The organism is Bradyrhizobium sp. CCBAU 45384, assembly GCF_028128665.1.
GTDB lineage: Bacteria > Pseudomonadota > Alphaproteobacteria > Rhizobiales > Xanthobacteraceae > Bradyrhizobium > Bradyrhizobium manausense.
In genome coordinates, this window is sequence record NZ_LBIZ01000096.1 from 1 (window position 1) to 114,450 (window position 114,450).

At 64.7% G+C, this 114,450-nt stretch carries 104 protein-coding genes and 2 tRNA genes; 58 read left to right on the forward strand and 48 right to left on the reverse strand.

All coding sequences use genetic code 11. The features are described from left to right. Positions 1-105: 105 nt before the first annotated feature. Both XH80_RS09425 and XH80_RS09430 read right to left on the reverse strand, forming a co-directional pair. Positions 106-372 carry an ABC transporter substrate binding protein gene (locus XH80_RS09425; RefSeq protein WP_271598359.1) on the reverse strand — a complete coding sequence of 89 codons (267 nt, stop codon included), beginning with the start codon at positions 370-372 and terminating at the stop codon, positions 106-108. A gap of 791 nt (positions 373-1,163) precedes the next feature. Beyond that, positions 1,164-1,430 (reverse strand): hypothetical protein, encoded by a 267-nt coding sequence (locus tag XH80_RS09430; protein WP_271598360.1) that lies wholly within the window; start codon positions 1,428-1,430, stop codon positions 1,164-1,166. Between the two features lie 373 nt (positions 1,431-1,803). On the opposite strand from XH80_RS09430, the gene XH80_RS09435 reads away from it, so the two are divergent. Then, entirely contained in the window at positions 1,804-2,010 is a 207-nt protein-coding gene (locus XH80_RS09435) for a hypothetical protein (RefSeq protein ID WP_271598361.1), read from the forward strand. A 650-nt stretch (positions 2,011-2,660) separates the two neighbouring features. Next, positions 2,661-3,158, forward strand: a complete 498-nt coding sequence (locus XH80_RS09440) for a cupin domain-containing protein (protein ID WP_271598362.1) — start codon at positions 2,661-2,663, stop codon at positions 3,156-3,158. A gap of 107 nt (positions 3,159-3,265) precedes the next feature. On the opposite strand, the gene XH80_RS09445 is transcribed toward XH80_RS09440, so the two are convergent. Both XH80_RS09445 and XH80_RS09450 read right to left on the reverse strand, forming a co-directional pair. Continuing rightward, positions 3,266-3,646, reverse strand: a complete 381-nt coding sequence (locus tag XH80_RS09445) for a hypothetical protein (protein ID WP_271598363.1) — start codon at positions 3,644-3,646, stop codon at positions 3,266-3,268. 371 nt (positions 3,647-4,017) lie between these two features. Continuing rightward, a complete protein-coding gene (locus XH80_RS09450) occupies positions 4,018-4,290 on the reverse strand; it encodes a hypothetical protein (RefSeq protein WP_271598364.1) in 273 nt (90 codons plus the stop codon). A 406-nt stretch (positions 4,291-4,696) separates the two neighbouring features. Here XH80_RS09450 and XH80_RS09455 point away from each other — a divergent pair, with 406 nt between their 5' ends. After that, positions 4,697-5,032: a DCC1-like thiol-disulfide oxidoreductase family protein gene (locus XH80_RS09455; protein ID WP_271598365.1), complete on the forward strand. Its 336-nt coding sequence runs from the start codon at positions 4,697-4,699 to the stop codon at positions 5,030-5,032. A gap of 272 nt (positions 5,033-5,304) precedes the next feature. Here the strand turns inward: XH80_RS09455 and XH80_RS09460 are convergent, their stop codons facing one another. Together XH80_RS09460 and XH80_RS09465 are read right to left on the reverse strand one after the other, a co-directional pair. Next, positions 5,305-5,541, reverse strand: coding sequence for a hypothetical protein (locus XH80_RS09460; RefSeq protein WP_057747080.1), 237 nt, complete (start codon positions 5,539-5,541; stop codon positions 5,305-5,307). Between the two features lie 699 nt (positions 5,542-6,240). Further along, positions 6,241-6,765, reverse strand: a complete 525-nt coding sequence (locus XH80_RS09465) for a hypothetical protein (protein ID WP_271598366.1) — start codon at positions 6,763-6,765, stop codon at positions 6,241-6,243. Between the two features lie 154 nt (positions 6,766-6,919). Here XH80_RS09465 and XH80_RS09470 point away from each other — a divergent pair, with 154 nt between their 5' ends. Then, positions 6,920-7,726 (forward strand): lytic murein transglycosylase, encoded by an 807-nt coding sequence (locus XH80_RS09470; protein ID WP_271598367.1) that lies wholly within the window; start codon positions 6,920-6,922, stop codon positions 7,724-7,726. Positions 7,727-7,878: 152 nt separating this feature from the next. Here the strand turns inward: XH80_RS09470 and XH80_RS09475 are convergent, their stop codons facing one another. Next, the gene (locus XH80_RS09475; protein ID WP_271598368.1) at positions 7,879-8,703 is read right to left on the reverse strand and encodes an SDR family NAD(P)-dependent oxidoreductase; all 825 of its coding nucleotides are present in this window, start codon (positions 8,701-8,703) and stop codon (positions 7,879-7,881) included. Positions 8,704-8,831: 128 nt separating this feature from the next. Here XH80_RS09475 and XH80_RS09480 point away from each other — a divergent pair, with 128 nt between their 5' ends. From XH80_RS09480 to XH80_RS09495, 4 genes are all read left to right on the forward strand, one after another. Beyond that, positions 8,832-9,206 carry a response regulator gene (locus tag XH80_RS09480; protein ID WP_057747088.1) on the forward strand — a complete coding sequence of 125 codons (375 nt, stop codon included), beginning with the start codon at positions 8,832-8,834 and terminating at the stop codon, positions 9,204-9,206. Between the two features lie 72 nt (positions 9,207-9,278). Continuing rightward, positions 9,279-9,890, forward strand: a complete 612-nt coding sequence (locus tag XH80_RS09485) for a LysE family translocator (RefSeq protein WP_220004634.1) — start codon at positions 9,279-9,281, stop codon at positions 9,888-9,890. A gap of 602 nt (positions 9,891-10,492) precedes the next feature. Continuing rightward, positions 10,493-11,695: a GGDEF domain-containing protein gene (locus XH80_RS09490; protein ID WP_271598369.1), complete on the forward strand. Its 1,203-nt coding sequence runs from the start codon at positions 10,493-10,495 to the stop codon at positions 11,693-11,695. Positions 11,696-11,730: 35 nt separating this feature from the next. Further along, on the forward strand, positions 11,731-12,351 hold the full coding sequence (locus XH80_RS09495) for a peptidoglycan recognition protein family protein (RefSeq protein WP_271598370.1): 621 nt from the start codon (positions 11,731-11,733) through the stop codon (positions 12,349-12,351). A gap of 130 nt (positions 12,352-12,481) precedes the next feature. On the opposite strand, the gene XH80_RS09500 is transcribed toward XH80_RS09495, so the two are convergent. The 3 genes from XH80_RS09500 to XH80_RS09510 all read right to left on the reverse strand — a co-directional run bounded on the left by XH80_RS09500 (position 12,482) and on the right by XH80_RS09510 (position 15,133). Next, positions 12,482-12,823: a hypothetical protein gene (locus XH80_RS09500; RefSeq protein WP_271598371.1), complete on the reverse strand. Its 342-nt coding sequence runs from the start codon at positions 12,821-12,823 to the stop codon at positions 12,482-12,484. 183 nt (positions 12,824-13,006) lie between these two features. Continuing rightward, a complete protein-coding gene (gene rpoH, locus XH80_RS09505) occupies positions 13,007-13,906 on the reverse strand; it encodes an RNA polymerase sigma factor RpoH (RefSeq protein WP_057747064.1) in 900 nt (299 codons plus the stop codon). 219 nt (positions 13,907-14,125) lie between these two features. Further along, a complete protein-coding gene (locus XH80_RS09510; RefSeq protein ID WP_271598372.1) occupies positions 14,126-15,133 on the reverse strand; it encodes an RluA family pseudouridine synthase in 1,008 nt (335 codons plus the stop codon). Between XH80_RS09510 and XH80_RS09515 the strand changes: the two genes are divergently transcribed. Beyond that, complete coding sequence (locus XH80_RS09515) at positions 15,132-15,476, forward strand: hypothetical protein (protein WP_271598373.1); 345 nt, start codon at positions 15,132-15,134, stop codon at positions 15,474-15,476. The genes XH80_RS09510 and XH80_RS09515 overlap by 2 nt on opposite strands. A gap of 229 nt (positions 15,477-15,705) precedes the next feature. Then, a tRNA-Glu gene (locus tag XH80_RS09520) sits at positions 15,706-15,780 on the forward strand. Positions 15,781-15,807: 27 nt separating this feature from the next. Here the strand turns inward: XH80_RS09520 and XH80_RS09525 are convergent. Then, positions 15,808-16,131 carry a hypothetical protein gene (locus tag XH80_RS09525; RefSeq protein ID WP_271598374.1) on the reverse strand — a complete coding sequence of 108 codons (324 nt, stop codon included), beginning with the start codon at positions 16,129-16,131 and terminating at the stop codon, positions 15,808-15,810. A 759-nt stretch (positions 16,132-16,890) separates the two neighbouring features. Between XH80_RS09525 and XH80_RS09530 the strand changes: the two genes are divergently transcribed. The 4 genes from XH80_RS09530 (at position 16,891) to XH80_RS09545 (ending at position 19,874) form a co-directional block, all read left to right on the forward strand. Beyond that, a complete protein-coding gene (locus XH80_RS09530; protein ID WP_409363907.1) occupies positions 16,891-17,697 on the forward strand; it encodes a transporter substrate-binding domain-containing protein in 807 nt (268 codons plus the stop codon). Between the two features lie 63 nt (positions 17,698-17,760). After that, positions 17,761-18,423 (forward strand): amino acid ABC transporter permease, encoded by a 663-nt coding sequence (locus XH80_RS09535; protein ID WP_220004642.1) that lies wholly within the window; start codon positions 17,761-17,763, stop codon positions 18,421-18,423. Positions 18,424-18,429: 6 nt separating this feature from the next. Continuing rightward, positions 18,430-19,092: an amino acid ABC transporter permease gene (locus tag XH80_RS09540; protein WP_057747009.1), complete on the forward strand. Its 663-nt coding sequence runs from the start codon at positions 18,430-18,432 to the stop codon at positions 19,090-19,092. An 11-nt stretch (positions 19,093-19,103) separates the two neighbouring features. Further along, complete coding sequence (locus XH80_RS09545) at positions 19,104-19,874, forward strand: amino acid ABC transporter ATP-binding protein (protein WP_057747007.1); 771 nt, start codon at positions 19,104-19,106, stop codon at positions 19,872-19,874. A gap of 405 nt (positions 19,875-20,279) precedes the next feature. Here XH80_RS09545 and XH80_RS43720 read toward each other — a convergent pair whose 3' ends face one another. Beyond that, a complete protein-coding gene (locus XH80_RS43720; protein ID WP_333968683.1) occupies positions 20,280-20,486 on the reverse strand; it encodes a hypothetical protein in 207 nt (68 codons plus the stop codon). 100 nt (positions 20,487-20,586) lie between these two features. Between XH80_RS43720 and XH80_RS43725 the strand changes: the two genes are divergently transcribed. The 4 genes from XH80_RS43725 (at position 20,587) to XH80_RS09565 (ending at position 24,465) form a co-directional block, all read left to right on the forward strand. Further along, the gene (locus XH80_RS43725; RefSeq protein ID WP_333968684.1) at positions 20,587-20,850 is read left to right on the forward strand and encodes a hypothetical protein; all 264 of its coding nucleotides are present in this window, start codon (positions 20,587-20,589) and stop codon (positions 20,848-20,850) included. Positions 20,851-21,107: 257 nt separating this feature from the next. After that, complete coding sequence (locus XH80_RS09555; RefSeq protein WP_442869132.1) at positions 21,108-22,598, forward strand: amidohydrolase family protein; 1,491 nt, start codon at positions 21,108-21,110, stop codon at positions 22,596-22,598. 3 nt (positions 22,599-22,601) lie between these two features. After that, entirely contained in the window at positions 22,602-23,528 is a 927-nt protein-coding gene (locus XH80_RS09560) for a CobW family GTP-binding protein (RefSeq protein WP_271598377.1), read from the forward strand. Positions 23,529-23,595: 67 nt separating this feature from the next. Further along, positions 23,596-24,465, forward strand: a complete 870-nt coding sequence (locus XH80_RS09565; protein ID WP_271598378.1) for an urea carboxylase-associated family protein — start codon at positions 23,596-23,598, stop codon at positions 24,463-24,465. A gap of 88 nt (positions 24,466-24,553) precedes the next feature. Here XH80_RS09565 and XH80_RS09570 read toward each other — a convergent pair whose 3' ends face one another. Further along, positions 24,554-24,931, reverse strand: coding sequence for a tautomerase family protein (locus XH80_RS09570; protein ID WP_271598379.1), 378 nt, complete (start codon positions 24,929-24,931; stop codon positions 24,554-24,556). 156 nt (positions 24,932-25,087) lie between these two features. Here XH80_RS09570 and XH80_RS09575 point away from each other — a divergent pair, with 156 nt between their 5' ends. From XH80_RS09575 to XH80_RS09595, 5 genes are all read left to right on the forward strand, one after another. After that, positions 25,088-25,687, forward strand: coding sequence for a TetR/AcrR family transcriptional regulator (locus tag XH80_RS09575; protein WP_271598380.1), 600 nt, complete (start codon positions 25,088-25,090; stop codon positions 25,685-25,687). 138 nt (positions 25,688-25,825) lie between these two features. Then, on the forward strand, positions 25,826-27,508 hold the full coding sequence (locus XH80_RS09580) for a methyl-accepting chemotaxis protein (RefSeq protein ID WP_271598381.1): 1,683 nt from the start codon (positions 25,826-25,828) through the stop codon (positions 27,506-27,508). A 155-nt stretch (positions 27,509-27,663) separates the two neighbouring features. Further along, on the forward strand, positions 27,664-29,385 hold the full coding sequence (locus XH80_RS09585) for an AMP-binding protein (protein WP_271598382.1): 1,722 nt from the start codon (positions 27,664-27,666) through the stop codon (positions 29,383-29,385). Positions 29,386-29,397: 12 nt separating this feature from the next. Next, on the forward strand, positions 29,398-32,703 hold the full coding sequence (locus XH80_RS09590; RefSeq protein ID WP_271598383.1) for an acetyl-CoA carboxylase family protein: 3,306 nt from the start codon (positions 29,398-29,400) through the stop codon (positions 32,701-32,703). Between the two features lie 182 nt (positions 32,704-32,885). Next, positions 32,886-34,736 (forward strand): sigma-54-dependent Fis family transcriptional regulator, encoded by a 1,851-nt coding sequence (locus XH80_RS09595; RefSeq protein WP_271598384.1) that lies wholly within the window; start codon positions 32,886-32,888, stop codon positions 34,734-34,736. Between the two features lie 327 nt (positions 34,737-35,063). On the opposite strand, the gene XH80_RS09600 is transcribed toward XH80_RS09595, so the two are convergent. Both XH80_RS09600 and XH80_RS09605 read right to left on the reverse strand, forming a co-directional pair. Then, positions 35,064-35,618, reverse strand: a complete 555-nt coding sequence (locus XH80_RS09600; protein WP_271598385.1) for a flavin reductase family protein — start codon at positions 35,616-35,618, stop codon at positions 35,064-35,066. A gap of 57 nt (positions 35,619-35,675) precedes the next feature. Then, positions 35,676-36,773, reverse strand: coding sequence for an LLM class flavin-dependent oxidoreductase (locus XH80_RS09605; protein ID WP_271598386.1), 1,098 nt, complete (start codon positions 36,771-36,773; stop codon positions 35,676-35,678). Positions 36,774-36,992: 219 nt separating this feature from the next. On the opposite strand from XH80_RS09605, the gene XH80_RS09610 reads away from it, so the two are divergent. From XH80_RS09610 to poxB, 3 genes are all read left to right on the forward strand, one after another. Beyond that, complete coding sequence (locus XH80_RS09610; protein ID WP_271598387.1) at positions 36,993-37,907, forward strand: 2-dehydro-3-deoxygalactonokinase; 915 nt, start codon at positions 36,993-36,995, stop codon at positions 37,905-37,907. Positions 37,908-37,920: 13 nt separating this feature from the next. Next, positions 37,921-38,553: a 2-dehydro-3-deoxy-6-phosphogalactonate aldolase gene (locus tag XH80_RS09615; RefSeq protein WP_271598388.1), complete on the forward strand. Its 633-nt coding sequence runs from the start codon at positions 37,921-37,923 to the stop codon at positions 38,551-38,553. Between the two features lie 80 nt (positions 38,554-38,633). Next, positions 38,634-40,370: a ubiquinone-dependent pyruvate dehydrogenase gene (gene poxB / locus XH80_RS09620; protein WP_271598389.1), complete on the forward strand. Its 1,737-nt coding sequence runs from the start codon at positions 38,634-38,636 to the stop codon at positions 40,368-40,370. A gap of 53 nt (positions 40,371-40,423) precedes the next feature. Here poxB and XH80_RS09625 read toward each other — a convergent pair whose 3' ends face one another. Both XH80_RS09625 and XH80_RS09630 read right to left on the reverse strand, forming a co-directional pair. Then, positions 40,424-40,789 carry a hypothetical protein gene (locus XH80_RS09625; RefSeq protein ID WP_271598390.1) on the reverse strand — a complete coding sequence of 122 codons (366 nt, stop codon included), beginning with the start codon at positions 40,787-40,789 and terminating at the stop codon, positions 40,424-40,426. Positions 40,790-40,866: 77 nt separating this feature from the next. Further along, positions 40,867-41,775, reverse strand: a complete 909-nt coding sequence (locus XH80_RS09630; protein ID WP_271598391.1) for a PaaI family thioesterase — start codon at positions 41,773-41,775, stop codon at positions 40,867-40,869. Positions 41,776-41,907: 132 nt separating this feature from the next. Between XH80_RS09630 and XH80_RS09635 the strand changes: the two genes are divergently transcribed. Then, positions 41,908-42,225 (forward strand): hypothetical protein, encoded by a 318-nt coding sequence (locus XH80_RS09635; RefSeq protein ID WP_271598392.1) that lies wholly within the window; start codon positions 41,908-41,910, stop codon positions 42,223-42,225. 122 nt (positions 42,226-42,347) lie between these two features. On the opposite strand, the gene XH80_RS09640 is transcribed toward XH80_RS09635, so the two are convergent. Together XH80_RS09640 and XH80_RS09645 are read right to left on the reverse strand one after the other, a co-directional pair. Beyond that, entirely contained in the window at positions 42,348-43,817 is a 1,470-nt protein-coding gene (locus XH80_RS09640) for an amidase (protein ID WP_271598393.1), read from the reverse strand. A 220-nt stretch (positions 43,818-44,037) separates the two neighbouring features. Further along, a complete protein-coding gene (locus tag XH80_RS09645) occupies positions 44,038-45,147 on the reverse strand; it encodes a ring-opening amidohydrolase (protein ID WP_271598394.1) in 1,110 nt (369 codons plus the stop codon). A 1,256-nt stretch (positions 45,148-46,403) separates the two neighbouring features. On the opposite strand from XH80_RS09645, the gene XH80_RS09650 reads away from it, so the two are divergent. The 5 genes from XH80_RS09650 to XH80_RS09670 all read left to right on the forward strand — a co-directional run bounded on the left by XH80_RS09650 (position 46,404) and on the right by XH80_RS09670 (position 52,538). Beyond that, positions 46,404-48,737 carry a Tex family protein gene (locus XH80_RS09650; RefSeq protein WP_271598395.1) on the forward strand — a complete coding sequence of 778 codons (2,334 nt, stop codon included), beginning with the start codon at positions 46,404-46,406 and terminating at the stop codon, positions 48,735-48,737. Positions 48,738-48,892: 155 nt separating this feature from the next. Further along, entirely contained in the window at positions 48,893-49,402 is a 510-nt protein-coding gene (locus tag XH80_RS09655) for a hypothetical protein (RefSeq protein WP_271598396.1), read from the forward strand. Positions 49,403-49,499: 97 nt separating this feature from the next. Beyond that, positions 49,500-50,192, forward strand: coding sequence for a response regulator transcription factor (locus XH80_RS09660; RefSeq protein WP_057744614.1), 693 nt, complete (start codon positions 49,500-49,502; stop codon positions 50,190-50,192). Beyond that, a complete protein-coding gene (locus tag XH80_RS09665) occupies positions 50,179-51,267 on the forward strand; it encodes a sensor histidine kinase (RefSeq protein WP_271598397.1) in 1,089 nt (362 codons plus the stop codon). Before XH80_RS09660 ends, XH80_RS09665 begins: the two co-directional genes overlap by 14 nt. Positions 51,268-51,296: 29 nt before the next feature. Next, positions 51,297-52,538: an amidohydrolase family protein gene (locus XH80_RS09670; RefSeq protein ID WP_271598398.1), complete on the forward strand. Its 1,242-nt coding sequence runs from the start codon at positions 51,297-51,299 to the stop codon at positions 52,536-52,538. A gap of 10 nt (positions 52,539-52,548) precedes the next feature. On the opposite strand, the gene XH80_RS09675 is transcribed toward XH80_RS09670, so the two are convergent. Beyond that, positions 52,549-52,920, reverse strand: a complete 372-nt coding sequence (locus XH80_RS09675) for a response regulator transcription factor (RefSeq protein ID WP_271598399.1) — start codon at positions 52,918-52,920, stop codon at positions 52,549-52,551. Next, positions 52,917-53,783 carry a S1C family serine protease gene (locus XH80_RS09680; protein ID WP_271598400.1) on the reverse strand — a complete coding sequence of 289 codons (867 nt, stop codon included), beginning with the start codon at positions 53,781-53,783 and terminating at the stop codon, positions 52,917-52,919. Before XH80_RS09680 ends, XH80_RS09675 begins: the two co-directional genes overlap by 4 nt. A 180-nt stretch (positions 53,784-53,963) precedes the next feature. Here XH80_RS09680 and XH80_RS09685 point away from each other — a divergent pair, with 180 nt between their 5' ends. The 5 genes from XH80_RS09685 (at position 53,964) to XH80_RS09705 (ending at position 60,796) form a co-directional block, all read left to right on the forward strand. Continuing rightward, positions 53,964-54,929 carry a VOC family protein gene (locus XH80_RS09685; RefSeq protein ID WP_271598401.1) on the forward strand — a complete coding sequence of 322 codons (966 nt, stop codon included), beginning with the start codon at positions 53,964-53,966 and terminating at the stop codon, positions 54,927-54,929. A 99-nt stretch (positions 54,930-55,028) separates the two neighbouring features. Then, entirely contained in the window at positions 55,029-55,904 is an 876-nt protein-coding gene (locus XH80_RS09690; protein ID WP_271598402.1) for a dihydrodipicolinate synthase family protein, read from the forward strand. Between the two features lie 334 nt (positions 55,905-56,238). Then, entirely contained in the window at positions 56,239-58,569 is a 2,331-nt protein-coding gene (locus XH80_RS09695) for a xanthine dehydrogenase family protein molybdopterin-binding subunit (protein WP_271598403.1), read from the forward strand. 481 nt (positions 58,570-59,050) lie between these two features. Next, positions 59,051-59,434, forward strand: a complete 384-nt coding sequence (locus XH80_RS09700) for a hypothetical protein (RefSeq protein WP_271598404.1) — start codon at positions 59,051-59,053, stop codon at positions 59,432-59,434. A 12-nt stretch (positions 59,435-59,446) separates the two neighbouring features. Beyond that, positions 59,447-60,796 (forward strand): hypothetical protein, encoded by a 1,350-nt coding sequence (locus XH80_RS09705; RefSeq protein WP_271598405.1) that lies wholly within the window; start codon positions 59,447-59,449, stop codon positions 60,794-60,796. A gap of 35 nt (positions 60,797-60,831) precedes the next feature. On the opposite strand, the gene XH80_RS09710 is transcribed toward XH80_RS09705, so the two are convergent. The 3 genes from XH80_RS09710 to XH80_RS09720 are packed head-to-tail and all read right to left on the reverse strand — an operon-like array spanning position 60,832 to position 64,046. Further along, complete coding sequence (locus XH80_RS09710) at positions 60,832-62,028, reverse strand: acyl-CoA dehydrogenase family protein (protein WP_271598406.1); 1,197 nt, start codon at positions 62,026-62,028, stop codon at positions 60,832-60,834. A 12-nt stretch (positions 62,029-62,040) separates the two neighbouring features. Beyond that, complete coding sequence (locus XH80_RS09715; protein WP_271598407.1) at positions 62,041-63,189, reverse strand: acyl-CoA dehydrogenase family protein; 1,149 nt, start codon at positions 63,187-63,189, stop codon at positions 62,041-62,043. Positions 63,190-63,194: 5 nt separating this feature from the next. Then, positions 63,195-64,046 (reverse strand): enoyl-CoA hydratase, encoded by an 852-nt coding sequence (locus XH80_RS09720; RefSeq protein ID WP_271598408.1) that lies wholly within the window; start codon positions 64,044-64,046, stop codon positions 63,195-63,197. A gap of 174 nt (positions 64,047-64,220) precedes the next feature. Between XH80_RS09720 and XH80_RS09725 the strand changes: the two genes are divergently transcribed. The 6 genes from XH80_RS09725 (at position 64,221) to XH80_RS09750 (ending at position 69,607) form a co-directional block, all read left to right on the forward strand. Beyond that, positions 64,221-64,829 (forward strand): LemA family protein, encoded by a 609-nt coding sequence (locus XH80_RS09725; RefSeq protein WP_220006177.1) that lies wholly within the window; start codon positions 64,221-64,223, stop codon positions 64,827-64,829. Positions 64,830-64,963: 134 nt separating this feature from the next. Then, the gene (locus XH80_RS09730) at positions 64,964-65,851 is read left to right on the forward strand and encodes a TPM domain-containing protein (RefSeq protein WP_271598409.1); all 888 of its coding nucleotides are present in this window, start codon (positions 64,964-64,966) and stop codon (positions 65,849-65,851) included. Between the two features lie 2 nt (positions 65,852-65,853). Continuing rightward, positions 65,854-66,351, forward strand: coding sequence for a TPM domain-containing protein (locus XH80_RS09735; protein WP_271598410.1), 498 nt, complete (start codon positions 65,854-65,856; stop codon positions 66,349-66,351). Between the two features lie 410 nt (positions 66,352-66,761). Then, positions 66,762-67,784, forward strand: a complete 1,023-nt coding sequence (locus XH80_RS09740; RefSeq protein WP_271598441.1) for a hypothetical protein — start codon at positions 66,762-66,764, stop codon at positions 67,782-67,784. Positions 67,785-67,877: 93 nt separating this feature from the next. Continuing rightward, positions 67,878-69,416, forward strand: coding sequence for a hypothetical protein (locus XH80_RS09745; protein ID WP_271598411.1), 1,539 nt, complete (start codon positions 67,878-67,880; stop codon positions 69,414-69,416). Positions 69,417-69,442: 26 nt separating this feature from the next. After that, positions 69,443-69,607, forward strand: a complete 165-nt coding sequence (locus XH80_RS09750; RefSeq protein ID WP_271598412.1) for a hypothetical protein — start codon at positions 69,443-69,445, stop codon at positions 69,605-69,607. Between the two features lie 158 nt (positions 69,608-69,765). Here XH80_RS09750 and XH80_RS09755 read toward each other — a convergent pair whose 3' ends face one another. Then, complete coding sequence (locus XH80_RS09755; RefSeq protein WP_271598413.1) at positions 69,766-70,971, reverse strand: CaiB/BaiF CoA transferase family protein; 1,206 nt, start codon at positions 70,969-70,971, stop codon at positions 69,766-69,768. 115 nt (positions 70,972-71,086) lie between these two features. Further along, positions 71,087-74,086 (reverse strand): bifunctional proline dehydrogenase/L-glutamate gamma-semialdehyde dehydrogenase PutA, encoded by a 3,000-nt coding sequence (gene putA / locus XH80_RS09760; protein ID WP_271598414.1) that lies wholly within the window; start codon positions 74,084-74,086, stop codon positions 71,087-71,089. Between the two features lie 114 nt (positions 74,087-74,200). Between putA and XH80_RS09765 the strand changes: the two genes are divergently transcribed. Further along, positions 74,201-74,662, forward strand: a complete 462-nt coding sequence (locus XH80_RS09765; protein WP_057744667.1) for an Lrp/AsnC ligand binding domain-containing protein — start codon at positions 74,201-74,203, stop codon at positions 74,660-74,662. A gap of 168 nt (positions 74,663-74,830) precedes the next feature. Here XH80_RS09765 and XH80_RS09770 read toward each other — a convergent pair whose 3' ends face one another. The 4 genes from XH80_RS09770 to XH80_RS09785 all read right to left on the reverse strand — a co-directional run bounded on the left by XH80_RS09770 (position 74,831) and on the right by XH80_RS09785 (position 78,774). Then, positions 74,831-75,031 carry a cold-shock protein gene (locus XH80_RS09770; protein WP_008134691.1) on the reverse strand — a complete coding sequence of 67 codons (201 nt, stop codon included), beginning with the start codon at positions 75,029-75,031 and terminating at the stop codon, positions 74,831-74,833. 196 nt (positions 75,032-75,227) lie between these two features. Continuing rightward, positions 75,228-75,536 carry a SorB family sulfite dehydrogenase c-type cytochrome subunit gene (gene sorB, locus XH80_RS09775; RefSeq protein ID WP_271598415.1) on the reverse strand — a complete coding sequence of 103 codons (309 nt, stop codon included), beginning with the start codon at positions 75,534-75,536 and terminating at the stop codon, positions 75,228-75,230. Between the two features lie 12 nt (positions 75,537-75,548). Further along, the gene (gene sorA, locus XH80_RS09780) at positions 75,549-76,748 is read right to left on the reverse strand and encodes a SorA family sulfite dehydrogenase catalytic subunit (RefSeq protein WP_271598416.1); all 1,200 of its coding nucleotides are present in this window, start codon (positions 76,746-76,748) and stop codon (positions 75,549-75,551) included. 289 nt (positions 76,749-77,037) lie between these two features. Beyond that, positions 77,038-78,774, reverse strand: a complete 1,737-nt coding sequence (locus tag XH80_RS09785; RefSeq protein ID WP_271598417.1) for an adenylate/guanylate cyclase domain-containing protein — start codon at positions 78,772-78,774, stop codon at positions 77,038-77,040. A gap of 352 nt (positions 78,775-79,126) precedes the next feature. On the opposite strand from XH80_RS09785, the gene XH80_RS09790 reads away from it, so the two are divergent. Continuing rightward, positions 79,127-80,701 (forward strand): glycosyltransferase family 39 protein, encoded by a 1,575-nt coding sequence (locus XH80_RS09790; RefSeq protein ID WP_271598442.1) that lies wholly within the window; start codon positions 79,127-79,129, stop codon positions 80,699-80,701. Here XH80_RS09790 and XH80_RS09795 read toward each other — a convergent pair. Continuing rightward, positions 80,610-81,638 (reverse strand): YcjF family protein, encoded by a 1,029-nt coding sequence (locus tag XH80_RS09795; protein ID WP_271598418.1) that lies wholly within the window; start codon positions 81,636-81,638, stop codon positions 80,610-80,612. The two genes, XH80_RS09790 and XH80_RS09795, sit on opposite strands and share 92 nt — an antisense overlap. Beyond that, positions 81,635-83,104: a YcjX family protein gene (locus tag XH80_RS09800; RefSeq protein ID WP_057744680.1), complete on the reverse strand. Its 1,470-nt coding sequence runs from the start codon at positions 83,102-83,104 to the stop codon at positions 81,635-81,637. The genes XH80_RS09795 and XH80_RS09800 overlap by 4 nt, the downstream gene beginning before the upstream one ends. Positions 83,105-83,301: 197 nt before the next feature. Here XH80_RS09800 and trhA point away from each other — a divergent pair, with 197 nt between their 5' ends. Together trhA and XH80_RS09810 are read left to right on the forward strand one after the other, a co-directional pair. Continuing rightward, on the forward strand, positions 83,302-83,997 hold the full coding sequence (gene trhA, locus XH80_RS09805) for a PAQR family membrane homeostasis protein TrhA (protein WP_271598419.1): 696 nt from the start codon (positions 83,302-83,304) through the stop codon (positions 83,995-83,997). Between the two features lie 51 nt (positions 83,998-84,048). Next, positions 84,049-84,843, forward strand: a complete 795-nt coding sequence (locus XH80_RS09810) for an SDR family oxidoreductase (protein WP_057744682.1) — start codon at positions 84,049-84,051, stop codon at positions 84,841-84,843. Positions 84,844-85,070: 227 nt separating this feature from the next. On the opposite strand, the gene mdlC is transcribed toward XH80_RS09810, so the two are convergent. The 4 genes from mdlC to XH80_RS09830 all read right to left on the reverse strand — a co-directional run bounded on the left by mdlC (position 85,071) and on the right by XH80_RS09830 (position 89,969). Further along, complete coding sequence (mdlC, locus tag XH80_RS09815) at positions 85,071-86,693, reverse strand: benzoylformate decarboxylase (RefSeq protein ID WP_271598420.1); 1,623 nt, start codon at positions 86,691-86,693, stop codon at positions 85,071-85,073. A 132-nt stretch (positions 86,694-86,825) separates the two neighbouring features. Next, positions 86,826-87,677, reverse strand: a complete 852-nt coding sequence (locus tag XH80_RS09820; RefSeq protein WP_271598421.1) for an FAS1-like dehydratase domain-containing protein — start codon at positions 87,675-87,677, stop codon at positions 86,826-86,828. A gap of 15 nt (positions 87,678-87,692) precedes the next feature. Beyond that, a complete protein-coding gene (locus tag XH80_RS09825; RefSeq protein WP_271598422.1) occupies positions 87,693-88,790 on the reverse strand; it encodes a CaiB/BaiF CoA transferase family protein in 1,098 nt (365 codons plus the stop codon). A 9-nt stretch (positions 88,791-88,799) separates the two neighbouring features. After that, entirely contained in the window at positions 88,800-89,969 is a 1,170-nt protein-coding gene (locus XH80_RS09830; RefSeq protein ID WP_271598423.1) for an acyl-CoA dehydrogenase family protein, read from the reverse strand. Positions 89,970-90,094: 125 nt separating this feature from the next. Between XH80_RS09830 and XH80_RS09835 the strand changes: the two genes are divergently transcribed. Next, on the forward strand, positions 90,095-91,015 hold the full coding sequence (locus tag XH80_RS09835) for a LysR substrate-binding domain-containing protein (protein ID WP_271598424.1): 921 nt from the start codon (positions 90,095-90,097) through the stop codon (positions 91,013-91,015). A gap of 289 nt (positions 91,016-91,304) precedes the next feature. Here the strand turns inward: XH80_RS09835 and XH80_RS09840 are convergent, their stop codons facing one another. Together XH80_RS09840 and XH80_RS09845 are read right to left on the reverse strand one after the other, a co-directional pair. After that, positions 91,305-92,579: a cytochrome P450 gene (locus XH80_RS09840; RefSeq protein WP_271598425.1), complete on the reverse strand. Its 1,275-nt coding sequence runs from the start codon at positions 92,577-92,579 to the stop codon at positions 91,305-91,307. 68 nt (positions 92,580-92,647) lie between these two features. Further along, the gene (locus XH80_RS09845) at positions 92,648-93,913 is read right to left on the reverse strand and encodes a cytochrome P450 (RefSeq protein WP_220006198.1); all 1,266 of its coding nucleotides are present in this window, start codon (positions 93,911-93,913) and stop codon (positions 92,648-92,650) included. A 295-nt stretch (positions 93,914-94,208) separates the two neighbouring features. Between XH80_RS09845 and XH80_RS09850 the strand changes: the two genes are divergently transcribed. Both XH80_RS09850 and XH80_RS09855 read left to right on the forward strand, forming a co-directional pair. After that, complete coding sequence (locus XH80_RS09850; RefSeq protein WP_271598443.1) at positions 94,209-95,357, forward strand: YjgN family protein; 1,149 nt, start codon at positions 94,209-94,211, stop codon at positions 95,355-95,357. Between the two features lie 3 nt (positions 95,358-95,360). Further along, on the forward strand, positions 95,361-96,494 hold the full coding sequence (locus tag XH80_RS09855) for a M48 family metallopeptidase (RefSeq protein ID WP_271598426.1): 1,134 nt from the start codon (positions 95,361-95,363) through the stop codon (positions 96,492-96,494). An 8-nt stretch (positions 96,495-96,502) separates the two neighbouring features. On the opposite strand, the gene upp is transcribed toward XH80_RS09855, so the two are convergent. The 3 genes from upp to XH80_RS09870 are packed head-to-tail and all read right to left on the reverse strand — an operon-like array spanning position 96,503 to position 99,688. Beyond that, on the reverse strand, positions 96,503-97,132 hold the full coding sequence (gene upp, locus XH80_RS09860; RefSeq protein ID WP_057744709.1) for a uracil phosphoribosyltransferase: 630 nt from the start codon (positions 97,130-97,132) through the stop codon (positions 96,503-96,505). A gap of 53 nt (positions 97,133-97,185) precedes the next feature. Continuing rightward, positions 97,186-98,424: a URC4/urg3 family protein gene (locus XH80_RS09865; protein ID WP_271598427.1), complete on the reverse strand. Its 1,239-nt coding sequence runs from the start codon at positions 98,422-98,424 to the stop codon at positions 97,186-97,188. A 7-nt stretch (positions 98,425-98,431) separates the two neighbouring features. After that, positions 98,432-99,688 carry a GTP cyclohydrolase II gene (locus tag XH80_RS09870; protein WP_271598428.1) on the reverse strand — a complete coding sequence of 419 codons (1,257 nt, stop codon included), beginning with the start codon at positions 99,686-99,688 and terminating at the stop codon, positions 98,432-98,434. A gap of 302 nt (positions 99,689-99,990) precedes the next feature. Between XH80_RS09870 and XH80_RS09875 the strand changes: the two genes are divergently transcribed. After that, positions 99,991-101,118: a threonine synthase gene (locus XH80_RS09875; protein WP_271598444.1), complete on the forward strand. Its 1,128-nt coding sequence runs from the start codon at positions 99,991-99,993 to the stop codon at positions 101,116-101,118. Between the two features lie 149 nt (positions 101,119-101,267). Here the strand turns inward: XH80_RS09875 and XH80_RS09880 are convergent, their stop codons facing one another. Both XH80_RS09880 and XH80_RS09885 read right to left on the reverse strand, forming a co-directional pair. Next, positions 101,268-102,077 carry a DUF2927 domain-containing protein gene (locus XH80_RS09880; RefSeq protein ID WP_271598429.1) on the reverse strand — a complete coding sequence of 270 codons (810 nt, stop codon included), beginning with the start codon at positions 102,075-102,077 and terminating at the stop codon, positions 101,268-101,270. 341 nt (positions 102,078-102,418) lie between these two features. Further along, positions 102,419-102,916 carry a L,D-transpeptidase gene (locus XH80_RS09885; protein ID WP_430648614.1) on the reverse strand — a complete coding sequence of 166 codons (498 nt, stop codon included), beginning with the start codon at positions 102,914-102,916 and terminating at the stop codon, positions 102,419-102,421. Positions 102,917-103,244: 328 nt separating this feature from the next. Between XH80_RS09885 and XH80_RS09890 the strand changes: the two genes are divergently transcribed. Together XH80_RS09890 and XH80_RS09895 are read left to right on the forward strand one after the other, a co-directional pair. Then, the gene (locus XH80_RS09890; protein WP_271598430.1) at positions 103,245-104,792 is read left to right on the forward strand and encodes an acetolactate synthase large subunit; all 1,548 of its coding nucleotides are present in this window, start codon (positions 103,245-103,247) and stop codon (positions 104,790-104,792) included. Positions 104,793-104,972: 180 nt separating this feature from the next. After that, on the forward strand, positions 104,973-105,491 hold the full coding sequence (locus tag XH80_RS09895) for a hypothetical protein (RefSeq protein ID WP_271598431.1): 519 nt from the start codon (positions 104,973-104,975) through the stop codon (positions 105,489-105,491). A gap of 132 nt (positions 105,492-105,623) precedes the next feature. Here XH80_RS09895 and XH80_RS09900 read toward each other — a convergent pair whose 3' ends face one another. Further along, a complete protein-coding gene (locus XH80_RS09900) occupies positions 105,624-107,165 on the reverse strand; it encodes a peroxidase family protein (protein WP_271598432.1) in 1,542 nt (513 codons plus the stop codon). A gap of 493 nt (positions 107,166-107,658) precedes the next feature. Between XH80_RS09900 and XH80_RS09905 the strand changes: the two genes are divergently transcribed. The 4 genes from XH80_RS09905 to XH80_RS09920 all read left to right on the forward strand — a co-directional run bounded on the left by XH80_RS09905 (position 107,659) and on the right by XH80_RS09920 (position 110,395). Further along, positions 107,659-108,030 (forward strand): hypothetical protein, encoded by a 372-nt coding sequence (locus XH80_RS09905; protein WP_271598433.1) that lies wholly within the window; start codon positions 107,659-107,661, stop codon positions 108,028-108,030. A gap of 152 nt (positions 108,031-108,182) precedes the next feature. After that, complete coding sequence (locus XH80_RS09910; RefSeq protein WP_271598434.1) at positions 108,183-108,689, forward strand: hypothetical protein; 507 nt, start codon at positions 108,183-108,185, stop codon at positions 108,687-108,689. A 95-nt stretch (positions 108,690-108,784) separates the two neighbouring features. Next, the gene (gene greA, locus XH80_RS09915) at positions 108,785-109,267 is read left to right on the forward strand and encodes a transcription elongation factor GreA (protein WP_271598435.1); all 483 of its coding nucleotides are present in this window, start codon (positions 108,785-108,787) and stop codon (positions 109,265-109,267) included. 90 nt (positions 109,268-109,357) lie between these two features. Continuing rightward, the gene (locus tag XH80_RS09920; RefSeq protein ID WP_271598436.1) at positions 109,358-110,395 is read left to right on the forward strand and encodes an alpha/beta hydrolase; all 1,038 of its coding nucleotides are present in this window, start codon (positions 109,358-109,360) and stop codon (positions 110,393-110,395) included. Positions 110,396-110,660: 265 nt separating this feature from the next. Here XH80_RS09920 and XH80_RS09925 read toward each other — a convergent pair. From XH80_RS09925 to XH80_RS09935, 3 genes are all read right to left on the reverse strand, one after another. Then, positions 110,661-110,735 (reverse strand) — tRNA-Val (locus XH80_RS09925). Between the two features lie 160 nt (positions 110,736-110,895). Beyond that, on the reverse strand, positions 110,896-112,191 hold the full coding sequence (locus XH80_RS09930) for a hypothetical protein (protein WP_271598437.1): 1,296 nt from the start codon (positions 112,189-112,191) through the stop codon (positions 110,896-110,898). A gap of 120 nt (positions 112,192-112,311) precedes the next feature. Further along, positions 112,312-112,920, reverse strand: coding sequence for a DUF1134 domain-containing protein (locus XH80_RS09935; RefSeq protein ID WP_220006211.1), 609 nt, complete (start codon positions 112,918-112,920; stop codon positions 112,312-112,314). 141 nt (positions 112,921-113,061) lie between these two features. On the opposite strand from XH80_RS09935, the gene XH80_RS09940 reads away from it, so the two are divergent. Beyond that, entirely contained in the window at positions 113,062-113,547 is a 486-nt protein-coding gene (locus XH80_RS09940) for a YHS domain-containing (seleno)protein (protein ID WP_271598438.1), read from the forward strand. On the opposite strand, the gene XH80_RS09945 is transcribed toward XH80_RS09940, so the two are convergent. Next, positions 113,541-114,368, reverse strand: a complete 828-nt coding sequence (locus XH80_RS09945) for a 3'(2'),5'-bisphosphate nucleotidase CysQ family protein (RefSeq protein ID WP_271598439.1) — start codon at positions 114,366-114,368, stop codon at positions 113,541-113,543. The two genes, XH80_RS09940 and XH80_RS09945, sit on opposite strands and share 7 nt — an antisense overlap. Positions 114,369-114,450: the final 82 nt, after the last annotated feature.

A 114,450-nucleotide genomic window follows, 5' to 3' on the forward strand; every position in this document is an offset into this window, starting at 1 on the left:
GACTTCGTGCCTTGGCGCTTTTTGGACGCCGGTCAGTTCGGCGTGCGGAGCCTCTTTGTCGCCGGCGTCCAAAAACCTGCACACAACCCGACATCCGCGCGCATCCTATTCGATCACCTCGTCGGCGCTGGCGAGCAATGCCGGTGGTATGGTGAGGCCGAGTGCCTTCGCGGTTTTGAGGTTGATTGCGAGTATAAGTTTCGTTGGCTGTTGGATAGGAATGTCGGCCGGTGCCACTCCGTTGAGAGCCTGGCCAACATCATCTGCCCAGAGACCGAAATAATAGGGCCAATCTGGCGCATAGGCCAAAAATACCGGCTCATTTTCGACGAGGTCCGTCCACCAAGTAATGGTGGGCAGGCCATATTTCATTGCCAGATGCGGCGAAGCTCGGCATGCTGTTCGGCTCGCTAATCTCGGTTACCTTAGGGCTTGGATGGGACGCCGAATACGCTCAACGACAGCGAAAGCCAACGGATGAAAACCCGGGCAGAGCCAATGAGCCATGACACGCCCTAGTTGGCCACCACGGGTCAATTGATCTGGTCACTAGCCCCGGCATCCTGGTGGCGGGCGGTTTCGCCTGTGCGATCGTAGCGCTCTGGTCCACTAGCTGGGCCGAGCTGAATGATCCCACCCGTAAATTTCCCAAGTGCTCGCAATCGGACGACCAGTTAAATGGGACCAGCTTGGGGGGCGTTATTGAAAACACCGAAGCCAAAGCAATGGGCCGATCGCGAGATCCAGCAATTGATCAAGTTGGCTCGGGCAAGAGTAGGCGCATCGAAGATAGCGGCCGAGCTGGGCCGCCACGCCGGATCAGTGAGGCGAATGGCGCGGACGATGCGAATACTTTTGAAGAAGTAGCCGCTACGACGGTCGCGCTGCACGTTGAGGCTCGGCGAAAAGTTGTCTCGGCAATCAATGCGGGCCTATAGGCCAAACCCGCGCCCAATCTCGCGCGCGAGCCTGAGCGCAGCGTCAGTATGGCGACCATAGAAGCACACCTGATCGAAAGAGAATGTTCTGCCCAATAGCGCAATAGCAATGCCTCAAAACTTGGTTGTGGACCGTGGGTGAGGCGTGTGTCTCTGACTGATTGATCATCCATCATGCTACCTTGCGTTACCCGCTTTCGGGCGAGTTTTCTTTTGCATCGCGGCTCAATGCGACGCGCAAAGGGGACAAGTGCCGTCTGCGACTTCACTGAGCTGCCGTCCAATCTCTTCCCTAAGGACTTTCGGCTCCCAATTCGCACCATCGCTCTTGACGACCTTCTTGGCGCGCTCGAAGGCATGGCTCTCGGCTGCATCATCACCGATGCGGATGGTGACCTCGGAATGGAAAGGACAGAGTGCGACTGCACGAGTGGTCTCTAGTGCATAGCGCACGGTCGCGCTGAGATCGTCGGCGTAATCTTTGGTGAACATGTCGAGCCTCCTGTCGCACTTGCATGGCGGGACCTTGCAAGCCATGGCGACGGGGATAAGCAGTAAGGCGAGGCCCGGTGTGCCTAGGAGCCCGGACCTCATAACCTCAGCAGCCCGACAAGAGGTTGTTCGGCTACGTGAGCAGCCTAGCCAGAGTAAACGAACTCGTTTTGATATTGCGCAAAGTCGCCTCGGACCAGCCGGCCACTCGCGGGGCTGGAGCCGAATTGGCCGGCGGTCCGATGGGCCGGCGCACACGGCAGAACGTACGCCGTGCATCACTAGGCTAACCCCAATCAGGCCCCCCCTCTGTTCACTTGTGAACCAAACTCGTTCTTTGTAATGTTCCTATAAGAGAACATTGGGGCCGCAGATGAAGGACATGCAGGCTCAGCTAGAGAAGCTACAGCGGGGCGCCGCCGAGTGCGCCCTTATCCGCGACCTAGCGACCGATCCGAAGAAGCGTGAGTTATTCACCAGATTGGCTGAGCATCTTACCGTGCTCGCGTCGGAGGTTGAGCGGGCGATCAGTGAGAGCGTCGAAAGCGAAATCACTCCTGATCTGCCGCCAAGATGGTAGCCCTGGCCGCCCGCTTTTGACGGCGCGCCAAGCTCATCTCGCAATCGGGCCCGCGAATGGCTATTTTCCCACATGCGTTCATTTGACTATTGCCTTCGGACCAAGGGCTCAACTGTGCCAGCCGGGCGCGGTGACGACCTCCGCATGCTAACCCTGTCGATGCGAAAGACGAACCTGGAGCGTCGGCTGGCGCGACGCCCCGAGGGCGTCTTCATCAATCCCTTTGAACGTGGCGAGCTTCGGCCTGATCTATTCCGCGCCGCCTGCAACATGGGTCTTGAAGGATTGGTGTCGAAGCGACACCACCGGCCTATCAGGGCGGTCGGAGCAAGTACTGGATCAAGGTGAAAAACCGTCTGCGATGGAACGCGAGCTGTTGAACTAGCCGAAAGCGATGGCTTGCCCTCGCCGTAAGGGGGTCCGCTACTGGAACAGCTTACCTAAAGGTCATCCAGTGAGCTAGGCCGTGACCCTAATGCATGAACATAGTAAGTTGATTGCAAGTCCGAAAGGTAAGCACTCCGATTTCCGCATCCATCGGCATTGAGGCGGTCGATCGGAAATGCGCGATCGTATCGGACGGGCTTGCAAGGGGTTCGTGCCCCCGGTTTGTTGCGAGTGAAGTGAGAAGTAAGCCAAGGAGGAAGGAAATGAAGCATTCAATCGCACCATTTGCTGTTGCTTCTGGCCTTGCTGTCCTAGCAGCAGCACAAATCCTGCCGGCACTGCACGCCGCCGAGATGCAAATGAAGCCTCCGGTCAACGTGGAAGACATCAAGTGGGGTCCCGCTCCACCGACCATCCCGCCCGGCGCGCAGTTCGCCGTCATCGCTGGTGATCCCAGCAAGGAGGGGCTGTTCACGATGCGGCTCAAGATGCCGGCCAACTACAAAGTCCCGGCTCATAACCACCCCACCGACGAGTTCGTGACGGTGATCTCGGGTGACTTCCGAGCAGGTCTCGGCGACAAGCTCGACATGGACAAGGGGCAGTCCCTCAAGGCCGGAGCTTTCGTCGAAATGCCAGCAGGCATGAACCACTATGCCTGGACCACTGAGGAGACCGTGGTACAGATCGCCGGACCCGGGCCGTTCGCTATCAACTATGTCAACCCGGCCGATGACCCGAGCAAACAGGCCGCGAAATAGCGCCTGAACGCGTCAAGCAAAGGCCCCGACGATGTTGCACGTCGGGGCCCTTCAAGATCATGAGGCCGGGTACGTCCGCCGTGCGCTCTGATCGTTGATGTTGTCGATTACTGCATCCGATCTGGTGCAGACTGTGACGAGGCTATGGCATTGGCGTGATCACATTCCGCTCGAAAACGCTCAGCCACCAACTCGCGCTTGCGCCAGTTCTCGCGCCGCCTATGCTCGACCGCCAGCGCCTTCTGCGCCTCGAACTCCCCGATGATCTTGTCGATCTCGGCGCCGTCGAGCGTGCGCTTGATCCTCAGCAGAATGGACAACGCCATCAGGAGATCGCCGTAGGGCATCAACAGATCACGTGCGGCGACATCGCAGTGCTCCAAGAAGCTCTCGATGCCTTCCTCGGTTTTGCAGAACAACAGGGCCAACTTACGCGCCTGCCTGAGATCATCGACCGGCGATTGAGGATCGCCGTCGCCCAGCAGCATTGATTCGGCGGCTTGGCCATCAGCTCAACGCATTGGCTATAAACGCTCGCAAGCACGTGAGCGACCGAGCTGTGATCATCACCGCTAGGGCGGTCGCAAGCTCAGCGTGGTCGTCCTCGGCCGAAATACGTTCACTCATCGACCGGGGGGATGCGAGTTTCGTCCTCTGGATCGCAAATCCAGCCATCGAGACGCGCGACGATTTCGTACGGCTGCCAGCCGGGAGGCGCGGACTTCACGGATCAAGCGGCTGCAAATTCGCCGCGACCACCACCGGGTCCGGTGCCACGTTTGTCGCGGTACTCTCGGCTTTCGGCACCGCTAGCTCCGGGAGCGGCAACGTTGCCGGTGCTGTACGCCCAATCACAGCGTCAGCGTGGGCGCGCAGCATCGTCCAGACCGCGGACCTCCCAGAGCCATGGAACAGCTCGCGTCGTGTACTCGGACAGTCGACGAGCCGCCGCGTCGAACTCCACGCTGGCCTCGATCATCTTACGCACCACAAGCGCGATCTCAGCCGCCGTCTGAGCACGCAGCTTGGTATCCGCGATCTCGGCCTTGGTGCGCTCAAGGGCTTCCAGCCGCTGGTCGACTTCGGTGAGAGCGGCCTTCAGCGTGGAGCTGCGATCCAGTGCGGCGCGCAACGCCGCTTCCGCACGGTCAAGCTCTGCGTCGTCGCCGGTCAGTGCGGCTTGCTTCGCAGCAGCCGCATGACGCGTGATCGCTTGCTCGAACTCGACGATCTGAGCCCGACAGGCGCTCGCGGGTCTTGGTGGCCGCGTCGATGTCGCGCTGCACCGTCTTTTCGGGGTTGGATGGTTTGAATAGTGCCATTGCTTGCGAAGCCTCCTGTTTCAGGAGAAGTCTATGGCAAGCCTTAGGTGCGTCGCACGACAATCTCGTCGGCCCGGGCGAGCAACGTTGTCGGCAGCGTGATACCAAGCGCCTTCGCAGTCTTGATGTTATACATGTCAGGAAAGCTCGGACCGTAGGCCATCAGTCCGCCGTCATTCGCGAATGCTCCGCCTCCCGGACGGAAGGCAAGAGCTGTTGAGAGGCGACAGCAATAAGGCGTTTGCGATTGAAGTTGAAGAAGGCCGACGCCATCGTTGCCAATCCGCCTACATCCTCGGATTTTGCTTGCGCAACCGCTGCCGCAAGCTTCTCGATGTCCGTCGTCTCTATGATCGAGAGCATGCGACAGATCGGGCCAGCCGGCTCGTCGTCGGCGCTGACGTCGCGATCGCGTTGTGGCGGATGACGCCCGGCGAGGGGTGGATTGCGGCGCTCTCAGGCAATCGCGTGGTGCTGCCGATCACGCGGTTTGTCTACGACCGTTTTGCCGACCTGCTGTTTGCTTGGAATAGATGGTGCGGGCGCTGGTGAGCGCCCGGCTGGAGCATGGCGGCTTTGGATTGAGCTGATTGGCCGCGGACTCTGACACCTCTCCCCAGCGGGGAGAGGTCGATTTGCTCCTGGCGATGCGAAGCATCGTCAAGAGCAGATCGGGTGAGGGGGTGCAGCACACGGTGAGACCGAACCCTCACCCGGCGCGCGGGACGATGCTTCGCATCGCCCGGGACGCGCCGACCTCTCCCAAGGGAAAGGTGAACCCACTTGCCGCACCAGTTCGGTCAATCTCATCGAGCCGTGGCTACCTACTTCTTCTTCGCCCCAACCCGCTCGATCCGCTCGATCTCCAGCGCCGGCCGTCCGCTCTTTTCCGCGATCTCGCGGTCCTGCTCCCTGATGAAGTTGCGCGCGGGTTCGTCGCCGTCGAGGCCGCCGAGCAGCTCGCTGGGGACGCGGCGGTTGGAGCGTTGCGAGCCGTCTTCGTAGACGACGTTGAAGAAGGCGAACTCGCCTTTCGGGTTGGTTCCGGGTTTCTTGGCCATGGCGGCTTGTCGTCGATCAGGGCGCCGCAGTCAAATGACTTCGCGCGGGAAGTCGACGTTCTTCGCGACCCGAATACCGGCGGAGCTCATGGATAGGGCTTGTCGTCGGCCAGCAGCGTCCTGATATCTGCGCGCGGCCCATCACCTCAATAAGCGGCGGGCCGATAAGCCCGCCGCTTATCTTGGGGTCCTCAGCGTCGGCCCGGGGCTGGCAGGGCGACAACCTGAGATAGAAAGCTATCGCTTGTGCGCCATGATGGCAAGGCAAATCGTGATGGCGACGATGTCGCAGCCAGCGCATCAGAATGCGGAAGATGTCACAAGCGGGTTCCCGTGATCCCGAGAGCAGATGCTTGGATATTTGAAATAATTCGTTCATCCTGCTGCGCTCTCGCAATGCAGCGAGAACGGGTGCGGTGACCGGGATTAAGCCCAGCGATCATGCTGCGGCGGGATGTGGTGCCCGGGACTCATGCGTCGTCGGGGATGATGGTGGATCGCACGACGCATCGCAGGATCGTTGCGAGGGCAGGCGCCTACGCCCGGAGTCTGCGATGCTGACACCATACTCCTGTTTTGCCCGACGGGTCAAACCGAAATTCGGAAAAAGAGCATCCTGTTGTGGCCCGGCTCCTACTGTGCATGGGGTTGTTTTGCGGTTTCTGTTTCGGCGCAGCTGGTCGCGCGCCCTGCAGGCTCTCACGCCGCCGGCGCGATGTGGTCGTCCGCCTTGGTCTGCTGCATCTGCTGACGCGCCATCATGTCCTGCCAGAGCGTTGCGATGCTGGCCTGCGTCTGCGGCGCGATCAGGCAATGGCCTTCATTGTCGAAGCCGCAGAACCGCGCGGACGGGTCCTTCCTGACCACGGTCAGCGCCTGGTTGATCATTTCGAGGCAGGTCATGACCTGCTCGATCTGTTGCAGCCGGGTGTGGTGCAGGATGTCCATGAGGCGGAACGTCATCACCGCGGGCTGTCCGTAATTGATGCCGGGCCGGCCGAATTCGAACAGCACGTTCACCGCCGGGAAGGTGCCGCGGATGTGGTCGAGCACGCCGGCAACGTCGTCCACACTGCAGGCGACGAGATGGGCGGCTTGAGCCGGGATGGCCGCAGGCGCCCGCGGTGTCAGGCCGAGCGAAGTGATGACCTCCTGCTCGATCCATTGCCGCACCGGCGCAGGTGCATTGCGGATCTGGTCGGTGGTCAGGGTGATTCCGGTCATGGGCTGATCTCCTCGGCAGGCGCTCCGTTTGCTCGAATTTATGAACAGGAGCGTGAGGCACGTTGATGCGGATCAAACCTGCTGCTTTGACCGTGCCCGCGTTCCCGGGCATGATCGCCTTCTGTTTCGCGCCACGCCATGAGGAATCTTTCGAATGTTGAGACCGCTTCTCGCCGCCGCCGTCATGGTTTGTCTCGCCGGCGGGTCGGCGAAGGCCGCGCGCTGCGGCGGCGACTTCAACAGCTTCATCGCCAGCATGGCTGCGGAAGCGCAAGGAGCCGGCGTCTCGGCCGCCGTGACCAGTGCGGCATTCGGCGGCATCACCCAGGATGGCGCCGTGCTCGCCTTCGACCGGCGCCAGCGCTACACCTTCAACAAGAGCTTCGAGCAGTATGTCTCGACCCGCGTCGGCCCCGGCCGCATCAATGGCGGACGCGCGCTCTTGCAGCGCCATGCCGCGCTGCTCTCGCGCATCGAGCAGCAGTTCGGCGTGCCCAGGCAGATCCTGGTTGCGATCTGGGGGCTGGAGAGCGATTTCGGCAAGGGCGACATGGGCAAGCTGCCTGTGATCCGCACGCTGGCGACGCTCGCGCATGATTGCCGCCGCACCGAGCTGTTCCAGGGCGAGCTGCTCGCTGCGCTCAAGATCGTGCAACGGGGCGACCTGCCCTTGCGCGACCTCATCGGCGCCTATGCCGGCGAGATCGGCCAGACCCAGTTCCTGCCGTCGTCCTACATCAAATACGGCGTCGATTTCGACGGCGACGGCCATGTCGACCTCCGCCACAGCGTCGCCGACGTGCTGGCCTCGACCGCGAACCTGTTGCACTCGAACGGCTTCAAGATGGGCCAGCCCTATGGCGAGGGCTCGGCCAATTTCGAGGCCATGCGCGAGTGGAACAGGGCGGTGGTCTACCGCAAGACGATCGGGTATTTTGCCGACCGGCTGGTGGGGCAGTAGCCCCATACGCGCGCTCGTAGCTCTCGTAGGGTGGGCAAAGGCGCAAAGCGCCGTGCCCACCATTCCCATCCGTCGCCGGAAAGTCGTGGGCACGCTTCGCTTTGCCCACCCTGCGGCAGCGGAGAATGAGGCGATGCCATCGCGTCCCTGACCTACTTCCCCAGCTTCTCCAGCCGCCGCTGTAACGGCGCCCAATACGTGCCCGGGCGAAAGCGCTGCAGGATGTCCATGAACCTCGCATCGTTGCCGATCAGGATGCGCGGCTCATTGCGTTCGATGCCCCTGATGATGCGCAGCGCCGCGTCTTTCGGCGTCGTCTTTGCCGCACGCTCGAACCGGTCGATCGCCTCGGCGCGGCGCGCATTGTCGGTGACGCCGACCCCGGTGCGCGAGGAGCGCGCGATGGAGGTGGCGACGCCGCCGGGATGCACCACCGAGAGCCGCACCGGGCTGCGAGCGACCGCGAGCTCATGCCGCACGCTCTCGGAAAAGCCGCGTACCGCGAACTTGGCCGCCGCATAGGCTGATTGCCCCGGCGGCGCGATGATGCCGAAGATCGAGGAGATGTTGACGACATGCGCCTCCGCTTGCGTTTTCAGATGCGGCAGGAAGGCGCGGGTGCCGTGCACCACGCCCCAGAAATTGATGTCGAACAGCCAGTCCATCTGCGCCTGGTCGATCTCCTCGAATGTCCCCATCAGCGCCACGCCGGCATTGTTGATGACGATGTTGAGCGCGGGATGCGTAGCGATGGCCTCGGCTGCGAATTGCGCGATGTCATCGGGCTCGCTGACATCGACGCGATGCACGCTGATCTTGCGCTGTGCGCCGATCTCGGCGGCCAGCGATTTCAGCCCGGCCTCGTCGCGATCGGCGATCGCGAGGTCGCAGCCGCGGTGAGCGAATTCGATGGCGAGCGCGCGGCCGATGCCGCTGGCCGCCCCCGTGATAGCCGCCGCGCCGCGAATCGTTGTCATGATGGCCCCCCGTCAAGCCCCGCATGCGGGAACAAGGATTTACATTTTTTCAGTTTGGAACCGAACCGTTGTCCCGCTCCATCTTTAACATGCGTTACTTGAACGGAGGCAAGCATTGGGAGCCGCCGATGGGACAATCAGAACCATTTCGTGCCACCGCCCTCGTCGTTGAAGACGACCTCATGCAGCGGGAGATGCTCTGCCTCCTGCTTGAGGAGAGCGGCTACCAGGTCATCCAGTGCGAAAGCGCGGAGGCCGCCGAGCGTGTGCTGGACAAGAACGCCGGCGCGCTCTGCCTGATGCTGACCGACGTGCAGCTGGCCGGTCGCATGAACGGCGTCGAGCTGGCGCATGTCGCCAAGGACCGCAATCCGAAGCTCGACGTCGTCGTCACCTCCGGCCGCCCCCTGGTGCAGGCGTTGCCCGCCGGTGCAAAATTCTGGGCCAAGCCCTGGGCGCCGCTGGACGTGTTGCGCGAAGCCGAGCTCGCCCAGCTGAACTGAGGCGCGCCCGGCGCGGCAGCGCTGACCGTGTCGTGACTTCCCGGCAAGCGGGAGGGGTGGTAGGGACGAGGCATGTCCTGGTCCTTCCTGCTCACCTCGCTCATCGTCGTCGCTTCGCCCGGCACCGGCGTGCTCTACACCCTGGCTGCGGCACTGACGCGCGGCTCGCGCGCCAGTGTGGCGGCGGCGTTCGGCTGCACGCTCGGGATCGTGCCGCACATGTGTGCTGCGATGCTCGGGCTTGCCGCCGTGCTCCATACCAGCGCGCTCGCCTTTGCCGCACTGAAATGGTGCGGCGTAGCCTATCTGCTCTACATGTCCTGGCAGGCGCTGCGGGAGACGGGGGCGCTTGCGGTCGACGGCGAGATCAAGGAGCGCTCGGGCGGCCGGGTCATCGTCACCGGCTTCCTGATCAACATCCTCAACCCCAAGCTCTCGATCTTCTTCCTCGCCTTCCTGCCGCAGTTCATCGCGGTGGACGAAGCGCATGTGCTGGCGCGGATGCTGGAATTGAGCGGCGCGTTCATGGCGATGACCTTTGTGGTGTTCGTCATCTACGGCCTCTGCGCCGCCTCCGTGCGCGAGCGCGTCATCTCCCGTCCCGGCGTGATGGCCTGGTTGCGCCGCTCCTTTGCGGCGGGCTTCGCCTTGCTGGGTGCCAAGCTGGCCTTCGCCGAGCGGTAGTCAATAAAAAAGCGGGCCTCGCGCCCGCCGTCTTCAAACTCTCTTAGCCTTGTCGCCTGTAGCTTTGCCGACGCCCGGGCGGAGCATGCTCCACCCGGGCAAAGAACATCCGCGCTACTTCTTCTTCGCGGCCTTCTTGGCCTTTTTCTTCGTCGCCTTCTTCGCCTTCTTCGCTTTCTTAGCCATAGGATCCTCTTAAGGGTTAATGGTGAAACGCGACACGAGGATCGCTCGGCGGAGGGCCAGCCTCGCAACATCCTCGTTGACGAACTCAGCAGATTCGCGCGTCTATGCCCCGCGCTGTCACATCTGCGTCATCACGTTATCCACAGCTCAGATGCGTTTTCAGGTGATTTTGGCCCGCGAATCCGCTTCGCGGTCGGCGTCGACGCGATCGCGCCTCGACCCCGGCGACGTGCCTAACGATCGATAACCGAGACGCTGCGTTCATGAATCCAAAACCAAGGGCGCGCTTTCGACAATCGCAGTGAGGTTCCGTTAAGTGCAACCAGCGCATGATCCTCCGCAAGAACGCGGGGGCGGGTCATGGACGAACTTCTGCTGGAGACAGGGGGCGGCACGCTGCGCGTATCGCGGCCGCCGTGCTGAACGTACCGACGCTCTGGATGGTCTTCGTCGTCAACTTCTCGGCGCTCGGTCTGATCTGGGCCTATGTGACGCGCTCTTATCCGAAATTCGAAGCTGCACGGTTCTGGATGGCGTCGGCTTTCGTCGGCGCAGCCGGCGCGAGCACGGCATTGACCGGCCTGTTCGTCAATTCCGTGGTGCCGCTGCTGTTCGGGGCTGCCGGCATCATTGCCGCGAGCTGTTTTGCGGCTGCGGGCATTCAGCGTTTCTACGATCGGCCGGCGTCCTGGCGCCTTATGACCGCGACCGCGATCGCAAGTCTCGCCGGTGTCATGTTCTTTAAGTTCGGCTTCGACCAGATGCAGCTGCGAATGCTCTGCTACACCATCGGCCAGGGCTGGCCGCTGGTGTTGTCGTTGCGCCTGCTGCTGTCGCCGCCGGAGGGCCGCGCCAGCCCCGGCGCGCGGCTTGCCGGCATCGTCATCCTCACCATGATCGCGGTGTTCGTGGCCCGTACGGTCGGCAACGCGCTTGGCGGCGATTTCTCGGCAGTCGCGCGCGGTCAGAACCATGCCGTCATGGTGCTGGTGCTGCTCTTCCTGTCGATGACGCTCAATTTCGGCTTCCTGCTGATGGCGATGGATCGCCTCCGCAACGAGGTCGCCGACCTTGCGCTGCTCGACGATCTCACCGGCGTCGCCAATCGCCGCCATCTGTTGCAGCGCCTGTCCGAGGAATGCGCCCGTTCGGAGCGCAGCGGTGAGCCGTTCTCGCTGCTGGTGATCGATCTCGACGGCTTCAAGTCCATCAACGACACCTATGGCCACGCCGCGGGCGACGCCTGCCTCCGGCACTTCACCCTGATGGCGCAGACGCGCCTCCGGCCCGGCGACATGCTCGCCCGGACCGGCGGCGACGAGTTCTGCGTCGTGCTGCCGTCCTCGTCGTTGCGCGAGGGTGCGCTGATCGCCCGCCGCATCCTCGAGGTCTGCCGCCAGGACGCCGCCGGTTGCTCGGGCAACGACATACCGATCGCGATCTCGATCGGCGTTGCGGAATGGGATCGCGGCGTCGGCCAGTTCCCGGACAGGCTGATCGCCCACGCCGACCATGCCCTCTATGCCGCCAAGAAGAACGGCAAGAACGATTTTGCGATCTACGATCAGGCCCCGCCGCTCTCGCCCGAGCCGGTCGAACCCGCGCGCAAATTCGCGTAAATCTGCTACGCTGGGGTCCGTTGTTGGATCCTGTGATGATATCTCGCCTCCTTGCGGCGGTTCTCGCCACCCTCCTGATCGTCCCTGCCGCTGCCATGGATGCCGAGCTCGCAAAGCTCGCGCGCAGCAGCGGCACGCCCGATATTCCCGGGCTGAAGATCGTCTGGCTGGCGCCGTGGGGCGATGTCGCGAACGCCCATCCCTGGCGCAACATCATCGTGCACCAGACCGAAGGTCCATCAGGCTCGGCACGTGGCGGCGCGCAGGAGCAGTTCAAGAATCCCACCCGGCGTGGCGTGATGGTCTGGGTCGAGACCGACGGCACGGTCTATTGGTCGGTCGCGGACAATCTGGTGCCGACCCATACCGACGGCGCCAACCGCAACGACAACAAATACATCAACAACAGCACGACCTATCATCAGGTCGTGCGCGACAATTCGATCGGCGTCGAGTTCGCCGGCAACTATCCCGATGTCGCGATCGGTCCGACCGAAGCGCAGGTCGCGGCCTGGAAGATCCTGGTCCAGGTCCTGCGCGCGCGCTACGGCATCCCGCTCGATCACGTCTATGCCCACAACTGGATCGACTTCAAGGACGCCCGCTATTGCGAAGGCTGCTGGCTCGCGACGCTGGCAAGGATTTGGGGGGAGTAGCGCTGTCATTCTGCGGCGCGACGAAGTCGCGAACTATGATGCGCAATAGCGCATCTGAGAATCCATTGATCCACTAACTCCGTCGCCTGATGGATTCCAGGCTCGCGCTGCGCGCGCCCCGGAATGACATTCACACCGGCTGTGCCATCCAGCCGAACAGGCGCCGGATCAATCCCGGCTGCTCAGGCAATTCCGGCGGGCCGTCCGCGGCCAGCACGCGTTTGAGGAAGTAATCCAGGAACACCATGTCGTTAGGCTCGGTGACGGTGAATTCCTCCTCGCCGAAATAGACGCTGTAATTGAAGAAGAACGGGCGCATCAACGGAATCGTCGCGGTCGAGGCATAGTCCTTGGAGATCACGAACTCTGCCGGATCGAAGCCGTGGTCGCGCATGGCCTGCTCGACCAGCGGCAGCTTGCGCATGAACTGGGCGGAGAAGCCGCCGACGGTGGATTGCAGGATGATCGACACAATGCGTGTCCGTTCTCTGGATAGGGTCCGACAATCTTTGGTCGGTCGAGCCGTCACCTGCGTTCAACAGCCTCGCCGGCACAACGGGCGACCATACTGCGGCTCACACAACAAAAAGCCGGCGTTACCGCCGGCTTTTCGTCAATCTCGATCCGCCAATTCCTGGCGCAGGAAATGCCGCGCTTAGTGCGCGGCTTCCAGCGCGGCCTGCTCCTGCCTTGCGATCGTGCCCTTGACCGCGGACTGCACCTTCTCGAAGGCGCGGACCTCGATCTGGCGGACGCGCTCGCGCGACACGCCGAACTCGGCGGCAAGGTCTTCCAGCGTCATCGGCTCATCGGCGAGGCGGCGGGCCTCGAAGATGCGGCGTTCGCGCGGGTTGAGCACGCCCATGGCGCCATTCAGCGCGTCACGGCGATGGTCATATTCCTCGTGCTCCGCCATCATGGCTTCCTGGTTGGGCGTATTGTCGACCAGCCAGTCCTGCCATTCGCCGGCTTCGCCGTCGTCCCGGATCGGCGCGTTGAGCGACGCGTCGCCACCGAGGCGGCGGTTCATGTCGATCACGTCCTGATCGGTGACGCCGAGGCGCTTGGCAATGACCTTCACCTGGTCGGGGCGGAGATCGCCCTCGTCCAGCGCGTTGATCTTGCTCTTCGCCTTGCGCAGGTTGAAGAACAGCTTCTTCTGGTTCGCGGTGGTGCCCATCTTCACGAGCGACCAGGAACGCAGGATGTACTCTTGAATCGACGCCTTGATCCACCACATCGCGTAGGTGGCGAGACGGAAGCCCTTTTCGGGCTCGAAGCGCTTGACCGCCTGCATCAGGCCGACATTGCCTTCCGAGACGACCTCGGAGATCGGCAAGCCGTAGCCGCGATAGCCCATGGCGATCTTGGCGACGAGCCGGAGATGGCTGGTGACGAGTTGATGTGCCGCGTCGCGATCGTCATGCTCGCGCCAACGCTTGGCGAGCATGTATTCCTGCTGGGGCTCCAGCATCGGGAACTTGCGGATCTCGGCGAGGTAGCGAGAGAGGCCGGATTCTCCATTGAGGACCGGCAAAGCAGCGGTACGGGCCATTATGAAGCCCTCCAAAGGTTCAGGCCCCCGATAGCGGCGGGCCAGGCAGACGACCGCTTGGTTAAAGCCGGTCGTACCTGCGATGTTCCACGTTGGTCACTTCCAACGCAGGCGCAATATACCCCATCGGGGGTCAAAAAGGGAAGGATTGCTGACGTCACGTCCCCGTGTGGCAGCTATAACTTTTTGTAATGTAACGCTTTTCTTAAAGCCCCTGCGTCATAGCGCCGCTTTCAGAGCGCTTTCAAGGAGAAGCAAATCCTCTGGTAGAGCTGCCTCCCAGTGAAGAAGTTCTCCGGTTCTGGGGTGCTCTAGTACCAGCAGATAGGCATGCAGAGCCTGCCGCCCAAGCGCCGTCAAAGCGGCTTGCGACTCGGGTCCGAGCTGGTTGGCCTTGGTCTTGAAATGCGGGCCATAGACCGCGTCCCCCATCAGGGGGTGACCGATATGGGCGAGGTGGACGCGGATCTGGTGGGTGCGTCCGGTCTCGAGCTCGCAGGCCAGCAGCGCTGCGACCGGCTTGCCGTCGCGGCCGTTAAAACTCTCCAGCAACTCCCAATGCGTCACCGCCTCGCGGCCGCCGTGGCGCACCGCCATCTTTTCCCGGGCATGCGGATGGCGGTCGATCGGCGCATCGACGGTGCCGCGATGCCGGCCCGGCAGCCCCCAGGCGAACGCCATGTAGCCGCGCCGCATCGCACCCGTCCGGCCGTGATCGGCGAATTGGGCGGTGAGCGAGGCGTGTGCGAGGTCGTTCTTGGCAACCACCATCAATCCCGTCGTGTCCTTGTCCAGTCGGTGCACGATGCCGGGCCGGCGCACTCCGCCAATGCCCGACAGCGAGCTGCCGCAATGGGCGATGAGGGCGTTCACCAAGGTGCCGGTCTCGTGCCCGGCAGCGGGATGCACAACCAGGCCTTTGGGCTTGTTGATAACGACGAGGTCGTCGTCCTCGAACACGATATCCAGAGCGATATCCTCGCCCTTGGGCTCGGGCGGGGCTGCCTCCGGCACGTCGATTCTGATCGTATCGCCTGAGGCGACGTGATAAGCGGGGTCGCGGATCTCGGCGTCCTTGAGGCTCACCGCGCCCGCCAGAATCAGGGCTTTCAGCCTTGATCGCGACAGCTCCGGCAGGCGCGCCGCCAGCACGCGGTCGAGCCGGGCCGAGCCCTCGTCGCCTTCGACCACGACTTCCAATCTCTGCGCTGAACCCAGGCTTTCCATGACGACGTCTGATACCGTTGTTCCCGAACCGACCCCCGAGCAGGCCGCGCTGTTCGCGCGGGTGCGACGGATGATGCTGATCGCGGGGTTGACCACGGCGCTGGCCGTCTGCGCCGTCCTGATCGCGGTGGGCTACCGCCTTTTCAAGTCGGAGGGAAGGGCGCCCGAGCCCACGGGCGACGTCATCGCGACCCTGCCGAAAGGCGCCAAAATCGTCTCCACGGGCGTTGCCGGCGACCGCCTCGTGGTGACCCTGGATATCGGCGGCGTCACCGAGATCCGCACCTTCGATGCTCACACGCTCAAGCCGGCCGGAAAGCTGAAATTTGCCAACGAGCCGTGAGGGCGGCCCGGATAGGCGCCCCAACCCCCGCTATCGTCCTGGCGAAGGCCAGGACCCATAGCCACCGAATTCGGTTGCGTGAACGAGATCGGCACTCCGATGTGCCTTAACCACGACCATTCGGAGTAATGGGTCGTGACTTTCGCCGGGACGAGGCTGCGGAGACGTTCGAAACCCGTCAATCCCACCTTGCCGTCGGCAAAATTCGCGGCTATGTCCTCTCCCTCACGCTCCCTTCGTCTAGCGGTTAGGACGCGGCCCTCTCAAGGCTGAAACAGGGGTTCGATTCCCCTAGGGAGCGCCAGTTTCAAGGCCGCGCCTCACGCGTGGCTCAGCCGGACCGAAGCCACTGCTCGGCGGTCAGGGCCTTCAGCTGCTCGAAATATCTGACATTCGGATCCTCGCCGGCTCCTGTTCCGGGCTTCGCGCCACGCTCTTCGAACTTGCGGACCAGGTCGTTCATGTGTCCGGCAAGGACAGAGCCGACCGCATGAATGGTCTCGTGGCGATCGAGCCCCTCGTCCATCAGTCGTTCCACCGTGCTTCGCACCGGCAGTTCGGGATCGGCAATCTGGCTCTCGACCACGGCATGGAGGGTCGCGTGCAGTTCTGGCCGCGGAAGGCGGATTCCGGCGCGGCGATGGTAATCCGTCACGAGATCGATCCGTTCTTCCTCACCAATGCAAGCCATTGCTCGGGGGGCCGGAGAACGCGAGTGATCGCATCCAGCCCTGCGCGATGGGCCAATGCGTAGCCGTTCACCATGGCCCAGAGCTCGCCAACGTCTGGCGCGACGCGCGCGCGAAGCGCGGCACCGAGATCAGCCAAGGCGTCGATCTGGCGATCTTTCGTTTGGCCCAATCGACCGGCGACCTTCGCGAAGTAATTTCAGTCTCTCAAACCAATTCAAACCAGAAGTCTCCGCAATGCAAAGCAGCGCATTGGTAGATCGTCGTCACAACCGTCGTGCCGGATGTGCCTGCCAACGATTATGCGATGGCCTGCATCATCAACCAGAGATTAACATGATGCACTATGGCGAGATCGGCTGTGGAAGCCGTGAGCTGTCTAACGACAAATTCCCGATTGGATCGCGCATTCCGCAACAGCCGAAGACTTCGTTCGGGTCCCGCCGCCGCAACCGGCGAGATTGGCCAGCTTATGGGTCTTGATGTGGGGGCGAACGGCCAGACCTGCCCGGTCGAATGACCTTGTGCGCGTGCGATGTTCCGCAGCACGACGCGAAATCGATCACCTACCGCCGAGGTCCAGCTTCCAAGTGCTCCAAAAGCAGTTGACAAAGATCAGGGCATGTCCACTGATAAGGTAGTCCGCTGTAGCGTTTGTATGTCTACTATAATGGACACAGGGGTAGAGCATGGCAATGAATCCGAAGGCAGTGGTGCTGGGGCTCATGGCGACCGCGTCCGTCGCCCTTCTTCCGAACGGCGCGATGGCGGCCAAGCTCGACGACGTGCTGGCACGCGGCAAGCTCGTGGTGGGCACCGGCTCGACCAACCCGCCTTGGCACTTCAAGGACGCGTCCGACACGCTTCAGGGCTTCGATGTCGACATGGCCAAGATCATCGCCAAGGCACTGTTCGGCGACGCGAAGAAGGTCGAGTTCGTCAACCAGTCGTCTGACGCGCGCATCCCCAACATCACCACCGGCAAGGTCGATATAACCTGCCAATTCATGACCGTGACCGGCGAGCGCGCCCAGCAGGTCAACTTCACGATCCCGTATTACCGTGAGGGCGTTGGCCTGATGCTGAAGGAAGGCGGCCAGTACGCCGACTACGCCGCACTGAAGGCGGCCGGCTCGTCCGCGACCATCGCCGTTCTCCAGAACGTCTATGCCAAGGAACTCGTCCACAAGGCGCTTCCCAAGGCGAGCGTCGACCAATACGAGTCCCAGGACCTGCTCTACCAGGCGCTTCAGTCGGGCCGCGCGGATGCCGCCGCCACCGACCAGTCGTCCATCGCTTGGTACGTCACACAGAACCCCGGCCAGTACAAGGACGCCGGTTACGGTTGGAGCCCGCAGACCTATGCCTGCGCCGTTGCCAAAGGCGATCAGGACTGGCTCAACTTCGTCAACACTGCCCTGCACGAAGCGATGACGGGCGTCGAGTTCGACACCTACGCCGCCTCCTTCAAGAAGTGGTTCGGCAAGGATCTGCCGCCCCCGGCGATCGGCTTCCCGGTCGAGTTCAAGTAACCGGCTGAGCCGGCGGTCCAGGCTCCGCGCCCGCACCGCTCCACGCCCAAGCGAGTGATCCCGATGGGATACACCCTGAACTTCGACGCCGTCTGGCGCAACTTCGACAACCTGCTCTGGGGTCTGGGCCTCAGCCTCACCCTGGCCTTTGTGGCGATCGGGATCGGCTGCGCCCTCGGCCTGATTCTCGCCTTCGGGCGGATCAGCCGATCCCGGCTCCTGTCGGTGCCCTCGGGTGCCTACGTCACACTGTTCCGCAACCTGCCCCTTCTCGTTATCGTCCTGTTCTCCTTCTTCGCGTTGCCGCAGCTTGGGCTGCGTCTGTCGAAGGCGAACTCGTTCGTGCTGGCGCTGGCCCTGTATTCGGCGGCCTATCTGGCCGAGGTGTTCCGCGGCGGCCTTCTGGGCCTGCCCAAAGGCCTGCGCGAGGCGGGCCTCGCCATCGGCCTGACGGAAGGGCAGATCCGCCGGCGGCTCGTCCTGCCCGTGATGTTCCGAGCCGTCCTGCCGGCGCTGGGGAGCACCTTCATCGGCCTGTTCAAGGACACTTCGCTCGCCGCCGCGATCGCGGTGCCCGAGCTGACCTTCGAGGCGCGCAAGATCAACGTCGAGACCTTCCGCGTGATTGAGACGTGGATCGTGGCGAGCGGGCTCTACATCGCGACCTGCGCGATCCTTGCCGCCCTTCTGCGCCGCCTCGAAGCGCGACTCGCCGTTTCGAGGTAAGGCCCCGTGACCCCACCTCTCTCTTTCTTCGAGATCGTCTGGCTCGCGCGCTGGCCGTTGCTCTACGGCCTCGGCACCACGGTCGCGATCTCCGCCCTCGCCATTCTGGGCGGCACGGTGCTCGGCACCGGCCTCGGCCTCGCTCTAACCTACGGCAACCGCGCCATGCGGGGAATCGCCCGCGTCTACACCGACGTGATCCGCGGCACGCCGGTCCTCGTCCTGGTGCTGGCGAGCTTCTACATTCTCGGCACTGTCGGCCTCGATCTGTCCGCCTTCCAAGCTGGCGTCCTTGCGCTCACCCTGTTTTGCGCTTCGCATGTCGGCGAGATCACACGCGGGGCGCTGCAAACCCTGCACAAAGGACAAACGGAGGCCGCCAAGGCGATCGGCCTGACGTTCGGGCAAACCTTTCGCTACGTACTCGGTCCCCAAGCGCTGCGTCTGGCTCTCCCGCCGCTCATCAACACAGCGGCTGAGATGGTGAAGGCCTCGACGCTTCTCTCGGTCATCGGTGTTGCCGAGCTTCTCCTGCGCACGCAGGAGGTCATCAGCCGCGCCTTCCACAGCCTCGAATTCTATCTCCTCGCCGGCCTCCTATACTTCCTCGTCAACTTCGCCATCGAGCGCCTCGGCCGGTACGTCGAGCGCCGCGTGAGCCTCGCGTGAAAGGCGCTTTAATGACCGCGAACCTTCTGGAAATCCGGGACCTACGAAAAAGCTACGGTCCGGTCGAGGTGCTCAAGGGCGTCGACTGCGACGTGCGGGCGGGCGAGGTGATCTCGATCATCGGCTCGTCGGGCTCCGGCAAGACCACGATTCTGCGCTGTGTCAACATGCTGGAGGAGTTCGAGGGCGGCACGATCCGCATTGACGGCGAGGAGATCGGCTATTCCACCGCCGGCGGCCAGCGCAAGCGCAAGGCCGAGAAGGAGATCGCCCGCCAGCGCGCGCTCACCGGCATGGCCTTCCAGCAGTTCAACCTGTTCCCGCACATGACGGCGCTGGAGAACGTCACGCTCGGCCTGACGCTCGTGCGCAGGATGGGCCGCGAGGAGGCGCGCGCCCTCGGCGAAACTTGGCTCGACCGCGTCGGTCTCCTCCAGCGCAAGGACTACTACCCCGCCAAGCTCTCCGGCGGCCAGCAGCAGCGGGTGGCCATCGCGCGCGCCATAGCCATGAGCCCGCGCCTGATGCTGTTCGATGAGGTGACCTCGGCGCTCGACCCCGAACTCGTGGCGGAGGTCCTGCAGGTGGTGCGCTCGCTCGCCGACGATGGCATGACCATGCTTCTGGTCACCCACGAGATGCGTTTCGCCTACGAGGTATCGAGCCGCGTCATCTTCATGAACGGCGGACGCATCGGCGAGGAGGGGAACCCGCGCGAGATGTTCGCCGCCCCGAAGACCGAGCGCCTTGCCGCATTTCTCCAATCTTCCCGCTTCAACTGACAAGACAGGATACATACAGCACGACCCGCAAGCGCCATGGAGCCGGCGAGAGCGGCGAACGGAAAATCATCTCGCAAGGTCGAGGGGCACCTAATCGTGGGAGCGGCAGCGCTGGCAGCGCACTCGGCCTGTTCGACCTAGTTATTGGTCGGTGTTCATAAAGATGATTGGATTCATTTCAACAACGAGTTCGGTTCTGCTCTGAAGGCGCACCATTCGCACCCATCGCAGTGTTAAGATCCCCGTTCGTCCGCGCCGGTTTCCGACGAGCTCTGGTTGATTTCACACCCGCCGGTCATTGACTTGCCACACCGAATCCCGAGGCGCAGATTGCGCTTCGCGGTTTCCGTCAATGCTTCGGGGGGAATGGTACTTGGACAAGGGCGAAAATGATCGCAATGGTCGCTACGCCATTAAGCCCGTCGCCGCGAAGGCGGATTTGCAGGCCATCGGATCGCCGCTCGCAGCTGACTTGCTCGGCTCCCGCACTGCAGAGATATTCGACAGTTGCGCAGCGGTATCGGTTTCCGCCTGCTGGCGGCCGTTCTGCTGTTCAGCTCGCTCGTCACGCTGACGCTGACTGCGCTTCAACTTTATCTCGACCATGATCATGAGGTCGGCGTCATCGAGACGCGTCTCGACGAGATCGGCCCGAGCTACCTTGCGAGCCTCAGCGACAGCCTTTGGGCGCTCGACCAGAACCAGCTCAAGCTTGCAGCTCAATGGCATTCGGCGCCTGCCCGGTATCCGCGCGGTCGAGATTCGCGAAGTCATCGATGGTCCGAATCCGATTCACATCTCCGTCGGCAACCGCAGTGCGCGCGCCAGCATCGCCCGCGAATATCCGCTCGACTACATCGTTCGCGGCACCAAGCGTCCGATCGGGATCCTTTCTGTCGAAGCGACACTCACCGAGGTCTACCGCCATCTGCACAAGACCCAAGCCGACTCGCGCCGCGCCTCGCTGCCGTTCTGAAACAGATGAAGGCGGAGGGCCTGCTGGAACGATACAGGCAGGAAGCGCGCGAGAAGTGATGGTGGTGTCATTTGCGCCCAAGAGTAGCGGCCTGACACCCCTGGCTGCGGCGGCCGGACCTCCGGTCCGGGCATGATGCATCGGCTTCCGTGGAGGTGGTGGCTGGCTTGGAAATCTGTCTCTATAGACATGATCTCGCCTCCGAAGCTGCTGCCGGGCCTTTGGGGGCTTTGGAAATGGCTTGGCGGAGTGGCGATATGAGCGGTTTGGTGATCTCGGGCGGCCGGGTGGTGGATCCTGCGAGCGGAATGGATGCCATCGGCGACGTGGCCGTGGTCGACGGCAAGATCGCCGCGGTCGGCGCCTCGCTCGGCGGCGCCGAGCGGGTGATCGATGCGACCGGCCTCGTGGTCGCGCCCGGCTTCATCGATCTGCACGCCCATGGCCAGTCGATTCCCGCCGACCGCATGCAGGCGTTCGACGGCGTCACGACGACGCTGGATCTCGAGGCCGGCGTGCTGCCGGTCGGCTCCTGGTACGAGCGTCAGGCGCGGAAGGGTCGCGTGCTGAACTACGGCGCGGCCACCAACTGGGCCTTTGCGCGCATCGGCGCGATGACCGGCTCCAATGCGGAGAGCTCGCTGGAGGCGTTCGGCAATGCCATGCGCGACCGACGCTGGATGGATAACGTGGCGAGCGATGCCGAGGTGACGGGTATCCTCGATCGACTTGCGCGCGGCCTCAACGAAGGCGGTATCGGCATCGGCATCCTGAACGCCTACGCCCCGGGCGCCGGCGTGCAGGAGCTGACCGCGGTGTGCCAGCTCGCCGCCGAGCAGAACGTGCCGACCTTCACCCATGTCGCCTACATGTCGCGCATCGACCCTGAAAGTGCGGCAGAAGCCTATATCCGCCTGATCGGCTATGCCGGCGCCACCGGCGCGCACATGCACATCTGCCATTTCAATTCGTCGAGCAAGACCGACGTCGAACGCTGCCGCGTGCTGATCGAGAAGGCGCAGGCGCAAGGCCTGCCCATCACGGTCGAGGCCTATCCTTACGGCACCGGCTCGACGGTACTGGCCGCGGCCTTCTTCAGCGATCCCGAGTTCGTCGAGCGCAACGGCACCGGCTATGATTCCGTGCAGCGCGTGACCGACGGCTACCGCTTCCACGACCGCGAGGAGCTCTTGAAGGCGCAGGCGGAGGAGCCGTCCTCGCTGGTGCTCTGGCACATCCTCGACACCGAGCACAATGCGCATCATCGCGATCTGCTCGACATGTCGGTGCTCTATCCCGGCGGCGCGATCGCCTCCGACGCGATGCCGTGGACGACGTCGGACGGCAAGACCTACACCGGCGACGCCTGGCCGCTGCCTGACGATGCCACCTCGCATCCGCGCTCGGCCGGCTGCTTCACGAAATTCATCCGCGAATGGGTGCGCGAGCGCAAGACCGTGTCGCTGCTCGAAGGCGTGCGCAAATGCGCGCTGATCCCCGCCGAGATCCTGTCGCAGAGCACGCCCGCGATGCGCGCCAAGGGCCGGCTCGCCAGGGACGCCGACGCCGACATCGTCGTGTTCGACTACGAGAAGCTGTCGGACCGTGCGACTTTCACCGCGATGAATCGTCCGGCGGAAGGCGTGCGGCATCTCGTCGTCAGCGGTCAGCCGTTGATCACTGACGGCGTGCTGGATGTGGCGGCACGGCCCGGAAAGCCCATCCGCCGTCCCGTCATTGCGAGCTGATCCATGCCGGTCCCCATTCTGCTGGTGACGGGCTTTCTGGGGGCGGGCAAGACCACGGTCGTCAATCGTCTGCTGGCTCACGCGGAGGGACGGCGCATCGCCGCCGTCGTCAACGATTTCGGCGCGATCAATATCGATGCGGAGTTGATCGCAGGCGCAAGCGATGGCGTCGTCAGTCTCGCCAATGGCTGCATCTGCTGCTCGCTCGAAGGTGATCTGCTCCGCACACTCTCCACCTTGCTGCGGCGTGATCCCAGGCCGGAATACATCGTCATCGAGACCAGCGGCGTCGCCGATCCCGCCGACATCGTGCGCAATTTGATGGATCCGGTGATCCTGCGCGAGGCGCCGCTGGAAACGGTGCTGTGTGTGATCGACGCGGCAACGCTGGCGGCGGCGCTGGACGATGCGCTGCAGCGCTCGCAGCTGCGCGTCGCCGATATCGTGGCGTTGAGCAAGCTGGATCTGGCCGGCGAAGGCGCAGGCGCGCGGATGCGCGAGGCGATCCGCGCCCAACGCGTGCCCGCCGTCGTGGTCGATGCCAGGCACGGCGAGATTCCATCCGCCTTGCTGTTTCCCGCCAGCGATCGCGCGCCCGCGCCGCGCGAGCCGGGGCCGAAACGTCCGGCCGAAGAACGCTTCGAGACGCTGAGCTGGACCTCTGACCATCAGCTCTCGCTGCCGCGCCTGCAGCAGGTGATCGGCAAGCTGGCACCGAAACTGGCGCGCGCCAAAGGCCTGTTCGAAACCGTCGAGCAGCCCGGCCGCCAGATGGTGTTCCAGTTCGCCGGCGGCCGCGCAACGCTTGCGCCGGGTGACGCGCCCGCACCAGGCATGCCCCGCGCGCGCATCGTCTTCATCGCCGAGCTCGGCGTGCTCTCCAAGGCCGAGCTCGACGCGCTGATGGAGGGGTGCATTGCTTCGCCTTGAGGTGAGGCGATAAAATCACTTCTCCAGTGTGAGCCGCCGCCTGTCTTGCCCCGTGATTGAGGCCATCATGTCCCTGAAGAACTCATCCGTCCCCACCGATGCAGACTCACGCCGTGCTGCCAAGCCGGCCATCGTCTATCCGGCGGGGTCGATGCCCGGGCCTGACATGACCACGCTCGAATCGGCGCGGCAGACGATGGTCAAGACGCACGAGCTCATCGTGCCGCCGCGCGATGCGCGCGCCTTTCGCGTGGCGCGCGGCCAGTTTGTCCGCATCGTCAGCATCGAAGGCCCGCAGGTCGGCGACCTCAATCTCTGGAACGAAGCTGATCTCTCCGAGCGCTTCTTCAGCGGCAAGACGCGGGCGCTTCACGGTACGCATGTCGGCCTCGGTAACAGGCTCTGGAGCACGATGCCTTATCTGCGGCCGATGGCGACCATCAGTCACGATACGCTGGGCTGGTATGGTTTCGACGCCGACGGCGCCGGCATCCATGATGTGATCGGCACGCGCTGCGATCCCTACACCAATCTCCTGCTGAATGGCACGAGTTACGATTTCTGCTGCCACTCCAACCTGTCGCGCGCGCTCGCCGCCGAATTGAAGCTCGATCCCGCCGCGGTGGAGCATCATGTCCACGATGTGCTGAACGTCTTCATGTGCACCGGCTTCACAAAGGACACGCACCAATATTTCATGAAGGCAAGTCCGGTCCGTCCCGGCGACTTCATCGAGTTGTTTGCCGAGATCGACCTGCTCGGCGCGTTGTCGGCCTGTCCCGGCGGGGACTGCAGCGCAACCCATTCCAGCGATGCCGCAGCCTGTCATCCGCTCAAGATCGAAATCTTCGAGCCGGATCGCTCGACATTGAAAGGCTGGTCCTGGCCGGCGCCGAGCGCGTATCACCGTCACCACGGCGCGCCTGCGGGAAGCTGAGCCTTAGTGCTCGACCGGCAATCCATCTCCGTGCACATACCATTCCGCACGCGAGGCCAGTGGAGATGTGGTGACAGGTCCTCAGCGGTCACGCAAACTGAGCAACGCCGTGTCCGACCGACCAGTTCTCCGCGGGGGCATCGAGCACGTTGATGAACACGTCCTCGGGGCGGATGCCGGGGTTGTCGCCGAGCAGCTCGGCGATCCGGCGGTACAGCGCCTTCTTCTGCTGAGGGGTGCGCGAGGCGAACACGGTGATCTGGATCAGCACGGCGTCGTCGCTGCGGTTGACGCCGTAGGCGTTGCCGCAGCGGAAGTTTACCGGTGATAGCTCGCTGATGGTCATGAACTCGTCGCCCTCAGGCACGTTCAGCGCTTCGTGCATGGCGCGATAGAGACCGTCGAGGATTGCCTGCCGGTAGGCGTCGGGCTTTCCGGCCCGCATCGAGATGTGAAGCAGAGGCATCGGCTGGTCCCTTTACGTGCGACGCCGACCGGCCCGGTGTATGCACGCACCGGTCGTTCGGCCTCTTGGCGAAACGGGCTATCAATCCCGCCTGGTTTTTGACACGATGTCTAGAAATCACATTCTTGACGCTGTGTCAAATACTCGGAGTGTCCATTGAGGCCGCGCGAATTCGATCATGACGAGGTCCTGCGCATCGCGTTCGATCAGTTCTGGCGCAAAGGCGTGCGCGGTGCCTCACTGTCGGACATCGCGCGCGCTTCAGGCGTTCAGCGCGGCAGCCTCTACAACGCCTTCGGCAGCAAGGAGGCGCTGTTCCTCCAGGCCTATGAGCGTTACGCCGGCGACTACCTGCTCGCCCTGCAAAAGACGCTTGCCACCGGCTCATTGCGCAAACGACTGATGTCGTTTTTCGACCTCACCATCACCAATTTCCGCTCCGGCTCGCCGCCGCGCGGCTGTCCGACCACGCGCGGGCTGATGGAGCTTGGTGCGGCCGAAGGTGAAGGTCTTGACGAGGACGCGCGGGAGGCCTTTGCGAACCTGATATCGCGCATCGCCGCACTGGTTCAGGACGCATTGCAAGCAGCCGCCGCGCGCGGCGAGTTCAGCGGCGACCCGGCCGCCGCTGCGCTGCACATCATCACGGTGACGCGCGGCCTCGCCGTGCTCGAACGCGCCTTCGATGACGAGCCCCAGTTGCGCAAGATCGCCGCCCACACCATCGACCTCGTGCTCGGCAAGGGCGGCCGCTAGGCGTAACCAACAGCATTGATCTGGTTTCGGTGCCAGCGATTCGCAGAAGATCCGCCTCGGGAACCCGAATGCTTAAAGCTTTGCTAAGGGGGAGCGGGATAATCTGGCATATCTCCCCGCCAAATCTTGCGAGCACCGATGATTTTCTCACGCATCAGTTTCAAGCTGGTCCTCATTGTCGGCATCAGCCTCGTCGGCATGATCGTGCTGGCGCCGATCGCGCTGTCGACCCTGCGCAGCCAGATGATTGCCGACCGCCAGGCCAAGACCCAGCACATGGTCGATGTCGGCTACGGCATCCTCGCGCATTACCAGAAGCTCGAGAGCGACGGAAAGCTCACGCGCGAGCAGGCGCAGGCCGGCGCCATGGCGGAGATCAAGAGCCTTCGGTACGACAAGGTCGAGTATTTCTGGATCAACGACATGGCCCCGAAGATGATCATGCATCCGATCAAGCCCGAGCTTGACGGCAAGGATCTCGCCGCAATGAAGGATCCGTCCGGCAACGCGCTGTTCGTCGGCTTCGTTGACGTCGTCAAGAAACAGGGCGCGGGCTTCTACAGCTATCTTTGGCCGAAGCCCGGCTTCGAGCAGCCGGTCGCGAAGATCTCCTTTGTGAAGGGCTTTACGCCCTGGGGCTGGATCATCGGCACCGGCATCTATCTCGACGACGTCGACGTCGTCTTCCGCCAGGATGCGACGACGTTTGGTCTGGTGTGCCTCGCGGTGTTCGTGCTCGTGCTCGGCGCTTCCTTCGTGATCGGCCGCAGCGTGACCCGGCCGCTGGCGAAAATTACTGACCTCACCGAACGCCTCGCAGCCGGCGACAGCGCGTTCGAGGTGCCCTACACCAATCGCGCCGACGAAGTCGGCGGCCTCGCCAAGGCGCTGGCCGTGTTCAAGGACAATGCGTCGGCCGTGAGCCGTATGCATGCCGAGCAGCAGGAAGCCAAGCAGAAGGCCGACGACGAGAAGCGCAAGACCATGGCCGATCTCGCCGGCAAGTTCGAGGCGAGCGTCCACGCCGTGGTCCGCGACGTCTTCAACGAGGCGCGCGCGATGCAGCAGGCCGCGCAATGCATGTCGGAGACCGCCGACAAGGCGACCGAGCGCGCCAGCTTCGTCGCCACCGCCTGCCAGCAGGCCTCGCACAATGTGCAGACGGTTGCGTCCGCCGCCGGGCAGCTGTCGGCCTCGATCACCGACATCAGCCAGCGCGTCGCGCAGGCGGCGACCGTCGCCGACAAGGCGGCTGCCGACGGCCAGCGTACCAACGACACCGTGCAGGGGCTCGCGCAGGCCGCCCACAAGATCGGTGAGGTCATCGATCTCATCAACCAGATCGCCTCGCAGACCAACCTGCTCGCGCTCAATGCGACGATCGAAGCTGCGCGCGCCGGCGAGGCCGGCAAAGGCTTTGCAGTGGTCGCGAGCGAAGTGAAGTCGCTGGCGAGCCAGACCGCGAAGGCCACCGACGAGATCGGCGCGCAGATCACCGCGATCCAGGCCGAGACCAACCAGGTCGTCGGCAACATCGAGAGCATCCGCGCCACCATCATGGAGGTCAACGAGATCTCCTCGTCGATCGCGGCAGCGGTCGAGGAGCAGGGCGCGGCGACGCAGGCCATTGCCCACAGCGTGCAGGAGGCAGCGTCCGGCACCGACCAGGTCTCGCAGAACATCTCCCGCGTCACCGATGCGACGGCCGAGACCGGTCAGGCCGCAGGCTGCGTGCTGCAATCGAGCGGACGGCTCACCGAGAAACTGCAATCGCTGGAGAACGAGGTCAGCGCCTTCGTTTCCGGCGTGCGGGCGGCCTGACGCGCGCATCTGCTCGGCGTTTTTCCGCGTCACGGCATCGCCCGTGATGCGGATGAACTGTTTGTCTTGACATGACGTTCGCCGTGCTCGACGTGTAATCACGTCGATCGAAGGCACATCTGTGCCAGAAAAGAAAAAGCATCGGGAAAGACGTCATGAGTGCAGGCCTCAACGAAAAGGACTACCTCGCCACCTTGCACGGGCTGTGGGAGAAGGCCTGGCCCAAGGGCCTGCCGCGTTCGCCGAACTATCTGCATGGCGAAGTTCCCCTGACGGAATATCTGCGCGCCTGGGCGAAGCAGAGCCCGACGCGCCCGGCGGTGATCTTCTACGGTCACGTCACGACCTATGCCGATCTCGACCAGCAGAGCGAGCGCTTTGCGGCGCTGCTGCAGGCCAAGGGTGTGCGCAAGGGCGACCGCGTCGCGGTGTTCCTGCCGAACTGCCCGCAATTCCACATCGTGTTCTTCGGCATTTTGAAGCTCGGCGCGGTCCACGTTCCCGTGAGCCCGCTGTCGCGTGCGTTCGAGCTGTCCTACGAGCTCAACGACACTCAGGCGGAAGTGATTGTGGCGCTGGATCAGTTGATGCCCGTCGTCGAGCAGGTGAGGGGCGAGGTGAAGCTGCGCGAGATTATCGTCACCAGCTTTGCCGATGTCGTGCCGGCAACGCCGGCCTTTCCGACGCCGGAGTCGATCCGCACGCCGCGCATGGCGGTCGCAGGCGCGACCGACCTGCTGCCGGCGCTTGCCGCGCTGCCCGCACCGGCGCCGCTGCCGCCGCCCGGCCTCGATGAGGTCGCGGCGCTCAACTACACCGGCGGCACCACCGGCATGCCCAAGGGCTGCGTCCATACCCACCGCGACATGGTCTATACGGCCGCCGCCAACTATGGCGTCTCGATGCAATCAGATGAGAGCAGCGTCTCCCTGTCGTTCTTTCCGGAGTTCTGGATCGCCGGCGAAAACGCCGGCCTGATCTTCCCGCTGTTCGCCGGAGGGACGCTGGTGTTGCTGGCCCGCTGGGACGCCGTCGGCGCGATGGCCGCGATCGACAAGTACAAGGTCACGATCACGGCGATGCCGGTCGATTGCGCCGTCGAGCTGATGGACCATCCGCGCTGGAGCGAGTTCGATCTGTCATCGCTGCAGCAGGTTCGCGTCGTCTCCTTCGTCAAGAAGCTCAATGCCGATTATCGCAAGCGCTGGAAGGACCTCACCGGCACCATCCTGATGGAGGCGGCCTGGGGCATGACCGAGACCCACACCTCCAACACCTTCACCGCGGGCTTCCAGGACGACGATTTCGACCTCAACAACCAGCCGATCTTCGTCGGCCTGCCGGTCCCCGGCGCCGAGTTCAAGATCACCGATTTCGAGACTGGCGCATTGCTGCCGCTCGGCGCCGAAGGCGAGATCCGGGTGCGGACGCCGTCACTGCTCAAGAGCTACTGGAATAAGCCGGAGGCCACCGCGGAGTCGCTGATCGATGGCTGGCTCCGCACCGGTGACATCGGCGCGATCGACAAGGACGGTTTTCTGCACTTCCTCGGCCGCCGCAAGGAGATGCTGAAGGTCAAGGGCATGAGCGTGTTTCCGCCGGAGATCGAGGCGCTGCTCGGCCAGCACCCGAAGGTGCTGGGCTCGGGCGTGGTCGGGCGCGACGATCCTGACAAGGGGCAAGTGCCGGTAGCCTATATCCAGCTCAAGCCGGAGGCATCAGGCACCATCTCCGCCGAGGACATTCGCGCCTGGTGCGCCGAGCGCATGGCCGTCTACAAGGTGCCGGAGATACGTATCATCGAGGCATTGCCGTTGACCGCGACGGGGAAGGTGAAGAAGCAGGACCTCAACCCGAACCAGCCTGCCGCAGTCTGAGCGAGAGAGACGATGTCGTTCAAGAAGCTCCTGATCGCCAATCGCGGCGAGATCGCCATCCGCGTCGCGCGCGCCGCGGCTGATGCCGGGATCGCCACGGTCGCGATCCATCCCGCTGACGATTCGCTCTCGCTGCATGTGCGCGTCGCGGACGAGGCGGTCGAAATCCCCGGCCGCGGCGCAAGGGCCTATCTCGACATCGAGGCGGTGGTCAAGGCGGCGAAGAGCGCGGGCTGCGATGCCGTGCATCCCGGCTATGGTTTTCTCAGCGAGAACGCGGCATTCGCAAAAGCCTGCACTGACGCGGGCATCGCCTTCGTTGGACCAAAGCCGGCCGCACTGGAGCTGTTCGGCGACAAGGTCGCGGCGCGACAATTGGCAAAGCGCTGCGGCGTGCCCGTCATCGCGGGCACCAGCGGTCCCTCGAGCCTGGAGGAGATTTCGGCGTTCTTCACCTCGCTCGGCAGCAATGCGGCGATCGTGATCAAGGCGATGGCGGGCGGCGGTGGCCGCGGCATGCGCGTCGTCGAGAACGCCGCCGATCTCGCCGAGGCTTATGCGCGCTGCCAGTCCGAGGCCAAGGCGGCGTTCGGCTTCGACGGCGTCTATGCCGAGAAGTTGATCCGGCAGGCACGCCACATCGAGGTGCAGATCATCGGCGACCGTCACGGTGCGATCTCGCATCTCTGGGAGCGCGAATGCACCATCCAGCGCCGGCACCAGAAGCTGATCGAGGTGGCGCCGAGCCCGTCACTGAGTGACAGCTTGCGCGGCCGTATCATCGAGGCCGCGAAGCAGCTTGCGGCTGCGGCATCGTATGACAATCTCGGCACCTTCGAATTCCTCATCGACGGCACCGCCGAGGACAGCTTTGCCTTTATCGAGGCCAATCCGCGGCTCCAGGTCGAGCACACTGTCACCGAAGAAGTGCTCGGCCTCGACCTCGTCCGTGCCCAGCTCGCGATTGCCGCGGGCTCGTCGCTGGCAACGCTCGGTCTCGCGCAAGGTGCGATTCCCAAGCCGCGCGGCTATGCGATGCAGCTGCGCGTCAACATGGAGACGCTGGACGAGACGGGCGCGACGCATCCGACCGGCGGCGTGCTCGCCGTGTTCGAGCCGCCGTCAGGCCCCGGCGTCCGCGTCGATAGCTTTGGCTATGCCGGCTACAAGACCAGCGCGGCCTTCGATTCCCTGCTTGCAAAAGTCATCGTGCATACGCCGGGCGAGTCCTGGCACGACGTGGTCGCAAAGGCCTCGCGCGCACTGCGCGAGTTCCGGATCGAGGGCGTCGTCACCAACATCGCCTTTCTCCAGGCGGTGCTGGCGCATCCTGATTTCCGGACCAACCGCATCGCGACCGATTTCATCGATCGCAACATCGCCAAGCTGGTCGAGGCGGCCGATGGCGCCGCCAAGCCGCTCTATTTTGCCGCAACCGAGCACGGCGGTGCACACGCCGCCGGGGCGCACGTGGCACGAGTGGTGCCCGAGGGCGCGGTCATGGTGGCCGCACCGCTGCAGGGAACCATCGTTACCATTCAGGTCAGGGAGGGCGAGATCGTGCGCCCCGGCCAGCAGCTCGCCGTGATCGAATCCATGAAGATGGAGCATCTCGTCATGGCCGAGCAGGGTGGCCGCGTCATGAAGCTCGCGGCCGGCGACGGCGTCACGCTGCTGCATGGCGAGCCGATCCTTTATCTGGAGCCGCTCGACGTGGCGGCCGATCACGCGGCTGTCGAGACCGACATCGATCTCGACCACATCCGCCCTGATCTCGCCGAGCTGATTGCGCGCCACGCCAACACGCTCGATGAAAACCGCCCGGCCGCGGTCGAGCGCCGCCGCAACACCAACCAGCGCACCGCGCGCGAGAACGTCGCGCAGCTGGTCGATGACGGCTCGTTCATGGAGTATGGCAGCCTCGCCATCGCGGCGCAGCGGCGCCGGCGCAAGCTCGACGATCTCATCAAGAACACGCCGGCCGATGGCCTCATCATGGGCCTCGCCACCGTCAACGCCGAGAAGTTCGGACCCGAGGGGGCGCGCTGCATCGTCCTGGCCTATGACTATACCGTGCTCGCGGGCACGCAGGGCCACATGAACCACAAGAAGATCGACCGCATGCTGACGCTTGCGGAAGACTGGCGCGTGCCTCTGGTGTTCTATGCCGAAGGCGGCGGCGGCCGGCCGGGCGACACCGACCGGCTCGGCATGACCGGCCTCGATGGTCCGTCCTTCGTGCAGTTCGCAAGGCTCTCCGGGCTCGTGCCAGTCATCGGAATCGTCTCCGGCTATTGCTTCGCCGGCAACGCCGCGATGCTCGGCTGCTGCGACGTCATCATCGCCACCAGGAACGCCTCGATCGGCATGGGCGGCCCTGCGATGATCGAGGGCGGCGGGCTCGGCGTCTATCACCCGGCCGAGGTCGGCCCCGTCTCGTTCCAGTCCCCGAACGGCGTCATCGACATTCTCGTCGAGGACGAGGAGCAGGCGACCTCGGTCGCGCAGAAATACCTGTCCTACTTTCAGGGCGCAGTGAAGGATTGGGAAGCGGCCGACCAGCGCCTGCTCCGCCGCGCCATCCCCGAGAACCGTCTGCGCGTCTACGACATCCGCAGCGTGATCGATCTCGTCGCCGACAAGGACAGCGTGCTGGAGCTGCGGCGCGACTACGGCGTCGGCATGATCACGGCTCTGATCCGCATCGAAGGAAAACCGTTCGGCCTGATCGCCAACAATCCGCGCCATCTCGGCGGCGCCATCGATGCCGATGCCGGCGACAAGGCGGCGCGCTTCCTCCAGCTCTGCGATGCCTTTGATCTGCCTGTCGTCTCGCTCTGCGACACGCCCGGCTTCATGGTCGGCCCGGAAGCGGAGAAGACCGCGATCGTCCGCCACGTCTCGCGCATGTTCGTCACGGGCGCGAGCCTCACGGTGCCGCTGTTCGGGATCGTGCTGCGCAAGGGCTATGGTCTCGGGGCGCAGTCGATGATCGGCGGCGGCTTCCACGCCTCCTTCTTCACCGCGGCCTGGCCGACCGGCGAGTTCGGCGGCATGGGCCTGGAGGGCTATGTCCGCCTCGGCTTCCGCAAGGAGATGGAGGCGATCGCCGATCCCGGGGAGCGCGAGACTTACTACCGCAACAAGGTCGCCGAGCTCTATGCCAACGGCAAGGCGGTCTCGATCGCCTCGGTGTTCGAGATCGACAACGTCATCGATCCCGCCGAAACGCGCCGCTGGATCATGGCGGGGCTGCGGTCCGTGCCGAAGCCGCCGGCGCGGACGGAGAAGAAGCGGCCGTGCATCGACACGTGGTGAGGGCGGTGCAGCAATAGCAACGCAACGTCATTCCGGGGCGCGCGTTAGCGCGAACCCGGAATCTCGAGATTCCGGGTTCGGCTCTTCGAGCCGCCCCGGAATGACTGCGAAACCGGTTCCCGATTGACATCCCCGCCTGTGGTGCCAGACTTTGCACAATAATACAGGGTGGAGACGCCGCGATGGCCAGCCTTTCGGCCTCGAACCATGTCGCCCGTGTCTTGTCCGTGGCCAATCAATTGGCCGACGTCGATGCCTCCTCGCGCATCGAAATTTCCTGGCGACGCTGCCTGATCAGCCACAAGCTCGATCCCGCCCGCCTGGGCCCGCCGCAGACGCTCACCGAAGCCGAGATCCGTCACGTCGCCGAGCCGATGGAGGAGACCATCCGGTTGCTGACGCCCGAGCTCGACGATCTAGCCCGCGTGCTGCGCGACGCCGGCTATTGCGTCAATCTGGCCGATGCCAACGCGACCATGCTGTTCAGCCGCCTGCCTGGAGAGGCCGACGCGCGGATGTTCATGGACTGGAAGATCTATACCGGCTCGAACTTCGCCGAGACCTTCGAGGGCACCAACGGCCTCGGCACCTGCCTCGCCGAGCAGAAGCCGATCCTGGTGCATCGCGACGAGCATTTTCGCGCGCAGTGGCACATGTTCTCCTGCGCCGTTGCGCCGCTGTTCGACCAGGCCGGGCACCTCGCCGGCGCTGTCAACATCACCTCCTGCCGCGAGGATCTCGAGCGCGCCGCGCATCAGCTCGCGCTCGCGGTGACCATGGAAGCGACCCGGCGGATGGAAGGCGCGATCTTCCGCGATCATTTCCGCAATGCCTGGATCGCGACCGTGCCCGGCGATGGCGGCAGCGGCCTGCTCGCCTACGACGATGACCGCCGCATCGTCGGCGCCTGCCGCTCGGCGCGCGCCTTGCTGGGTCTCACCGACGGCCTGATTGCCTCAGGCATCGATCTGGCGCGCTACATCAAGCACGATCATACGCGCAACGCGGACGAGATCGTCGAGCTGCGCCGCGCTGATGGCCGGCCGCTGGGCCAGAGCCATGTCTCCCCGCCGCTGCGCGCAAGATCTGCCCCGCTGCGTCACGATGCACCCGTCGATCGCTTCGACGCGCTGCATCGGCTGGCCGGGCGTGATCCCAGGATGGTCAAGAGCGTGAAGCGCCTGAAGAGCATCGGCGATCATAATCTGCCGGTGCTGCTGCATGGCGAGACCGGCGTCGGCAAGGACGTGTTCGCGCGCGCCATTCACGCCGCCAGCAACCGAGCGCGCAACAATTACATAGCGCTGAACTGCGCGGCGATGCCGGAGAGCCTGATCGACGCCGAGCTGTTCGGCTACGAGGCCGGCGCCTTCACGGGCGCGCGGCGCGACGGCTCGAAGGGCCTGATCGTGCAGGCCGATGGCGGCACGCTGTTCCTGGACGAGATCGGCGACATGCCAATCGCGTTGCAGACGCGGCTCTTGCGCGTGCTGGAGAACCGCGAGGTCTGGCCCCTCGGCGCGCTCAAGCCTGTCGCCGTCGATATCCGCCTGATCAGCGCCACCCATCGCGATCTCGGCCGCATGGCGGAGGAGGGGGCTTTCCGTGCCGACCTCTATTTCCGCCTGCGCGGCATGGAGGTGCACCTGCCAGCCTTGCGCGACCGCGCCGACCGCGACGACATCATCCGCCAGATCGCGCGCGAGGAAGCGCCGAACTGCCGCCTCTCGCCTGAAGCTTGGGCGCGGCTCTCGGCCTATCCCTACCCCGGCAACATGCGCCAGCTCCGCCACGTGCTGCGCCTCGCCGGCTGCACGGCGGAGGACGGCGTCATCACCGATGCCGATCTCGACCTGCCGCCGTTCGGCGGGAGAACTGCGGAGAGCGATCTCGCAACGGCCGAGCGCGCCACGATCGTCGAGGCCCTCCGCAAGCACGCCGGCCGCGTCACCGAAGCCGCCCGCGCGCTAAAGCTCAGCCGCGCGACGCTGTACCGGAAGATCAAGCAGCTGAAGATCGAGACCGCGCGGTAGTGTCCAACCGCATGCAGCGAGACGAGTGAGGGATATCTCTCCGCTGGCTCGGAATCGTAGGGTGGGCAAAGGCGCACTTGCGCCGTGCCCACCATCTCTCGCCGAATGTTGCAGGACGTGGGCACGCTTCGCTTTGCCCACCCTACGATACCGTACTCGCGGCGAGAAGCGCTGCCCTTATGAAAATCCGTCCAGGCTCGGAATCGTAGGGTGGGCAAAGGCGCACTTGCGCCGTGCCCACCATCTCTCACCGAGTGTTGCAGGACGTGGGCACGCTTCGCTTTTCCGACCCTACGATACCGTACTTCGCGGCGAGAGGCGCCCCCCTCACGAAAAATCCGTCCAGCTCAGATGCCGTGAGTCGAAGTCGCCGACTGAAACGGTCTCGCGGATTTCCTGCGGCGTGTGGAAACTGCTGCGCAGGTAAACCAGCGGCGCGGCCGCGGCCGAATGCGTCGCGCTGCGTACCTCGCCGATGAAGATCGAGTGCGTCTTGGTCTCGAACTCCTGCGCCAGCACGCAATCGAACGCCGCGACAGCGTCCGTCAAAACCGGCGCGCCTGTAGCACCGCGCGTCCATCGGCCGAAGGCAAAGCGGTCATCGCCATTGACGCCCTTCTGGCCGCTGAAGGTCAGCGCCAGCAACGCGTGATCCTCATGCAGGAAGTTGATCGCGAACGCGCCCTCCTCGCGGATGCGGGCGTGCGCGCTGGCGTTGCGGTTGACACAGACGATCAGCGACGGCGGATCGTCCGACAGCGAGGTTGCCGACGTCACCGTCAATCCGGTGCGCTTGCCGTGCTCGGCGCCGACAGTGACCAGCGCAACCGCGCCGGCGCATTGGCGCATCGCCTGCTTGAACTCCTTTGCGTCGACGCTCACGCGACAATCTCCAAAACAGAGGCGGGTGCGGCAGGTTCACGCCGCACCCGCGATGCGTCAAGCTGCCTTCTTCGCGGAGCCGAGATGCGTCAGGCGCGGCATCACCTCGTTCTTCAGCAGCGCGAGCGAGCGGTGCCAGGCTTCCGGCTTGTGCTTGTAGTCGAAGCCGAACACCAGCAGCACGCCGAAGCCGCCGACCTCGTCGTAGATCTTTTCGATCTTCTCGGCGACGGTCGAAGGCGAGCCGACGACCCAGTTCCGCTTGGCGCAATATTCGACCGTGACGTCGCTGTCGGGCACGTCAGGGGCGTGCTTGAGATAGTCCTTGAAGCCGAAATGGCCGAGCAACGGCAGGAAGTACTCGCTCATCATCCGGCCCATCATGTCGCCGGTCGAGAGCTTCCAGGCCTCTTCATCCGTGTCGGCCACGAACACCTCGCGCACCAGGCGCCAGTCCTGCCGGTTCGGCTTGCGGCCGGTTTTCGCGGCGCCAATCTCGACCGAGTCCCAATGGCTGGAGACATAGGCCGGGTTGAGGTTGAGGCTCATCGGGATGAAGCCGCGCTCGCCCGCGAGCTTTAACGTGTCCGAATTCTTCGACAGCCCGGCGACGCCGATCGGCGGATGCGGCGCCTGCAACGGCTTGATGTGAGGCTTGAGGAAATCGAACATCGTGTCCGGCTTGGTCACCGTCCAGAATTTTCCTTTGTGGGTGAACGGCGCGGGCTCGGTCCAGAGTTTCAAGATGATCTCCAGCGCCTCGCGCGTCATGTCGCGGTTCTGCCCGCTCATGCCGTCGACGTTGAACATCGCCCAGTCGCTCGGCAGCCCCGAAGCTGCGACACCGAAATTCAGCCGGCCCTCGGAGAGATGGTCCAGCATGGCGACGCGGTTGGCGAGCTCGGCCGGGTGGTGATAGGGCAGCAGGAAGCCGCCCGGTCCGATCCGCATACGCTTGGTCTGCATCAGGGCCTGCGCGATCAAGAGGTCCGGCGTGGGATTGGGTTCCCAGGGCGCGGTGTGGTGCTCGCCGACCCAGGCCTCCTGATAGCCGAGCTCGTCGAGCCAGCGCATGACCTGCAGGTCCCAGTCATGTCCTTCCTTCAACCCGCACTCCGGCGGATGCGAAGGCATCGTGAAATAGCCGATCTCCATGGGTTTCCTCATCTGATGTTGACGCGTCTTGCTGCGCGTTCGCTGGCGTGAACAGGAACAGCTTCAGCAAGCGGTGTGCCAGCGCGCCCCATGCCCGACCTTGCGAGAAAACGCTGGTTTAGGGCCGCAATTGCCGATATTCCCGGGACAGATTTGCCGGGATGCCGTCGCGTTGTCGTGAGACGGCGTCTCAGCCGTGAGACGAGGATACGTTTCGAAATGACCGAACCCGCTTATGTCGCGGTGGACTGGGGCACCAGCAGCTTCCGGCTCTGGCTGGTCGATCGCGCCGGACGCGTGCTCGCCGAGCGCCGCAGCGACGAGGGCATGCTGGCGGCGGCCAAGGCCGGCTTCCCCGGCGTGCTGCAAGCGCATCTTGCTGCCGTGAGCGCGCCCGATCATCTGCCGGTCCTGGTTTGCGGCATGGCCGGCGCCAAGACCGGCTGGGTCGAGGCCGGCTATGTCGACACGCCGGCGCCGCTCGCGGCGATCCTGAAGCAGGCCGCGCGCGTTCCCGGCGCGGCGCGTGACATCCGCATCCTGCCCGGCATCGCACAGCGCGACAGGGTCGCACCCGACGTGATGCGCGGCGAGGAGACGCAATTGCTCGGCGCACTCGGTCTCGAGGCCGCAGGCGAGACACTGGTCTGCATGCCCGGCACCCATTCCAAATGGGTGCGGGTCAAGGACGGCACCGTCGCGCATTTCTCCACCTTCATGACCGGCGAGCTGTTCAGCGTCGTCTCGCGCGAGACCATCCTGTCGCTCGCCGTCGCCGGCGCCGACGAAGCCGAGGACACCGCGAGTTTCAAGACGGCCGTGAAAGCCGCGTTCGCGGCGCCGGCCTTCGCCGCCAATCTCCTGTTCACGGCGCGATCGCGGCAGCTGCTGTTCGGCGGCACGCCGGCCGCCGCGCGCGAGACGTTGTCGGGCACGCTGATCGGCACGGAGCTGGCGGCGGGTCTTTCCGGCAGCGTGCCGAAGGCCGGCATCACGCTGATTGCGTCGGGTCGCCTTGCGACGCTTTACCGGCAGGCTTTCGATGCACTGTCGGTCAATGTGACTCCGATCGATGCCGATGAAGCAGTTCGCCGCGGCCTGTCGATGGCGGCTGCTGCGATCTGGATGAAGTAGAAGGATTTTTGAAATGAGCGTTCCCTTTCCGCCGATGCAGCGGCCCCTGGTCGCGATCCTGCGCGGCGTCAAGCCGGAGGAGACCGAGGCCGTCGTCGGCGTGCTGATCGAAGCCGGCATGACCGCGATCGAGATCCCCTTGAACTCGCCCGATCCGTTCCGCTCCATCGGCCTTGCGGCAAAGCTCGCGCCATCGGGCATGCTGATCGGCGCCGGCACGGTGCTGTCAGCTGCGGATGTCGATCGCCTCAACGACATCGGTGGCAGGCTGATGGTCTCGCCGAATGTCGACACCGACGTGCTGGCGCGCGCGCATCAGCACGGCATGGTGACGCTGCCCGGCGTGTTCTCGCCGACCGAGGCGCTGCTCGCGGCGCGCTCCGGCGCATCGGGCCTGAAGTTCTTCCCGGCAAGCGTGCTCGGCGCCTCCGGCATCGCCGCGATCCGCGCCGTGCTTCCCGCAGGCGTGATGATCGCCGCCGTCGGCGGCGTCTCCGATCAGAATTTTGCCGAGTACATCAAGGCCGGCGTCACCGCCTTCGGCCTCGGCTCCAGCCTCTACAAGCCCGGCATGTCGGCCGCCGATGTCGCCGCCCGCGCGAAGGTGACGATCGAGGCCTACGATCGGGCGATTGCGAAAGACTGACGCGGCAATAAACAAGCCGTGATGCCGTCACGCTGGTGCGTTGTCCTATCTTGCGTAACTTGCGAGATCAGGAGACCGACATGGCGATCAACAACATAGCCGATCTGTTCGTGGCAACGCTCGAACAGGCCGGCGTCAAGCGCATCTACGGCATTGTCGGCGACAGCCTGAATGGTCTGACCGAGGCGCTGCGCCGCCGCGGCACCATCGCATGGATCCACGTCCGCCATGAGGAGGTTGCGGCGTTCGCGGCCGCTGGCGAGGCCGAGATGACGGGCAGCCTTGCGGTCTGCGCCGGCTCCTGCGGCCCGGGCAATCTGCATCTGATCAACGGCCTGTTCGACGCGCATCGCAGCCGCGTGCCGGTGCTGGCGATCGCGGCGCAGATTCCGTCGGCCGAAATCGGCGGCGGCTACTTTCAGGAAACCCATCCGCAAAGCCTGTTTCGCGAATGCAGCCATTATTGCGAGCTGATCTCCGATCCGAGCCAGCTCCCCTTCGTGCTGGAGAATGCGATCCGCGCAGCCCTAGGCCTGCGCGGCGTTGCCGTGGTCGCGATGCCCGGCGATGTCGCGTTTCGCTCGCCGCCGAAGCGCGCGATCTCCACGGCCCGCGGGCTTGCGCTCGCCGCGCCGAAGGTCGTGCCGCAGGCCGCCGAGCTGAAGGCGCTCGCCGATCTGCTCAACGGCGCCGAGCGTATCACGCTGTTCTGCGGCCGCGGCTGCGCCGGCGCCCATGCGCCGCTGATGCAGCTTGCAGAAAGTCTGAAGAGCCCGATCGTGCACGCCCTCGGCGGCAAGGAGCATGTCGAATACGACAACCCCTACGACGTCGGCATGACCGGCTTCATCGGCTTCTCCTCCGGCTATGCCGCCATGCACGCCTGCGACGCCCTGGTGATGCTCGGCACCGACTTTCCCTACAAGCAGTTCCTCCCCACGGACGCCAAGATCGCGCAGATCGACATCCGTCCGGAAAATCTGGGACGGCGTGCCAAGATTGATCTCGGCGTCGTCGGCGACGTCAAGCTCACCATCGAAGCGCTGCTGCCGCTGCTCAAGACCAAGACGCAGCGCAGGCATCTCGACGATGCCATCGCACATTACAAGAAGGCGCGCGAAGGCCTGGACTCACTTGCGAAGGGTACGCCCGGCAGCAAACCGATCCACCCGCAATATCTGGCAAAGGTCATCAGCGACCAGGCCTCCAACGACGCCGTGTTCACGGCCGATGTCGGCACGCCCACGGTGTGGGCGGCGCGCTACCTCACCATGAACGGCCGCCGCCGGCTGATCGGCTCTTTCGTGCACGGCTCGATGGCCAACGCCATGCCGCAGGCGATCGGCGCGCAGGCCGCCCAGCCCGGCCGCCAGGTGATCTCGCTGTCGGGCGACGGCGGCTTCACCATGCTGATGGGCGATCTGATCACGCTGACGCAAGAAAAGCTGCCGGTAAAGATCGTTGTCTTCAACAATGGCGTGCTCGGCTTCGTTGCGCTGGAGATGAAGGCCGCAGGCTTCGTCGACACCAATGTCGATCTGGAGAATCCTGATTTCGCGGCGATGGCGCGCGCGATGGGCATCTTTGCAAGGCGCGTCGAGGACCCCGGCGAGCTCCCCGGCGCGATGAAGGAGATGCTGGCGCATAACGGCCCGGCGCTGCTCGATGTCGTCACCGCCAAGCAGGAGCTGTCGATGCCGCCGACCATCACGGCCGAGCAGGTCAAGGGCTTTAGCCTCTGGGTGCTGCGCGCCGTGATGAGCGGCCGCGGCGACGAGGTGATCGACCTTGCGAAGACGAACCTGCTGTCGCGTTGATCTGGGCCGAAGGGGTTGATTCACCTCTCCCGCTGGAGAGAGGTGAACAACCCTCAGCCGCGCTTTACCGACGGCGCCGGCAGCTGCTCATGGCGGCGCTGGAAGCGCTGCCAGTGCAGCACGATGCCGATCAGCGCCGCCGGCACGAAGCCGAGCAGCAGCAGCCAGAGCGGTAATTCCTTCGGCGAGATGAAGGCGATGGCGATGTCGGAGATCAGCCAGAGCGCTGCGAACATCACCGCGAAATCCGTGCGCGGGCAGCGCAGATAGTAGAACACGGCGGTGATGACGATGGCGGGCGCGATCGCAATCGCGATCATGACCGCCGTCAGCTCCTTCGGCGTCACCGCGTCGAGCACCATCGAGGCCAGCAGCCAGATGGCGGCAAACATGGCGATGATGTCGATCGGATGCCGCAAGCGAATACCTCTCGATGGAACGCTATGGTGAGGCTCCAACGTTCGACGTCAAGCCCGTTCCGTCAAGTCAAATACGCCTATTCCTCGTCGCTGCCGGGCGTCGGACGCAGCATGAAATGACCGAAGGCGGACGCAATCGGCTTGGCCGGATCGTCCTGCCAGGCCCGCGCCTCGAAGGCGACGATACGCCGTCCCTGTTTCACGATCGAGACATTGGCCATCGTGTCCAATGCCCGGCCGGAGCGCAAATAATTGACGGTGAGCCCGATCGGCTTCGGCAGCGCCGCGATGCCGAGCTCGCGCCGCACGCCAAGAATCGCCGTCGTCTCGAGGAAGGCGCCGGTCATGCCGCCATGGATCGCGGGCAGGATCGGATTGCCGATGATCCTTGGCGAGAACGGCATGGTCAGCGTGCCGTCATCATTGACGCGAATGCCGAGGGCCCGCGCGAACGGGCTGCTCGCGAACGGGCCGTCCGGATCATCAGGCGCCTCCAGCGTCGGAATGCTGCGCGAGTCCATGCGGCGGTCCGCCAGCATGTTGGTGCGATTGGCGCCGATCATGAAGCAGGCGGTGGCGGTCGCCACCGGATCGTCCTCGGTCTCCTGGTAGGCCGTGGCGCGCACGAAGGCGATCGAGCGCGTGGTGCGGTAGCAGACCGAATGCGCCTTGATGGCGAGCCCCGGCGTTGCCGGCTTCTGGTAGTCGATGCGCAGGTCCAGCGTTGCGATCGCGCTGGTGCCGTCGAGCGCCAGCTGCACCGCCATGCCGCAGCTCTCGTCCAGCATCGCGGTGACGACGCCGCCATGCAGCACGCCGGTTTCGGTGTTGCCGACGAAGACAGGGCGGTAGGGCAGGCTCGACCAGGCCTCGCCAGGCGCGAACCGGTCGAGCTGGAGCCCGCTGATATGGCCGTAATCGGAACGGCGGCCCTTGATGGCCTCGGCAAGTTCCTCGAACGGAAGTGAGGTCGATGAGTTGGACATGGTGATGTTCTAGACCAGTCGAGGCCCCGCGCAAAACCCCGCATGCGAAGCTAGCAGGCAGCTTTGGCCTCGACAGCGCCCGCTGAAGCAACGATGGTGGGCGTCCGTTCCCTGCCTCGCGAGGAGTACCCCATGGCCGATCCCGAAACACCAGCCGCCAAAGAGGGCCCCGTCACCATTTCGACCTCGAGCTCGGAGCGGGCGCCGATCATCTATTTCGACGGCGCGTCCTGCTTTGGCCATCACAACGGCGCCATCCAGATCGAGCTGGCCGCAAATCTCCTGATGCCGGTCGGCGCCGCCGTCAGGGTCGACGTGGTCCAGACCGCGCACTTACGCTGCAGCGCGGCCGCGGCGCTGGCCTTGCGCGAAGCGCTCGACAAGGCGCTCGCGATGCTCAAGCTCGGTCAGCAGCAGCCGGAGGACGCGATTCCGGCGGTGAAGAACTAGGGCCGACATTTAGACGTGTGCGTAGCCCGGATGGAGCGAAGCGTCATCCGGGAATCTTGGAGCCGCCCCCGGATTGCGCTTCGCTCCATCCGGGCTACGAAGCTGCACAGATCGGCTCTGCCTCAGCCGACATGCACCTTCGGCTTCTTGCCGCCGTTCCACTTGCCGTCCAGCGCGCGCTCGATCTGGGCGGCGAGTTGCAGCAGGAGGCCGTCATTGGCCTGCTTGGCGATGGCCTGGATGCCGAGCGGCAGGCCGTGATCTTGGGCAGCCATCGGCAGCGAGATCGCCGGGATGCCGCAGAGATTGGCGAGCGGCGTGAAGGCGAAGAAGCGCCAGAGATTGCCGAACCAGTCGAGCACGTCAGGATTATCCGAGGTGGTGAGATATTGCTTGGTGCCGACCTGCGGCGTTGGCAACGCCGTGATCGGCGTCAGGATCACGTCCCACTGCTCGAAGAAGCTGCCGAAGGCGCGCGAGGTCGTGTTGAACACGGCCTGCATCTTGGCCCGGTCGGCGAAGCTGGTGTGAAGCCCGGCTTCCCAGATCCGGATGTTCATCGGCTCGATCAGGTCTTCCGGCGGGCGCTCCAGCCCGCGTGCGGCGAGCATGTTGGAGATCACGACCGAGAAGTTCGAGATGTAGCAGGTGGTCTGCGCGGCGAAGGCGGCGCGGAAATCGAGCTCGGGCAGCGCGTAGTCGACATGATGACCGAGGCCTTCGAGGAAGCGGCCGGTCTTCTCCAGCCCGGCCTTGATCTCTGATGTCGCCGTGTAGTCGCCCCAGGTGTGAGACAGCGCGATGCGCAGTTTTGACGGATCGCGCTTGATCATCTCGCTGTAGGGCTGCGCCGTGGTCCAGAACGGCATGAACTCGCCCGGGGCGGGCCCGCGGGCATGGTCGACGAACGCCGCGGTGTCGCGCACGGTGCGCGACTGGCAGCCCTGGATCGAGACGAGGCCGGTGAGGTCGGACGTGTGCGGCGCCAGCGAGAACACGCCGCGCGAGACCTTCAGCCCGATATTGCCGTTGACGCCAGCGGGAATGCGGATCGAGCCGCCGCCATCGGTCGCGTGCGCGATCGGCACCACGCCGGCCGCGACCATCGCGGCGCTGCCCGCCGACGAGCCGCAGGTGGTGTAATCGGTATTCCAGGGATTGCGCGTGACGTAAACAGCGGGATTGTCGGCCGACGAGCATACGCCGAATTCCGGCGTCGTGGTGCGCCCGATCAGGTTGAGTCCTGCCTGGCGGAATTTGCCGGTCAGGAAGGTGTCGGCCGCGGCGCGATTGCCGCGCATCAACAGCGAGCCCATCTCCTGCAGCCGGCCCTTCATGGTCGGTCCCAGATCCTTCATCAGGAAGGGCAGGCCGGCGAAGGGGCCTGCGAGATTGGCACCATCCTTGGCGGGATCGGCGATCACGTCGTCGAACAGCTCGACCACGCCCGACAGCGTCGGATTGACCTTGGCGACGGCGGCGGCGGCCTGCCGTGCCAGCTCCTTTGCCGACAGCTCGCCCTTGCGGACGCGGGCCGCAAGGCCAACGCCATCGTGCTGCGCCCATTCGTTCCAGCTCATCGGCAAGGTCATGAAGTCAAAATCCCCTAAGATGCGGCGTCACCTTTTTCGCAAGGGCCCGCCTGAATCAACTGAGCCGGCGCGAAGGGCAGGGTTGCGCCGGGCGGAGGGGTGGCCTCTCATAAAGCATGATCCGGAAAAGTGTGAAGCGGGTTTCCCGCGACAAACGCGGAACGCGTTTGCGCTGAGATCATGCTCAAACAACAAGCTAAAGCGCGATGTCAATCGCGCTTTAGGAGAGCCGCGCGATCACCGCAACCGGGCCGCCACCGGCAGGTCCCTGATGCTCGGCGCCGCCGGAGACGTAGACCGCGCTGGTCCCGGCAAGGCCGGCGATCAGGCCGCCGACGGCCGCGCGGGCGTGGCGTGTCGAGCTGATGTCGGTGTCCTCGAGCATGGTGTGGCGGAGGCCGCGCACGGTGCCGTCAGGCGAAGCCTCCGCCTTGGCGAAGACGTTGACGAGCTCGCGGCCTGCTTTTGCCTGCGCGCCAGGCCTGATTCCGACGCTGCCCAGCGCCTCGGTCACCGCGGCGGCATCGATGGCGTCGCTCATCACGGCGTGCCCGATCTCGAATTCGCTCGCGGACGTCCCCGAATTGCCGAGCACGATGACGACGTTGTGCATCAGTTCGATCCCTGAAGAAGTCGAGGCCACCTTCGAGAACAGGTCGTAGCGCCGCAGCACGTCCTCATCGCGGATATCTGACGCGATTTCGCCGAGCGCGACTGCAACCCCGAGCGCCGAGGCGCCGCGCGAATAGGCCATCGAGCTGTAGGCGCTGATCGTCGCCGTCTTGTGGCCGCGCGCGGCGGCCGCCTCGACACGCTCGCTGGTCAGCAGCGGGCATTTGATCTGGACGAAATGAACATCAGTGGCATCGCTGATGCCGGCATCCGCCATCGCGGCCTTCACCGCGCTCGCGGTCTCGCTGATCTGTGCGGAACGGCCGAGCTCCTCGGGCAGGAAATCGCGGGTCTGTGCCATGCCGATGCTCAGGCGCTTGCCGGCGATGCCGGCGGGCGGCGTTTCGACCTGCTGGCGCGTGAACACCGTGAGGTGCGGGCTGAGCACGCCCTCGGTCCCGCCCGACATCACGAAGGCGATTCGCCGCTCGACCTCTTCAGGTGTCAGGCCGAGTTTCGGCGCCAGCGCCGCGCACAGCGCTGCGACGGCATATTCCCGGGTGAAATCATTGACGCCGCCATTGCCCTCGGTCTTGCCGAGGATCGCCAGGATCGAGGTGGGATCGATCGCGCCTTGCTGGATCAGCCGCATCAGTCCGGAGACATCGCCGGGGCCCTTGGTGGCGATCTTGAAGACGCCGACCGATGTGGTGCGCATGGAGTGTCCTATGAAGTTCGGTAGCCGGCGCGCCAGCCAGCCGCAGAACCGAGGTGGATGTCAAGGCCGTAGCCGGACGGAGCGCAGCGATATCAGGGACAACAAGCCCCGACCGTCATTCCGGGGCGCGCGTAGCGCGAACCCGGAATCCATCGTGCAGCGCGCTGTGACGGTGAATGGATTCCGGGCTCGCGCCAAGCGGCGCGCCCCGGAATGACGGGGTGGGAGCGGCTGCCGTCGGCTCCTGTTTCGTAATGCATCAAGCCATCTACTCAAAAATATTTCGCTTTACCGAAATTCGGATTTGTCGTATGTTTCGCCCATCCTGATCCGGCGAAAAGGGGCGGTCGTACGTCGTCACGAGCCGCGGATCGGGCTGCGGTGGACGCTGGCAGCGCCGTCGCGGATGTGGGACCAGGGCGGGGCAGTGGATTGAGCCGAGCCTCGTGAGGATCTCGCAAGTCGCGTTGTACGAACGGCGCTTGATGTCCTGCATCGCCTTTGGGCGGAACAGGAAAGCTTGCGTACGGCAAAACCGTGTGGTCCCGGCCGTCGTCGCTACGGTCAAGTCTTGCGGATGCGGCAGCAGCGTCAACCGGCGCGGTGCCGGTACCTTCCGCAAGGCGAGGGAGGCCAGAAGGAATTCGGCTCCCGGGAGAGCACGGCATAAGCCGTCCGACCATCGCGCAGGGAAGGCCGTGTGTTCGGCACCACCTGTATGCTGCTGTGCGGTCTCCTTGCGCTACATCTTCGCGCAGCAGACCGCGGGTGCCTGCCGGCACCCGGCCTTCCCTGCGCCCTTTGTTTGCAGAGGGAGCGAGCGCGAAGCAAAACTCGGGCGAAACACGCCGCGAGGAGGCGAGGGTGTGCCCTACGATCTGGTGTCTGGCGCAATCTATCACCGTCACCCTGAGGTGCGCGCGCTGCGGCGCGATAGCGGCGCAGAGCAAGCCTCGAAGGGCGACGGCCCGGCTGCGGTAGCGGGGCCGTACATCCTTCGAGGCTCTCCGCACGGCGTGTTGCGCCGCGCGGCTCACACCTCAGGATGACGGAGCTAAATAATGTAAGCGAAGCAAGCAAAAGCCCCCGCGCCATCCCCACGATTGTGGCGAGATCGCATCGGTCTGGCAAAAAAATCCCTTGTCGACGGTTGCGCCCCGCACCTTGATGAATCAACCTCGGTTGGTCCATAAGCGGCGTCCCGCGGCCGGATTTCGGTCTGCGTCGCGTGCTTGGGAATAGAGAGGAAATCTCGCGTGGCCAATATCAACCAGAAAATTGCGCAGGAGCTTGGGGTACGGGCGGAGCAGGTCGAGGCGGCAGTGACGCTGCTCGACGGCGGCGCCACGGTTCCCTTCATCGCGCGCTACCGCAAGGAAGCGACCGGTGCGCTCGACGACGCGCAATTGCGCACCCTGGAGGAGCGCCTGGTTTACCTGCGCGAGCTCGAGGACCGCCGCAAGGCCATCCTCGAATCGGTCCGCGAGCAGGGCAAGCTCGATGCCGCGCTGGAAGCCTCGATCATGGCCGCGGACAGCAAGGCGCGCCTCGAAGACATCTATCTGCCGTTCAAGCCGAAGCGCCGCACCAAGGCGGAGATCGCCAAGGAAGCCGGCCTCGAGCCGCTCGCCAACCAGCTCCTCGCCGAGCCCGGCAACGATCCCAAGATCGTCGCAGAAAGCTTCATCAACGCCGAGAAGGGCGTTGCCGATGCCGCCGCCGCGCTCGACGGCGCCCGCGCCATTCTGGTCGAACGCTTCGACGAGGACGCCGATCTGATCGGGGCCTTGCGCGAAGACGTGTGGAGCAATGCGCGCATGGCCTCCAAGGTGCGCGACGGCAAGAAGACCGAGGGCGAAAAATTCGCCGACTATTTCGACTTCTCCGAGCCGCTGACGAAACTTCCCTCGCATAGAATTTTGGCGATGTTCCGCGGCGAGAAGGAAGAGATCCTCGATCTCCAGATCCAGGCCGAGGAAGCGCCGCCCGCCGGCGTGCCAGGCGCCTACGAGCTGAAGATCATGAAGCGGTTCGGCATCGCCGACCTCAAGCGTCCCGGCGACCGCTGGCTGATCGACACCGTGCGCTGGGCTTGGCGCACCAAGATCCAGGTGCATCTCAACATCGATTTGCGCATGCGGCTGTGGAACGCGGCCGAGACCGAGGCCGTGCGCGTGTTCGCCTCGAACCTGCGCGACCTGCTGCTGGCGGCGCCCGCCGGCACCCGTGTCACCATGGGGCTCGATCCCGGCTACCGCACCGGCGTCAAGGTTGCTGTCGTCGATGCCACCGGCAAGGTGGTCGACACCACCGCGATCTATCCGCACGAGCCGCAGCGGCAGTGGAACGAGTCGCTGGCAACGCTCGGCCGGCTCGCGATCAAGCACCGCGTCGAGCTGATCGCGATCGGCAACGGCACCGCCTCGCGCGAGACCGACAAGCTCGCGACCGAGCTGGTCAAAGGTCTCCCCGAGCTGAAGATGAGCAAGATCGTGGTGTCGGAAGCGGGCGCGTCGGTCTATTCCGCCTCGGCCTTCGCATCGGAGGAATTGCCGGGCCTCGACGTCACGCTCCGCGGCGCGGTCTCGATCGCCCGCCGCTTGCAGGATCCGCTCGCCGAGCTCGTCAAGATCGAGCCCAAGGCGATCGGCGTCGGCCAGTATCAGCACGATCTCGGCCAGGCCAAGCTCGCCAAATCACTCGATGCCGTGGTCGAAGACTGCGTGAACGCGGTTGGCGTCGACGTCAACACCGCCTCTGCGCCGCTGCTCGCGCGCGTGTCGGGCGTCGGCTCGGGCCTCGCCCAGAGCATCGTGGCGCATCGCGACGCCAACGGCCCGTTCAAGTCGCGCAAGGCGCTGAAGGATGTGCCGCGCCTCGGTCCAAAGGCGTTCGAGCAGTGCGCGGGCTTTTTGCGCATCCTCGGTGGCGAGGACCCGCTCGATGCTTCCGGCGTGCATCCGGAAGCCTATCCGGTGGTGCGCCGCATCCTCGCGGCGACCAAGAGCGACATCAAGGCGCTGATCGGCTCGAGCGAAATCGTGCGCACCTTGAAGCCGAAGGATTTCGTCGACGAGACCTTTGGTCTGCCGACCGTCACCGACATCTTGAAGGAACTGGAAAAGCCCGGCCGCGATCCGCGTCCGGCATTCAAGGCCGCGGTGTTCAAGGAGGGCGTCGAGGAGATCAAGGACCTTCAGAAGGGCATGATCCTGGAGGGTACCGTGACCAACGTCGCCGCCTTCGGGGCCTTCGTCGATATCGGCGTGCACCAGGACGGCCTGGTACACATCTCGGCGATGTCCAAGACCTTCATCAAGGATCCGCGCGAGGTGGTGAAGCCCGGCGACATCGTCAAGGTCAAGGTGCTGGACTTCGAGGTCGCCCGTAAACGCATCTCGCTGACGCTGCGCCTCGACGACGAGGTTGGGCCTAAGAAGGACGCTCCCGGCATGCAGCGCGACAACACGCGCAACACCAACCGCGTGATGTCGTCGGTCCCCCGCAAGCAGGAATCCTCCAGCGGCGGGGGTGCGCTCGCCGAGGCGATGCGCCGGGCCGCGGAGAAGAACAACGGCAAGCGGGCGTGACATCTTAACTTCTCCCCGCTCTTCGGCGGGGAGAGCATGCATCCTAACATCCGCGTCAGAATCTGGCGCGCTTGTAAGTTGAAGCTGCCCGTCCGTTCCTCTCTGATCCCTCCGGTGCGGCAGCGATATCGCCGCGCAGCACGGAGGATGCTTCGATGGACAACAGGCTTCTCAAGGGCCTCGCTGCGGGAGCGATCGCTGCAGCGATGGCGCTGGGCTCACCGGTGCTGGCCCGAGGTGGCGGCGGAGGCGGCGGAGGCGGCGGTCACGGCGGCTTCGGCGGTGGTGGCCACTTCGGTGGCGGCGGCATGCGCGCCGGCGGCTTCGGCGGCATGCATGTCGGCGGCATGGGCGGTGCACACTTCGCCCATGTCGGTGGGCCGGGCTTCGGCGGAGCTCGCTTCGCGCATGTCGGCGGACCTGGCTTCGGTGGCGTGCGTTTCGCCCATGCGGCGATCGGGCCGCGCTTCGTCGGCGGCGGCTGGCACGGCAGGCCCTTCATCGGCCGCCACGCCTTCTTCTTCCGGCATCATCGCTTCCACCGGTTTGCCGTGTTCGGCGCGCCCTTCTACTACGCCAACTATTACGACGACGGCTGTTGGCGCAGGAGCTGGACGCCCTATGGCTGGCAATGGGTCAATGTGTGCGGGGACAGTTGGTACTAGCATCGCCGGTCCGCACCATTGTCGCGATCGCCACCGGGTGGTTCCGCTCAGCCCCGGAACGGGATAATCTGGTGGCGATCGTCGCGCGGAGTTTGTCATGACCGGAGGCCATCGCCGCATCCTTGTCGTCGAGGACGATCCGGAAACCGCAGGCCAGCTCGTCGAGGAACTGACGACATCAGGCTATGAGGTCGATCTCGCTGCCACAGGGCGCGAAGCCCTCAGCCACGGCGCCGCACGCGACTATGCCGTCATCACCATCGACCGCATGCTGCCCGACATCGATGGCATCACCGTGATGCGGCAGATGCGCGACGACGGCGTTGCCTCGCCGTTCCTGATCATCTCCGCACTCGGCGAGGTCGACGAGCGCGTGCGCGGCTTGCGTGCCGGCGGCGACGATTACCTCGTCAAGCCGTTTTCCTTCGTCGAGCTGCTCGCGCGCCTCGAGGCCCTCGGCCGCCGCAGCGAGACCATCGCCAAGGAAACGATCCTGCGCGTCGGCGACCTCGCCGTCGATTTGATCGCGCGCAATGCCAGCCGGCGCGGCCGCAAGATCCCGCTGTTGCCGCGCGAATTCCAATTGCTCGAATATCTCGTCCGCAATGAAGGCCGCGTCGTCTCCCGCGCGATGCTGCTGCAGCACGTCTGGGACCTGCATTTCGATCCCTCCACCAACATCATCGACGTCTATGTCGGACGCGTCCGCCGCAAGGTCGACGATGCCCAGGCCTATCCATTGATTCACACCATCCGCGGCATCGGATATTGCCTCCGTGCTCCTGGCTAACACGCTCCGGTCCTCGACCTTCCGCCTGGCACTGATCGCGATTGCGATCTTCGGCCTGATCGTCGCGGCGATCATGGCTTACGTCTATGTCGGCACGCTCGCTTATGTGCGCAGCCGCGTCGGCGATGCCGGCGACCACTCCGGCTTCGTCGCGATGCTCGAGCTGGCGACGATCGCCGTCGCCGTGCTGCTGGTCGTGCTGTCGGGCGTCGCGGCCGTGCTGGTGACGCGGCGCACGGTCGGACGTATCGAGGAGATCAATGCCACCAGCCGCGCCATCATGCTCTCGGGCCTCGACCGGCGCATTCCCTTGCGCGGCAGCCATGACGAATGGGACCGCGTCGCCGAAAACCTCAACCAGATGCTCGATCGCATCGAGACGCTGATGGGCGAGGTCAAGCAGGTCAGCGACAATGTCGCCCACGATCTGCGCACGCCGCTGACGCGGATGCGGGGCCGGCTGGAAAAGGCCTATCATGCTCCGCGCAACGATGCGGCCGATGCCGCCCTGATCGGCGACACCATCGCCGACCTCGATGCCGTGCTCGGGATGTTCGCCTCGATCACCCGGATCTCGGAGATCGAGACGCGCGCCCGCCGCAGCGCGTTTCGCCCGCTCAATCTGGCCGAGATCGCCGGCGAGGTGGTTGAACTCTACGACGCCGCTGCCGAGCAGGTCGCAACGCGCCTGAGCCTCACTGGCGAGCGCGAGGTCGCCGTCACAGGCGACCGCGACCTGCTGTTCGACGCCATCGCCAATCTGGTCGACAACGCCATCAAGCATGGCCGCCCAGGTGGAAAGGTGACGGTGATCTGCCAAGGCACCGAGAGCGGCGCCTCGATTACGATCGCCGACGATGGCGAGGGCATTCCGGCCGACCAGCGCGACCACGTATTCAAGCGCTTCTATCGGCTCGAGCAGAGCCGCTACACCCCGGGCAACGGTCTGGGGCTGAGTCTGGTCGCGGCCGTGGCCCGCCTCCATGGCGCCGAGATCATGTTGCATGACAATGGTCCGGGCTTGAAGGTCCGCCTCGATTTTCCGCCGCACCGGCCCGGCACCCAACTTGCATGATCGTAAATGTATCGCGTGAGAGTCCTGCCATGCCAAGCCCGCCTGATCTCGTCATCACCAACGCGCGCATGCGCAGCCGTGAGCTTGTCGACATCGCGATTACCGACGGCGTGATCACGGCGATCAGCGACCGGCTCGATCACGCCGCGCAATCCGTCATCGATGCCGGAGGCGGCCTGGTGACGCCGGCGTTCGTCAATCCACATCTGCATCTTTGCAAGGTCTGGACCTTGCCGATGATGTCGGAGGCGGCGCTGGAGGCCTATCAGGGCGCCGACATGAGCGAGACAGGGAAGGCGATCGAACTCGCGGCGGTGGTCAAGAGCAAGTACGACGCCTCCTGGATCATTCCGAACGCGCGGCGCGCGGTGGCGCTTGCGGCGCTCCACGGCAATCTCCATATCCGTGCCTTCGCCGATGTCGACACCAAGGCGAGGCTCGAGGGCGTCAAGGCGCTGCTCGCCATCCGCGAGGAGTTTCGCGGCATCGTCGAGATCCAGGTGGTCGCGTTCCCGCAGGATGGCCTGTTGCGCGATCGAGGGGCCGACGGCCTGATGCGCGAGGCGATGGCATCGGGGGCCGATATCGTCGGCGGCATCCCCTGGATCGAGGCCAACGAGCAGGACATGCGCCGCCACATCGATTTCTGCTTCGACCTTGCCGCCGAGCACGGCGCCGATATCTCGATGCTGCTCGACGACGTCGGCGATGCCAATATGCGCACGCTCGGCATGATGGCGCGCGCGGTGATCGCGCGTGGCATGGAGGGCCGGGCGCTCGCTCATCATTGCCGCGCCATGGCGCTCTATCCCGAGAACTATCTTCGCGAGCTGATGGTCCTGCTCGGGAAGGCCCGTATCAGCGTCGTCAGCGACCCCCACACCGGCCCGCTGCATGCGCGGGTCAAGGAGCTGCTGGGCGCCGGGATCAATGTCTGTCTCGGCCAGGACGATATTTCCGACGCCTATTATCCGCTCGGCCGCAACAACATGCTGGAGGTGGCGTTCCTGGCCTCGCACCTGCTGTGGATGACGAAGAAGAGCGAGCTCGAGACGCTCTACGACATGATCACCACGCGCGCCGCCGCGGCGCTCGGCCTCGAGCGCTACGGCCTCGGCCTCGGCTGCGCAGCCAATCTCGTCATCCTCGACCAGGGCGACGTAACCGAGGCATTGCGCTTTCATGCGCCGCCGCGTGTCGTCATCAGCCATGGCCGCGTTGTCGATACTGACCGCATGCGCGCGCTCGCGGAGGCTGCAATTGTCCCCTGAGGCGCGCTGCTCAGAGCTCGATCACGCCGCGGCGCGCCGCGTGTGCCACCGCATCGGTGCGGCCGGTCGCATCCAGCTTGTCGAGCAGCGAGCCGACGTGGAATTTCACGGTATGCACGGAGATGTTGAGCTGGCGCGCGATCATCTTGTTGGAGGCGCCTTCGGCCATCAGCGCCAGCACGTCGAGCTCGCGCTGCGTCAGCGCGATATCCTCGGGCATGACACGCGGATCGCGGGCGACGATCGTCGCATTGGCGGCCTCGCCGGGCGCGGCAACGCGAAGCCCCGCGACACTGCCGAGCAGTGTCGCGAGGCGGTCGGCGAGCGCTGGATCGTCGATCTCGAGCGACAGCACGATATCAGGCGAGATGTCCGCGCTCACGCCTCGGGCCTCTCGCCGATCGTGACCCTGAAGCTCGCAGGTTCGCCGCCACGGCGGACCGCAACATCGACCACCCGGCCGACGCTGGCGGGTCCCAGCGTCCGCAACAATGCGCGCACGCCTGATAGCTTCTGGTCGTTGACCGCCACGATCACGTCGCCCTGGCGGATGCCGGCGCTGGCCGCTGGACCGGCCTTGTCGACATTCATCACCATCGCGCCGATGCCGTCATCGAGCCGCAGCGGCTGCAGTCCGAGCCCGAGATATCCCCGCGCAATGCGGCCGCGCGTCTCCAGCTGGGCTGCGACCCGCTCGATCGTCGCCGTCGGAATCACCAGCACGCGCCGCGGTCCGAGCACGGCCATGCCAAAGGCCTCGCCGGAAGCATCGAGGGCAAGGCCGCCCTCCTGGCTCGAACGGAGACGAACATCGAGCTCGATCCGCGCATCGATCTCGCCGCCGCGCAAGGAGCGCCAGCCCTGGCCTGAGACGGATACCATCCCCAGCGCCGCACTCGGCGCATCCCTGTTGGTGGCGACCACGACGGAGAGCGCACCGAGAGCGGGCACAGTCGCGGCCAGCTTGACCGGGGCAATATTGGTTTCAGCGCGTAGCAGCGCGATATCGGTCGTGTGGTCGCGGCCGACGATCGTGGCGGCAACCGTGCCGCCATCGGCGAGCACGATCTGGACATCGCCCTCGTCGGCCAGCGCCTCGTCGGCGGTGACGATCAGGCCGGGCTTCCAGACGAAGCCGGTCGAGCCGGAGCGATGCGAATGGACTGAGACAACGGACGGCGCGATCCGCGCCACGACATCCGCCAGCGCCGATGACAGCGAGGTGAGGGGGGTGAGGTCGGTCATGAAGGGCTCCCTAAGCTGTCCTCAATCTGGTACCTCGCGGGCGATTGCGAAACTGGCCGGGTGGCCAGTCCTTCAGGGCCGTAGCCGACCAACATGTGATTGGGAACCCCTCACGGCAACGTGTAGCAATCTCCCAATTGCGCCTGACGGCCCCAAACCATTTTCAGCGAGCCCCGACCGATGACCATCGACCTCACCCGCCGCACCCTGCTTCAACTGGCCGGCGCCAGCTCGCTCGCGATGGCTGCGGCCGGCGCGGCGCGCGCCGAGGGCAATCCGCAAGGCGGTGGGCCAACCTACGCCAGTCGCACGCCGATGCGGATCGGCATGGTGACGCTGCGGGTGAAAAATCTCGATAAGGTGGCCGATTACTACCGCGACGTGATCGGGCTTACCGTGATGGAGCGCTCAGGCAGCGCCGCGAAGCTCGGCACATCAGGTATCACGCTGCTGGTGCTGGAAGCTCGTCCCCACGCCGCGATCGAGCCGCACAACGCCGCCGGCCTCTACCACACCGCCTTCCTGATGCCGACGCGAAAAGACCTCGCGCGCTGGCTGGTCCATGCCGCCTCGCATCGGGTGCCGCTGTCGGGCTTTGCCGATCATCTCGTCAGCGAATCCGTCTATCTCGACGACCCCGAAGGCAACGGCATCGAGGTCTATGCCGACCGCGATCCCTCGCAATGGCAGTGGAGCGAGGGCAGCGTGAAGATGGCGACCGACGAGCTCAACATTCCCGACCTGCTGTCGCTGACCAACACGCGCGTCAGCGACTATGCCAGGGCGCCGGATGGCCTGCGCGTCGGCCACATGCATTTGCGCGTCGGCGATCTTGCGCAGGCGCAGAGTTTTTACCATGGCGCTGTCGGCCTCGACCCGACCCGCAGCCGGGGCGGCGCCGCGTTCCTGTCGTCCGGGCGCTATCACCACCATCTCGGCATGAACGTCTGGCAGAGCGAGGGCGCCGGCCAGCGCGACGATGCGATGACCGGACTCGCCTGGTTCTCGCTGGTGACGGAAAAGCAGGACATCCTCGCCGCGCAGGAAGAGCGCCTGCGCAAGGGCGGCGCGCGCGTCGTGCAACTGCCTGACGGCGTCGAGGCCGTCGATCCCTGGGGCACGCGGGTGCGATTGCTGAAGGTGTGAGCGGCTGGCGTGCTTGCTGGCAACAGGACCCCATGGTAGCACGCGACGGATCGTGCGCCTGCCAGACTGGACTCAGCTTTCCCCGGACATATTCCCGACATGACCGATTTTCGCGGCGTCTTCCCCTATCTCGTCTCGCCCGTCAGCGCTGACGGCACGGTGCGGACCGATGTGCTCGCAAGGCTCTGCGACGATCTGATCGGCGCCGGTGTGCACGGGCTGACACCGCTGGGCTCGACCGGTGAGTTCGCCTATCTCAATGCTGCGCAGCGGATGGCGGTGGTGCAGACCACGATCGAGGCTTCGAAACGCCGCGTGCCCGTGGTGGCGGGCGTCGCCTCAACCTCGACAGCCGATGCGGTGGCGCAGGCGCAGGCCTATCAAAAGCTTGGTGCCGACGGCATCCTGGCAATCCTCGAAGCGTATTTCCCGCTTCCTGACGCCCAGGTCGAATCCTATTTCCGCAGCATCGCCGATGCCGTGGACATTCCCGTCGTCATCTACACCAATCCGCAATTCCAGCGCTCCGACCTCACTCTCGACGTCATCGCGCGCCTCGCCGAGCATCCGCGCATCGGCTACATCAAGGACGCCTCGACCAACACCGGGCGGCTGCTCTCGATCATGAACCGCTGCGGCGATTCCTTGCGCGTGTTCTCGGCCTCCGCCCATATCCCGGCGGCGGTGATGCTGATCGGTGGCCTCGGCTGGATGGCGGGGCCGGCCTGCATCATCCCGCGCCAGAGCGTTGCGCTCTACGACCTTTGCCGGGCGGGCCGCTGGGACGAGGCCATGGCACTGCAGCGCCGGCTGTGGCGCATCAACGAGGCCTTCGCACGCTTCAACCTTGCCGCCTGCATCAAGGCTGGCCTTGCGATCCAGGGCTACGACGTCGGCGATCCCATCCCGCCCCAGGCGCCGCTCACGGCCGATGCGCGCAGGGTGGTGGAAGCGGCGCTCAAAGAGTTGGCCTAGGCCTATCCGAAGTCGTCATGGCCGGGCTTGTCCCGGCCATCCACGCCTCGCCGCGCGAAAGAACGTGGATGCCCGGGACAAGCCCGGGCATGACGAATCCGTGGGTGCACATGCCGTAGGGTGGGCAAAGCGGAGCGTGCCCACGACTTTTGTCACTGTCCAAAAAGATCGTGGGCACGGCGCAAGCGCGCCTTTGCCCACCCTACGGAATCACAGCTTGACGGGACGGCATGATGAAATCGCGGATATTCCGCCCAAAACCGCGGCTGGTCTCGCATGGCTCGATCCGCTAAAAGGCTGCCCGCGTTTCAAGAGACCCTGAGGACCCCACGGAATGAACATTCTTCCCGGCAATTTGCGTTTCGGAGCGGGCCAGCCCGTCAAGCGTTTGGAAGACCAGCGGCTGCTCACCGGGAAGGGGCAATTCATCGACGACAAGCCGGAAGATGGCGCGCTGTGGTTGCACGTGCTGCGCTCGCCGCACGCGCACGCGAAGATCATCTCGATCGACACCGGCGCTGCCGCGTCGATGCCTGGCGTCACCGCGATCTACACCGGCGCCGATCTGATCAAGGATGACGTCGGCACCATTCCGACGCTCAGCATCTTCAAGCGCCCCGACGGCAAGCCGATGACGGTGCCGCCGCGGCGACTGCTCGCTCATGACGTGGTGCGTTACACCGGCGAGGCGGTGGTGGCAGTGGTGGCGTCGTCGCGTGCGGAGGCCCAGAGCGCGGCCGAGGCGATTGTGGTCGAATACGACGTGCAGCCCGCCGTGGTCGATCCCGTCGAGGCCGTCAAGCCCGGTGCGCCGGTGGTGTGGCCTGAAGCGCCCGACAACATTGTCGGCGCGATGAGCTATGGCGACGCCGCCAAGGTGGACGAGGCCTTCGCCAAGGCCGCGCACACCGTCGAGCTCGATCTCGTCAGCCAGCGTCTGGTGCCCTCCGCCATGGAGCCGCGCTCGACCATCGCCGAGATCGACAAGACCGGCCGCCTGCTGCTGCATGTGCAGTCGCAGACCCCGGCCTCGACCCGCGACGTGCTCGCCGAAGCCGTGCTGAAGCGTCCCAAGGACAGCGTGCGCGTGCTGGTCGGCGATATCGGCGGCGGCTTTGGCCAGAAGACCAACCTCTATCCGGAAGACGGCATCGTCGCCTATGTCGCGACCAAGCTGAACAAGAAGATCCGCTGGCGCGGCGACCGCACCGACGAGTTCGTCGGTGGCACCCATGGCCGCGATCTCACTTCGACGGCGTCCTTCGCACTGGACGAGAAAGGCAAGGTGCTGGCGTATCGCGTCAAGTCGATCGGTTGCACCGGCGCGTACTCGTCGGGCGCCGCCAACATCATCCCGCTGGTGCTCGGGCCGTTCGTACAGACCGGCGTCTACGATCTGCCGCTGGTGCATTTCGAGGTCAAGTCGGTGATGACCCATACCGCGCCGGTGGGTGCCTATCGTGGCGCTGGCCGCCCCGAGGCCGTCTTCATCGTCGAGCGCCTGTTTGACGCGGCCGCGCGAAAAATCGGCATGGATCCGCGCGCAATCCGGAAGGCAAACTACATCAAGCCCGGTCAACTGCCCTACACCAATGCAGTCGGGCAGGTTTACGATTCCGGTGCCTTCGCGCACATGCTCGATCGGGCCGCGAAGCTTGCAGACTGGGACGGCTTTGTCGCGCGCAAGAAGGCCGCGAAGAAGAAGGGCCTGCTTTATGGTCGTGGCCTCACGTCGTACATCGAATGGACCGGCGGCCGCGCCCATACCGAGAAGGTCAGCCTGCACGCGACCGCGCAGGGCCGCGTCGTCCTGCATTCCGGCACCATGGCGATGGGGCAGGGGCTGCAGACCACCTACACCCAGATGATCTCCGACACGCTCGGGATCGCCATGGACAAGATCGACGTCGTGCAGGGTGACACGGATCTCGCGATGGGTTTTGGCAGCGTCGGCTCGCGTTCGCTGTTCGTCGGGGGCACTGCCGTTGCGGTCTCCTCCAACGATCTGATCCAGAAGGCGCGCGAAAAGGCGGCCAACGTGCTGGAGACTTCGATCGAGGACATCGAATATCAGGGCGGCATGCTCACCGTGGTCGGCACCGACCGCCGCATCAGCCTGTTCGATCTCGCGGAGAAGGAGACCGGCGCCAGGCTCAGCGTCGATTCCGAAGGTGAGGTTGACGGGCCGAGCTGGCCGAACGGGACGCATATCTGCGAGGTCGAGATCGACCCTGAGACTGGCGTGTCCAAGGTCGTGCGCTACACCACCGTCGACGATGTCGGCGTTGCCGTGAACCCGATGCTGGTGACAGGGCAGATCCATGGCGGCGTCGCGCAAGGCATCGGCCAGGCGTTGTATGAAGGCGTCTCCTACGATGCCGACGGCCAGCTCCTCACCGCCAGCTACCAGGACTATTGCATCCCGCGCGCCGACGACGTGCCGCCGATCGTGGTGACGCTGGATGATTCCGCGCCCTGCCGCACCAATCCGCTCGGCGCCAAGGGCTGCGGCGAATCCGGCGCCATCGGCGGCCCGCCTTGCGTGACCAACGGCGTGATGGACGCACTCGCCGAACTCGGCATCACCCAGCTCAACACGCCACTGACGCCGCAGAAGATCTGGAAGGCGATCAGGGACGCGAAGACGAGTGCTCAGTCGGCTTAGGCCGAACCGTCGCGGCAAACACAATTGTCGTCCCGGACCAGCGCGCCACAGGCGCGCGCCGATCCGGGACCAATAACCACTGAATTGCGTAGTTGCACGAACTAGCAACTCCGAGTCTTCGCAAAACGATGGCTGCGGAGTATGGGTCGCGGATCTGCGCTTAGGCTGGTCCGGGACGGTCGCGAGTATTGGGAGCGAAGACGCGCCACATTAGACGCGTGCACCGCAAAGTCAGATATTTTTTCCATCCGGCCTTGATTGCGCGGTTATATTGCTACAATCTAGAATTACTTCGATTTCAGCGTGTTCTGAATTTTATCTCTACCAATGGTTTTTGAGGCCGCGAGCAGACGGCAGCCTTCCGGCAATAGTCTTATCTCCTCGCCACGATGCATACGCGCGGCGATGCGGCCGCGCCGATGCCGACTTGTGCAATGAAATTTGGATTTGAGCTTTTTGTATCCAGCAATGGAGAATTCAAATGGCGATAACCTTCGTTCGTTTGCAGGAATACCTCGACAAGATCGCGGCGAAAGGAAACCTTGATCCGGCTGACAGCGGCCACGGCGTGTTTTGGGAGGGCACGTATCAAGCGTTCCTGTCCGGTGTGGTGCCGAACAAGCATTGTGGAGGACATGCCGTTCCGATCGTCGATCCAAATAACAAGGTCAATTCGGCATTTTATCAAATACTGAAAGCCGGCTGGTGCACCTCGCCTGCGATGCCGCAGATGCCCAGGACGGGCCCGTTCGTCACCGACGCCGGTTACTCCATTACGCTCAGCGACAACACCGTGGTTACCGGCGCTCAGATACTTCAGGACATAGAGGATTGGCTCAAAGCCGGTGCACCCGAACACGGTTGATGGGGAAGCCAGATGCGTTTTCAGATGGCAATGTTGATTGTGGTTTCTCTGCTGATTTCAGCGTCGCTTGCCGTTGCCGAGGAATGCCCGGCCGCGCCGGGGTGGTTCTCTGCGGGCGGGGCTCCGGTTCCATCAAACTCCGAGCCAAGCCGCGGAAACGATTGTGAGTTCTACCAGCGGGCATGGCAGACGTTCCTTTACGTCACGGACAACATCGACGGTACGCCAAGACTTCTCTCATATAAGACCTACAGTGAAGTCTTTGGCACCGATCCCAAGGTCGGTTCGCTTGGCGCCGTCGCAAATGCAAAGGGGCGGATGCTCGAACTTGCGCCAAGATTGATGAAAGCAGCGCAGACGACGGACGCCGAGGATGTGCTTCAGGCAGGCTCAAACGCGATCCTTCTTGATACGTCTGGACGGCCGATTTTCTACAATATCTTCATGAACCCCACTTTCGTCGATTTCGTTCAGACGAAGGGTTATAATCAACTCGCGAAATTGCAGGCTGCGCCTGCAACGGAAGAGCTGCCCGTCGGTGCTGTCGAATTCAAGGCCGCATGGCAGATCGTGGACGACGCCAATCCGCCGAAAGATCGTATCGTGGTCCAGGCGCAGGTGCCGTGGCTGATTGCAGCAGACCATGGCAAGCTGAAGGTCGATAAAAGCCGCCCATCTCGAACAGTGACGGTGTCTCTCATCGGCCTTCACGTCGTCATTAGAACCGAAGGTCATCCCGAAATGATCTGGGCGACGTTTGAATACGACCGGAACGCGCCTTCCGCCAAAGGCAATCCGACCACTCCCAATGCAGGCTGTGTGAATCAGTTCGAGCCGAAGGACGACGCCATCGCAAACGATGCAAGCCCCTATCTCTTGTTCTCGAGTGATGGCGCGGTCAACCAGAAGCCGCAGTCGCTGCTCGTGAAGGACGACCCCAAGCAGATCTTCGAAGCTCAGCCCAAAACGGCGATCGCAAGGTCCTTTCCCTTCTCCGCATGCTCGCCTGGAAGAGCTCAACCGCTTGCCATCACGGAAATCGATGGCGCCATTGTCGCAGTCAACGAGAGCGCGAAATCTCAATTGGCGGATCCTGCGCGCAAATCGTACAGCCTGATTGGGGCGGTTTGGCTCGATGAGCCGCGCAACCCGAATGACAAATATGGCTTCAAAGAGGACCGGTCCTTCGAGGATTTCGAGCTCGGTGGCGAAAACAGGCTATCCAGCGCTTCGATGGAGTCTTTCACGCAGATTGGCTCACCGAATTGCTTCACCTGCCATGATACCAGCTCAAAAGGTAATCTAGATCCGAAGAGGCTTAGCGTGTCACATATCTTCCGGCGATTTTCTCTGGGGCATTGATGGTCACCGGCTTTGATTCCCAGATTCGGCGAGTCTCAAATCCCCAGCATCATCTTCGCGATGATATCGCGCTGGATCTCCGAGGTGCCGCCGAAGATCGTGTAGGCGCGGCCGTTGAGATATTCCGGCGCCACCGTCAACATCTCCTCGGGCAGCGCGGGCTCGTGATTGAGCTTGTAGAGCGGGCGCATCGGCTCGACGGCGAGCGCGTCGTGGCCGATCACGTCGACCCCTAACCGCGTCACGGCCTGCCGGATCTCGCTGTTGCGCAGCTTCAGGATTGACGAGACCGCTCCGGGATTCTGTCCGGTCTGCAGCGCGGAGAGCACGCGCAGTTCGGTCATTTCAAGCGCGTCGATGTCGATCTCGACCTCGGAGATGCGCGTCGCGATATCGGGGCTGTCGATGGCACGCCCCGTCAGATCGGACTCCGCGAGCTCGGTGATCGCGCGCAGCCCCTCGCGCAGCTTGGCTGATGCAATGCCCGAGCCGCGCTCGAATTCGAGCAGGTATTTGCCATAGGTCCAGCCCTTGCCTTCGTCGCCGACCCGGTTGGCCACGGGCACGCGCACGTCGTCGAAGAACACCTGGTTGACCTCGTGGTCGCCGCCGATGGTGAGGATCGGGCGCGTGGTGATCCCGGGCGTCTTCATGTCGATCAGGATGAAGCTGATGCCGTCCTGCTGTCGCGGGCCGTCGCTGGTGCGCACCAGCGCGAACATGCGGTTGGCGTGGTGGGCATGCGTGGTCCAGATCTTGGTGCCGTTGATGATGTAGTCGTCGCCGTCGCGCACCGCGCGCGTCTTCAGCGACGACAGGTCCGAGCCGGAGCCCGGTTCGGAATAGCCCTGGCACCAATAATCCTCTCCGGAGAGAATCCGCGGCAGGTAGAAATTCTTCTGCTCAGGGCTGCCGAAGCCGATGATGACGGGGCCGACCATCTTCACGCCCATCACATTCACATTCGGCACGCCGGCGCGTGCACATTCGCTCTCGAAGATCCAGCGCTGCGCCGGGGTCCAATCGGGACCGCCATATTCGACCGGCCAGCCCGGTGCGCCCCAGCCGCGGCCGTGCAGCGCGCGCTGCCAGGCCATGCCGATATCAGGATCGGAGAACACCGACGGCGTCAGAGCGGTCGCGCGCTTCATCTCGTCGGTGAGATTCTTCGCAATGAAGCTGCGCACCTCGCTCTGGAAGGCGCGCTCTTCGGCATTGAACGACAGATCCATGATGCGCTCCTCTCAGGCCGAAGCGGTGCTGCGGCCAAGCTCGGCGTGGCGGCTGTAGTGGTGCGCGGTGCCGCCGAACAGCGTGTCGAAGGCGACGAGCCGCTTGAAATAGGCGCCGACCTCGAGCTCCTCGGTGACGCCCATGCCGCCATGAAGCTGGATCGACTGCTCGCCGACGAAGCGGGCGCATTTACCGATCTTCGCCTTGGCGGCCGAAGCTGCGCGAGCCCGCTCAACCGGCGCGCTATCCGCCTTCAGCGCGGCGCGCAGCGCCATCGAGCGTGCCTCGTCGAGCTGGATCGCCATATCGGCGAGGCGATGGCGGATCACCTGGTTGGCGGACAGCGGCCGGCCGAACTGCTTGCGGATCTTGGTGTACTCGAGCGTGGTGTCGAGCAGCGTCTGCATGATGCCGACGGCCTCCGCACCAAGCGCAGCCATCGCGCGATCGACGGCCCATTCGATCGTCGGCAGCGCGTCGTTGCCGTCACCAAGCAGTGCATCGTCCGGCAGATGCACGTCGGACAGATCGATGTTGCAGGCATGCCCGCCGCCGAGGCGCGGATAGTCGGAGATCGCGAGGCCGGAGGCGGTTGCCGGCACCAGGAACAGGCCGATTCGTCCCGAGGGTCCGTGATGATCGTGCAGATGCGCGGAGACGATGATCTCGTCGGCGGCGTGGCCGTCGAGCACGGCGATCTTGCTGCCGGTCAGGCGCCAGCCGTTGCCTGACTTGGTCGCTGATGTCGCGACCTTGGCGAGATCGAACCGCGCGGCCCGCTCGGAATGCGCGAAGGCGAGCTTCATTGAGCCGTCCGCGATCTTGGGCAGGCTCGCCTGCTTCTGCGCCGTGCTGCCGCATCGCTCGATCAGCGCGGCGCCAAGCACGACCGTCGCGACATAGGGCTCGCACACCAGCCCGCGGCCAAAGGCTTCCATCAAGATGCCGACCTCGATCGGACCGCCACTGAGCCCGCCAAACTCTTCCGGGATCGGCAGCGCCAGCCAGCCGAGCTCGGCGAACTGTTTCCACACATGAGGGCTGAAGCCGAGCGGATCGTTCGTCATCTTGCGGCGGTGGCCGGCATCGTAGCTCTCGGCCACGAAGCGCTCCGCGCTCTCGCGCAGCAGCTTTTGCTCGTCACTGAGATTGAGATCCATGGCGCTTATTCCGCGGCGGCCGGCTTGCGCACTGAAGGATGCAATCCGGATGGATCGACCACCATGCCGAACTCCTGAAGATTATGGGCGTGACAGAGCTGATGCAGGGCAAAGGCCTGATCGATTGCGGCGGGCTGCCCCATCACGTCGACGGAACGGTTCACCGCTTCCTTGGTCAGCTTCAGCGCAAAGGACGGCTTTGACGCGATCCGCCGCGCCAGTTCCAGCACGCGTGCGGGCAATTCCGCGCGCGGCACGACCTGGTTGACCATGCCGAGCTGATGCGCCTCCTCGGCGCTCCAGCTGTCGGCCGTGAACAGGAATTCCTTGGCCTTGCGCGGGCCGAGCTCCCAGGGATGCACGAACCATTCGACGCCGCAAACGCCCATGGTGACGACGGGGTCGCAAAACTGCGCATCATCGCTGGCGACGATGAGGTCGCAGGCCCAGGCCAGCATCAGGCCGCCCGCAATGCATTTGCCGTGCACTTCCGCGATGGTCGGCTTCGCCAGATTGCGCCAGCGCCGCGTGATCTGGAGATATATTTCCTGCTCGCGCGCAAAGCGGCCGTGGGCGTTCGCCTCGGCAAAGCCACCCCAATGTCCTATCGGCGGAAAATCTGTGCCCGCGGCATTCTTAGTCCCGGGGCGCAGGTCATGACCGGAGGAGAAGTGCGGCCCGTTGCCGGCGAGAATGATGACCTTGACCGTATCGTCCTGAACCGCTTCGTCGAAGGCGGCGTTGAGATCGTAGGTCATTTGCAGATTCTGCGCGTTGCGCGCATCGGGGCGGTTCATCACGACCCGGGCGATCGCCGGCTCCGGCCGCTCCACGAGGATGGTCTCGAACGAGGACATGGCGCGCTCCCCTGCTGTTTTTCGTCTTGTTTGTCGTGAGTTGACTATGTCGCGTGATGATAGGCAAGGGGCTTGCGTCAGCCGGCTACGTGTCGCGCGCGTCCGCGCGGGACATCTGGCGTTGTATGCGCTCGATCTGGTAGTTTGCGGGCCGATTCCATCGGGAGAAATTTGATGCGCAAGATCCTGACCGTGCTGGCGGCGCTGGCCTCGCTCAGCCTCACCAATTGCGGCTACAACGCGATCCAGAGCCAGGATGAGCAGATCAAGGCCAACTGGTCCGAGGTGGTGAACCAGTATCAGCGCCGCGCCGATCTCGTGCCCAACCTGGTGAACTCGGTGAAGGGCTTTGCGCAGCAGGAGAAGGACGTGCTGCTCGGCGTCACCAATGCCCGCGCCAAGGTCGGCAGCATCCAGGCGACGCCCGAGGTGCTGAACGATCCCGCCGCCTTGCAGAAATTCCAGGCCGCCCAGGGCGAGTTGTCCAGCGCGCTGTCGCGCCTCCTCGTGGTCACGGAAAACTATCCGCAGCTGAAGTCGGATGCGCTGTTCAAGGATCTGATGTCGCAGCTCGAGGGCACCGAAAACCGCATCACGGTCGCGCGCAACCGCTACATCAAGTCGGTGCAGGACTATAACGTCACCATTCGCTCATTCCCGAGCAACCTCACGGCGATGATGTTCGGCTACAAGGAAAAGCCGAACTTCACGGTCGAGAACGAGAAGGAAATCTCGACCGCGCCGAAGGTCGATTTCAACACCGCGCCCGCGCCGTCGAAGTAGGCGCGCTGTTACGCATGGGCTTCACCCCACCCACCGCCGTCATTCCCCGCGAAGGCGGGGAATCCAGTGCGCCGCGGCCTCTCCCTATCTCGCTGGCATCTCTGGAATACTGGATCGCCCGGTCGAGCCGGGCGATGACACTGAGTGTGTGGTGTGCGGCGATCGTTGCAACGCTCCTCATAGCTTTCGCCTCACTTGCCTTCGCCGACGTCGCTGTCCCCCAGCTCACCGGCCGCGTGGTCGACCGGACCGGCACGCTATCGAGCAGCGACATCGCCGCGCTGTCGCAGAAGCTCAGTGATTTCGAAAAGCGCAAGGGCAGCCAGCTCGCGGTGCTGATCGTGCCGACGACGGACCCGGAGACGATCGAGCAGTTCTCGATCCGCGTCGCGGAGGCCTGGAAGATCGGCCGCAAGAAGGTCGACGACGGCGCGATCCTGGTGGTCGCCAAGAACGACCGGCACTTGCGCATCGAGGTCGGCTACGGCCTCGAAGGCGCGCTCACCGACGTCACGTCGCGGCGGATCATCGACGAGGTCATCACGCCGAAATTCCGGGAGGGCGATTTCGCCGGCGGCATCTCGGCCGGCGTCGACCGGATGATGCGTGTCGTCGACGGCGAGCCGCTGCCGGCTCCCTCGCGCAGCGTGAATTTTGCCAATCTGGACGACATCGGGCCGCTTGCTCCATTCGCCCTGTTTGCTTCACTCATCGTCGGCGGCATCCTGCGCTCGCTGCTGGGACGGCTGCTGGGCTCGGTCGCAACCGGCAGCGTGATCGGCCTCCTGGCACTGCTCATTCTGGGATCCGGTGCGCTGGCCCTGCTCGCCGGGATCATCGCCTCTGTGCTGTCCTTCATCGCCGATCTGTTTCCGGCATCGACAGGACCGTCGCGGGGCGGATCGTGGTCGAGCGGCTCCTCCTCCGGCGGCTGGAGCAGCGGGTCGTCGTCCAGCGACAGCGGCAGCTTCAGCGGGGGCGGCGGCAGCTTCGGTGGCGGCGGCGCCTCGGGGAGCTGGTAGTCATGGGCATCGGGCGTATCACCAGGCATCTGCTCCAGCACCATTGGCGCGCGAAGCGAGTGTTTCCGCAGGATGTGCTCGACCGTATCGAGCAGGCGATCAAGCAAAGCGAAACCACGCATTCCGGCCAGGTTCGTTTCGTCGTCGAAGGCGCGCTCGACGGCCGACCGCTATTCCGCAATCAGCGCGCGCGCGAGCGCGCGCTCGATGTGTTCTCGCATTTGCGCGTCTGGGACACCGCGCATAACAACGGCGTGCTGATCTACCTGCTGCTCGCCGACCGCGACGTCGAGATCATCGCCGACCGCGGCATCGATGCGAAGGTGGGCGCCGCCGGCTGGGAAGCGATCTGCCGCGCGATGGAGGCCGAGTTCGCCGCGGGCCAGTTCGAGCGCGGCGTGATCGCCGGCATCGCGGCGGTGTCGCGCGAGCTGGCGAAGCATTTCCCGCCGGGAGGGGTGCATCCGAACGAGCTGCCGGATAAGCCGGTGGTGATGTGAGCTCCTAGGGAACGCGAACACTAACCCTTCACCGTCACCCTGAGGTGGCCGCCCCTTGGCGGCCCTCGAAGGGCGACAGCCCGGCTGTATCCTGGCCGTTCATCCTTCGAGGCTCGCCCCGCAATGCTTTGCATTGCAGGCCTCGCACCTCAGGATGACGGGTTGGCGGTTGCGCTCGGTGTTCCGCCTCAATCATCCAGCTTGTTCAAATCCCGGACCGCCTGCCGCGGGGCGGCATCGTCTGACGATTTGTTGCACGCCGCCACGCCGGTTCCATTTTCCCGACCCAATTCGGCCTCGGACGAGTTCCTAAAATTTCGGTAAGCGGGTCCCGAGGTAAGGAATTCGCAAGCAATGAAAGTTACCAAAAGGTCAACCTAGACTGGAGTATTTGAGCCGTGAGCGAACCTATGTCCGACCTGGCCGGCCAAGGGACCAATGACCGGGCGAACGACCGGACTGGCGCCGTTGACGCCGCCGCCGGCCTCGAGGCCCCCTCGATCGCCCCCGACCATGAGACGCCGCCCAAACCTGATCCGGTCAAGGCGGATGCCCCGAACGTCGAGCCGCCAATGATCGAGGTCCCGAAGTTCGAAGCTCAAGCCGAACCCAAGCCCGAGACCAGAACTGAGACCAAAGCAGAGGCAGACCCCGGCAGGCTGATCGTGATGGCGCCGGCGGCGCGGTCCTGGGACCGCGAAGAGTACGCCCCGCATGTCAAGGCCGAGGAGATCAGCGACACCGGCAGCAAGCGCCGCCTGTCGGCGATGGCCGCGGTCGTCGCGATCGCGGCCTGCGTCGGCGCCATTAGTGGCGCGGTTGCGACCGTCGGCATGATGCATTTCGCAGCCAGCCCGGCGCCGGTCCAGGTTGCCGATACCAGCGCCCTGGACGCCTCCGTCGCCCGGATCGATGCCGATATCGTGGCGCTCAAGGCCAATGTCGAGCACACCTCGAAGACCGGCCTCAGCCAGTTCAACCGCGCCAATGACCGTCTCGACAAGCTCGAGAAGGCGCAGGCCGAACCGCTGGCCAGGCTAGCGAAACTGTCGGAGACCGTCGACAAGCTCCGCGCCACGCCGCCGGCTGCCGCCCCCGTGCAGGCCGCCGCCGCGCCCGCGAAGGAGACCACTGGCACGATCGCGCCGACCCCGACCCAGGTCGCGACGGCCGCAGCTGCGCCGGCTCCCGTGCCGCCCGCGCCTGCCGCGCCCAAGACTGAGGTCAAGACCGAAGTCGGCCGCCTGCCGACGATCGACGGCTGGAGGCTCCGCGACGTCGCCAATGGCGGTGCGTTGATCGAAGGCCGAGGCGGCCTGTACGAGGTTTATGCCGGCGATCCCATCCCCGGTCTCGGCCGCGTCGATGCGATCCGGCGCCAGGACGGCCACTGGGTGGTGGTCACGCCCCGAGGTCTGATCGTCGCGCGCTAAACGTCCGATATGCGACTTTCAAAGAGGCGCTTCACCACCGTGTGAGGCGCCTTTTTGCTTGAATAGGCTGTCAGGCGCGGTGTTAGTGGAGGCATGAGCCGCGCGCTGCGAATTCTCCTAGCTGGCATATTGTTGTTGGGCAGCGTCATGTCGCTCTCGGCAGCGGAGAACGCGCCGCTCGTCCGCGGCACAGCCATCACCGATCCTGATGTGCTGAAGAGGCTCGATCAGGACGACGTGCTGACGATCTCGCGCCTGCTCTGGCCGGAACGCAATGCGAATTTTCCGCTGACGAACGATCAGCTGTTCGCCTGGCTGCCGCAGCTCAGGGACATTCCGCCGGCCATCGATGCCGAGTTCGATCGCTACATCGCGCGGCATAAGGCGGTTTCGCCGAGCGAGACCATCGGCGTCGGCGACGGCTTTGACGTCCAGCTGTTCGATCGCCTCAGTCTGAAATCCGCCGACACACGCTTCGTGCTGGCCGGCATCGTCAACCGCATGGACCGCGCCTACGTGTCTCAGGAGTCCTGCGGCGAGATCCGCCTGATCTATCGCCTGGCGCGGTTCGGGCCCGGGCCGGATGGTGGCAGCACCGCGACGCGCCTGCCGATGACGTTGAACCTGGTGATGAAGGCGCGCGATGCGCGCCAGACCGATGGAAGCGGCAAGCCCATCACCTGCGCCGAACTGGCGCGGCGCTGGCTCGAGAATGGCGACTGGCAGAGCCTGATCGGCAGCCGCACTGCGCCCTACGATGCGATGATCGATCGCATCGAGACCAATATCCAGATCTCGATCGCGCCAAAATCGGCGCTGCACGATTTCCGCTCCGACTATCTGCTCAAGGTGTTCAAATACGACCCCGCCACCAAGACCTTCGTGGAATCGACGCTGGAGAACCAGATCGACCGCGACCGTATCCTGGCCGATGATGCGCTCCGCCACGACTTCAAGGCCTGGCTGCTTGAGCTCGCGAATCTGCGCGAGTTCGATCGCGGCACGGTGCAGATCCCGGAGCAATATCTCGCCAAGGCGGCCGTGGCGCCGACGCCTGCCGGGCTCGATGGCTCAGCGTTGCAGCCGGAGTTCGGCTTGGTTGAAGGCGAGCGCAACAGCGATCCTGTCTTCACCGATGATGACATCGTCGGCGCGCTGAAACAGGCGGCCGCGCGCGGCATCAGCATGGAGAACATCCGCTCGGTCGCGGGCTTCCAGCGCCGTCTCAACGATGTCACCTGCTCCGGCTGCCATCAGACCCGCGGCATCGGCGGGTTTCACTTTCCGGGCGTGGATTGGCTGACGGAGGGGGCGTCGACCGCCACCATTGTGCCGGCCTCGCCGCATTTTGTCGGCGACCAGCTCCGCCGTCGCGACATCCTGACCGCCTTTGCGACCGGCAAACATCCTGATTTTTCACGCGGATTTGCCAGTCGTCCGCAGACACGCGGCAGCCGGGAGCTTGCCGGGACCGAATATCAGGACGGCTGGGGCGCGCATTGTTCCCTGCAAAATGCGGGATCGGGAACGGCCGACAAGAGTTTTACGTCATGGACCTGTGCCAAAGGTCTCACCTGTCAAGCTGCGGCGGCTTCAAACCGCATTGGCATGTGCTTCATCAAGACGCGTTAGGCCGCCCCAACCGACTTGGATGATCCATGACGGACACCAGCGACGCCAACAAGCAGCGCAATCGCCAGATCGCGCGCAATGAAGAAGCCAAGCAGGTGACCGGCAGCGTCCGCGTCAGCATCTGGGCCGTCGCGGTCGTCGTCATCGTCGGCGGCATCCTGATCACGCTCGGCTGGCTGTCGCTGCGTTAAGAGCTCTTTCGACTGAATCCCGGACCGAGCCGCAAGTTCGCCTCGCTCGGCTTGGGACCTCATGCGGCATTGGATTTTGTCGATGACCATACCGCGCGATTTCCACGTCGTCATTGCTTCGCTACGCTCGCAATGACTGGGTTAGAGAGGCCCGCCCCTTACCCCACAGCCCCCTTCGCTCGCAGCTGCTTGATCTCAGCCTCGTCGTATCCCGCGCCACGCAAGATTTCGTCACTGTGCTCGCCGACGCCGGGCGGCTTGCGCGGCTGCACCTTCTTGCTGCCGTCGATCCAGATCGGGGAGTTGATGGTGAGCATGGTGTCGTTCTCGAACGGCACCAGCACCTCGTTGTCGAGCATCTGCTTGTCATCGGGGATGTCGTCCAGGATGGCGACGATGCCGAACACCAGGCCATTGCCGTCGAGGATCTTGCGCCATTCGGCGAGATCCCTGGTCGCAAAGGTTTCGTCAAAGATCTTGATCAGCTCGACCGAGCGGGCGTGACGGTCGGGCTTGGTGGCAAAGCGCGGATCGTTGATCAGGTCCTCGCGTCCGAGGCATTTGGCGAGCGTCGGCCACTGCTTCTCCTCGCTGAGCAGCGACAGGATCAGCCAGCGGCCGTCCTTGCACTGATAATGGTTGGCGACGGCATTGAGCGCGCGTTCGCGCGGGCGTCGCTCGCCGAACTTGGCGCCGCAGAGCTTTGCCTGCGCCAGCACGCTTGCCGCCCACACGCCGTTGGCCATCAGGTTGGAGGCGACATGCGAGCCCTTGCCGGTCTTCTCGCGCTGATAAAGCGCGGTGACGATGGCACTGTACAGTGCCATGGCGCAGGGATGATCGCCCATGCCGGCGACGGAGCGGGCCGGCGTCGTGTTGGGATCGGCGCGGACGAGGTCCATCAGGCCGGAACGCGCCCAATAGGCGTTGCTGTCGAAGCCGGGCTTGTTGGCTTCCTCGCCCTTTTCGCCATAGCCGGTGAAGGAGGCATAGATCAGCCGGTCGTTGAGATGGGCGAGATGGTCATAGGTGATGCCGAGCTTGGTCCGCACCGGCGGCGGCATGTTGGTGATGAAGACGTCGGCCTCTTCCACGAGTTTGTAGAGCACGGCCTGCGCCTCCGGCTTGGAGAGATCGAGCGCGAGGCTCTTCTTGTTGCGGGCCTCGAGCAGCCAGGCGAAATTGTGCTCGCCGGTGGGATAGCCGGGCAGATTGGGCAGATTGCGGTAGGGATCGCCAGCGCCGGGCGGCTCGATCTTGATGACATCGGCGCCGAAATCGGACAGCACGGTGGCCGCCGCGGGCGCCGCGATGAAGCTCGCGCAGTCGAGAACCTTGAGCCCTGCAAAAATGCCTTTTTCCATCGCGGCGCTGCTCCCTCGCTCTTGTTGTTTCCCGCTCGCTGGAATTTCTGCGGGTCGCTCGCGGAGGCATTAGACCGATGTTTCGCGAGGATGCAACGGCACCAGGCGCAGGGCCTTATTCCTCGCCTGCGAGCAGGGCGGCGTTGCCGCCGGCCGCGGCCGTGTTGATGGTCACGGTCTGCTCGGTAGCGAAGCGCGTCAGATAATGCGGGCCGCCGGCCTTCGGGCCGGTTCCGGACAGGCCATTGCCGCCGAACGGTTGCACCCCGACCACGGCGCCGATCATGTTGCGGTTGACGTAGATGTTGCCGATTTGGACGCGGTCGATGATGGCCTCGACCGTGTCGTCGATGCGGGAGTGGATGCCGAGCGTCAGCCCGTAGCCGGTGCGCTCAATCGCCTGCAGGACTAGCGCGAGGGTTTCGGCCCGGTAGCGCACCACATGCAGGATGGGGCCGAACACCTCCTCGGTGAGCTGGCTGGCATCGCGGAGCTCGAAGAGGTGCGGCGCGACGAAGCAGCCTTCGGGCGCGATGCCCGCAAAGTGCAGCCGCGCCTCCGTCTTCATCCGCGCGATGTGGGCATCGAGGCGTTGCTTGGCTTCGGCATCGATGACAGGACCGACATGGGTCGCGACCTCCGCGGGATCGCCGATCCTGAGTTCGCGCGCTGCACCCGCGATCATCTCGATCATGCGGTCAGCAACGTCCTCCTGTACGAACAGCAGCCGCAGCGCCGAGCAGCGCTGGCCGGCGGAGCGAAACGCCGAGGTGACGACATCGTCGGCGACCTGCTCGGGCAGCGCGGTCGCATCGGCGATCATGGCATTGATGCCGCCGGTCTCGGCGATCAGCGGCACGATCGGTCCGTCCTTGGCGGCGAGCGTCCGGTTGATATGGCGCGCAACCTCGGTCGAGCCGGTGAAGACGACGCCGGCGATATCGGGGTTTGCAGTCAGCGCCGCGCCGATGCGGCCGTCGCCGGTGACGAGATGCAGCGCGGTTTTGGGAATGCCGGCCTCGTGCAGCAGCGCGACAGCCTCGCGCGCGATGCGCGGCGTCTGTTCGGCGGGTTTTGCCACCACGCTGTTGCCGGCCATCAGCGCGGCCGTGACCTGTCCGAGAAAAATCGCCAGCGGAAAATTCCACGGCGAGATCGCGACGAACACGCCGCGGCCGCGCATGGCGAGCGCATTGCTCTCGCCGGTCGGTCCCGGCATCGCCGTTTCGCCGCCGAACAGTTTTCGCCCCTGCGCGGCGTAGTAGCGGCAGAAATCGGCGGCTTCGCGCAGCTCCGAGAGCGCGTCGTCGAGCGTCTTGCCGCCTTCGGCTTGCAGCAGCGCGATGAAATGCGCGCCGCGGCTCTCAAGCAGATGCGCGGCTTGCTCCAGCGCCGCCGCGCGGGTCCCTGCCGGCGTCCGGCTCCATCCGGCAAAGCCCGCGCCGGCCGCGGCGATCGCCGCGCCCGCCTGCTCGGGCGTTGCGTCAGCGATAGGCTTGAGATCAAGCTTCGCCGCCTTGACGTCCGCGAGCAGCCGATCGAGCGCTGCGCGTTCGCCGAATTCGATGCCGGCAGAATTATGCCGCTCCGGCGCGAACAGGTCGCCCGGCAGCGGGATTTTGGCGTGATGCGCGTGATCGGGCCGCACGATGAGATCGACCGGACGCTTCAACAGCGCCGTAACAGGCACGCGATAATCGGCCGCCTGCGCCACGAAGGACGAATTGGCGCCGTTCTCCAAAAGACGCCGCACCAGATAGGCGAGCAAATCGCGGTGGCTTCCGACCGGCGCGTAGGTGCGGTAGGCGATCTCGGGGTGATCCTTGGCGAGCTGCTGGTAGAGCGCTTCGCCCATGCCGTGCAGGCGCTGGAACTCGAAGCCGCCGTTAGCGCCGGCGAGCTCCAGCACCGTTGCCACGGTGAGCGCGTTGTGGGTTGCAAATTGCGGAAAGATGCGCGGCCGCAAGGCGAGCAGCTTGGTGGCGCAGGCGACGTAGTTCAGATCCGTCATCGCCTTGCGCGTGAACACCGGATAGCCGTCGAGCCCGCGTTCCTGCGCGCGCTTGATCTCGGTGTCCCAATAGGCACCCTTGACCAGCCGCACCATCAGCTTGCGGTCATGCGCCCGCGCGAGGTCGTGAATGTAGTCGATCACCGCGCCGGCGCGCTTCTGATAGGCCTGGATCGCGAGCCCAAAGCCGTCCCAGCCCGCCAGCGAGGGATCGGCGAGCGTCGCCGCGATCACGTCGAGCGACAGCTCCAGCCGGTCAGCTTCCTCGGCATCGACGGTGAAGTTGAGGTCGTACGTCTTGGCGCGCCGGGCGAGATCCAGCAGTCGCGGCACGAGCTCAGCCATCACACGATCGCGGCTGATTGCCTCGAAGCGCGGATGCAGCGCCGAGAGTTTCACGGAGATGCCGGGCCGGTCGGGCAGGGCATGGTTGCCGGCGGCCTTGCCGATGGTCAGAATCGCGCTGGCATAAGCGTCGAAATAGCGCTTGGCGTCTTCAGCCGTGCGCGCGCCTTCGCCGAGCATGTCGAAGGAGTAGCGCGGCTTCTGGCCGGAGCGTGGCTTGCCCCGCTCCAGCGCCTGTTCGATGGTTTCCCCCAGCACGAAATGATTGCCCATCAGCCGCATGGCCTGGCGCGTCGCGGTGCGCACCGCCGGCGCGCCGAGCCGCTTCACCAAGCGGCCGATGGTGCCGTCGGGCGTCTCGCCGGGCTGGATCACCCGCGCCGACAGGCCGAGCGCCCAGGCCGAGGCGTTGACCAGGAACGCGGTGGACTTGGTCTCGTGATGGATGAAGTCACCCTCGCCGAGCTTGTCCTCGATGAACTGATCGGCGGTGCGGGCATCCGGCACGCGCAGCAGCGCTTCCGCCAGCACCATCAAAGCGAGGCCTTCCTTGGTCGAGAGCGCGAACTCGCGCAGCATGTCCTCGACACCGCCGAGCCGGTCGTCGCGCTTGCGGATCGCCTCGATCAGCCCCCTCGCCGTGCGGTCGATCCGCGCTTCCTGCTGTGGGCTGAGATGCGCCGTCGGAAACAGCCGCGCCGCGATGTCGGCATCATCAGGGGCGTAGGGCGCGGAGAAGGGCGGCGGGATGGTCGGCATGGCGTGTCCTGTGGTTGAGATCCAGGATAAGGCCCGCGTGTCCGTAGTTCGATAGACAAGATAGCCATTTTGCCTTAGGAAATGAAGATGATAGGCACTCTAGCCAGATAAAATATGGAACTCGATCGTATCGACCGGAGAATCCTCTCGATTTTGCAGGAAGATGGGCGAATCGCCAATGTCGAGCTCGCCGAGCGCATCGGCCTGTCGCCGACCTCGATCGGCGAGCGGCTGAAGCGCCTGCAGCGCGAGGGGTTTGTCGAAGGCTATGGGGCGCGGCTCAATCCGCACCGGCTTGGCCTCGGCCTGCTCGTGTTCGTCGAGGTGCTGCTCGACAAGACCACACCGGAGAATTTCGAGCGCTTTGCGCGCGCGGTCAAACTCGCGCCCGAAGTGCTGGAGTGTCACATGGTTGCAGGCGGCTTCGACTATCTGGTGAAGGCGCGGCTCGCCGACATGACCGCGTATCGGCGCTTCCTCGGCGAGACCTTGCTGTCGATGCCGGGCGTGCGCGAGACGCGCACTTATGCGGTGATGGAGGAGATCAAGCGCGACGCACCGTTGCCGGTGGGCTGACCACATGCGGTCGCGATTGTCGTTGCTGCGGCGTCGATCGGCGATCTCTCAAGGCCAATAGCCCTCTGCGCGCAATCGCAACGCCTGTCGTCGAATGCACGGATCGTCTTCTGAAATTTTCTTGGCCTCACTCCCGGACAGATCCGGGAGGCAGCAAAAGCTGGCGGCTTATACTTTGAGGTTCTCTGCGGAGGTCTTGCCCCGGTTTGCGATCTCTTCGTATTCCACCGTCTGTCCTTCGTTCAGGGACGACAGACCGGCTTTCTGCACTGCCGAGATATGCACGAACACATCTTTGCCGCCCGACGCAGGCTGGATAAATCCATAACCCTTGGTCGGGTTGAACCACTTGACCGTACCTTTAGCCATCACGACTTCTCCGCGGGTCTTCCTCCGAGATCACGAACCGCCAGTCCCCGCCAACCGGCCGGTTCGGTCCTACAGGATACGCGGAATGTGGCGGGCTTGGTAGATCAAACCACATCCGCATTTTGCCGAAATTCGCTCAACTTCGCGGCGTTTTTGGCTGATTTGCCCGTTTCGCGGTCAATTGAGCCCGATGCCGTCAATAAGTCGCGGCCAGATAGTCCACGATCTTGCCGACGTCGGCATCGTCGATCGGCGCGCCATAGACCTTGATCATCTTGGTCACCTCGGCCTGCCAGAACGCTTTTTTGTCCTTCATCGGCGGCTGCGTGGCGATGTAGTCGGACGAGTGGCAGGCGGCGCAATTGCCCCGAACTACCTCGAGATTGGGCCCCGGCTTGAAGGTCGCGACCTCATCCGGCGTCTTGTAATTGACCGGCGCGGCAAGGGCCGAGCCCACCACAGTGACAAATGCAAGCATGGTGGCGAGGAGAACGGTGCGCTGCATGATCATTCTCCCTCAGGCGACGGTGACGCGGGTGGTTTCGACGACGTTGCGCAAATAACCCGCCGGGTTCCAGCGCGGTGTGTCCGGCTGCGTCTCGCCGGAATTGCTGGTGGCGCGCACCTTGAGCTCAACCTGGCCCGCGGCGAGCTTCACCGGCAGCTTCCATTCGCGGAACGAGTAATTGCCGAGATCCTTACCGAGCTTGGCGGAGGTCCATGTCTTGCCCCCATCGGTGGAGACCTGGACGTCCTTGATGCCCTTGCCGCTGTCGAAGGCGATGCCGCGCAGCGTCGTGCGTCCCGCCTTCAGCCTGGCGCCATCGGTCACGCTGGTGATGAAGGAGCGGATGGTGAAGCGGTTGATCGGGATCGTCGCCTTCGGTGTCGTGCCGGGCTCGACCGAATTGTCCGGGGTGTCGGGAATCCGGTAGGCCGACTTCATCCAGAAGCCGTCATAGACGCTGTCGATGACGGTGATCTCGTTGAGGTGCTTGACCCAATAGGTGCCGTAATAGCCGGGCACCACCAGGCGCAGCGGGAAGCCATTGAGGAACGGCAGATCCTCGCCATTCATGCCATAGGCCAGCATCACCTCGCCATCGGTGGCGTGCGCGAGATCGAGCGCCTTGACGAAATCAGGCGTCTTGTCGCTGACCGGGCCATCCATGCCGCCGAACACGACCTGCTTCGCACCGGCCTGCACGCCGGCCATGGCGAGCACGGTCTTGAGCGACACACCGCGCCAGCGCGCATTGCCCATTGCGCCATTGGCGAGCTGGCCGCCTGCGACGCGCGGCTCGGAGAAGCCGCGGCTGTTGCCGGAGCACTGGTTGACGGCGACGATCTCGGTCGCCTTCATCGTCCTGATGTCCTTCAGCGACAGTTTCAGCGGCTTGTCGACCTTGCCCTTGACCTCGAGCGTGAACTTGTCAGGGTCGAGATTGTAGGGGAGATCAGCCAGGTGATAACGCACGAAGAACGCGTTGTTCGGCGTGATCGGGCCGTCATTGAAGATCGCAAACGGCGTCTCGAGCTGCGGCGGGCGGCTGGTGAGGCCGATCATCGGCCGCTTCTGCGGATATTTCACCAGCGGCCGCTCGCCATTGGCGAACGGCAGGGTGACGGTGTCGAGGGCCAGCGCCTTGGTGGAATTCAGTGTGGCCGCCATAGCGGCAAGGCCCGCTCCTTTGAGCAGGTCGCGTCGGTCGAACATTCAGGTCTCCTCCCGGAGCTTTCGTTGGCTCGCGGTCATCACCGCAACACCCGCGCCCATCTGTCGCAACCATCAGGTTGAAGTCAATTCGTGCTTTCGCAGCAAGCCCGTGCCGCTGCGCTGCAGCAGGGTGGTGTTGGGCGAGATGCTTCCTTCTTCACCTCTCCCGCTTGCGGGAGAGGCCGGGAGAGGGCTTTCCTCTCTGGGGGATTGCCCCGTCGCGGAGACACCCTCTCCCCAGCCCTCTCCCGCTAGCGGGAGAGGGAGCGCACCTTCCGCATGGCTCGCATCACGCCGCGACGCGTTCGCCGCCGGCGACGACCGCCGACAATGTCCTGCTGTCCACGACCACCCGCACCATCATCGGCTCGTCGCGACCGCGGATCGCGACCTCCTGGTTCGGCAGCGCATCCTCGTGAAGACCGGCGGTACGGCGGACCTCGTCCGAGACGATCGCCTCGCACTGAAGGCTCTTCGTCATGTCCTGGAGCCGGGCGGCAACGTTCACGGCATCGCCGAGCGCGGTGAAGACGATGTGGTCGCGATAGCCGATGTCGCCGATGATGACCTCGCCGCCATGGACGCCGATGCCGAAGCGGATCGGCTGGCGCAGATCGTGGCTCAGGAGCTCGTTCAGCTCGTCCACATGGGTCGCAATGCCGGCGACGGCCTTGAGCGCCTGCCGGCAGGCGGTTTGCGGATCACAGGTCAAGCCGAACAGCGCCAGCATGCCGTCGCCGACGAACTGGTTCGGCTGGCCGCCATTCTCGATCACGGCCTGCGATACCGCGCCCAGGAAACGATTGACGATGAAGACGGTGTCGAATGGCAGCCGCTTCTCGGCCAGCTGCGTCGACCCGCGCATATCGACGAACAGGCTGACGAGATAGCGCTCCTGGCCAATTCGTGCGGGCGAGGACGCCTCGGCATTGGCCGCCAGCGTGTGCGGCATGAACAGCTGGAAGAAGGAGAGGTCGCAGTTCGGCCGCAGCTGGCAGGCAAGCCGGATCGAGGGATCGGCGGTGCCGACGCGGGCCAGCACGAAGGCCTCGCGCTGCGAGGGCTCGGGCAGCGCGCCGTGGTCGCCGATGATGCGGATGCGGCAGGTCGAGCAGCGGGCCCGGCCGCCACAGACGCTGGCATGCGGCACGTTGTGGCGCAGGCTCGCTTCCAGCACGGAGAGGCCCTTCGGGACTCGCACCGTCTTGCCGTTGCCGTAGGACAGCGAGATCATGCCGCCGCGCCGCTCCCGCCAGCCGCGCACCCCGCGTGCGAGCATCACCAGCCCGAGCAGGCCGAAATAACCGATCGTCAGTCCACCGGTGATGCGGTCGAGCGTATCGGCCTGTGCGAAAGTGCCGACCTCGCGCTGCGTGTAATTTTGCCGGCGCCAATCGCCGTCCTCGCTGTCGGCGGCGACACTACGGCCACCCTGGTAGATACCGAGCAGCGCCAGCGTCGGGATCAGCACGGCAGCCGCCAACAGGTACGGCGCCACACGAGCGAAGAACGGCTTCAGCCGCAGCCAGAAATAGATGCCGATACAGCCGTGGACCCAGGCGACGATCAGCAGGATCGTCATCGTCCAGAGCCGACCGGGCGCCGCGACGAAGAACAGATAGAGCTCCTGCGGATAGAGCTTCTCGTGGCCGTACAGCGCCTGGCCCAGCCGGATGCCGATCACATGCGCCATCACCAGCGCTGGGATGCTCAGTCCCAGCACCAGCTGCAGCGGCTCGATCGTCCGCCAGCGGAACTGGCGGCGCTGGTACAGCGCATAGACGCCGAGACCCATATGGGTGAGCGCCGCGCCATAGAACACGATCGTCACAGGGAGGAACTGCCAGAACGCGGTGTGGTAGTAGACCCCGAGCTGCATGGCATCGACCGAGATGTTGCCGAGCGCATGGTTGAGGAAATGGCTGACCACGTAAGCGAACAGGATGACGCCGCAGAGCAGCCGCACCTGCCGCGCGCTGGTCGAGCGGACGAGTTCGGGCAATCGTGAAAGCGCGGTCGTGGCCATGATTCGGTTGTACCAGTTCACCGATGAGAACAGCCAGCGGAGAGTTAAATTCCGGCTGCTACACGGCTTGTAGGATCACATAACCGACAAGGTTACGTAACGGTAAGTCTCGTAGGGTGGGCAAAGGCGCGCTTGCGCCGTGCCCACGCATCCTCGGGTGGTGGGCACGCTTCGCTTTGCCCACCCTACGAGACCGTCCGGAACGCTGACATCGAGCGCACCATCCCCCACATTGACTCCCCCTTCCAAGTCGGGGAAAAGCGCGGCCGTGACGCTTGCTTTCGACATCACCGCAAAACCCGATGGCGCATCGCGCCGGCCGCTCATCGTGGCCGCGCTGGTGATCGCTGCGATGACCGTGCTGCGCATGGTCTATGCCTCCGCCATCGAACTGCGCACCGACGAGGCCTATTACTGGACCTGGTCGAAGGAGGGAGCGCTGAGCTTCCTCGACCATCCGCCCGGCATCGCCTGGCTTATCCGTTTCGGGACCCTCATTTTCGGTGACACCGCGCTCGGCGTCCGCTTCGGTGGCATCGTCGCGATGCTGGTGACGCAGTGCCTGCTTGCCGACATCGTCCGCCGCCTCACCCATGATGCGCGCGCGATCGCGATTGCGGTGCTGATGCCGGAGGCTGCGCTCTATTACGGCCTGTTGATGGCCAAGGTCGCGCCCGACGTCGCCATGATTCCGTTCGCAGTGGCGATGATGTGGTCGCTGGTGCGACTTGCACAAAGCGGCGACGGCCGCTGGTGGCTCGCGGCCGGCCTGTTCGCCGGCCTGGCGCTGCTGTCGAAATTCACCGTCGTCATGTTCGCGCCTGCGGTCGCCGCCTTTCTGCTCGTGCCGGAGTGGCGCTGGCGCTGGCTGCGCAGCCCGTATCCTTACCTTGCGCTGCTGATCGCATTCGCCGTGTTCTCGCCGGTCCTGATCTGGAACGCGCGGCACGACTGGGCCTCGTTCCGTTTCCAGGGCGTGCGCGCCACCGCCAATTACGGCATTTCGCTGCGCACCCTCGGCGATTATATCGGCCTGCAATTCGGCCTCGTCGGTTTCGTCATGCTGCCGGTGGTGCTGTCCGGTCTGGTGTTGACGGCGTGGCGCGGCTATCGCTCGCGCGAGCCGGTTGCGATCCTGCTGTCGACGGCGGTGCTGGTGCCGTTCGTCTATTTCTTCTTCAAGTCGCTGACGCTCAGGGTCGGCGACACCTGGCCGATGTTCATGTGGCCGGTTGGCTTCGCGGCCGCCGCGGTGAACCTTGCGATGATGCCTGGAGAAGGCTGGTCGACGCGGGCGATCCGCTTGGGCATGTTCTGGGTGAACACCGCGCTGGTGTCGGGGATCGCCTTCGTCGTGATCGTGTTCCTCTATTACGTCGCCGCGCCCTGGAATTTCATCGGCAGGATGGATCCGATCGGCGCCGAGGCCGGCTTTGAGCAGGTCGCCGCGCGTGCGCAGGCCGCGCTCGATGAGACCGGCGCGACCTGGATCGCGACCACGGACTACCGCACCTACGCCATGATGCGCTGGCTGTTCAGGGGGCGCGTTCCCGTGGTGGAAATCAACGAGCGCGGCCGCTTCCAGGATTTTCGCGATCCCGGGATGGACAGGATCGAAGGCCATACGGGACTCTATATCGGCCGCCAGCCCGATGATCGTTCATCGCTGTGGGCGACGATCCCCGCCAGGCGCGAGCCGCTTGGCCAGGTCGAGCGCCGCTGGCGCGGTGTCCTGACCGACACCTATACCCTCGACAAGCTCACCGGATGGACGCCGGAGCTCAACCCGTCAAAGGACTCGCCGCTGTTTCAGTGGCGCGTGCTGGCTCTAAGAGCTAGTCCTCGTCCTCTTTCCTCCGCAACAAATCCGTCGCCAGATCCGACAGTTTCGGCGGCGGCAGCGCGGCGAACGGCAGCGGCCTCGTAACGTCGATCGCGGCCAAGCCCAGCCGCGCCGTCAGCAGGCCGTTGAGCATGCCTTCACCGAGCCGCTGCGACAGCTTTGCTGCGATCCCGTGGCCGAGCATCTGCTGCACCAGGCTGTCGCTGGCGGCGAGACCGCCGGTGATGGCGAGATGGGCGATGACGTGGCGAAGCAGGCGGATCATGCCGAGCGCGCCGGGCCGGCCGCCATAGAGCCGGGCAAGCTGGCGGATCAGGCGCAGCGAGGCCACGAACACGAACAGCACGTCGAACAACGCGCGCGGCGACACCGCCGTGACGATCGACACGCGCTGCGCGGCCGACGATACCAGCCGCCGCGCCTCCGCATCGAGCGGCGACATCAATTCGCGCTCGGCGAGCCGGATCATGTCGGCGCCGTCGATGATCTCGCCGGCGTGGCTTTCCAGCGCGGCACGGGCGCGCGCGAGCTGCGGATTCTGGTGCGCGATCGCGATCAAATCCTTGACGATGGCGCGGCTCTCCTTGCGATCGTCGCTGATCAGCACTTCAGCGGCGCGTGCGTGCAGTTTTTCGATCGTCGCCAATCGCACCAGCCCAAACGCCTCGCGCCCGATGACAACAGCGAGTGCCAGCATGGTGACGAATGCGAGCGCAAGCCCGACAAAGCCGAGGCTCTCATTGCGCGCAAACAGATCCTCGATCAGACGCACCACGCCGAGCCCGGTGCCGAGCAGCGTGAGGCCGGCGACGCCGGACCAGAACAGCGCGCCCCAGCGAAAGCCGCGCCGCGCCGGAAGCGCGGTTTCGATCGGCACCGGCAGGGCCTGGGGATCGTGCTCCGGCGTGATCTGGATGGTGGCGCGGCCGAGCCGGCTGGTCTCGTCGGCTTCGGTGACGATGACATCGGGATCGTCGAGCCGGAACGTCGCCGGCCGCCGTGGCTTCGAGCGGTCGTTCATGCGAGCTTGTCTCCGATCAGGAACTGCAAGGCACGGTCGAGGCGGATGTGCGGCAGCGCCGGCTCGTCCGTCCCCTCGTGGTCGAGCTTGGGCGGGCGGAAGCGCAGGAAGCGGAAATCGCTCTTCTCGGCGGCTTCGGTGGCGAGGCCGCGGAATGCATCGGTGCCGTTGAACAGTGGTTCGGGATCATCAGGCAGATCGCCGGGAAAGGTCGCGACCTCGGTGTTGCCGTCGAAGAACTCGCCGTTGGCGCTCTCGCCAGCGGCCGGCGTGCCCAGGATCGAGGGCAATTTATCGCGGCCATGCGCAACCTGCGCCTCACGCGTGGCGCGGACGGCGGCGAGCGCCACCACATCAATCGCAGCGCCGGTGTCTTCGGCGCGCGCGACGGCGCGCGTGACCGCGCGGCGCAGCACGGCCTCGAGGCGGTCGTGGCTGGAATGATGCAGATGGTCAGCTTTCGTCGCCGCGAACAGGATGCGGTCGATGCGCGGCCTGAACAGGCTGGAGAGGAAGGTGCTGCGGCCGATATTGAAGCAATCGAGAATGCCTGCTAGCGCCGCTTCAAGGTCGTGCAGCGCTTCGGGCCCCGCGTTGAACGCGGCGAGCGCATCGGCCAGCACGATCTGGCGGTCGAGCCGGGCAAAATGATCGCGGAAGAACGGCCGCACCACGATGTCCTTGTAGGCTTCAAAGCGGCGCACCATCATCGCCCACAGCGATCCCTCGGGTGCTTGTCCGGCTGCGGGCACGTCGAGCGGCGCGAAGGTCAGCGCCGGCGTATCGGCGAGACTGCCGGGCATCAAAAAGCGGCCGGGCGGCAACAGGCTCATGGCGAAGCGCTCGTCGCGACAGGCACGCAGATATTTTGTGAAGAGCTTTGCAGCCGTGAGCGTTGCCTGCTCGTCCTCGCGGGCTTCGGGTTTCAGCGTCGCCAGATGCGCATGCCAATCGGCGGCGAGATGCGCGCGCGGCGTCTCGCGCGACAGCGCCAGGCTCTCCGACGACCATTGCTGGTAGCTTTTCTGCAGCAGTGGCAGGTCGAGCAGCCATTCACCGGGATAGTCGACAATGTCGAGCGTCAGCGTGCGATCCGCGCCGTTCTGGCGCTGGTAGTCGATGACGAGACGTAGCTCGCTGATGTCGACGGTCGAGCTCGGCCAGCGCCGCTCCTCGATCAGTGCGCGCAGATGGCTCTCGTAGGAGAAGCGCGGCACGGCATCATCAGGCTGCGGCGCCAGATGCGCCCGCGCGATCCGGCCCGATGAATAGGCCTCGAACACCGGAAACCGGCCGCCGCGCGTCAACCCGTGGATCAGCGCGGTGATGAATACGGTCTTACCGGCGCGCGACAGGCCGGTGACACCAAGACGCACCGTCGGATTGAAGAAGTGCTCGCCATAGTCGATCAGCGCCCGGGCCGACAGGCGCGCCTCCTCGACCATATCCTGGAAACTGAATGCCATCTTGACTTAACGCAGGGATATTGGAGGTGAGCGATCTCGGGCGGGCAGAACAGTGGAGCTGTTCACAAAAGTGGCAATTAAGTGGGGAAAATCAAGCTTCATACTTCCACCGCCTTTGTCGGCGATCAGCCGGTTGAACGACGCGCTGGTTCCGAAAGACCCATAGCACAGGGCACCACTTCACGTTGCGGATGGCCATGACCGTGTTCAGATTGAAACAGCTCGCATCCAGCTCCGTCCACGCCGCGGCCGACGTGATCGGCTGGAATTACGACCGCGCCGAGCTGATCGCCGACGGCATCATCCATGGAATCGGCGTGCTCGCAGGCATCATTGCTGCGACCGTGCTGGTGGTGCTGGCGGCGGTCTATGCCGATACCGCCGACATCGTCGGCGTCTCGATCTATGTCGCGGGTCTGCTCTCGATGCTGGTGCTGTCCGCGACCTATAATCTCTGGCCGGTCTCACCCGCCAAATGGCTGCTGCGCCGCCTCGATCATTCCGCGATCTATCTTCTGATCGCCGCGACCTACACGCCGTTCATTCTGGAGGTGAGGGACAGCGCGTTCGCGCTGGTGCTGCTCGCGGGCGTCTGGTGCGTCGCAATTCTCGGCATCGTGCTGAAACTGTTCTGCCCCGGCCGGTTTGATCGTGTCTCGGTCGGCATCTATCTCGTCATGGGCTGGAGCGGCGTGATGCTCTACAGACCCGTGGTGCAGGCGCTGCCCGCACTCGCGCTGGGCTTCATCCTAGCCGGCGGCCTGCTCTACAGTCTTGGCGTGATCTTCCACGCTTGGCGGCGGTTGCGTTTCCAGAACGCGATCTGGCATGGCTTTGTCTTGGCCGGCGCGGCATGCCATTATACGGCCGTGCTCGACCTCGTGCTGAACTGAGCACGTCCCGCGACGCGGGATAATACCAATAAAGACAAGAGGAGACGTCGCATGCAGGTGACCGGCAAGGTCGTGGTCGTCACGGGCGGCGCCAACGGCATCGGCAAGGCGCTGTGCGAGGCCTTTCACAAGGCGGGTGCTGCCAAGGTCGTGGTCGCGGACATGGATGCCGCCAACGCGCGCGCCGTCGCCGCTACGGTCGACGGCGCGGCGTTCAGATGCGACGTCGCGCAGGAAAAGGAGATCGCCCACGTCATCGAGGAGAGCGAGCGGCAGTTCGGGCCCATTGATCTCTTCTGCTCCAACGCCGGCATCGGCGGCGGCTTCGATCCGATGTCGGTCAACGCCGGCGGCGCCTCCGACGAGCCGTGGCAGCGCAGCTGGGCGATCCACGTCATGGCGCATGTCTATGCTGCCAGGCATCTGATCCCCCGCATGAAGGCGCGCGGGGGCGGCTATTTCCTCAACACCATCTCGGCCGCGGGCCTGCTGTCGCAGGTCGGCAGTCCGGCTTACTCGACGACCAAGCACGCCGCGGTGGGCTTTGCCGAGAACCTCGCGATCTCGCACAAGGCCGACAACATCAAGGTCTCGATCCTCTGCCCGCAAGGCGTCGACACCAACATGCTGCGCTCGATCCCGAAGGGCCCGCAATCCGGCGACGGCGACCTCACGCCCGAGCAGGTGGCGAAGGACGTGCTCGCCGGCCTCGAGCAGGAGACGTTCCTGATCCTGCCGCACCCGCAAGTGCTCGGCTACATGCGCAAGAAGACCGAGAATTACGACCGCTGGATCGGCGGCATGGCCAAGATCCAGGCCAAGATGCGGGAGGAGTTCGGGAAGTAGGCGTTCCTGTCGCCGCGTTTGACCCTGTCATGCCCCGCGCAGGCGGGGCATCCAGTACGCCGCGGCGGTTATTGGTTTGCACAACTGGCGCCGCGGAATACTGGATCGCCCGCCTTCGCGGGCGATGACAGTGGCGGTAGCCGGATGGAGCGCAGCGTAATCCGGGGCCGACTTGGTTGTGGCACGAGTCCCGGATTGCGCTGCGCTCCATCCGGGCTACGCACCCCTCAATGCTTCTGCCCGTACAGCACGGGCACCGCCGAATCCACGACGACCTCCACAAGGCTCGTGCCTTCAAACGTCATCCCGCGCTTCAGCGCCGCGCCGAGTTCCGCGGCCTTGCTCACCCGCACCGCATGGCAACCCATCCCCTCCGCGAGCCGGACGAAGTCGATGCCCGGCAGCTCCAGCCCCGGCACGTTGCGCACCTGCATCACCTGGCTGAACGAGCGCATTGCGCCGTAGCCGGAATTGTTGATGACGACGACGGTGAGCGGCAGCTTGCGCTGAGCGGCGGTCCACAGCGCCTGGATCGAATACATCGCCGAGCCATCGCCGATCAGGCAAACGGTGCGCTGCTTCGGCTTGCCGAGCGCCATGCCGACGGCGGCGGGCAGCGAATAGCCGAGGCCGCCGCTCGACATCGTGTAAAAACTATCCTGGCCGGGCATCGCCAGAAACTTTTGCATCGCCGGGCGGTGTGAGGGCACTTCCTCGACGAGTGACGCGCCCTCCGGCATCGCCTGCGACAGCGCGTGCAGCAGGAACTCGACCGGCAGCGGATCGGCGGCCTGTGGCGCCGGCGGCAGTGTGCGTCCCTTTGGCGCCGCGCGTTGGCTTTCGGGCAGCAGGTCGAGCAGCGCGGTGAGGGCGGGCTTCATCGTGGCGATGATGCTGGTGCCTGATGGTGTCACCGCGGCCGCATCCGGATCATCGGTGATCTGGAAGATGGTGGCGCCGCCATCGAAGATCGCGGCATGGCCCTCGACGTGAAAGGTGAAAACGGGCGCGCCGATCACGACGACGAGATCGTGCTCGCGCAGCGCATCGGAGAGCTGCGCCGGCGAGGCGTGCAGGAAGCCCGCGAATTGCGGATGCCGCTCGGGGAATGAGCAGCGCGCCGAGAACGGGCTGACCCAGACGCTCGCCTTGGCCTTCTCGGCAACCCGCACCATCAGGTCCACAGCGCCGGCGCGATCGACACCGGGGCCGACGACGAGGGCAGGGTGCTTTGCGATAGCGAGCGCGGCGACCAGCGCCTTCATCGCCCCGGGCTCCGGACCGATTTCGCGGCTGACCCTGCGCGCCTCGACCGGTGCGGTTGCGTGCGTCCAGTCGTCGATCGGGATCGACACGAAGGTCGGCCCGCAGGGCGGCTGCATCGCGGTGTAATAGGCCCGCGCGATCGCGGCCGGCACGTCCTCGGGCCGCGCCGGCTCGACGCTGTACTTCACATAGGGCCGCGGAAACTCCGAGGCGCGCTCGGCATAGAGGAAGGCCTGCAGCGGCAGGATCGAACGCGCCTGCTGGCCGGCGGTGATCACCAGCGGCGTCTGGTTGCGATGCGCGGTGTAGATGTTGCCGAGCGCGTTGCCGACGCCGGCGGCCGAATGCAGATTGACGAAGCCCGCATTGCGGGTTGCCTGCGCGTAACCGTCGGCCATGCCCACGGCGGAGGCCTCCTGCAGCGCCAGCACATAGTCGATGTCGTCGGGCCAGTCGGAGAGGAACGGCAGCTCTGTCGAGCCGGGATTGCCGAACACTTTTGTGATGCCGAAGGCGCGCAGCAGGTCGAGCGTCGCCTGCTTGACGGTGACGGACTTGCTGCCGGTCTTGCCGTTTTTGGCCATTGGTTTCCCTGCTTATTGTTGGCCGTCATTCCGGGGCGATGCAAAGCATCGAACCCGGAATCTCGAGATTCCCCGGTGCGCAATTGCGCACCTGAGGTCCGGTCCTGCGGACCGTCCCGGAATGACGGAGCGTTACCACACCGCCGTCCCCTTCATCGTCGGCTGTCCCTCCGCATTCGCCGTCCACAACTCCATGCCCGCCTCGGTCTCGTTGGCGTTGATCGAGAATTCGCTGCCCTCGAACAGCGGCTGCACGCCGCGATAGGTGAATTTCTTCGGCGCCGTGCCGCCTCGAAGTTTCGCCGCCATCTCGATGATCAGCGCCGCCTGCAACGGTCCGTGGAAGATCAGGCCCGGATAGCCCTCGACCTTGGTGACGTAGTCGCGGTCGTAATGGATGCGATGGCCGTTGAAGGTCAGCGCCGAATAGCGAAACAGCAACACGGGATCGGAAACGTGCGTCTTCCGATGCTGCGCCTTCGGCGGCGGAGGCGGCGCCTTCGCAGCCGTCGGCGCGCTGCCCGTCACCTCGCGATAGACGATGTCCTGCCGCTCGCGAATGGCAATGCCGCGCGGGGACGTGACGATATGCTCGACCGAGACGAAGCAGAGCGTGCCGGTCGATCCTGTCTTCACCTGCACGTCGGCAATGCGTGAGGTCCGGGTCGATTCATCGCCGACGCGCAGCGGTTGCAGGAACTCGATCTCGCCGCCGGCCCACATCCGGCGCGGCAACGGCACCGGGGGCAGAAAGCCACCGCGGGTCGGGTGGCCGTCGGGCCCGAGCATCGACATTGGAAAGACCGGCTGCGCCAGGCACCAATGCACCGTGAACGGCGCCGCATCCCCCGCCTTTGGCTCGCCGATCTCCTGGAACAGCGTCGCGCGCAGCCCTTTGACGAGCTGCGCGGTGACGATGTCTGTGGCCTCGGAGCTGCGTCCGATCCATTGCCTGAGGTGATCGATGTCGAGCTTCTCGGTCATGATGCCTCGCTCTTGTTACTTCCTGGGATTTTCACCGATCGCGGGCACCGGGCCATAGTAGCGCGTCTCGCCGACGATAACAGGCGCCGGCGCGGGATAGCTGACGCGGCCGTTCGGCGTCTCCACCTCGATGCGGCGCAGATGCGGGTGGTTGGTGAGGTCGGCCATGGTGTTGACCTCGGCGAAGGCGATGTCGGCGTCCGACAATCGCTTCAACAACTCGTCGCGCGTCATCCTGCCGAAAATCTCCGCAACTTTTGCGTCGGTGAAATCGCGGTTGCGCACGCGCTCCACCATGTTGGCGACGCGGGGATCCGCAGGGAGATCAGGCTGATCCAGCACCTCGGCGCAGAGCGTCTTCCACTCGCGCTCGCTCTGGATCGAGATCAAAATGTCCTTGCCGTCCTTCGACGTGAACACGCCATAAGGCGCGATCGAGGGATGACGCAGCCCCATGCGCTTCGGCGGATTGCCGGCCTCGGCATTGAGCAGCGGCACGGTGCACCAGTCCGCCATTACGTCGAACATGGAGATGCGAATGTCGCAGCCCTTGCCCGTGCGCCCGCGCGCGATCAGTGCCTCCAGGATCGCGGCGTGCGCCGTGGCGCCGGTCGCGACATCGACGATCGACATGCCGACGCGTGAAGCGCCATCAGGATTGCCGGTGATCGAGGCAAGGCCGCTCTCGGCCTGGATCAGGAGGTCATAGGCCTTGCGATGGGCGTAGGGGCCCTCGTCGCCATAGCCGGTGATGGTGCACGAGATCAGCTTCGGATAGTCCTTCAGCAGCCGCTCGCGCGAGAAGCCGAGCTTGTCCATCGAGCCTGGCTTGAGGTTCTGCACCAGCACGTCGGCGCTGGCGATCAGCTTTTCCAGTTCAGTGCGGCCCTCCTTGGTGGCAAGATCGACCACGACCGATTGCTTGCCGCGGTTGAGCCAGACGAAATAGCTGCTCTGGCCCTTGGCCGCCGCATCGTAGCCGCGGGCGAAATCGCCCTCCGGCCGTTCGATCTTGATCACTTCCGCGCCCGCATCCGCAAGGCGCGACGAACAGAACGGCGCCGCCACCGCCTGCTCGACCGCAATCACCCTGATCCCGTCCAATGCTCCCATGGTGCGACCTCAGTAGGAGCGGGGCATGCCGAGCACATGCTCGGCGACATAGGACAGCACGAGGTTGGTCGAGATCGGCGCGACCTGATAGAGCCGCGTCTCGCGGAATTTGCGCTCGACGTCATATTCCTCGGCAAAGCCAAAACCGCCATGGGTCTGGATGCAGGCATTCGCCGCTTCCCAGGACGCATCCGCCGCCAGCATTTTTGCCATGTTGGCCTCCGCGCCACAGTCGAGCCCTGCCTCGTATTTGCGCGTCGCGTCCTTCACCATCAGTTCGGCCGCGCGCATCGAGGCGTAGGCCTTGGCGATCGGAAACTGGATGCCCTGGTTCTGCCCGATCGGCCGGCCGAACACCGCGCGCTCCTTGGCGTAAGCAGTCGCCTTGGCGATGAACCACTTGGCGTCGCCGACGCATTCGGCGGCGATCAGGATGCGCTCGGCATTCATGCCGGAGAGGATGTAGCGAAAGCCCTTGCCTTCCTCGCCGATCAGATTCTCCGCCGGCACCTTCATGTCGGTAAAGAACACCTCGGTGGTGGCGTGATTCATCATGGTGCGGATCGGGCGGATCTCGAGGCCGTTGTTCTTGGCCTCGCGCATGTCGACGATGAACACGGACAGACCATCGGTGCGCTTCTTGACCTGCTCCTTCGGCGTGGTGCGCGCCAGCAGCACCATCAGGTCGGAGTGCTCGGCGCGGCTGGTCCAGATCTTCTGGCCGTTGACGATGTAGCTGTCGTTGCCTTCCTTGCGCGCGAAGGTCTTCAGCGACGAGGTGTCGGTGCCGCTGGTCGGCTCGGTGACGCCGAAAGCCTGCAGGCGCAGTTCGCCGCTGGCGATCTTCGGCAGGTATTTTGCCTTCTGCTCGGCATTGCCGTGCCGGAGCACGGTGCCCATCGTGTACATCTGGGCATGACAGCCGCCGCCGTTGCAGCCCGCGCGCTGGATCTCTTCGAGGATCGCCGCAGCCGCGGACAGCTTCAGGCCGGCACCGCCATACTCTTCCGGGATCAGCACCGAGAGATAGCCGGCCTCGGTCAGCGCGTCGACGAAGGCCTTCGGGTAGGCCATCTCGCGATCGAGCTTGCGCCAGTATTCGCCGGGAAACTGCGCGCAGAGCTTTCCGACGGCTTCGCGGATGTCGGCGTAATCTTCGCTGTGGTGTTGTTCGCTCATGGCGTTTCCTGTTTGGTGCGGCAGTCAAGATAACGCCGGCCGATCCTCTGGCGTTGTGAAAACATCGCCAGCCCCCTATGCTCATTTGCTATAGCGTATGGAGCAGCCTTCCAGGATTGGCAAGTATGGATTTCCGGCAGCTCAGGACCTTCAGTTGCGTGGCGGAGCTCGGCAGCCTCTCCAAGGCCTCCGACACGTTGCGCGTGGCGCAGCCGGCGCTGTCGAGGCAAATCAAGCTCCTGGAGCACGAGCTGCGCGCGGAACTGTTCACCCGCAACGGCCGCGGCATGGTGCTGACCGAGGCCGGCCGGCTTCTGCTGGCGCGCACCTCCGGCATCGTGCGGCAGATCGACCAGATCCGCGACGACATCCAGTCGGCCAAGGGCCCGCCCTCGGGACAGGTCGTGCTCGGGCTGGTTCCGACCGTGAGTTGCGTGCTGTCGGCGCGCTTTGCGCGGCGCTGCGTCGAGACGTTTCCCGGCATCTCGCTGCGCATCGTCGAGAGCTACAGCGGCCATCTGGTCGAATGGCTGCATCGCGGCGAGATGGATCTCGCCATCCTGTACGGCCGCTCCGCCGATCTGCATCTCAACGTGCAGAGCCTGGGACGCGACAACATCGTCGCGGTCGGCCCGCGCGGCTGCGGCCTTGCGCGCAAGAAGAGCGTCGATATCGGCTGGGTGCTGCGGCAGCGCCTCGTGCTGCCCAGTCACTCCCACGGCCTCCGCGCGCTGATCGAGCACGCCGCCGCGCAGCGCAAGATCAAGCTCAATGTCCAGCTCGAGGCGGATTCGTTCCGCGTGCTGACGAGCCTCGTCGCGGAGGGCCTCGGCTTCGCGCTGCTGCCGCCCTCGTCGGTCCATGCCGAGGTCGCCGACGGGCGGCTGGAAACCGCCGGCGTCTCCAAGCCGATGACACGCGAGCTCATTTTCGCCTCTCCGATCGAGCGCCCGGCCTCCACGGCGTCCCTCGCCATCACCGCACTCCTGCGCGACGAGGTCGCCGCCTGCCGCAAGGACGGCGTGTGGGACATCAAGCTGAGTTGACCCTGCGGTGAATGCTTAGGACACAAGCCTGCGGCCGGCCCATCGCATGTTGTGCGAGCTGTCATGCCGGAATTTTATAGCTGGGGGCTTGGCGTCGACCGAGTATCAGGGACGATGCGCCTTCGCCTCACCCTCGGTGTCATTGCCCGCGAAGGCGGGCAATCCAGTATTCCAGAAGCCGCGCGGCTAGAATCGAGAGGCTGCGGCGTACTGGATGCCCCGCCTGCGCGGGGCATGACAGCTGAGACTGGGGAGGCAGGTTTGCTCCAATGCGATCGCGGCGTTGCTGCTACCCCGGAATCCTCACCGGCAGCGTCTCATATCCCTTGATGAAGCTGGAATAGATCCGCTTGGGCTCGCCGACCACCTCGATGCGGTCGAACCGCTTCAGCATCTCTTCCCAGACGATGCGCAGCTGCAGCTCGGCGAGCCGCATGCCGACGCAGCGGTGGATGCCGAACCCGAAGGAGAGATGGGTGCGCGGTCGGGCGCGGTCGATGATGAAATCGTTCGGCCGCTCGATCATCTCCTCGTCGCGGTTGCCCGAGACGTACCACATCACGACGCGGTCGCCCTTCTTGATCTGCTTGCCGCCGATCTCGGTGTCCTGCAGCGCCGTGCGGCGCATATGTGCCAGCGGCGTCTGCCAGCGGATCACCTCGGGCACCATGGTGTCGATCAGCGCGGGGTTGGCGCGCAGCTTGTCGTATTGCTCGGGATTCTCGTTCAGCGCCAGCACCGAGCCCGTCATGGTATTGCGCGTGGTGTCGTTGCCGCCGACGATGAGCAGGATGATGTTGCCCATCAGATTGTCGGGGTCCATGTAGCGTGTCGCCGGGTTGTGCGCCATCAGCGACAGCAAATCGTTGCGCGGCTCGGAATTGACGCGCTCGTTCCACAGCTTGGACATGTAGGCGTAGCACTCGTCCATCTCGCGGCGGCGCTCCTCGGCCGAGGCGACGATGCCGCTCTTGGGCAGCGCGGTCGAGACGTCGGACCAGCGCGTCAGCTTGCGCCGTTCCTCCCAGGGGAAGTCGAACAGGGTCGCCAGCATCTGCGTCGTCAGCTCGATCGAGACGCGCTCGACGAAATTGAAGGTCTCGTTGCGCGGCAGATTGTCCAGCACGGTCTGCGAACGCTGGCGGATCAGCTTGGCCAGCTCGTCCAGATGCTGAGGGGTGAACATCGGCGACACGGTCTTGCGCTGCGCCGAGTGCTTCGGCTGGTCCATCGCGATGAAGCTCGGATAGTCGTAGCCCTCAGGCACGTCGCGGATCGCGATGCCGCCGAGCGTCGAGTCCGAGGAGAAGATGCCGTGATTGGTGTCGACATGCATGATGTCGTTGTATTTCACCACCGACCAGTACGGCTCGATCGGCGCGTTGGTGCAGTAATGCACCGGCTCTTCCTTGCGCAGCCGCTCGAACCACGGCCACAGCGTGTCGTCCTGGAACAGCCTGGGAGCACCGGGGTGGAATTGCGAAAGCGGCGTCGTATAGGCCTCCTCACGCGCGCGCCGCATGCGTTCGGCTTTGTCCACTTTAACCGGCGCTTGGATGTTCATTGTGGTGCTCCAGGTTGGTTCCTTCTTCGCCTCTCCCCGTAGGAACGGGGAAAGGGAGACTTCTTCGTTCACGCCGCAATCTTGACCGGCAGCGTTTCCAAACCCTTCACGAAGCTCGAATACACCCGCTTCGGCTCGCCGACCACGTCGATATGGTCGAACCGCTTCAGGATCTCCTCCCAGATAATCTTGAGCTGGAGCTCGGCAAGCCGCAGGCCGACGCAGCGGTGGATGCCGAAGCCGAAGGACAGATGCGTGCGCGGGCGGGCGCGGTCGATGATGAAGTCGTAGGGCTTCTCGATCACCTCTTCGTCACGGTTGCCCGAGACGTACCACATCACGACCTTGTCGCCTTTCTTGATCTGCTTGCCGCGGAACTCGAAATCGGTGAGCGCGGTGCGGCGCATATGCGCGAGCGGCGTCTGCCAGCGGATCACCTCGGGCACGAAGCTGTCGAGCAGATCAGGGTTTTCGCGCAGCTTGCGGTATTGCTCCGGATGCTGGCTCAGCGCGAGAAGCGAGCCCGACATGGTGTTTCGCGTGGTGTCGTTGCCGCCGACGATCAAGAGGATGAGATTGCCGAGGAAGTTCTTCGCGTCCATATGGCGCGTCGCGTCGCTGTGCGCCATCATCGACAGCAGGTCGCTCTTCGGCGGCTGCTCGATGCGCTCTTTCCACAGCCGCGCGAAATACTGCGCGCATTCCGTCAGCTCGACCTGCCGTTCGTCCTCGGTCGCGACCAGTCCGTCAGGACCGGGGATCGTGGTGGCGATGTCGGACCAGCGCGTCAGCTTGCGGCGGTCCTCCCAGGGAAAATCGAACAGGACGGCGAGCATCTGGGTGGTCAGCTCGATCGAGACCTGGTCGACCCAGTCGAACACTTCGCCCACAGGCAGATTGTCCAGGCACTCGGCCGAGCGCTGGCGGATGTTGATCGCGAGATTGTCCAGATGCGTCGGCGTGAACATCGGCGCCACTGTCTTGCGCTGCGCGGCGTGGCGCGGGGGGTCCATCGAGATGAAGCTTTCGCGCCGCAGGTCGGGATCGATGTCGCGGATGGTGATGCCGCCCAGCGCGGACGCCGAGGAGAACACCGCATGATTGGTCTCGATCTCCATGATGTCGTTGTAGCGCGTCACCGACCAGTACGGTCCGAACATGGAGTCCTTGCAATAGTGCACGGGATCTTCGCGGCGCAGCCGGTCGAAATAGGGCCAGAACGTATCGGTCCTGAACAGCTCGGGGTCACCGGGATCGAATTGCTCCAGCGGAAGCGATGACGCGCGCTCGCGCAATGCGTCGAGCTTTGCCGCGCTTTCCATGGTCCCGTGCATGACCGTTCTCCCTGACGTCGACCGCGATTTTTGTGAATTCTGCTCTGCGGTATTTGAACCACAATTACAACGCGTTACGTGCGTCGGAGCAAGGGACAGTTTTGCCGCAAGAGGTGCCATCCGGTTTTGCCACATCGACGAACGTGACATGCCGCACGCGGGTCGTCATGAAATCCTGTCAGAACTCGCTCGAAACCGGGGTAAATCGAACCCGCCCATGTTGGGGATCGACTAATCTCTGATCTATAGATTGAGCGCAAACGATCCGCATCCCGAGGTTGCCGCCGTGAACGACATGCAATGGGCCCCCATCGGCCCTTCCGAACCGGTCCCGCCGCCGTTGCCGCCCACACGGGTCGATTTCACCGGCAATCGCACCGAGTTCCGCAAGATGGTGACCAAGGGTGCCATGCTGGAGCTCGTGACCTTCGGCTTCTACCGGTTCTGGCTCGTCACCGACATCCGCCGCCATTTGTGGTCGAACACGTCCATCGACGGCGACGCTGCCGAATACACCGGCCGCGCCAAGGAGCTGCTGGTCGGCTTCCTGTTCGCGCTCGCGATCCTGATGCCGATCTATCTCGCCTATTTCCTCGTCGGCATCGAGTTCGAGCGCTGGCAGGGCTTTGCCTCGACGCCGCTGTTCATCTCCTTCTACGCCTTCGGCCAGTTCGCGATCTTTCGCGCGCGTCGTTACCGGCTGACGCGCACGGTCTGGCGCGGCGTGCGCTTCTGGATGGACGGCTCCGGCTGGGCCTATTCGTTCCGCGCGATGCTGTGGGGCGTCCTGGTGTTCCTGACGCTCGGCCTGGCGCTGCCATGGCGCGAGGCGTCGCTGGAGCGCTACAAGATGCAACATACCCATTTCGGCGATCTGCAAGGCGACTTCGAAGGCAGCGGCTGGGAGTTCTTCAAGCGCGGCTGGTGGATCTGGTTGCTCAGTCCGGTCGCGGTGGTGATCTTTCCGCTTGCGCCGTTCCTCTATGCCGAGTTCAAGGCCCGCGAATGGCGCTGGTGGCTGAACGGCATCCGCATCGGCGGTGTCAGCGTGTCCTCTGACCTGCCGCACAACGCCTTCTACGGCCTCTACTGGAAGATGGTCGGCTGGTGGGTGCTGCTCTCGACCCTGTTCGGCGCCTATCTCGGCGCAGCCACCGTGCTCACCGTCAAGCTGACCGGCGTGCCGGCCGAGCAGTTGTTCGGACCCGGCCATGCCGCCAAGAGCATTCCGATGCTGGTGATCATGTTGATCGGTTATTTCGCGCTCGCGCTCGCCATGAACATCATCATGCGGGTCTATCTCCAGCGCGATCTCTGGGCCATGGTGCTGGAGACCGTCGAGGTGCATGATATCGGAGCCGTGGCCGACGTCCGCGCCAGCGGCGAGCTCGCCAGCGCGCTCGGCGAGGGTTTTGCCGATGGTCTCGATGTCGCGGGATTCTAGATCGTGAGCGATGTGACCGCTGAGCCCGGCGCCGAGTCCAGGCCTGGACAGAAGGCGATCTTCTTCGACGGCTTGTCGAGCCGCCGGCGCCAGGTCGTGCTGACGCTCGGTGACGCGCTCGAGATCGCCGAGCCCGGCGACGTCCAGGCGGGCCCGGCCGTCACGCGCTGGGCCTATGACGAGATCCGCCGCGCCGACAGTCCGGCCGGCATTCTGCGCCTGACCTCGACATCTGCGCCGCCGCTGGCGCGGCTCGAGATTCGCGACGCGGCGCTCGGTGCCGATCTCATCGCACGCTGCCCTCGCATCGACGAGCACCAGACCACCGCGCGCGGTGTTGCAAAAATCGTGGGCTGGTCGGTTGCCGCCGCCGTGTCCATCGTCTGCGTCGTGCTGTTCGGCGTGCCGCTGGCCGCGGACCGCCTCGCGCCGCTGGTGCCGAAACCGATCGAGCGGCGCATCGGCGATGCCTCCGAGGTGCAGGTGAAAACGATCTTTCGCGGCGAGGCTTGCGGCGACGCAGCCGGTCAGGCGGCGTTCCGCAAGCTCGTCAACCGCCTGCGCGATGCCGCCGGCCTCGACGACGATGCCATGACGGCAGGTGTGCTGCGAACCTCGGTGCCGAATGCGTTCGCGCTGCCGGGCGGCAAGGTCTACGTGCTGAGTGCCTTGCTCGACAAGGCCGAAACTCCCGACGAGCTCGCCGGCATCCTCGCCCATGAGCTCGGCCATCTCAAGCATCACGACAACATGCGCGGCCTGATCTACAACGGCGGCACCTCGTTCCTGATCGGCCTGTTGTTCGGCGATGTCACCGGCTCCTCCGCCGTGATCTTCGCCTCGCGCAGCGTGGTCGAAGCCTCCTATTCGCGCGAGGCCGAGACCGGCGCCGATACGTTCGCGATCGAGCTCATGCACAAGCTCGGCCGCTCGCCGAAGCCCGCGGCCGAGCTGATGTTCCGCATCACCGGCAAGGAGGGCGGCTCGGGCCTTGCGAATATCCTGGCGAGCCATCCGCTCACCGAGGACCGCCTTGCCCGCATGACCAGGGAAGACCGTCCCGCCAGCGGCCCGCCGCTGCTGACGGACAAGGAATGGCAGGCGCTGAAGGGCATCTGCGGCAGCGGGAAGATTTAGCTTCGCGACTACCGCGTCCCGTAGGCGCGGTCGCCGGCATCGCCGAGGCCCGGCAGGATAAAACCGTTCTCGTCGAGGCCTTCATCCACCGCCGCGGTCCAGATATGCACGTCGGGATGCAGGCCGCGCAGGCGCTCTAACCCTTCCGGCGCGGCGATCAGGCAGGCGAGGCGAATGTCCTTGGCGCCGCGCTCCTTCAGCCGGTCCACCGCGGCCACCGCCGTGTTGGCGGTCGCGACCACAGGCGTCACCACGATGGCGAGGCGCTCGCTGAGATCGGACGGCGATTTGAAGAAGTATTCGACCGCGGCAAAGCTCTCGGGTTCGCGATAGAGCCCGATATGGGCGACGCGCGCGGTCGGCACCAGATCCATCATGCCGTCGACGAAGGTGGTGCCGGCGCGCAGCATCGGCACGAATACCAGCTTCTTGCCGGCGATCTTGGCCGAATGCATCGTCGCCAGCGGCGTCTCGATCACGGTATCGGTGAGCGGCAGGTCGCGCGTCACCTCGTAGCAGAGCAGCATGCCGATCTCCTTGATCAGCTCGCGGAACGACTTTGTCGAGATCGATTTGTCCCGCACCAGGGTCAGCTTGTGCTGCACCAGCGGATGATCGACGATCGTGACGCCTTCCATGATCGGATGCTCCTGAAATTCATCAAGTCAGTGCGGCAGGCAACAATGGCGGGTTAGAAAACAGTACCGTCGCTGATCACCTTGAGCGGCGGCGAGCCGTCGGGGCGGCGCGCAAAGGCAATGGCGCGGCCCGCGGCCCAGGTGCCGCCTTCCAGGATGCTGGCGAGCGGCAGCGACTGCGGCGTACGGCCGAGCTTGGCGCGAACAAGATCGGCAACACGATCCAGCAGCGCCACCGTCAGCGCGCGCCACTCGACGACAACAAGCGAATCCACCCCATGCGCGCGATCGGCCTCGGTGACATCGCGCAGGCGCAGCACCCCGTGATCGACGAACAGTCCGCCGTTGCGGTATTCGGCCAGGCCGGTGAGGCCGTCGATGTCGGTGACGTCGAAGCCGGCGCGCTGCAGCGGCTCGATCAGCGAATAGCTCAGCCATTGCGACAGCTTGTGCAGCGGCACGAGGCCGGCGGTCGCATCATCAGTCTTGATCGCGGGATGGCGCCAGCAATCGCCGAGCGGGACGCCGGCAAGCTCGAGCCGCGACGGCCAGATTGGTCCGAGCTGGTTCAGCACCGCGGACAGGATCACGGGCGCGGGGATGGCGCCATCAGTGGCTTGTGCTGCGATGTGGTCGAACAGGCCGCCCGGCCGCGGCGTGTCCTGCATGCCGAAAATGTCGGCGCGTGCAGACACCAGCCGGCCCAGTCGCTGCAGCAGATCGGTGCGTCCCTCCAGGCCAAGCAGCGGATTGGCATCGCTTGCCTGGAAGGCCGACGTCAAAGCTGAAAGCGGCAGCTTTGCAAGCACATCGGCATCGACCCTGAACGGGGTGCGCGCATCGCGCGAAAACAGCCCGCCGGCAAACATGTCGAGGCTCGCGAGCGCCAGTCCCTCGGAGCGGCCGATGCCTTGTCCCGTCACCGCGTCACGATAGCGCCATGTCGCACCCGCGCCGGCGTCGAGCAGCACGCTGACGATGGCGAGGTCGAACTCCGCGCGCGCCCGTGCCGTGCGATCGGGCCACGAGGCAGCATCGGCCAATTGCGCCCAGCGGTCGACGCCGCCGAACACAAAATGCCGCCAGCGCGCGTGGAAGGGAATGTCGAGCGTCGGATAGGCTTTTCGCGTCACCGCGAGCACGGCCTCCGCAACGCCATCCATGCGATCGAGATCGATGGTGAAATGCGTGAGCCCGCCCTTCAGGCCGATCTCGAGCATCCGCTCGGCACGCGCGCGAACCGCCTTCGCGGTCAGCAGCGCGCGTGCCTCTTGTTCTGAATCGTCCGCCATTACCAGATCAGTATTTTTCCAGCGAGCGCCCGACCACGCCACCCACGTCCTTCTCCGGCGCGATGTCGGTGGAGTAATAGCCGGCCGCCTTCTTCGCGGCGATCTCGACATAGGCGTCGGCCGGGATCAGCTCCGGCGGGATCGGCACGCGCTCGACGATGTCGATGCCCTGCGAGGTCAGCGCGTCGTATTTCATGTCGCTCATCGACAGGAAGCGGTCGATGCGCTTCAGGCCCAGCCAATGGATCGTATCCGGCATCAGCTGCTGGAAGCGCGCGTCCTGGACACCCGCGACGCATTCGGTGCGCTCGAAATAGGCGGCAGCCGCATCGCCGTCTTCCTGGCGCTTGCGTGCATTGTAGACCAGGAACTTTGTCACTTCGCCAAGCGCGCGGCCTTCCTTGCGGTTGTAGACGACGAGCCCGAGCCCGCCCTCCTGCGCGCCGCGCGCGGATTCCTCGATGCCGTGGATCAAATACGGCCGGCAGGTGCAGATGTCGGAGCCGAACACGTCGGAGCCGTTGCACTCATCGTGCACGCGGCAGGTGATCTTGGTGCGATGGTCCGGCAGCTTGGTCACATCGCCGAACATGTAGACCGTGGTGCCGCCGATCGGCGGCAAGAACACTTTCAGGTCGGGGCGCGTCACCAGCTCGGGGAACATGCCGGCGGTCTGTTCGAACAGCGTGCGGCGCAGCTCGGTCTCGTTGGTCTTGAAGCGCTCGGCAAGGCCGGGCAGGTACCAGACCGGATCGATCGCGATCTTCACCACCGAGACGCTGCCATTGGCATGCACGACCTCGCCATCGGCGCGCAGGCGCTTGGCCGCCAGCGCCTCGCGGATCTCGGGCAGATCGAGCCGCGCCCGCGTCACCGCGATGCTCGGCCTGATATCGACGCCCTCGGCGATCTCCTTGCCGAAATTCTCGGCGACCAGATGCCCCCAGGGATCGAGCGCGACGATCTTGGCGGGATCGCACCATTGCTCGAACGGGCCGATCGTTGCCGCAGGGAAGGTGTTGGTGAGATCGGGGCGCCGGATCGGATCGAGCGCGCCGGCGGAGACCGCGAGCGCGCGGTACATCGCATAGGAGCCGCCATGGCTGCCGATCACGTTGCGATCCCCGGCGCGCGACACCGTGCCGATGATCGGCCCGCGGGCGCGCGCGTCGGCGGCGCCCCAATGAATCGGGTAGGCGGCTTTCTTGCCCGGCTCCGGATGAGAGGTGAGGCGGATATGCTCAGTACGGTTCGCGCGGCTCATGGCCAAACTCCCAAAAAGCCAACGGCCCGCCGCTCGGACGGGCCTGGCTTATCAGCGTTGCCGGAGCGGAGCCCGGCGACGCAATCCACCATATTGTAACGGCCCTTGGCGACAGACAAGTTAATCGTGCGGGGCGGCCCGCCGCGCCGGCCGGCCCGGATCGGCGAAGGCGGCGGAATGTGCCCTATATCTATGTAATTGTTCAAATTTTTGAAGAGGCGCGTCGGGCGACTGGATAATGCCTGCGTATTCGGACATACCGGGCGGATTGCCCCCGGAGTGCGCCAATGCCTTCAACCAACATGTCCACCGCCAGCTACATCGATCCCCGCAATGGAAAGCTCTATTCCCTGCATGAGCCGCGCTGGTGCTCCGACGAGCGCACACCGCTGCTGGTGACGCCGGGGTCGGGAATCTCGCGCGACGACATCGATCGCGGCACGCGCTCGCTGTGGCGCTACCGCGCGGCGCTGCCGGTCGAGATCAAGGATCCGATTTCGCTCGGCACCGGCTGCACGCCACTGGTAGCGCAGGATTGGGGCGATCTACGGCCGTTCTTCAAGCTCGAATGGTTCAATCCGACCGGCAGCTTCAAGGACCGCGGCTCCGCGGTGATGCTGTCGTTTCTCCGGCAGATCGGCGTCAACGCCATTCTGGAGGATTCCTCCGGCAATGGCGGCTCGTCGATGGCAGGCCTTGGCGCCGCCGGCGGCATCCGCGTGAAGATTTTGGCGCCGGCCTCGACCTCTCCCGCAAAAATCGCGCAGGTGCGCGCCTATGGCGCCGAAGTGCAGCTCGTCGAAGGTCCGCGCGAGGAATCGGAGGCCGAAGCCATCAGGCAATCGCGCCAGACCTTTTACGCCAGCCATAACTGGCAGCCGTTCTTTCTCGAGGGCACCAAATCGCTCGCCTATGAGATCTGGGAAGATCTCGGCTTTCGCGCGCCCGACAATGTCATCGTCCCGGTCGGCGCCGGCTCGAGCCTGCTCGGCTGCGCCTTCGGCTTCCGCGAGCTCTTGAAGGCGGGGCAGATTGCAAAGCTGCCGCGCCTGTTCGCGGCACAGCCGCTCAACTGCTCGCCGATCGACGCCAGCTTCAAGGCCGGCGTCGACACGCCTGTCGCGCGCGAGGTGAGCAAGACCATCGCCGAAGGCACCGCGATCAAGCATCCGCTGCGCCTGCGCGAGATCATAGGCGCCTTGCGCGAGAGCGGCGGCGGCACGGTGGCGCTCTCCGAGGACGAGATCGTCGCCGCCCTGCGCCGCCTTTCGCGGCAGGGCCTGTTCGCCGAGCCCACCAGCGCCAGCGCGGCGGCGGCGCTGGAGAAACTGTCTGCTGCCGGCCTCATCAAGCCGAACGAGACCACCGTCGCGATCCTCACCGGCACCGGGCTGAAGGCCGCGACCACGGTGGCCGATTTGGTGGGGTAGGGCCAATTCCTCACCGTCACCCTGAGGTGCTCGCCTCTTCGGCGAGCCTCGAAGGGCGACGGCCCGGCTGCATCTCGGCCGTACATCCTTCGAGGCTCCCGGCGCGATGCTTTGCATCCCGCCGCTCGCACCTCAGGATGACGGATCACCTAATCTCCGAGACCATTCACCTGCCTCACCCAGGCGCGCACATCCACCAGCACCTCGGGCAGCACCGCTCTCACCTCCGGCACGGTCATGCCGGCCTTGATGCGGGGATCGTAGAGCAGGTTGAGGATGTACTGGTCGTAGACGTCAAAATAGCCCATCGACACATTGTCGTTGAACATGGTCCACGGCACGCTCGCGGTGTCGTTGATCGGCCCGAGCGATTGCAGCACTTCTTCGTAGGCGCAGTCGAGGAAGGTGAAGTCGCTGACGTCGACAGTGAGGATGACGTCGGAATGCTCGATCTCGAATTGCTCGTTCTTGCGGAATCCTGAAAGGCACTGCGGATCGAGCGAGGTGCGGATCTCGCGCGCCTTCTCCGCGCCGTAGAAGCTTGTGATGGTGCGGTAGAGGTCGCGGTCGCGCACCAGCTTCACCCGCACATTGGCCGCTTCGCTCGTGTCGGTCATGGCGATGTCGAGATGCTGCACGCGCGCGGCAATGTCGGCCACGACTTTCCCGAGCTGCGCCTTGCGGTCGGCGCGGTCGGTCTCGGCGAATACGCGCACCGGGGCGTCGAACTTGCGGATGCGATCGACGCGGCCGGCGAGATGGTATTCGGCGCCGAACGCGGTCTTCAAAAAGCCGTCGACGATCTCGGCGTCGGTAAAGCTTTTTTTCTCAGTGCGCTGGCGCGAGGCAATCGCGGGCAATTCGCCGGCGGCGGCCGTGGTAGCGGTATCAGGCACAGATGTGAGCGCTGCAAACGCCAGCAGGGCGAAGCGTAGGGCAGGTGGGACTAATGCGCTCATCGTCGTGCAACGCTGCCGTATTCGCTGCGTGCACACAAGTCCGCAAATGCGCGCGTCGAGCAGATTCCGTCCGCTTCAGGCACGGTGCCGTAGGGTGGGTAAAGGCGCCCTTGCGCCGTGCCCACGATCTCAAAATGGTGGGCACGCCTGCGGACCGCGCATTCGCGCGATCCCCAGGCTTTGCCCACCCTACGAGAGCTTGCGTTTGGCTAGTGCCGTAGGGTGGGCAAAGCGAAGCGTGCCCACGCATTTTTCGCGATCGAGAGAGATGGTGGGCACGGCGCAGGTGCGCCTTTGCCCACCCTACGGCAGCTAACCCACCCGACGCACCGTCGATGCGGCTAGTTGTTCAGCACCACCACCGTCGTGCCGACATTGACGCGGCTGTAGAGGTCGGTGACGTCGTCATTGGTCATGCGGAAGCAGCCCGAGGAGACGGCCTGGCCGATCGTCTCCGGCTCGTTGGAGCCGTGAATGCGATAGAGCGTCGAGCCCAGATACATGGCGCGCGCGCCGAGCGGATTCTCGATGCCGCCCTTCATGTGGCGCGGCAGGTCCGGCCGCCGCGCCAGCATTTGCGACGGCGGCGTCCATTCCGGCCATTCCTTCTTGGCGGTGATCTTGTGCACCCCGCCCCAGCGGAAGCCGTCGCGGCCGACGCCGATGCCGTAGCGCAAAGCCTGGCCGTTCCCGAGCACCAGATAGAGCCGGCGCTCGGCCGTGTTCACCACGACCGTGCCGGGGGCATAATTGCCGTTATACATGACGGTGGCACGTGGGATCGGGCTCGCGCCGCCACCGAGATAGCCGGTGGAACTGGTGCCCGTGAAGTCGACCATCCCCGCGGCGGATGCGCTGCTCGCTCCGATCGTCGCGGCCACCATGGTGGCGACAGTTGCGGCAAGAAACCGGATCATTCATTCCCCCAGCAAAAAAAATCGATTCAATGGCAAAACACAGGCCATATTTGCCGGCGTTTCGCAAGCCACGGCCGCGTGAGGCGTGGTGGTTGCCGTTACCAAATCGGAAACCGCCTCAAAACATGATTAGCCAAGCAAGCGCATCGCGGCGCGGGACAGGGCCGCAATGCCCGCACTTGCTTTGACGGGCCGCGCGAACAATGATTGATCCGATGGAACGTCGGAAATGGCCTTGCGGGAGTATGGGATGAACGGTGCGGAAAGCCTGGTGCGGACGATGGTCAAGGGCGGGGTGGACGTCTGCTTCACCAACCCGGGCACCTCAGAGATGCATTTTGTCGCGGCGCTCGACCGCGTGCCCGGCATGCGCTGCGTGCTCGGCCTGTTCGAAGGCGTGGTGACGGGTGCGGCCGATGGCTATTTCCGCATGAAGGGCACGCCTGCCTCCACCCTGCTGCATCTCGGCCCCGGTCTCGCCAATGGCCTTGCCAATCTGCACAACGCCAAGAAGGCCAATTCCGGCATCGTCAACATCGTCGGCCAGCATGCCGTCTACCACATCGACTACAATGCGCCGCTGACCTCCGACATCGAGGGCCTGGCCCGGCCGATGTCGTCCTGGGTCCGCACCTCGCCGAATTCCAAGGCGGTCGCCGCCGACGGCGCCGCCGCGATCGCCGCCGCCAAAAGCGCGCCGCCGCAGATCGCGACCCTGATCCTCCCCGCAGACACCGCCTGGAACGAGGCTGACGGCATTGCCGAGGTCCCGGCCGAGCAGCAGCGCGCCAGCTATTCGCCGCAGGCGGTCGAGAAGGCTGCAAGGATCCTGCACGGGGACGGCGAGGGGACATTGTTGCTGATGACCGGCAGCGCCTTGAGCGAGCACGGCCTGGCGCTGGCCGAGCGCATCGCCGGCAAGACCGGCTGCACCGTGATGGGCCCGACCTTCCGCCCGAAGATGGCGCGCGGCCGCGGCCGTTACTCGATCGACCGCATCCATTATGTGATCGAGAACGCGCTGCCGATGCTGGCAAGATTCCGTCACATCGTGCTGGTCGAGTCCGACGATCCCGTGGCGTTCTTCGCCTATCCGAACAAGCCGAGCATGCTCAAGCCCGAGGGTTGCGAGGTCCATCGCATGACCTCCTGGGGCGAGAATTCGGTGGCGGCGCTGGAAGCGCTCGCCGGCGCCGTCAAGGCCAGCGCCAGGGACGTCAAGCCGCAAGCTTTGCAGGAACTGGTCAAGCCGACCGGTGCGCTCAGCTTCGCCTCGATCGCGCAGGCGATCGCCTGTGCGATCCCCGAGAACGCCATCATGGTCGACGAGTCCCTCACCACCGGCCGCGGCTTCTTCCCGCCGACGGCCGCTGCCGCACCGCATGACTGGCTGCAGAACATGGGCGGCTCGATCGGCTTCTCGACGCCGCTGTCGATCGGCGCCGCGATCGCCTGTCCGGATCGCAAGGTCATCACCATGGTCGGCGACGGCAGCGCGATGTACACGATCCAGTCGCTGTGGACGCAGGCCCGCGAGAACCTCAACATCGTCACCATCGTGTTCGCCAACCGCATCTACCAGATCCTGCGCGGCGAGTTCGACAATGTCGGCGCCGGCGAGCCCGGCCAGCGCGCCAACGACATGCTGAGGCTCGACCGCCCGACGCTCGATTTCGTCGCGCTGGCCAAGGGCATGGGCGTCCCCGGCCGCGCGGTGACAAATGCCGACGAGCTCAACAAGGCGCTGGCGGAAGCCGTCGCCGAGCCGGGCCCGCGGCTGATCGAGGTGCAGATGTAGGTCGCGCCGCGAACTCCGGCCCTCTTGTAGCCCGGATGGAGCCAACGGGTCGGCGCAAAGCGCCGCCCGATGACAGGCTCCGCGTAATCCGGGACTCGTGCAATTTGCGAGAACCCCGGATTGCGCTACGCTCCATCCGGGCTACGAACTATCTCGCACGCGTGATGGCCCGGAGGCACGATGCAGACCGAGCTGAACAAGGTGATCGCGGCCCTCAGGGAGTTCTATGCCCACGAATCATTCCTGTTCGAGAAGGACGTCGGCGAACGCGCCGTCACGCACCGCTTCGCCGTCTATCTCGAGCAGCAATTTTCGGGCTGGGCCGTCGACTGCAACTACGACCGCCTCGGCGAGCGCACGCTGCATCTGCCGCGCGGCAGCATCATCTCGACCGACGATCATCTCGGCAAGTCGATCTATCCTGACGTCGTCGTGCACCAGCGCGAGATCCCGAACAATCTGCTCACCATCGAGATCCGCAAGGCCAGCAATCACACGCCGCTCGAGCACGACCAGCACAAGCTGATGGCGCTGACCGATCCGCATATCTGGTTCGCCTATTGGATCGGCGTGCTGCTGGTGCTGGACAAGCACGGCGTGACGATGTCGGAAGTCTATCTCAGCGGCGGCGTCGATCCGCCGCAGTCGCTCTGGCTCGCGGCGCGGCTTGCGGAGAGCGGCCTCGGGGCGGGGCGTTAAAAGCCAATTTCGTGCGCATCGCTTCAATCGCGTATGGTGTGTTCGATGCTGCGGCATCGACAGCGGGCTCCCTCCCCCGCTTGCGGGGGAGGGTAGGGGAGAGGGTGTCTCCGCGTTGGGGCTGTCAGAACATCAATGCAGCGGAGCGCCCCCACCCAGCGCGTAGGTCACCAGATCCTTCAGCTTGAAATCGGGACCGGTCACCGGCGCCCAGTTCGGGTCGAGCGACAGCACGGAGGAGGCGTCGCCGAACATCATGCCGAGGAAGACTTCGGCGACGATGCGGCCGCCGACGGGCCCGAGTTGCGGCGTCGTGATTCCGGTCGCCGGCGCGCCGGTGGCGGCGACCGTGACCTTTGTCGCGTACTGACGCGCTTCCGCCAGGATGTAGGTCCAGAGCGGGCAATTGCCTTTGAATGCGCCATTCGCGATCGACGCGATCGGCACCTGCGGGTCGCCGGCACCGGGATTGTCGACGGCCCGGCCGATTTTGATCTGCTCGTCGGTCAACGGCGTCTGGTGCATCGCCCTTGCGACCGCCTGGCCCGAGGGCAGGCCAAGCCGCCAGCCGCGCTCGAGATTGCGCAGCGCCAGCGATGACGGGTTGGAGGCGACCTCCGGCGGCAGCTGGCGCAGCGGATCGACCAGCGAGGCGTCGATGCGATAGGCGAACTGGAGGCGCCGCTTGTTATCGGGATTGGTGCTGTCGTCCTCGACGCCATAGGCGCGTGTGTCGACGTCGATGAAGCGACCCCAATCGATGGCGCGGCCAGGACCCATAGATCGGAAGCCGGTCAGCGCGTTGGTGTCGGGATTGTTGGGGTCGGGGAAGATCTGCAGCAGCATGTTGTCGGCGTCGTTGAGCCGATAGCCGGGCCGGATCATGGAATGACCGAGCCGGTAGGCCGCGACCGAAAACTCGACCGGCATGTAGGGATAGGTCCTCCAGTGATAATAGGCGAGCTTGCTGCGATCGTAGCGGCCGCCGGTCTTGAGATCGTTCAGCACGGTGGCGTTGACGATGCGCGGCAGGAAATCGTTCAGCACGACATATTGGTAGTGGAAGCGGACACGCTGTTGCACGTCCTGGAACGAGAGGCCGCCGTTGTCGTCGACCATGCGGTTGTGGAAGCGCAGCATCAGGCCCTGGAACTGCGAGACGATGCTGTTCTCGTCGTTGCGGGGATCGCCGATCAGGGCGCGACCCCTGAAGCGCGGCAGGTCATTGGCGTTGGCGACGCCGGTGCCGGTGAGGGGGTCGCCGAGCAGAAACTTGCCGTTGCCGTCGTACATGTAGGGCTGATCGTTCGGTCCGCGACCGTAGACATTGTCCAGATCGAAGGACGGCGTGCGGAAATCGATGAGCCCGTCGGGATCCTGCTGCTTGGCCAGCGAGCTCACCGGATCGAAGGTGATGTCGTGATCGACGAACTGGCCGAAATAAGTGTAGAGCGCGGGAATTCCGCTCTCCTCGGCATCGGGGCCGTCCTTGGGCGGATCGAAATCGCCGACCATGTTATCGGCGAGGGCGGAGAGGTTGGCAATGTTGTCGGCTTCGTTCGGACCGAACGTCGCCGGCGTCAGCGTGCGAAACATGCGGCCGAAGCGGCCTTGTGACAGTGGGGAACGGGTGGCGTTGAGGCCGCGCGGCGTAGTGGCGTGACGACTGCTCATAAAGTACCTCCTTGAAAAGTTACGACGGCAAGCAACTAAAGCTGAAGTTGTTCGTGATGAAATATGCAGGTGAGGCTAGACGGAGCAGTTCGGCGTCTCAATGCGCTGCTTCACACATGGCGCGGTGTCGATGCGGTTCCAGCAGCAAGTGCTGCGAGCAAGCTGCGGATGCGCATCGCAAATTTCTCCAGCGCAGATGCCGGATAACATTCTCGTCATCGCCATCAGCGCTTCGAGAACGCTTGACGAAGCGAATTTGCTGTTCGCGTAAAAATTGTATTTGTGTGTGCTGGCACGGCGACGGTCGCGGCTCCCCGGACTGCTCCGACACATTGTCGTTCGTGTCCTGGTGCTGGAGCGTGCGCTGCGTTCGGCAATGTGATCCCGGCCACAGTTTGCAGCCGCGGTCCCGCCTATCTTCGGAGCACTTGCACGCGTCGATCCTGCGGGACTACGCTTCCCCTATTGGGGATCAGACATTTTGGAGGTTGTGATGCAAAGATCATATCTGCTGGCTGCGACTGCGGCGCTGGTGCTCATCATGCAGACACCGCTTGCATTGGCGCAGAGCGCACCCGCCGCGGGGACCACACCGCCGGCCGCTGCCGCCACCACGCCCCCTGCTGCCAACACGGCACCTGCTGCGACCACTGCACCGGCTGCGACCTCGACGCCGGCAGCAAGCACCGACACCTCCACCGCGCCGGCCGGCGCGAAGAAGAGTGCCGAGAAGAAGCCGGCGAAGAAGAAGATGACGCGGCAGCAGGAGATCGACCATTCGATCGACAGCGGCACCGTTCCGGCGCGGTATCGCAGCTCGGTACCGAAGGAGTACCAGCAATACATTCCGTTCGAGAAAAAGTGACGGATTGCACTGCGGTGCGATGTGCACCCGCCTCGCGCCGCGGTGGAACCTGACGGGAGCCATGCAGGCGTGATGGCATGATCTGATCTGCGTCCCCAGTGGCGGGCTCCGGAGCCGGTGTTACAGTAGGTCAGGGCGAGGGGGATAATCAGATGGGCGACGATGCGAAGGATGCTGGCCTTGTGGCGATGATCAGCAGCATCCTGGGCGGCAACAAGCGTGCAGACGCGGCCAGCCCGCCGCCGCTTGCCGACTTCCTTCCGGCCGCGTCGGCGCCGGGGCCCGCCGCAGTGATCCCCGAAATTCCCGAAGCGGAGTCGCCAAAGCTCCAGACCCCGCCCGGTGACCTCTCCAACGGCGCATCCGATGCAGCGGCGGCGGCTGCGAAGCCGGTCGTGCCTGCCGGTCAGCCCCTGACCCCGGACGGCAAGCGGCTCTTGCCGGCGCAAGCGATCGCCGATCTCGTGCTTGGCGAGCTCAGAAAGATCGAGGGGTTTCCCGCCTCCGGTGTCTCGGTCACGGTCTACGGTTACAGGCACTGGAATGCGATGATCACCTTCGCGCCGTTCTCGACCAATTTCCAGAATGCGACGCGGTTCCGCCAGGCCCTGCCAGACCTCGTCTTCAAGCTCCGTCGTTTCGTCGAACTTGAGATATAAGGATCGATGGATTGGGTTAGATCGATGCGAGCCCAGGAACTCGTCCACCTCTCCCCGATTGGCAGAGGTGTTCACCGTTCGACAGGATTTTCGAATTGAGCGTTGCCTTTACCAAGGAAGAGAGCGCCGAGACCGCCTCCGAGACGTTGCTGCCGGATCGCCCGATCTCGCCGCATCCGAACCTCGTGACGGAAGCAGGCCTGCAGGCCTTGCAGTCGCAGCTCCATCTAGCGCGCGAAGCCTATGAAGCCGCGCAAGCCGTCGACGACGTCAACGAAAAACGCCGGCAGTCGGCGGCGCCATTGCGCGATATCAGGTATTTCGGCGAACGGCTGCGCACCGCGCAACTCGTTCCCAATCCGGCCTCGAACGATGTCGTCGCCTTCGGCAGCACCGTGACCTTCAGCCGTGCCGACGGCCGCGTGCAGACCTACCGCATCGTCGGCGAGGATGAAGCCGACCCGAAGGCGGGCTCGATCTCGTTCGTATCGCCGGTCGCGAAGTCGCTGATGGGGAAGGCGGTCGGTGACGTCGTGGGCACGGGCGCGCAGGAGATCGAGGTGCTGGCGATTGCGTAGGCCCTCCCGCTTGAACCGTGACCGTTCAACGCTAAGCTTCGGCCGACGATCGCGCTGTATCGGTCGGGTAAAAACGAGGAGGGATAGGACATGCAGGTATGGCCGCTGTTTGGTATTCTCGCGGCTGTCATGTTCGGCAGCTCCGCCCTCGCTCAATCGAACGAGCTTGTGACCGAAGAGGCCATGGTCAAGGCGAGTGATCCCGGCATCGAGATCTACGTCCGCAACAAGCGGCCTGCCAACATGACGACCTTCAGGCCCGAGCAAACGATCATCTATGTCCATGGGGCCACCTATCCTTCCGAGACGGCCTTCGATCTCAAGCTCGATGGTCTGTCCTGGATGGAGTACATCGCATCGCGCGGCTATGACGTCTGGCTGCTGGATCTTCGCGGCTACGGTAGATCGACGCGTCCTGCGGAGATGGCGGACAAGCCTGAAGGCAACTCGCCGATCGTGACGGGAGAGACCGCGGTCAAGGACATCGGTTCGGTGGTGGATTACGTCTTGCAGCGTCGCAACATTGCGCGCGTCAACCTGTTGGGCTGGTCGTGGGGCACCACGCTGATGGCCACCTATACGACCCAAAATGCCTCGAAGGTCGAACGCCTGGTGCTGTATGCGCCTGCTTGGATACGGCAAACCCCCTCGCTGGTGCAGGCGGCCTCGGGCAAGCTCGGCGCCTACCGCACGGTGACACGAGATCAGGCCAAGGAGAGGTGGTACACGGGCGTTCCCGAAGACAAGAAGGCCGACCTCATTCCGGCAGGGTGGTTCGAGGCATGGGCGGACGCGACCTTCGCCACCGATCCAGTCGGCGCCGCGATGACGCCTCCGGTCCTGCGTGCGCCGAACGGCGTCGTTCAGGATGGCCAGCAATATTCTGGCGCGGGCAAACCTTACTATGATCCTGCGAAGATCACCGTGCCGACGCTATTGGTCCATGCTGAATGGGACAAGGACACGCCGCCCTATATGGCGCAAACATTGTTTCCGCTGCTGGTGAACTCGCCCGGCAAGCGATACGTCCAGCTTGCCGAGGGAACGCACACCATCATCATGGAAAAGAACCGCCTCAAATTGTTCGAGGCCGTTCAGGCTTTTTTCGATGAAGGCCGCAAGGATTAGGCCTCGGCTTCCAACGTCGAATTGAGAGGACGGCGGTCGGGTCCCGATCACCCGGCAGTTCAACATGCGGCCGGCATGGTGCCATCATGCTCCTGTTTTGCCCGACGGAGCAAGTTGATTTCGGAAAAATCGCAGAGGAAGGGTCCGGCCGAGGCCGGCTACTGTGCATGGGGTTGTTTTCGACATTTCAACGGAGCGGGAGCAAGACGCCCCGCTTCGCCATCATGGGGCCTGGCTGCGCCACGCAAAGCCTCTTGGCGAAGGCTGGTGGGCGCACAAGGGATCGAACCTTGGACCTCTCCCGTGTGAAGGGAACGCTCTCCCGCTGAGCTATGCGCCCGGGACCATCATGCAGACGGCCGGACTTTTCGGCCGGCCGGCGCATCGGAGCCCGCGATTTAGAAGTGCGGGCTATCAGTGTCAAGTTTTCAGGCGGCCCCGGGGACGGAAAACCTTCCAATGGTGCCACAATTCGGCGGCGAGGTGGGATTTTGGGCCGCTTACGCGCCCTGCTGACGGGCGCGGGAGGCATGGGCCTGGAGCGCACGGATGCGCTCGGCCAGCGTTCCACCGCCCTCGGGCAGCGGGCTTGCCGCGCCATTGGTGGCGACGCCATTGGCCGGGCGCGGCGCAGGCTTCGGCGGCTGGCCGGCTTCGGCGGCCAGCAGCGCCTCGATCGGCGAGTTCGGGCCCTCGAGCTGCATCGCGAGTTTTGCCACCTCGGCGGCGATGTCGTTGATACGCTCGCGCAGAAGCGCGTTCTCCATGCGCTCGGTCGCCCAGGAGCTCTCGGCCTGCTGCTGGATCGCATTGACGTCGCGCTGCAGTTTCGCGCGCTCGTCGCGGGCGGTGCGCAGCTGCTCTTCCAGCGCGGCCTTCTCGGCGCGCAGCGTCTCCATCGCGGCCGACGATTTGCCGCCGCTCAGTGCGGCGATCTCGACCCGCAGCTCCTTGATGGTGCGCTCGGCGCCCTCGTTGGTCTGGCGCAGCTGGTTGTTCTCGTATTCGCGCTCGGCCAGCAGCTTGCCCTGCGTGGCGAGGCGGCCTTCGAGGTCGGCAACGCGGCCCGAGAGCATCTCGGCTTCCTTGACCTGCACGATCAGCTGGCGATCGAGCTCGGTGACGCGCTGGCTCAGATTCTCGACACGGCCGCGGGCCTCGCCAAGCTCGCGCGAGACGGTTTCGGATTCGCTGCGCTCCTGCGCCAGGCGCGCCTGCGTCGCGGCAAATTCCTTCTCGGCATCGCCGACGCGGTTCTTCAATTCCTCGATCTGCGCGCGCACCGCGACCAGCTCGACCTGGCGGGTTTCCGCCATCATCGAGCGGTCCGACAGTTCGGAGTTGATCTTGGCGAGCTCGCCCTGCTTGTTGCTCAGCGCGATCTCGGCCTCGCGCAGCGCTTCGGTCTTGGCGTTGAATTCCTCCTCGGTCGCGCGCAGCTGCTCCTTCACCGCCTTCTCGCGCGCCTCGAGCGCGAAGATCGTGGCGTTCTTCTCGCCGAGCTCGATCTTCATGCGATTGATGGCGTCGGTCTTCTTGCCGAGCTCGGCGAGCTGGCTGGTGGTCTTGTTCTTGAGCTGCTCGACGCTCATCTCGAGCCGCCGCGCCGACATGGCGAACTCGGCGCGGAGCTGGTCCTTGTCGGCCTGGATCTCCGCCATCGACAGCGGCGTTGCGGCCTCGAGCCGGCGCGTGGTCAGGCGCACCGCGCGGTTATGCACCAGCGGCACGATGGCGAGCCCGCACAGCATCGACAGCAGGAAACCGATCGCCAGGTACATGATCGGTTCGACCATGGGTCAGAGCTCCAACAGACAAGGGAAAATTTACCAAGGACAATGCATGGCGGGCCGGCAAAAAGCCAGCCCTGCCCTGTTGTTAACGTGAATCCGGAAGCTGGATCGGGGGAAAGAACCCTAGAACGGGTTCCAGGTCGCCCGCGGCGTGTATTTGAGGTAGCCGATATTGGCGCCGAGGCGCAAGCCGAGGCCCGAGCGGATCGGCACCAGCACGATGTTGTTGGCGGTGAGCGCCGTCATGCCGAAGCCGCCGATGATATAGGCCGAGCCGTCGATGCCGGCGAAGCGCTGGTAGATCGCGTTGGTGGCGGGCAGGTTATAGACCAGCGTCATGGTGCGCGCGCCGTCGCCGCCCCAGTCGAAGCCGAGCGAGGGGCCCTGCCAGTAGACGCGCAAATCGCCGGCGTTCTTGGTGTAGAGCGTGCCTTCGCCGTAGCGCAGCCCAGCGACGAAGGCGCCGGAGCCTTCTTCGCCGAGGATGTAGCCGTTCGGCAGGCCCCATTGACTGACCGCCTTCTCGATGATCGAGGCGAGCCCGCGCGAGACATTGCCGAAGAAGCGATGGCCGGCGGTGACGAGCTCGTCCGGTCCATAGGTATTGGGAGTCGGGGTCCGCTGCGGTGGTGGCAGGTCCGGTGGCGGCGCGGCCGTCTGGGCGGAAGCCGGCACGGTCCAGCCCGCCAGCGCGATGAGCGCCACTGCGGCAAGGCGTGATGCGAAAGTCATAAAAGAACCCCTGATATCGATCCCGGTCCGCTTCCCTTAACCTGATGCTATTAGGCACGGCTCTAGGTTGGTCCGGATGACCCCTCGACTCGAATGTTATCCGCAGCAACTATGACGGCACAACGGCAGGAAGATAGCCCTTTGCGCCCCGGAACTGCCTTGATCGGCCGTCTGGTCTGCCTGCTGGCGTGCATTTGGCTCGGCCTGTCCTGGTTACCTGCACAGGCTGCCACCACCGAGCGGATCGTCGTCAATCGCTTCTCCGGCGTCGCCATCGAGGGCTTCGACCCCGTGGCCTATTTCGTTGACGGCGGAGCCGAGCAGGGGACGGCGCAGTTCGAGGCCAATCTCTGGGGCGCGGTCTGGCGCTTCCGCAACGACGGCAACCGGGCGGAGTTCCTGTCCCATCCCGAGGTCTATGGCCCGCAATTCGGCGGCTATGATCCCGTCGACATCGCCCGCGGCGTCACGATCGCCGGCAATCCCCGCTTCTTCGTGATCGCGGCGCAGCGGCTTTATCTGTTCAGCCGGGAAGACAATCGGGACGCCTTCACCGCCGACCCCGAACGATTCCTGTATGAAGTCGGCAAGCGCTGGCCGGCGCTGCAGGACAAGCTCAGTCAGTAGGTCGTTACCGCTTCGGCATCGCCCCAGGCGACGAACTCGGGGATGATGAAGCCGGTGTCGCCGCGCTCGCCGAACCGGAGCTCGCCGCCTTTGCCGTCGGTCACCTTGCCGCCGGCGGCTGTTACCACCGCGCAGCCCGCCCCGACGTCCCATTCGCAGGTCGGCCCGAAGCGGGGGTAGATGTCGGCACTGCCCTCCGCGATCCGGCCGAACTTGACGGCCGAGCCGCAGGTCTTTCTGACGGCGTTGGGCCTGCTATCGATGAGAGCTTCGCTCTTGGGGTCGCCATGCGAACGGCTCACCGCCGCGATCCAGGGCTCGCCAGGCCCGGGCAGCTTGCGGGTCCGAATCGGCTGGGCGGCGCCGATGGTGGTGCCGTCGAACCTCACGCGCTCGGCGCCGCGCCCCACGATGCCGCGCCAGAGCACCCCGAGCGCGGGCGCGCTGACGATGCCGAGCAGCGGCACGCCCTCGGTGACCAGAGCGAGGTTGACGGTGAACTCGTCGCGGCCGGCGACGAATTCCTTGGTGCCGTCGAGCGGATCGATCAGGAAGAAGCTGCCGCGAAACGGCGGCGAGGCGAGATGGGTCCGCTCCTCCGACAGCGTCGGCACGTCGTTCGCAAGCCGGGCGAGGCCCTCGGCAATGATTCGGTCGGCGGCGAGGTCGGCCTCGGTGACAGGCGAGCCGTCCTGCTTGCCATCGACCCGCATCGCGGAGCGGTTGACGGCGAGGATCGCCTCGCCGGCCTGCACCACCAGCGCGGTCAGGGGCTCCATCAGCCTACAAGCGGCCTCGCCGTCGATGATCCTCACCCGCATGCCTCATTCATCGGCAGGTTTGCCTCTGTTCACGTGATTCGCCCCCGCGTCCCCTTATGGCCGCTTCGAACCTATCGCAAGC

Coding starts and splice junctions, on each gene's coding strand:
- XH80_RS09610 (WP_271598387.1), top strand. CDS start 36,993: ATGACCGAACCCGCTTATGTCGCGGTGGACTGGGGCACCAGCAGCTTC.
- XH80_RS09740 (WP_271598441.1), top strand. CDS start 66,762: ATGTCCGACCTGGCCGGCCAAGGGACCAATGACCGGGCGAACGACCGG.
- XH80_RS09705 (WP_271598405.1), top strand. CDS start 59,447: ATGCGTTTTCAGATGGCAATGTTGATTGTGGTTTCTCTGCTGATTTCA.
- XH80_RS09765 (WP_057744667.1), top strand. CDS start 74,201: ATGGAACTCGATCGTATCGACCGGAGAATCCTCTCGATTTTGCAGGAA.
- XH80_RS09605 (WP_271598386.1), bottom strand. CDS start 36,773: ATGGAGATCGGCTATTTCACGATGCCTTCGCATCCGCCGGAGTGCGGG.
- XH80_RS09800 (WP_057744680.1), bottom strand. CDS start 83,104: ATGGCATTCAGTTTCCAGGATATGGTCGAGGAGGCGCGCCTGTCGGCC.
- XH80_RS09725 (WP_220006177.1), top strand. CDS start 64,221: ATGCGCAAGATCCTGACCGTGCTGGCGGCGCTGGCCTCGCTCAGCCTC.
- XH80_RS09905 (WP_271598433.1), top strand. CDS start 107,659: ATGCAAAGATCATATCTGCTGGCTGCGACTGCGGCGCTGGTGCTCATC.
- XH80_RS09465 (WP_271598366.1), bottom strand. CDS start 6,765: ATGACCGGAATCACCCTGACCACCGACCAGATCCGCAATGCACCTGCG.
- XH80_RS09865 (WP_271598427.1), bottom strand. CDS start 98,424: ATGGCGGACGATTCAGAACAAGAGGCACGCGCGCTGCTGACCGCGAAG.
- XH80_RS09920 (WP_271598436.1), top strand. CDS start 109,358: ATGCAGGTATGGCCGCTGTTTGGTATTCTCGCGGCTGTCATGTTCGGC.
- XH80_RS09910 (WP_271598434.1), top strand. CDS start 108,183: ATGGGCGACGATGCGAAGGATGCTGGCCTTGTGGCGATGATCAGCAGC.
- rpoH (WP_057747064.1), bottom strand. CDS start 13,906: ATGGCCCGTACCGCTGCTTTGCCGGTCCTCAATGGAGAATCCGGCCTC.
- XH80_RS09660 (WP_057744614.1), top strand. CDS start 49,500: ATGACCGGAGGCCATCGCCGCATCCTTGTCGTCGAGGACGATCCGGAA.
- XH80_RS09935 (WP_220006211.1), bottom strand. CDS start 112,920: ATGACTTTCGCATCACGCCTTGCCGCAGTGGCGCTCATCGCGCTGGCG.
- XH80_RS09700 (WP_271598404.1), top strand. CDS start 59,051: ATGGCGATAACCTTCGTTCGTTTGCAGGAATACCTCGACAAGATCGCG.
- XH80_RS09685 (WP_271598401.1), top strand. CDS start 53,964: ATGACCATCGACCTCACCCGCCGCACCCTGCTTCAACTGGCCGGCGCC.
- XH80_RS09635 (WP_271598392.1), top strand. CDS start 41,908: ATGGCCGATCCCGAAACACCAGCCGCCAAAGAGGGCCCCGTCACCATT.
- XH80_RS09655 (WP_271598396.1), top strand. CDS start 48,893: ATGGACAACAGGCTTCTCAAGGGCCTCGCTGCGGGAGCGATCGCTGCA.
- XH80_RS09495 (WP_271598370.1), top strand. CDS start 11,731: ATGATATCTCGCCTCCTTGCGGCGGTTCTCGCCACCCTCCTGATCGTC.
- XH80_RS09590 (WP_271598383.1), top strand. CDS start 29,398: ATGTCGTTCAAGAAGCTCCTGATCGCCAATCGCGGCGAGATCGCCATC.
- XH80_RS09585 (WP_271598382.1), top strand. CDS start 27,664: ATGAGTGCAGGCCTCAACGAAAAGGACTACCTCGCCACCTTGCACGGG.
- XH80_RS09530 (WP_409363907.1), top strand. CDS start 16,891: ATGGCGACCGCGTCCGTCGCCCTTCTTCCGAACGGCGCGATGGCGGCC.
- XH80_RS09795 (WP_271598418.1), bottom strand. CDS start 81,638: ATGAACGACCGCTCGAAGCCACGGCGGCCGGCGACGTTCCGGCTCGAC.
- XH80_RS09555 (WP_442869132.1), top strand. CDS start 21,108: ATGAGCGGTTTGGTGATCTCGGGCGGCCGGGTGGTGGATCCTGCGAGC.
- XH80_RS09510 (WP_271598372.1), bottom strand. CDS start 15,133: ATGGAAAGCCTGGGTTCAGCGCAGAGATTGGAAGTCGTGGTCGAAGGC.
- XH80_RS09830 (WP_271598423.1), bottom strand. CDS start 89,969: ATGAGCGAACAACACCACAGCGAAGATTACGCCGACATCCGCGAAGCC.
- XH80_RS09770 (WP_008134691.1), bottom strand. CDS start 75,031: ATGGCTAAAGGTACGGTCAAGTGGTTCAACCCGACCAAGGGTTATGGA.
- XH80_RS09900 (WP_271598432.1), bottom strand. CDS start 107,165: ATGAGCAGTCGTCACGCCACTACGCCGCGCGGCCTCAACGCCACCCGT.
- XH80_RS09850 (WP_271598443.1), top strand. CDS start 94,209: ATGCAATGGGCCCCCATCGGCCCTTCCGAACCGGTCCCGCCGCCGTTG.
- XH80_RS09875 (WP_271598444.1), top strand. CDS start 99,991: ATGTCCACCGCCAGCTACATCGATCCCCGCAATGGAAAGCTCTATTCC.
- XH80_RS09565 (WP_271598378.1), top strand. CDS start 23,596: ATGTCCCTGAAGAACTCATCCGTCCCCACCGATGCAGACTCACGCCGT.
- XH80_RS09715 (WP_271598407.1), bottom strand. CDS start 63,189: ATGGATCTCAATCTCAGTGACGAGCAAAAGCTGCTGCGCGAGAGCGCG.
- XH80_RS09645 (WP_271598394.1), bottom strand. CDS start 45,147: ATGCGCACCACATCGGTCGGCGTCTTCAAGATCGCCACCAAGGGCCCC.
- XH80_RS09615 (WP_271598388.1), top strand. CDS start 37,921: ATGAGCGTTCCCTTTCCGCCGATGCAGCGGCCCCTGGTCGCGATCCTG.
- XH80_RS09560 (WP_271598377.1), top strand. CDS start 22,602: ATGCCGGTCCCCATTCTGCTGGTGACGGGCTTTCTGGGGGCGGGCAAG.
- XH80_RS09440 (WP_271598362.1), top strand. CDS start 2,661: ATGAAGCATTCAATCGCACCATTTGCTGTTGCTTCTGGCCTTGCTGTC.
- XH80_RS09535 (WP_220004642.1), top strand. CDS start 17,761: ATGGGATACACCCTGAACTTCGACGCCGTCTGGCGCAACTTCGACAAC.
- XH80_RS09750 (WP_271598412.1), top strand. CDS start 69,443: ATGACGGACACCAGCGACGCCAACAAGCAGCGCAATCGCCAGATCGCG.
- XH80_RS09710 (WP_271598406.1), bottom strand. CDS start 62,028: ATGGATCTGTCGTTCAATGCCGAAGAGCGCGCCTTCCAGAGCGAGGTG.
- XH80_RS09630 (WP_271598391.1), bottom strand. CDS start 41,775: ATGTCCAACTCATCGACCTCACTTCCGTTCGAGGAACTTGCCGAGGCC.
- poxB (WP_271598389.1), top strand. CDS start 38,634: ATGGCGATCAACAACATAGCCGATCTGTTCGTGGCAACGCTCGAACAG.
- XH80_RS09835 (WP_271598424.1), top strand. CDS start 90,095: ATGGATTTCCGGCAGCTCAGGACCTTCAGTTGCGTGGCGGAGCTCGGC.
- XH80_RS43720 (WP_333968683.1), bottom strand. CDS start 20,486: ATGATCATGGTCGAGATAAAGTTGAAGCGCAGTCAGCGTCAGCGTGAC.
- XH80_RS09930 (WP_271598437.1), bottom strand. CDS start 112,191: ATGGTCGAACCGATCATGTACCTGGCGATCGGTTTCCTGCTGTCGATG.
- XH80_RS09895 (WP_271598431.1), top strand. CDS start 104,973: ATGCAGACCGAGCTGAACAAGGTGATCGCGGCCCTCAGGGAGTTCTAT.
- XH80_RS09845 (WP_220006198.1), bottom strand. CDS start 93,913: ATGCACGGGACCATGGAAAGCGCGGCAAAGCTCGACGCATTGCGCGAG.
- XH80_RS09695 (WP_271598403.1), top strand. CDS start 56,239: ATGAACATTCTTCCCGGCAATTTGCGTTTCGGAGCGGGCCAGCCCGTC.
- XH80_RS09840 (WP_271598425.1), bottom strand. CDS start 92,579: ATGAACATCCAAGCGCCGGTTAAAGTGGACAAAGCCGAACGCATGCGG.
- upp (WP_057744709.1), bottom strand. CDS start 97,132: ATGGAAGGCGTCACGATCGTCGATCATCCGCTGGTGCAGCACAAGCTG.
- XH80_RS09475 (WP_271598368.1), bottom strand. CDS start 8,703: ATGACAACGATTCGCGGCGCGGCGGCTATCACGGGGGCGGCCAGCGGC.
- XH80_RS09670 (WP_271598398.1), top strand. CDS start 51,297: ATGCCAAGCCCGCCTGATCTCGTCATCACCAACGCGCGCATGCGCAGC.
- XH80_RS09880 (WP_271598429.1), bottom strand. CDS start 102,077: ATGAGCGCATTAGTCCCACCTGCCCTACGCTTCGCCCTGCTGGCGTTT.
- sorA (WP_271598416.1), bottom strand. CDS start 76,748: ATGTTCGACCGACGCGACCTGCTCAAAGGAGCGGGCCTTGCCGCTATG.
- XH80_RS09430 (WP_271598360.1), bottom strand. CDS start 1,430: ATGTTCACCAAAGATTACGCCGACGATCTCAGCGCGACCGTGCGCTAT.
- XH80_RS09730 (WP_271598409.1), top strand. CDS start 64,964: ATGACACTGAGTGTGTGGTGTGCGGCGATCGTTGCAACGCTCCTCATA.
- XH80_RS09755 (WP_271598413.1), bottom strand. CDS start 70,971: ATGGAAAAAGGCATTTTTGCAGGGCTCAAGGTTCTCGACTGCGCGAGC.
- XH80_RS09945 (WP_271598439.1), bottom strand. CDS start 114,368: ATGCGGGTGAGGATCATCGACGGCGAGGCCGCTTGTAGGCTGATGGAG.
- XH80_RS09435 (WP_271598361.1), top strand. CDS start 1,804: ATGAAGGACATGCAGGCTCAGCTAGAGAAGCTACAGCGGGGCGCCGCC.
- XH80_RS09745 (WP_271598411.1), top strand. CDS start 67,878: ATGAGCCGCGCGCTGCGAATTCTCCTAGCTGGCATATTGTTGTTGGGC.
- XH80_RS09690 (WP_271598402.1), top strand. CDS start 55,029: ATGACCGATTTTCGCGGCGTCTTCCCCTATCTCGTCTCGCCCGTCAGC.
- XH80_RS09545 (WP_057747007.1), top strand. CDS start 19,104: ATGACCGCGAACCTTCTGGAAATCCGGGACCTACGAAAAAGCTACGGT.
- trhA (WP_271598419.1), top strand. CDS start 83,302: ATGACCGTGTTCAGATTGAAACAGCTCGCATCCAGCTCCGTCCACGCC.
- XH80_RS09890 (WP_271598430.1), top strand. CDS start 103,245: ATGAACGGTGCGGAAAGCCTGGTGCGGACGATGGTCAAGGGCGGGGTG.
- XH80_RS09580 (WP_271598381.1), top strand. CDS start 25,826: ATGATTTTCTCACGCATCAGTTTCAAGCTGGTCCTCATTGTCGGCATC.
- XH80_RS09790 (WP_271598442.1), top strand. CDS start 79,127: ATGACCGTGCTGCGCATGGTCTATGCCTCCGCCATCGAACTGCGCACC.
- XH80_RS09825 (WP_271598422.1), bottom strand. CDS start 88,790: ATGGGAGCATTGGACGGGATCAGGGTGATTGCGGTCGAGCAGGCGGTG.
- XH80_RS09820 (WP_271598421.1), bottom strand. CDS start 87,677: ATGACCGAGAAGCTCGACATCGATCACCTCAGGCAATGGATCGGACGC.
- XH80_RS09870 (WP_271598428.1), bottom strand. CDS start 99,688: ATGAGCCGCGCGAACCGTACTGAGCATATCCGCCTCACCTCTCATCCG.
- XH80_RS09640 (WP_271598393.1), bottom strand. CDS start 43,817: ATGACCTTGCCGATGAGCTGGAACGAATGGGCGCAGCACGATGGCGTT.
- XH80_RS09485 (WP_220004634.1), top strand. CDS start 9,279: ATGTCCTGGTCCTTCCTGCTCACCTCGCTCATCGTCGTCGCTTCGCCC.
- putA (WP_271598414.1), bottom strand. CDS start 74,086: ATGCCGACCATCCCGCCGCCCTTCTCCGCGCCCTACGCCCCTGATGAT.
- XH80_RS09515 (WP_271598373.1), top strand. CDS start 15,132: ATGACGACGTCTGATACCGTTGTTCCCGAACCGACCCCCGAGCAGGCC.
- XH80_RS09470 (WP_271598367.1), top strand. CDS start 6,920: ATGTTGAGACCGCTTCTCGCCGCCGCCGTCATGGTTTGTCTCGCCGGC.
- XH80_RS09680 (WP_271598400.1), bottom strand. CDS start 53,783: ATGACCGACCTCACCCCCCTCACCTCGCTGTCATCGGCGCTGGCGGAT.
- XH80_RS09785 (WP_271598417.1), bottom strand. CDS start 78,774: ATGGCCACGACCGCGCTTTCACGATTGCCCGAACTCGTCCGCTCGACC.
- XH80_RS09810 (WP_057744682.1), top strand. CDS start 84,049: ATGCAGGTGACCGGCAAGGTCGTGGTCGTCACGGGCGGCGCCAACGGC.
- XH80_RS09460 (WP_057747080.1), bottom strand. CDS start 5,541: ATGGCCAAGAAACCCGGAACCAACCCGAAAGGCGAGTTCGCCTTCTTC.
- XH80_RS09885 (WP_430648614.1), bottom strand. CDS start 102,916: ATGGTCGACTTCACGGGCACCAGTTCCACCGGCTATCTCGGTGGCGGC.
- XH80_RS09735 (WP_271598410.1), top strand. CDS start 65,854: ATGGGCATCGGGCGTATCACCAGGCATCTGCTCCAGCACCATTGGCGC.
- mdlC (WP_271598420.1), bottom strand. CDS start 86,693: ATGGCCAAAAACGGCAAGACCGGCAGCAAGTCCGTCACCGTCAAGCAG.
- sorB (WP_271598415.1), bottom strand. CDS start 75,536: ATGCAGCGCACCGTTCTCCTCGCCACCATGCTTGCATTTGTCACTGTG.
- XH80_RS09595 (WP_271598384.1), top strand. CDS start 32,886: ATGGCCAGCCTTTCGGCCTCGAACCATGTCGCCCGTGTCTTGTCCGTG.
- XH80_RS09720 (WP_271598408.1), bottom strand. CDS start 64,046: ATGTCCTCGTTCGAGACCATCCTCGTGGAGCGGCCGGAGCCGGCGATC.
- XH80_RS09480 (WP_057747088.1), top strand. CDS start 8,832: ATGGGACAATCAGAACCATTTCGTGCCACCGCCCTCGTCGTTGAAGAC.
- XH80_RS09425 (WP_271598359.1), bottom strand. CDS start 372: ATGAAATATGGCCTGCCCACCATTACTTGGTGGACGGACCTCGTCGAA.
- XH80_RS09445 (WP_271598363.1), bottom strand. CDS start 3,646: ATGCTGCTGGGCGACGGCGATCCTCAATCGCCGGTCGATGATCTCAGG.
- XH80_RS09570 (WP_271598379.1), bottom strand. CDS start 24,931: ATGCCTCTGCTTCACATCTCGATGCGGGCCGGAAAGCCCGACGCCTAC.